The organism is Halanaerobium saccharolyticum (assembly GCF_004362045.1).
GTDB lineage: Bacteria > Bacillota > Halanaerobiia > Halanaerobiales > Halanaerobiaceae > Halanaerobium > Halanaerobium saccharolyticum_C.
Genome location: NZ_SNWX01000006.1, coordinates 1 through 113,176, shown reverse-complemented (window position 1 = coordinate 113,176; position 113,176 = coordinate 1). Strand labels below are relative to the sequence as shown.

Below are 113,176 nucleotides of genomic sequence, written 5' to 3'. Positions count from 1 at the left end.
ACATAATAAATTTCCGGCAAAGTAACACTATTAAACTTTTTATTGCACCAATTAGTCTTTCTTTTTGGTGGGTTATAAGAATAAAAGACTTTATAATCAAAGCCTGTTTCTTCTCTGACTATAGAGTCTTCTATGGTTGCTATTTCATCTTCTGTTTTAAATTCGGCTAACTCTTCAATCCAAAGCCAAGTGTATGGATATTCTTCAGTAGAAAGAGATTTAATTCTTGTTGGATCGTCAGCACCTGCAAATAATATTTTATTTCCTCTGGGCCTGTAAATGATTTGCATTGGACTTACTTGAAATTTAAAATAATGATCAACATTCAATAACCTTGCAGCCCATTTAAACTCAGTAAAAATTGACTCTCTCATATATTTAGCGTGTTTTCTAATAGCAAGACCATTTACCGGATTCTTAATTGTGGCCACGATTCTATTGAGAGCAATATGAGACGATTTAGCAGATGATCTCCCACCCTTTAAAACATAATATAAATATTTATCTTTTTTGGTAGCTTTCCAAAAATCATGAAACTTCGGTATAACATGATCACTAAGTTTAGTTTGCTTTTGCATATTATCACTACTCAATATCATCTATTATTTGAATTCCACCTTGCAGATCTATGTCTATGTTATCTTTGAAAAGTGAGTATCTTTTACCTAAAAGCTCAGCTGCTTTATTTCTATCTTTAGGGCCAACCTTCTTTGAGACAACTCTAGCTTCACTCATGTAGTCACCAATATTCTCAGTTACCACTGTCTCTTCTTCAACTTCCCCTCTCATTACTTTGGTCAGGTACTCAAGAACTTCATCCTGGGTGGCTACCCTGGCCTCTTCTTTTTCTTCGAGCCTTTTTTCTATATAATTTTTAATCTCAGGTTTTTTCAGGTTTTCGTTTCCAATTGAATAAGCACTATTTTCACTATAACCGGCTTTTATTGCTGCATCAGTTGCATTTATTGAGATAATATATTCATCAGCAAAAGCTTTCTGTTTTTCTGTTAAACTAGAATCTTTATTTTTTTCTATTGGATGCTGCCAGCATCTCCATTCTTTTGGAGCTTGATCATCATCAAATTCTTTTTCTCTGGTACATCTGCTTCCATCATTTTTCAAACCAATACATCTCAAAGTTTTCACTGACAACACCTCCTATTACTTTATAAATTTAAATAATAATTATTCTCTATTACTTTTAAATAAATATATAACTAACCTGCTCTCCCCACTCCCCCTATAGTCCCCCTCTCCCCTCTCACTAAATTACAGTTCCAAATAATTCCCATTCGCTGTATTTATCTTCTCTAGTGTAGAGGTGAAAGCATTCACTGACAAAGAAATTTTGACCATCTTTTTCTAGATCAACTCTTTCCACTTTCAACCAACCTTGCTTATATCCGTTCACATGTTCAGGAAAATTAATTCTAAGATATTGTTCTATACGATCTGGTGGATCAAACACATTTAACAACCCCTTTGTTTTAGAGGGCAGCATTAATTAGCCACCCTCTAGGTTAATAATGGAGGTAACAAAAACCTCGACTAGATATCAATTATCATAGCCGAGGAAAAATAAGGAGGATTTTAGGGGCTATGGCTACCCCTATTTCTAATCCAGTATATTAAATCAGTATATGTCGATTAATGAATTATAAAAGCCCCAGAAATATATTCCGGGGCCTCAATAGAAAGGAAAATTATAGTGAATGTTTACCTAAATTCACATAATTGCTTATTATGTTCATAATAGCACACTTTTTGTGCCTTCGTGTTCGCCATTAGTTCACAAACAGTTCGCAAGCTGTTCTTTTTTAATTATTTGCAACTTTTTCTCTCTTTTTCTTTATAAATCCAACAATTCTTGCTGCCTTTTCCATTGCTTCATCCTTAATCTCATAATATTTTGTTCTACCGTAAGGGAAATTAGGGTGAGTATAAACTTCGCTGTCTTCAACAATACGGCCTGTTTTATACTTAATATCCATAAGCAGCTGCTCTATTGGATCTAAACCCTTATAAGCTTTTTCCACTCTTTTTACAAGTTTAATTTTTCTTTTGTACTCTTCTTTGAGCTCTTGCTCTTTTTCAACAGACTCCATAACTGGCTGAGCTGTCGGATCATAATGATTTGAAGATTGCACTCTAGGTCTTGAATAATCTATCCCCTGCCCCTTCCCGGCTAAATCTTCTAAAAAATTACCATCTATTTCAGCTTCAAATTGAATGTATTCACACCTGCTTTTATATTCCCGGTAATTAACAAAATCAAAAATCACTCTTGAACAATAGTTCTCCACTACATCTTCACCCCACTTTTAGCTTCCATCATGTATTTATAGCTTGCAAACACTGGGTCATCCTCTGCAAATTCAACCGGCTCTACTCTCTCTGTCTTTCTCAGACTCAAATCAAAGCAATCAATCAGAAAATTATATATTTGAGGCTGTTTTTTCTCTATCTGCTCTCCCATTGTCATCCTGATCAGCTCCAATTATCTTTTTATGATGTCGTACCAATTACCTTCAGGCTTTAATTCTTTCCCCATCCATTCTTCATTAATTTCGCTTATTTCATGGCTTCTCTTATCAATTGATAACCTCACATTTAGATCTTTGTGCTTCTCTCTATCTTCAAGCAACAAATTATTTCTAGTACCTGGACTACAAGCTATAACTCTGCCGGTAAGCAAATAACTAAAATACCAATCTTTTGTGCAATAAACTTTTAAATCAGACATCTTTATCAGCTCCCTTAATCATTTCAAGTAATCTCGGCCAACTACTTTTATTTTTATAATTCATGCAGCACAAATCCCCACCGCCGTAATCCTTCAAATAAATTTCTTTAACATTCCCCTCTCCATCATGTTTAATCCTGATATGAGCTTTATTAGGATTGTTAATTATTCTGTTTTTCAATTCTTTATGATCATTGTGATTTTCAATCCAGTTCTTAATTTCGGACTCATTAACTGCATCTAAAATATTAATTTTATAATCAGCGAATTTTTCTCTTTTGAAAATAGGTTCAGCTTTAATTTGATTAATGTTAAATTCTTTGCTTTTGAATAAATTTAATTGGCCCATAATTTTATCCCATTCCAAATCAAAATATTGAATACCAAAGCAGTGTAAATTATTCCTATAAATTTAGCTTTAGTTTCAAAATCATCTTTATCATTTTTGAGCCAATAAATACAAAGACCGGCTAAGAAATTAAGAGCTATTCCAGGTATTACTATAATTGTGATAAAAGTTATTATTTCTAACACTATACATTCACAACCTCTCTAAAATTAATATCCGGATACTTAGCAAGCAGTAGCTTCTTTTTCAGCTTATACACCTGAGTCTTATGTCCCTTGACATCCACTACCTCAACTGATCCGTCTGAATAAGTTATCTTAAAATCAGCTATATATTTAATTCCCCGGCCAGTCACCCGGTCCTTATTTTTCTCCAGGAGAACAAATTTAGGCTGCAGCTCAAACTCTTTCACTTCCCCAGCTGCTTTTAAAAGCTTTAGATTTTCATAAAACCTAGCCTCTTTCTTACTATCAAACTTTATTCCATCTACAAGTGGCTTTTTATTATTATATTTATTCTTCCTGGTTGATTTATTTTGCTCCTTTCTTTCCATTTTGATTAGTTCCCATTCTCCCTTAGGTATCCCCATCTTTTTGGCATCTTCCTCTGAATTTATAAACACTCTAGTCATTGCTCAAAAGGACACCTCTCTTCCATTTCTCCCGACTGCACTACTGGTATATCATATTTCATCAACAACTCTTTTAAATCGCAGTTGTGCTTATCCTCTGGCTCTAAGTCGCACCCTCTGCAGTTACTATAGAGAGTAAAATTAATGATATCGTAAAGATCATCTGTTTCTATTGCGGTAATATCATCAGTCTTTCTCATTTTCTTCTTTTTCTTTCGGGCCTGATCAGTATAATCAAGCGATAATTTAGTCTGACTGACCATTTCATCAATATTATTTTGCTGGTCTTTAGTAATTCTATCCTGCAGCATGTCGACTACTTTGCCAGTGTAGGTCCTTGCCATTTTGATAGTTCTCATAAATTTAGTTGACTTATCAATCTTTTCATTTTCTTCATAATCATCAATTTTGCTTTCATAAAAAGCTTTAAAATGAGTCAATATCTCTGCAATTTTCTGATCCTGTCTGCTTAAAAATTTAGGCATTGGCTGCATCCCCTCCGTTATTATCTCTAGCAAAGTCCAGGAATCTCACATTATCCGCATTGACTTCTTGATTGATGTAGGTCCTTCCATCATTCTCTGACTTCTTAATCTGCAAGGACCCGTCCACTCCAACAAGTCTACCTTTTCCCAGGTGCCTGGCACAATTTTCAGCCAAACCTCTCCAGGTGACGATGTTTATAAAATCAACATCTCTGTCTCCATCTCGGTTTGTATAATTTCTTTCTACTGCCAGTGTAAAATTACAGACCGGGGTTCCATTGCTGGTATAGCGAAGTTCTGGATCTCGAGTTAACCGGCCAATTAAAACTATTCTATTGAGCATCTTCTACATTCCTCCATTTCCCATAATTAGTATCTGCTATATCTTTAATGTCATCTAGCAGTTCGTTTAAAACTTCCTTCGGTGCTTCTTCTGGTCTATATTCAATCATTTCAGCTATACCCTCAAATTCTTTGTCCATTTCTAAATGCTCATCTAAAACTTTATCGACAAAATTTTCAATTCTTGATAGCTCGCTTAATGCTCGTTCTATAGGTTCGTTTTCTTTTCCAGGTGGTAAAGTTAAATCGCTACTTGAAGTTTGCAATACCTCTCTAATGTCATCAATTATTAATTTAAAATTTTCTTCCACTTAAAACACCTTCTTTCAAAATTATTAAATCATCTTCTAAATATTCACATTCTCCCTCTTCTTGAGTGCCTTCGATTTTAATTCTATCCCAAACTTTAGGTATTAAAGTAAAACTTTCTTTTATATCTTTATGAATAAACACTCTAAAAGATTTATTTTCATTATCAGAGTGCATATACTCTACATGTCTTTGAAATGTATTAAAACCAAAAGCATCTGACATGCTAGCATTTTTATGCAAACTGTATGTTAAACCGTCAACATGATGCAATATAGTTTGAAGCAGCGGGTGCCACTTTGCTGTATAAAGATAAATCTTAATATCAGGATTTATTTTTTCTATTTCTTTGATCAAGTCTAATGTTTCCTGCGGATAAAGCATTGGTTCTCCACCGGTGATTATTATTTCTCCATAATTTTTGACAAAATCTAAATCATCTTTTTCGACAGCCTGATCAATCACACTCTTATAATTATTAACACAATACGAGCAATTTTTATCGCAATCAAATGTAATTATTACTCTAGCACTTTTCATTTCATCATCCTCCCATTCCCAACAACTGGGGCTTCTGTCTTTACTTAAACCTGAATAAAGCAGTTTTAAATTTTTTTCGAGCTCTTTACCCTTATAAAATTTATTACAAATTTTACAGGTTAGCTCTTCGATTTCGCCCTGAGTATATTCTCCAACCAGGGTAAAATTAATTTTAGTATTGCAATTCGGGCAATGAAATAAATAATCTTCCTCCTTTCGATCAAGGCCGATATCTTTTTCTGTAAATGGCTCCACCTTAAATCCCTTTAGTTTAATTCCTTTAAAATATACACTTATATTTTTTTCATCCATAACTTACCCCTTTCTGGTCATCCCCTCAACTTCTATGCCACTTTTTGAATTATTAACTTTGATAATTGGTATATTAGTAATATCAAATTCTTTATTACAATCAGAACATTTGATAATACATTTATCATTATTATCTTTGAAATCAGAAAGTGCTGTGCATAAAAATAATTTGGTGCCACAATCACAAACTCCCTCAATTTTTAAACTAGGTTCCATCTTATTTAATATCATTTTTTATCATCTCCTATAATAAATCCTCAACATATTTTTTATTTTTAGCTCTGAATTTAGATCTGAACAAATCAAATCTGACTCTATTTTCTTCAACTTTATAAGCAAATATATATCCATGTCTTATTAGTTCGTTTATAGCAGCTTTAACTTCATGCTCCGAATTACTAAAATGGTGAGCTATAAACTTGATATTAGTTTTATCAGTCCATTCTAGCTGGTCCCATAAATGATTCATAACACATCATAATTTCTATATACTTTCTGTCATAAACAAAAGTAGTTCTTTTCCCCTTTTCTTTAACTATTGAATCGAGCCATTTTTTCAAGGCTTCCATCTCTTCTTTTTTTAAATACCACGGGCTTTTTACCATCTTGTTTGACAAAGGGATTAAATCAGCAACACCTTCTTCGACACTGGTATAAATGGCCATAATTACATCACTCCAAAAAGATTTTTTATTTCATTTTCTATCATTCTTTTGTAATTTCGGCCGTACTTCATAGCAAGACCGTATCTAAAATCGTTTCTAATTTTTTCCCTAGTCTCATAAGTATTCGGCTCTCTTGAGTATAAATGTGCAATATCATGAGCACCAATAGCAGTGATTTTAAATTCAAATTCATTTTGAAGATAATGAATAAATAGATCTTTAAGAATAGAATCATTTAAAAATTCCTTAAATTTATTCATCAATTATCACCCTCCCCAGTTATCCGCTTGACTTCCTCGAACATTTCATCAGCACTCATATTGCTAATATCTATTGTCTCTTTAACTTTCCTACCTTTTTCCTGATAAGTGACACCCATCGTTTCTTTAGCCATTATTTCCTCCCTTCAAACCATTCAACAAATTCTCCTAATTTTTCTAAAACTTCAATCTTAATTTCATTACCTTCATAATATATTTCCAACTTTTCGCCTTTTTGATTACCACCATTATAGTTGAATTCCGGTTTTAAGTTATCCACTTCACCCTCCAATCTGAATACTTATATTATCAACCAACCAAATAATAACTTCTATCCATTTCCATAGCCCCATTGGTACAAATAATACACCGACTACTATTAGTGCTTTGATATAAAATTCAAAAGCCTCTCCAATACCTTCTAGCATTTTACCCTCCTATCTAACCGGGCATAACCCGGAATCGCAGTCACTTCCGACATCTCTGTCAAATCCCCCATCATTTGCTGCACTTTGATTATCATGCATTGTAATGATTGTCTTTTTAAATTTCTTCTTCTCTTTCCGGGCCCCAACTACATCCATAGAGTCCTGGTATTTACCTCTATAAACCTGATCTGGTTTCTTTTTCATTTCTAAAAATACTAACTGCCCGATCAACATGCCTGGATGCAGCTGGATAATGTTGCTTGAATCATTAACTATCTCAAGAGTAACTTTACCTCTGTAGCCCGGATCAATCCACCCGGCCGTTATATGTACCCTTATCCCCCATCTGGCAATAGTAGATTTTCCGGCAAGCATTGCGGTCAAATTATCGGGCACATGAATAAACTCTTGAGTAGCACCTAAAACAAATTCACCCGGTTTAAGCAGCTTTTCTTCAACGGCTACGGGTCTATATTCCATTTTATCCACAGTCGGGTCCATTACTCTACCTTTGAATTTCTCAACTAAAAACTTATCTCCTAAAGTTATATCCAAAGATGCCGGCTGTAAATTATCCTCCACAAATGGTTCTATATTATCTCTTAACGGTCTGATCATGTTATCTGGTAAAATCATTATTTGCCTCCTAAAGATTTAATTATCTTGCCGAAATTTAGCATCGTCAGTCTTGCAATTTCTTCAACAACTTTTTTCCTAACTTCTTCTTTGCTATAATCATCCTCCAGTAATTCTTTTTCTTTTTTCTTTGCAACCATTTGTATTTCTTCTGTTATCTCCTTAAAATCAGGATTGCTTTCAATAAAATCATCAACCAATTCATTTACCATGCTAATTTCATCATCAATTTTTTCAAAGTGCTCAGGTGAACGCTCCGGAACAATCACTTCACCATTATCTATGTCAATAAAAGGTGGATATTCCTGAGCATAAATTATCTTTACTTCATCCCCTTTACTAACACTCGCCGATATATTTTTCTTAGCTCTGACTGTCATTCCAGCTTTGCATTCTTTAATATTCATTTTATCCCCCTTAATTACCTTGTCATAGCCATCAAAATAAATGCCCCTAATACTAAAATCCAACCAAAAATGTTATCCATCACTAACCTCCTTAATTTGTTTAGCTAAACTTTCAGAATATATTTGTCTCTCTAATCTCAAAGAAGTGCGATAATGCTTTGTTTTTTGCTTTTCCCGAACTGAATCTTTAATTAATTTTTCTATCAATTTTCTTTGCTCGCTAATTTGCTGATCAAGAATAATATAAGTTAAAGCAATCCCAATAAGAAAACCAATTATTAAGTTCCCCATGTATCCTCCTTTTTAAAATCTATCCTTATCTAATCCATCTTTCATGCCATCCTCATAACCTTTCTGATAACTGTCTACTGCAAAAACACCTAATATCATCATTCCTGCAAATCCACCAATAAAAAATGCGACTAACTCACTCAAAGTCTGGCACCTTCCTTTCAAAATACTTTTCAACCTCTTCCCTGACTATTTGTCTAATATATTTAGTCAGTTTTTCTTCATCTATTCTAGTTTCTGGAACATCAAGGGCAAATTTCTTTTCCTTTGCCATCTTCAACCTCCCGTCTAATTTTTTCCCAGTATTCTCGATTTCCGTTTCTTACCTCACCCTCTGGAATAAATTCATCTTCAATTAGTGTTTCATCTAAAATATGCTGACAGACAGGGCACCAATAAGCATGAAATATATCACCATCCGTATAAGTAACAACATTCATCTTTGTGCCCGCTGGAATATTCCTTTCGCAACCTACACAATTGTGTACTTTTCTAGTTTTGACTGTTTTCGCCCCGATTATTCTCATCAGCATCCACCTTCCTTTCGGCATCCTCAATGATCTGATCTATTTGATATTCACTTAACTGCGGATGATCTTCCATTAGCTTTTCTTTTAAGTCCATTATTCTAGCTCCTTAAGTTTATTTTCTAAATAACTTTTAACACATGATTTAGCTACTTCTTCCGTTAATAATTCTTTTGGTAATTTGCTTTCTATTCCATTAGTGTAACCATCAATAGTTTTATATTCTTTAATATATATAATTTCAGTTCTTCTAACTTTAACATAATCATAATCAAATTTTTTTAAATTACCTTTCTCGACCTCTTCTTTTAAATAAAGATTACCTAATGTAACTTTAATTTCTTGCATTTTGACCTCCTAAAAAATGCTTTCCTTGATTAAATTTAATGGTGGCATTACTGGCTCCCCGCATTTTGGACAGCTATCTAAATATTTAATATTTACTCTTGAATTTTTGAAATCATACTTGCAATTAATACAATACCTCTCATACAATTCAGAATGACCTAAACTTAAATTAACTTTTATTTTGTTATCTTCCATTCAATCACCCTTTCTTATACAAATCTGCTCCACTATACTTTAATAGCTTCTCCATGCCACCATAATCTTTGATTATTCTGTCTGCATCTTTTATTGCCGGGCCTTCAAATTTATTGATTTTATCGCCTATATCAATAAGGTTATTTACAGTTTCGAGATTTTTAGTGCTTAAATCTTTATGAACTTCATCTAATATATCTTTAGCCTCCAAAACTAATTTTTCCCTTTCTTCCCGGTTACAGTATTCTTCATACTCCTTAACCACCTTATCTATACGATCACCTGTCACCATTCCAATTTCACCCTGGGCCCTTGCCTGATAAGTTATGTTAACCATCTTCTCAAATAATTCTTTCATTTTATCCATTTTTTAACCTCCTATAACTTTCTCCCTCAAAGTTTAATAAGTATTTACCATTGCCAGCTGCTTCAATCATTCTCTCGACAACTCTTTCAGAAACATGACTAAATAAATCACCTGCATCTAAATTAGTTGTGATTATAGTTGGCAGCAGCTCATTATATCTGTGGTTTAAAACTATATACATTTTCTCTCGCTGCCATTCAGAAGATTTTTCAGTGCCAAGATCATCTATTATCAAAAATGGAGTATTTTTATATTTATTCATTAACTCTTGCTCATTTTTTACTTTAGAATCATAACTGTCTCTGATTGCCTGTATCATTTCTGAGCTAGAAATGAACATCACCTTCCCCATTCCGCTATAAATTGTACTCCTGGACCTTTCAGCTTCCTTGGCAGCGAAATAATTTAAGCAGTCTTTGGCTGTTGCTATTGCTAAATGAGTCTTTCCTAAACCATAACCTCCAGTTAAAATTAACCAATGACCTTTTTGGAAATGCTCTTCAAAATTATCTGCATAATTTTTTACTGCCTTAAAAGCTTTTTCATCTCCCTGATCGGTGTCATAATTATCGAAACCTTTATTTCTAAAACGCTTAGGGACTTTAAATTTCTTAAGCATTGACTCACAAATTAACTCAGTCTGCCTTTCTTTGCTTATTAAATTAGACTTATCAGTTGAACATTGCTGCGAATTCTTCTTTTGATTTACTTCCTTTTTCTTCTTCTCCACCAGATTCTTTATGTTCCCCTCCATAGTCTTGACCTCCTAAATATTCTTTCCAGTGTTCATCTCTACCCAAAAATGTCTTAATGTGCATCACCCATTTTTCTTCGGTGCCATCTTTTTTGCAATTTGCTGCATAATTTTTAGCCGCTTCAATCAAATCATCTTGTTCAACACCTTTTCGCCTGGTAGCTGCCCACTTTCTCCAGCCAGCTTTTTTATTACCCCGGCTATAAGGATAAAGCGAATATAATCTCTCATAATCTTTTGGGTAATCATAACGGCCATTATCTTTTTTGTTTAGAGAAAATTCGTCAGACTCTGTGTCGGATTTTTCCGACGAACTATCTTTACTTTCCTTTAGTTTAGTTTCCTTTAGTTTACTTTGTGGGTTTTCGTCACCGGAAACCTCTTTGCTTTCGGGTTTCTGATTCGAAAACTCTTTATCATTCGGGTTATCGGTATCGAAAACAGGTTTTTGGGGTACTCCACAACTTCTTTTACTGTACACATCTGCCACATTTTCAATAAAGTTATCGGACCAAATGATATTATTTTCCCAGCATTTTTTATCAATTGCATCTAAGTCAGCTAACAAATTTAGTATTTCTTCTGCCTTTTCCCGACTGACATTGGTTTTTGCACATAAAAACTCTATATCAGTGGGGTTTTCGTAACGATAACTATGTCCTTCAGTAGATCCTAATATTTCTAACAATTTAAACCAGAAAGCATAACCATCATTCCCGAACTTACTTTCTAATATGGTCATTGTTTTTCCTTGCTTAATTATGTGAGGGAAGTAATCTACAGTTTGCTTTTTTGGCCTTGCCATCTAATCACCTACCTTACCCGGGCAAAATTCTTTTTGGCATATCCCGTTTATAATTCTCCAACTTGTTTCATTTTTCTTATTGCCGCACCTGTAATTGAATGGTTTATCCTCCTCATAAAAAGGGCATTCTGAGCTTCTAACACTAAGGGTAACTTCCCATGGCATTTAATCACCTACTAAAAATCTTTCCAGTATATTGATTCAGTAATCTTTTTTGTCGATCTACAGTAATCACATTTTCCACATCTGTGTGGTTCTTTCTTTCCTGCCCAGACGTCTACAACTCTTTCAGCGACTATTTCAAGTTCTTCCAGCTTATCCTGTATCCAATCAGTCCCAAAATAGATTACAGCCTTATCTGGCGGGTCCTGCTTATCCACTACTGCAATATGAGGCATGTAATAACTATCAAGCTCCCTCTGCTGCTTAATCAGTTCTGCATAGACTGCCATTTGAATATCATAACCCCAGTAATTAATGAAATTTTGATATTCCTGAGCGTGTTCATTATAATAATCTCTGCCAATTTCTCGGGTAGTTTTCAAATCTGTGAAGGTCTGAAATTCATCATTCAAGACATCAACTTTTGCTTTCCAGGGAACTCCGAAGAGCTCCCCAGTAATTATTTCTTCCTTGCCGCCCTGCAGCACCTTCATCATGTAATCATCATCTTTGATAGTCTCGATCATCTTGTCAGCATGTTTATATTTGGCATACAACCCACCGTTCTGCTTGAATAATTCGGGAGTGTTAGCCATAAAACTGTCAAGCTTACCTTCGGCCCAAGCGTGAATATATGAGCCCATGAGCATTGCTGAACTAGGTTCTTCTTCCCATTCTCCATTTATTTTTGCTACAGCCTTAGCCTCGCAACCATATGAGTACCAGGGCAGAAATGATTTGAAAGTTGAGACTGACATATATTCAGAATTTGCTTTTTTTGAATGATAATTTTCATCAGTTAATTTAAGCATTATTTTTTTCACTCTCCTTAATAGTATCCTCAACATCTTTTGCAAAGTCATCCTCTGGTTCTTTTTCATCCTGATCATAAGGCGACTTCTCTTCCGGACCGAAATCAAAGAAATCTTCAACTCCTGCCATTTCATCTTCAATACTTCTGTATATTCTACCGAGCTTTAAAACATCATTTTGAGTAAATGCGGCTGCCTTGCAACCAATTTTTTCTTCTAACATTTCTTGATTAACTCCAAGCTCCGCAAAAGCGTTAACCATTTTTTCAATTCTTTGCTCCAATGACTGACCGTTCTTATTAGCAAGAGTTTTCTCAGCTTGGTCAACAGCTTCCTCTGCAACGTGCTTTGGTATAACTCCTAGAATGCAGGCTCTCATTCTTCTAGCGCCCATGTTTGCTGTCATTTCGTAAATATCTCGAGCTGATTCAAGTTCTTTTTTCCCGTATTTTGTGTCACGGACATGCTTAACAGTAAATATTCTAGTTTCTCTGGTATTGGTCTCTAAATCCCAACAATAAGCCATCATTTCTGAAGAGCCGTTTTTTTGCTCTAACTCAATAATTCCATAGTCCAAATTACCCCAACTGCGAGCCATGGTTTCTGCAAGCCTAATAGATGGCCCTTTAACTTTTGTTCCGCCACGAGGATATTCATAAGTTGCCTGTTCTGCCAGACTCTGCCGAGTGCAAGCATTTATGATTTTGTTCATAGCTTGCTCCTCGTCGCGAGGGAATCTTTTTGCAACAACCATAGCTGCCTGTACTTCCTGCGCCTGTCTTGATGATGCCATTCCTTGAACTGCTGACTGCTTTCCTTGATTTTGTAAACTCATTTCGTTTTTACTCATTATTCCCACTCCTTATTTTTCGTTTTCCATCTTCAGTATCTTTGGTAATTGTTACAAAAGCCTGAATATCATTTTCTTCACACATACTTAATATTTTTTGCTGCTCTGATTGATTTAAATTATTAAAACCATCTAAACACATAACTTTCAATCTTCCCATACGCTGCAAAGCAATCTTGAATGCTACTTCTATCTTTTCTCCATCCGATAGACCATCAAGTAAAATTCCATCAATTCTGATTAATCCTTCTTCATCTACGCTAATACCTTCCAGTGGCAGTTCATGTTGTTTTAACAGTTCTCCAGGCTTTTCTCTTGCTATCTCAATCAAATTAGTAAGATGATCGCTGTAGTCTTTTTTCTTAGCAAGTTTCCCATCTCTAATGTCAACCATTCTGTTCCACTCGTTCAAGTATTCTCTCATTTCAGCGACTTCGTCAGCTTTATCCTGTAGTGGTTTAATATCAATCTTTTCTTTTTTATCTAGAAAATCTTTAGCTGAGCCTAAGCTGTTTTTTTGATTTTCAATTTTCTGTGCAGTTTCCTGATCCACTGACTTAAGCTCTAATTCTAACTGATTATCTAAACCGTTAAGCTCTGATTTTTTAGCTGATATTTTTTCTCTTTGATATTGAATTGTTTCGTTTATTTCATGTTTTCTATTAGAAGCATTCTCCTCATTTTCTTCTTTTTCTTGCTTTGCTTTAGCTTTCAATATCTCAATTTCCTTCTGCAGCCAATCGTCAACCAATTCATTATCTGTCTTTAGCTGATTATCAACCTCGACAATTTCTTTCTTTTTCTGCTCAATCTTATTTTTCTTAAGTTCGATTAACTCCTTAATTTCCTCTTTCTTATTTCTATACTCTTCCCGAATATCGTTCCGCTCTGACTGGCCTTCTGCCTTAATTTTAGCAATCCTATCTTCAAAGTTTTCTCGAATTGATTCAGCTTTATCTATTTTCTGATTAATATCTCTGGCTTTTGAAACTTTATCATAGTATTCCTGAACCTTTTCATTCTGCCACTTTTCACCGTCATAATTTGGCGGCAATTCTCTTTCAATCCCTTTCACCTGAGCTTCGAGCGATTTGATTTGCCTATTGACTTCCTGGCGCTCTTTATAATATTTATTCTCAATATCTTTAAGAATTTGTAACAGATGTTTAGAGGTGTTAATGTTGCTCAAAACATCTTCACCAAACCAGCCATTGATTTCATCTGCAGAATAATCCATTTTTATCATACTGAGTATAATTTCTGTCTGCTCTGAAATTTTTAAATCTATAAAATCAAGTGGCCTAAATATATCTCCCGACAAAAACTTCCTCAGCTGGCCTTCTGTAGATTTTGAAATCATGTCGCCTTGTAATTTAAGATAATCACTTTTATCATTTCTAAGTCTGCGATCAATTTCTAAACCTTCATCAGTGGCAACAAATAATAAAGCTTCATCTTCTCCGTGTCTGATAACTTCTGTTCTTCTTTGATTATTAGAAAAAACTCTCTCAATTGATTCAGTAATACTAGATTTGCCAGTTCCTTTCGGGCCTTCGATAATATTAATGCCTGGTGATGGGTCCCAATCAAACTCTTCTATTCCAATGTAATTGCTTATTTTAATTTTTTTGATTTTCATTTTTATCCTCCTTTTTTCTTTTCCAGTTAATCCAGTCAACATAATCTCTTAATTCCTGATTATCCTCCACATTTTCTTTGAGCCAGACAAGTGAATTTAGCATTATGACCACTTTTCCAAGTTCTGAGAGTGGAAATCTGTGCAAGAATTTGTTATACTATATTTAGTAATATTTTTCTTATTTCGCTCAGCTGTGCCATCAGCTGGGTTTTTTTCATTTGTTCTGATTTCTAACCACATTTTTCTTAAATCTTTAAAAAAACTCGGTGCAAATCTAAACAGTATCAATCCCCACAACAAACCCATAATGAATAACTGCCATTCTCTAACTGTTCCCATGTTATCCCTCCATTTTCATAATTCGCTTAGCTTCTTTTTCATCTTCTCTGTCTAGTTTCTGCAATAACAATTCAATTTTCTTAATTTCTTTTTTTACATAATCATCTTTATGTTTTCTTGATTTCAGTTTAGCCAGTCTCATCTGTAATGAACTCTTAATAGTCATTTCCTCAGATACACTAATATCTATTTTCAATTGTTTTTCCTCCTCAGTCAGTCATCTCCTTAAATGAAATCCTATCTGCATATTTCCCTTCTATATACCCGACATCAGTCTCGCTGATCACTTCCTCATTATCATTAATTTGAACTGCTACAATTCTCATTAAACTACCAACTTCATGTGGTTTCAGCTTAAATGTAAATTTAATTGCTCCCCCTCCTAATTTTAGTAAAAGTTTCTTCATAAAGTTCAAAATACAGTTGAGCATTTTCATCTTTTCTACATTCAAGTGGATCATTACTGCAAGAATCTGGGTTTTCTGTACAATCTCTACAAAGTGTATAGTTTTTTTCTTCTTTTGTTTTATTGTAACTACCCATTATATTCACACTCTTCTAAGTATCCTCTGGTTCTATACTTCTTATAACACCTTCGATTTCTAGCATCTAAATCAGCTCCAAGTTCAGCTGCAGTTATATCAACCATGTCACAAGCGTGATTAGCATCCTCGATTTCATCCAGCATTTTCTCAAACTTTTCCATCTGATCATCAGTTAATTCTTCTTCAGAATTGATGTTATAAGCAAAATTTAAAACTTCTTCTATACTCTCGATTGCCTCTTTAAATTCCTCAATAGCTTTAAGACCTGACTTATAAAATTCTAAATGTGCTTTATCAAAAACAATATTTGAAGAAGTAGTTCCGTAAAACTTTATTCTTAATACTGGGTCACTTAGATAACTAACAAGGCTTCTTTTAATATCATTTGGTACATCAACATGATTATTCATGTACTTAGAAAGTGTTGTCCTATCAATACCTACCTGTCTAGAAACCTGCTCTTGAGTTAAACCTTTCGCAGCCACCGCGTCTTTAATAGCATCTCCTAAAGTCCTCATAATTTTCCTCCTTTGTAGTTTTTTATTCACAAAATTTAATTAATTAAAATTAATGCCAGCGATATAATTAAGTTAAGATAACTTCTTAAGTATATAATCTTCCTTTTCAATAATATCCTTTTCAACATTCTCCATTGATTTCTCTTTTAGCCACTCCTTCAAAGCTGATTTAGGAAATATTAATCTTCTGCCGAGATAAGCATGAGGCAGTTGTTCTTTATGTCTCAAAATTGAAGATTTGCTAATTCCTAAATACTCCGCTGCTTCAAAGTCTTTCAATCCCTCCTTATCTTTAAATTTGCTCTCCATTTCCGGTGAAGGCCCCACACCTGAAGCCGGAATACTTTCTAACTTTTCCTTTAATGTTTCTAAGTCATTTGCAATCTGTTCTAGCATTCCCAAACCTTTTACCTCCTTAAGCTGAATATTTAATAGACATTTCTTTTATTATAGTTTTATAAATTTCTCTAAGCCTTGGATCGTCTCCGATTACATCCAATTTATTGGCATCATTGATTCTGGTTTCTGTAGCACCGGCTTCTCTTAGCCTTTCTTTTAAGTTATTAAGCCTCACCTCCAATCTGCAATGACCTCTATTTTCCAACATTGCATAACTCATTCTTCTTACTTTTTGGTACTCTCCACCTCTCTCATATCCAATTTTATTAACTTGTTTATTTACCCATCTTCTCCAGTCTTCATCAGTCTGGATAATAGTATCTTTAATATTTTCGGCAAGTTCTTTAGCTTCACTAGCTTCTTTTTTAGCTGATTCAATCTGATCAATCATTCTTCTCATTAAATCAAATTCATTTTTAGGCTGCTGCACAATCTCTTTAGCTCTGAAATAATTTTTAATTAATTTCCGCTGTACTTCCCAGGCTAGATCATCCTGGAGAGTTTTCACTATTAACAAATATCCAGATTCAGTTATTAAAATTAGGTTTCTAACCTTCGAAGGATTTGTGCCGATGTTATACGTCGTCGCAAAATTATATGCATCAGTTCCTTTTAATTCAAAGTAATCTTCACCTTCAATAAAATATTCTTTATTATCTCTAAAGTTTCTACCGGCAGTTCCGCTAACTCTTTCGTGCACTGTATCAATTTCCCTAAAAGTGATAATTCTTTCATCATTAAATCTTTTGACTTTTAAATCATGATTGTTTATATTAATAACTTTTCCCATTATTGGCCTCCTTTTTTTATGCAGAATGATTATTTTTTCTGCCAGCTGGCAAATCATTAGTAAAAAAAATATCCTCAAACTCAAACCCGGTATTAGTTAATACTTTAGCAACAAATTTTGGTCCAACATTCCTTTGGCCCCTTAAAACTCGGTAAACAGTTGTGTAATCTAAGTCTAGCTCAGTTGCTAAATCTTGCTCCGAAAAATTGTTTTCTTCCATGTATTTTTCTAAAACTTCTTTTTTAAGATGTATTCTAGCCATTAAAATTACCTCCTTTCTGACTGCTGGCAATTATTATTATAGATTACTTTCTGCCAGTTGTCAAGAGATTTTAAGAAAAAATCTGCCAATAGGTAATATTTATTTGTTGACAGTAGGCAATAAGTTTTATAAAATTATGCTAGGAGGCAGATAAATGACAAGTAATATCGGTGATTTCATTAAAAAATTAAGGAATAAAAATAATATGACTTTAACATATTTAGAAAATAAATCAGGAGTTAGCAACTCTCATATTTCTAGAATTGAAAGAGGTTTAAGAGAACCTTCTCCTGATACATTAAAAAAATTGTCAGGGCCTCTTGGTGTTTCATATAAAAAATTACTCAAAGTTGCTGGTTATTTAGATAATGAAGAACAAGATAAAAAAATTGAGAATGCTTTATCAAATGATCCAGAGTTAAAAGAAATATGGGAGCAAATATCTAAAAGAGATTCTCTTAAACTTTTATTTAAGCAAAGCAAAGATATGACTGATGAAGATATCAAGCAAATGATTAGGATTATGAATGCTATAAATGAGAATGAAAGAAAAAATAATTAAATGAGGTGCTAGAATGACAGATAAAAAAGTTCGCACCGCCCTGCAGCGTACATACATTGATTATCAGGAATGGGCTAGAGAAAATAATATATATCAAGAATTTTTATCTTTAAGCCCTCGAATATATGGCTTTGTCTATTTTTCGCCTTTTAATAATTATTATGTTATAATCAACAAGAACATAACTTTAGAACTTCAAAAGGAGGTATATTTGCATGAAATAGAGCATATACTTTATGATCTGCCTGAAGTTAGTTACATAGTTGGTGTTGATATGCAACATACTGAAATGGAAAACAAAGCTGATCAGTTTGCAAAAAAGAAGGTTAATAATTTTTTTGGTTAAAAAACGAACATACATTCGACAAATGTCGATAAAATACAACAAATAAGAGGTGATTGTTATTTATTGTTCACAATGCGGAAGTGAAGTTAATGAAAATGATAAGTTTTGTAGCGGCTGTGGTGCGGAATTAAATAAAGATAGTGCTGAAGAAGTTACTGAACCAGATAAAAAAATTGATAAGCCAGATGCAAATACTGAAGATGATGAGGATTTAGATTTTGAGGATATGGGGAAGGATTCCGATCCTAATTTATTAAACTCTTCTAACAAATCAGGTGGATGTTTAAAGTCTTTTATGAGTTTTGCAGCAGTGATTGTAATATTAGCAGGTTTAGGTCTTGTTTTTGGGGAAGATGTAGAGAATAGTCCTACTGATCAACCAAAACAATCTAATACAAAAATAGAGCAAACTCAAAAAAGTGAGGGTTCTAACAAAGAATCTACATTGCATAAAATTTTTGGAGATAATGAAGAGAAAAAAGAAATTGAAGTTTTTATAGATCCAAATATTTATGCTCAAAATAATAAATTGATAATCGAAGGAAATACAAATTTAATTGACGGTGCTTTAATTACTTATAATGTTACAGTAGAAAATTTAGATGATATAACTTGGGAAATGACTGAAGATGAAGAAATGAAGAAAAGACTTGATTTAAAAATAGCTTCTATGACTAGCGGAGATTTTAAAGTTAAAGATGGAAAGCTCAAAAAAGAAATAGATATATCTGAATTTGTCGATGGTAATTTACTTGTAGATATTGGCTTTTATCCCTTTGAGCAACCAGATAATGTAATTGATAAATATGGAAAAAACAATAGGTTAATTACTGGAGAAAATGTTATTGAGAGAAAATCTTTGCAAAATAAAAATCAAAAAAATAAAATTATTGAGAAATCATATAGAGTTACTTTTAATTAAAATAACTTAGCCCTTCGGGGCTTCTCTTTTTACACATTAAGCGAACAAATGTATATAAATAATCACATAATTAAAGCAGTGGTGAAAATATAACAACAGATAAGGAGGATTTGTTATGTCTCATTTAAGGAAAAGAGGTAAGAAAAAATATCAAATTGTCATAGAGTTGGAATCTGATCCAGATGGTGAAAGAAATTTTATTTATAAAACTGTTAATGCTAAGAAAGATAAAGCTAAAGAAATTATGAATAAAATGGAAAGAGAAATAAAAAGCGGTGTTTTTGAAGGAAGAAAAATAAAGCTTGAAGATTTTCTTTTAGATTGGTTAGAAAATCATAGAAAAAGATTAAAACCTTCTACTCATGAAAATTATAAACATGTAATTGAAAGACATATACTCCCTATTCTTGGTGAATATACTCTGGGAGAGTTAATAGATAAACCAATATTATTAGAAAATTACTATGATCATAAACTTAAAAAGGGGAATTTGACAACGGGAGAAAGTCTTTCTAATAGATTTGTTAGATACCATCATTCAATCATGCACAAAGCTTTTAGTAACGCTTTAAAATGGAAAATGATTAAGATAAATCCAGCCGAACTTGTAGATCCGCCTAAAAAAGTAACTAAAGAAGCTAAATATATGAATTCAAAAAAATTAGAAGGATTTTTAAAGACAGTGGATAATAAGTATTATAGAAGATTATTTGAATTTGCAGCTAGAACTGGTTTAAGAAGAGGAGAAATATTAGGTTTACAATGGGATTTGATTGAGTTTGATAGCAGAACAATACTTGTAAAGCAATCTTTACTTAGGACCAGCGGCCAGACTTTTATTCAAGAAACTACTAAAAACAACCTGGTTAGAAGTGTTCCCTTCTCAAAAAAAGTATATAATCTTTTAAGAAACATAAAAAAAGAGCAGGTTCAAATCAAAACTGAGCTAATGTTAAAGAATTATAATAAAAATAACTTAGTATTTGCCAGAAAAGATGGCACTCCTCCAGATCCAGACTCTATTAGTCATGCTTTTAAAAGATATGCAAGGGCTGCAGATATGGATCAATATACATTCCACAGCCTAAGGCACTCATTTGCTTCAATATTAAAAGAAAATGGACAGGATATACAAACCATTCAAAAACTTTTAGGTCACACTTTAAGGTCCACTACAGCTGATATTTACACCCATGTTTCTGATAAAAGTAAAAATTCAGCAGTGAATAAATTAGACGATATTTTTTAATTTTTGGTTTGAGTCCCCACCTGGCCACCACTTTTGCATTTAGATAAAATCTCTGCCTGCGAGCTGCCTGCATAAAATAAATGTTTGCTGACAATTTAAGAATATATAAAAAATAAAACCCCTGCTATAATGGAACTAACAGAGGTTTGAAATATCTATAGTTTTGTATGAAACCCCGCTAATTTAGATTCAGGGTCTAGTGGTCTTACGACCGTGAGGGTTCGAATCCCTCCTTTCGCACCATTTTAATATAGCAGTGATAGGAGCCTTTTTAAGGGCTCTTTTTTATTTACTATAATTTAGACTCTAACTCTAATTGCCTGCGAGCTGCCTGCAGAGCAAATTTTTAAATAACAAATTAAAACTAAGCTTTAATTATACTAACAAAATCTGCTATTCTTTTAATACCTTCTCTGATTCGATCTTCTCCTAAAGCATAAGAAATCCGGATAAAGTTATCCATACCAAAAGCTATACCGGGGACCACGGCCACCTTGTTTTCTTTTAAAAGTAAATCACAAAATGAAAGTGAACCCTCAATCTTCTTTCCCTTATATTTTTTTTCTATAAGTTTTGAAATATCAATAAAAAAATAAAAAGCTCCTGCAGGTCTAATAGCTTCTAAATCCTCAATTTCTGCCAGCAGCTCCGCAGTTAAATTCCTTCTTTGCTGGTAAATATCTCTGCGCTCATCTATAATTATTTCTAAATCATCATTGGCCAGAGCTTTTGCACTTGCATATTGAGCAATTGTATTAACATTAGAGGTTGTATGACTCTGAATTTTGGCCATTGAACTGATCCACTTTTCATTGGCAAAACCAAATCCAACCCGCCAGCCGGTCATCGAATATGATTTAGACATCCCATTAACAATTAATAATCTATCCTTGTATTCCGGGAACAGTTCAATCATAGATTTAAATTCTCTGCCATCATAAAGTAATTTATCATATATCTCATCACTGATAATAAATAAATCTTTTTTAACTGCTAAATCAAGTAATTCTATTAATTCTGATGAAGTATAAAAATGTCCATCTGGATTAGAAGGAGAATTAATAATAATTGCTTTAGTTTTTTCGTTTAAATTTTTTTCCATTTCGGATACCTGAAGTTTAAATTTATTTTCCGCCTTTGTCTCTATAAATACAGGAGTACCTCCTGCAAGTTTAACTAACTCAGGATATGAGACCCAGTAAGGTTTTGGAATTAAGACTTCATCTCCCGCTTCCAAAATAGCTGATAATCCATTAAAAAGTATTTGTTTCCCACCATTACCTACAATAACTTCCTCAGTAGAATATTTATATGAATAATCCGAAGCAAATTTGTTAACAGCTGCTTCCTTTAATTCTGGTAAACCGGAAGCAGATGTATATCCGGTATACCCCTTATCCATAGCCTCTACAGCAGCTTTTTTAATAAAATTTGGTGTAGGAAAATCTGGTTCTCCAGCTCCAAAGCTAACCACATCTTCCCCTGCTGCAGTTAGCTTATTTGCTTTAGTACTAACCGCAATTGTTTTTGACTCCTCAATTTTGGCAATTCTTGCTGAATATTTCATCTTCACACCCCATTAATATATTTATTGGTACCAGATACCGAAATCGTTTTAATGGACCTGGTACCTGAGTTTGGTCCTAAGTTTTTAAAAAAAAAGAAGGCTATAAGCCCCCTTTTAAGCAAATTTAGATAGTATTCCATTGATAAATGATGGTGAACTGTCATCTGCATACTTTTTGGCAATTTTTACTGCTTCATTGATCGCAACTTTGACAGGAATATCATGTTGAATCTCATAAGCAGCAATTCTTAAAATATTTCTGTCAATTGCAGGCATTCTTTCAATATTCCAGTTAATTGCATATTGATCAATTTGTGCATCAAGCAGTTCCAACTCCATAATTATACCTTCTAAAAGTTCTTCTGCATATAAATTTTCTTCCAGTACACCTTTTTCGGCAATAAAATTGCTGTAGCTTTTTTTTGAATTTTCAAGATCAAGCTTTTTTCGGATGTCCAGACCATAAAGTATCTGCAGCACCCAGACTCTCTGTTTGTGTCTCGAAACTTTTTGCATAAAGAAAATACCTCATTTCTAACTCTATTTAAATCTATCTGGAATGATTCTTATTATAAAATCTTTTAAATCTTCTTCAAAACGCCAGCGAGCCCCAAAATAATACCCGACCAAAGTAGTTAAGCAGAGCAGTAAAGTTTTAAAAAACCCAACAGTCAGGATTAAAACCCCTATAATTAGACCAATTAATGCTCCGCAAATTTTTCTGCGATTCAGGTATATAAATTGAGATAACTCTTCCTTAAATTGATTTTTATCCATTTTATAGACCACCTCATTCTACATTTTCGGGCAGTTTATTTTCTTTTTTAACATCATCAATCCTGATCTGAACCTTTGCCACCTGAATCCCAGTAGTTTGTTTTATATAGCTTTTAAGATCATGCTGTATATTCTCACTAATAGCAGGTAAATCACCCGGTACTGTTAGCTTACCACTTAAAACAATTTTTAGTCCTTCTTCCTGCTCTTCTAATTTAACTTTTATATCATCAAATTTTTCTTTTTCTCTAATTCTATCTTTAATTAAATTTGAAAGAGCAGAAATTGTAATTGTAATATCACCGGATTCTGAACTCAGCAGTCTTGTTGATTTAAATTTTCTATCTGTAAAATACGGATAGATTACAAAAAGAGCCATCAACAAAAATACTAAATACACAACTGCTGCCTGCCAGCTGTTATAGCTACTGGAAATTAGATCAGGAATAAAGTTCGCTGATAAAAGTCCAAAACTATATAGAGAAAGAGTTATTGTTAAAACGATAAGAATTAAAGCAATTAAAAAGGAACATATATTTTGTATAATCTTCATAGCTTAACCTCCAATCATTTTTCAAAGAATAATTTATTCTTTGTCTTCTACTTCCTCTACTTCATTTTTTTCGGGTTCTTCTTTTTCCTCTTCCGGAAAATTAACTCCCTGGACATGAACATTAACAGCCTTAACATTTAAACCAGTCATTCCTTCAATTGCCTGTTTAACATTATCCTGAATTTTCCAGGCTACATCTGGTATTGAATTACCATAATTAATAATCACATAAACATCAACTGTTGCAGTTTCATCGCTAACTTCAACTTTAACACCTTTACTTAAGCTTTTTCTACCAAGCATATCAGCAATTCCGCCGGCAATTCCGCCGCTCATTCCGGCGACCCCATCAATTTCGGTTGCAGCCAGTCCGGTAATAATACCTACGACTTCATCCGCAATTTTAATGCTTCCCTCATCATTTTCTTCTTCTTTTTCTACTTCCACTTTCTCCTCTTCAATATCTTTAATTTTTTCTTCACTCATAATTCACCCTCCTTTTTGTTTAGTTAAAAAATCATCTTTTAACATCAGCCAAAATTTGATTTTGCTCTGAATACTGACCAACAATTAAAGCTCCAATTTTTTCTCCATTATCTTTAATAACTTTAACATAAGTATCATTCTCCACCAGTATTTCTTCTTCGTATTCTCCATCCTTATTTAACTCTCCCAGAGAAACAACATTAATACCGGCAACTTTTAGTTTATGAGAAGGTACATAACCTTTAAATTCAGCTTCTTCCCCACTCATAACTTTTCCCGCAATTCTACCCTGAGCTAAAGCAGGTGGCCAGATCCCATAAACATTATTATCAAATTCTGCTACATCACCTGCAGCATAAATATCAGGATTTGAGGTCTGCATTTTACTGTCTACTATAATGCCTCTATTCTGATCAATTTGAAGATTTTCAGCCAGGCCATTATTACAGCGTACTCCAGTTGATATTAAAACAAGATCTGCTTCAATAGTCTGATCCTCTAAAACAACTCTTTCTACATTTTTCTGTCCTTCAAAGCCATTAGTGCTGGCATCTGTAATTACTTTAACATTATTCTGCTTAAGTTTTTGCTCCAGTAAGTCTCCACCCTTTTTATCAAGCTGCATTGGCAGCAGATAAGGTGCCACCTCTAAAACAGTTGTGTCCAGACCAGCTTTGGCAAAGTTATAGGCAATCTCCAGTCCCAATAGTCCACCACCTACAACTACAGCTTTTTTTGCTTTTTCAGCAGCTCGATTAATTGTCTTTAAATCAGCTGCTGTCCTCAAAGTAAAGATATTTTCCAGTTCTACACCAGAAAACGGAGGTACAAAGCAGTGAGAACCATTTGCCAGCAATAATTTATCATAATTATATTGATCATTTTCACTCATAATTTTTTTGTTTTCAGCATCAATTTTAATAATTTTTTCATCAAGATGTAAATCAATATTATTATCTTCAAACCACTGTTGATCATTTATAATAATATCTTCTACCTCAACTTCCCCTGATAAACATTCTATCAGGCGGGGACGATAATAAAATGGATAATTTTCATCAGTAAAAATAGAAATCTGATCATCGGGTTTTCTGTTTTTTAAGATTTCTTTTGCTGCAGAAACACCTGCTGCACAAGCTCCAATGATTAAATAGTTCATCTAGTCAACTCCCTCCTAATGTATGATCTCAATTAAAAGTCAGTATTTAACTGCTTACTCTTTCTACATATTCGTTACTTCTGCTGTCTATTTTAAGTATATCGCCTTCTTCAATAAATAAAGGAACCTGAACTACAAGCCCCGTTTCCATAGTCGCCGGTTTACTACCACCAGAGACAGTATTTCCGCGAATATTTGGTTGAGTATCCTCAACTTTCAATTCAACAAAAGTTGGGAGTTCTATATCAATCGGACGTCCCTGATAAACTGCAATGTCAAGTTCCATATTTTCTTTTAAATATTTAACCTTATCACCAAGCTGTTCTTCACTTAGATGGAATTGTTCATATGTATCATTGTCCATAAATATATAATCACTGCCATCCCAGTATAAAAACTGCATTTTCTTTTTTTCAACATGGGCAGTTTCTACCTTTTCTCCTGCCTTAAAAGTTTTGTTGATTGTGTAGCCTTCTTCAACATTGCGTAATTTTGTTCTAACAAATGCACTTCCTCTGCCGGATTTTGAATGCTGAAACTCAATTACCTGATATACATCTCCATCCAGCTCTATTGTTAAACCTGTATTAAAATCATTTGTTGAAATCATTTTAAGCACCTCCACTATTTTATTACTGCAGTTCAATTATAGCAGAAATCAACATTTTAAACAAATTATCAGCCTATCAGCCTATAAGAGACACAAGCAGAGAGAATGAAAGTTTAAAAATCTTTTTTAGAAATCTAATTATAAGATTATTAGTTCTTTAGGAGCAGTATTTAAAACTTGACATCCCTCTTCGGTAATTAAAAGGTCATCTTCAATTCGAACTCCCCCGAGTCCAGAAACATAAATGCCCGGTTCATCGGTAACAACCATCCCTGATTTTAAACTATCTTCGGAGGTATAGGAAACTCTGGGTCCCTCATGAATCTCAAGCCCAATACCATGACCCAGACCATGACCAAAGTTATCTCCATAACCCGCTTCTGCAATTAAGTCTCTGGCAATTTTATCTGCTTCAACACAGCTCATACCGGCTTTAATTTCTGCAATAACTTTTTTTTGTGCATTTAAAACAATTTCATAAATTTCTTTTAATTTTTGCGAAGGTTCACCTACTGCAATTGTTCTGGTGATATCAGAATGATATCCCTGAAAAACCGTGCCAAAATCAATTGTTACCAGATCACCCTTTTCAATTTTTTTAGTTGAGGCAACACCGTGAGGAAGAGCACCTCTTCTTCCAGAAGCTGTAATAAAATCAAAGGCATTTGCCTCTCCACCTTTTCTTTTCATAAAAAATTCAAGTTCCAGCGAAATTTCTCTTTCAGTTTTACCTGGCTCGATAAAATCAAGCAGAAATTGAAACCCTAGATCAGCAATTTCTACCGCTTTTTTAATTTTATTAATCTCATTTTGATCTTTGATCATTCTTAACTTTTCAACCATAGATTCAACTGGATTCAGAGAATCTAAATCTAATTTTTCTTTAAATTTGTGGTAGGTTTTAACATTCAGATCCTGACTTTCAAAACTTAAATTTCTTATGTTTTTCCTTTTTAATAGTTCAGCAAAACCATCAATAAAATTACTGCTAATTTCCTCAATCACACAACCATCTGTCTGTTTTGCTGCCTGTTCAAGATAGCGAAAATCAGTAATGAAAACGCTGTCACTCTGGGTTATTAAAAGTTTACCAGCTGTCCCGGTAAACTGACTTAAATAGCGTACATTTTCCTTTTTGGTGACTAAAAAAGATTCAATATTCTTTTCTTTTAATATTTCTCTAAGTCTATTAATTCTTTTTTCCATTAATATTTCTCCTTTCTAAACAGATCTTTTAAGCCCTCTAAGGCTAAAAGATAACCATAAACTCCAAGACCTGTAATCTGTCCAACTGCTGCTTCAGCTGTAATTGATTTTTTTCTAAATTCTTCCCGACGATGAATGTTGCTGATATGTACTTCAATAACCGGCAGCCGTACAGAAGCTAATGCATCTCTTAAAACCACACTTGTATGAGTCAACCCACCAGGATTAATCACTATTCCTGCTAGATTTTCGTAGTTCTGATGTAAAAAATCAACAATTTCTCCTTCATGATTACTCTGCATTATTTCTATATTTATATTTAATTCATCTGCCTTTTTTCTTAAATCATTATTCAACATTTCTAAGTTAGTTGTTCCATAAATTTCTGGTTCTCTTAATCCAAGCATATTCAAATTAGGTCCATGAATTACAGCCACTTTTTGCATAAGTATTCCTCCATATATTTTTGAATATTTTTATGATCAAATCTATCACTTAAATACGTATTACCAGGAGCATTAATTAAAACCCACCACATCTTATTATCACTTATTTTTTTATCATGAGCTATATAAGAAGCAAGTTCTGCTGCTTCAATGTCTTCTGAAGGAAAAAGCTGATATTCAAAATCTTCAATCAGATCAATAATCTGCTCAAAATCTTTCTGGTTTAGATCTCCAATTGTATGAGATAAAAAAGCTGTAAAAGCAATTCCCATTACAACTGCCTCACCATGTTTATATTTGAATTTTTCTGCCCCCTCTACTGCATGTCCAAAACTGTGGCCTAAATTTAATTTTTTTCTTAATCCTTTATCTTTAACATCTTCACTTACATAATAATCTTTCATCTGCAGAGAAATTTTGGATATCTGCAGCAGAATATCTTTATCTAAGTTAAGTATCTTTTCTTTATTTTCTTTTAAAATTTCAAAGAGAGGGCTGCCACCTAAAATTGCATATTTAATAACTTCTCCCAGTCCGGATTTGATTTCTCTCATTTCTAAAGTATCCAGCCACTGGAGCTGATAATATACAATTTCTGCCTGATAAAAAGTACCAATCAAATTTTTAGTATCTCTAAAATTAACTGCTGTTTTTCCACCCACACTGCTGTCCAATTGTGAAATTAAAGTTGTCGGCATCTGGATAAGTTTCAGTCCTCTTAAATAAGTTGAAGCAATTAAGCCTCCCAGATCACCAATTGTACCACCGCCAAAGGCAATTACATAGTCAGATCGGGTAAAATTATTCTCATAAAGAATGTTATAGGCTTTTTCAAGATATTTAAGATCCTTAATCTGCTCACCAGCTTCCAGCTCTAAACTAACCAATTCAGAATTATCTTTAATTAAAGAAATTATAGGTTCTGCATGGTTTTTCATGACAACTCGATCTGCCAGCAAAAAAACTTTACGGCCCTTTATTTTCTCTAAAATTTTATTAAAACTACTTTTTTTGAAAGATTTATCAATTAGCACCGGATAATTAGAATCCTGAGCTTTAATTTCAATTTTCAATTTTTGATCCGGAAGTTCAGCTAAAATCAAATCAGCAATTTCAGCAGCTGAATACTGATCACTATCAAAATGAACTGGAATATTTTGATAATATTTTTTTCTTTCTTCGATAAGAGAATTTATTTTAGCCAGAGGATTATCCACCTCCAGCAGAGGTCTGATTATATCTTCTTTTTCATTTCTTCTTAAAACCTCTTCCGGACTGACATCAAGACAAAAATTTTCGGCTTTTTCCAGCATTAGTTTTCTCAGCTCATCATTTAAAACTGCACCACCACCTGGAGCCAAAACTAGATCCTCATCTGAATCTAAAAGTTCCGCAATGACTTCCTTTTCAATTTCCCGAAAATACTCTTCTCCTTTAACCGCAAAAATATCTTGAATGCTCATTTTTTCTCTTGCTTCAATTAAATTATCACTATCATAAAAACTTAAATTTTTTTTATCAGCAATAATTTTACCAACTGTGGTCTTTCCTGCAGTCATAAATCCTGTTAATACAATTTTCACTAATTTGCCTCCTCAAATACTCACTGCTAAAAGAAAATTCAGGGTTTCCCCTGAATTAAAATTCTCTATAAACTTTAAATATCCTGCTATTTCTCTAAAATTTCTTTTAATTCCTGCTCAGTTAATGATTTAAACTCTCTATTATTTTTATTCTTCTTTTCCCCTCCAATCTCCTCTTTTTTGAGTTCGATTTTTTTATTTTTATCACTCTGAGAATCTGTTAACTTCTTTTGCTGTTTTATTTGTTTATTACTCTTTATAATTTCGGGGGTGATAAAAATAATCAGCTCAGTTTCTATCTCAGTATTCTCTGCTGCTGAAAATAATTTACCCAGCAGCGGCAGATCAGCCAGAATTGGAACTTCTTTAATAGTTTTTAGTTCATCTTTTTTAATTAAACCGCCAATTGCCAGGGTTTCTCCGTTTTCCAGAATGACTGTAGTTTCAGCACTGCGAGAATTTACTGCCGGCAAACCATCTGCCAGCACCTGTCCAAGACTGTTAACAGAAGGTTTAATTTCCAGAAGTATCTGATTTTCATTTAAAATCCTGGGTAAAAATTCTAACACAATACCCGCTTCAATATAACTGATTGTAGAAACCGTCTGCTCTGCTTCAATTCTTTCTAATTTAACCGGAATTTGATCACCAATTACAAGTTTTGCTTTTTTCCTGTCCAGGGTCATTAAACTTGGATTTGCCAGAATATTAGATAACCCTTTTTCATTTAAGGCTTTAAGTGTATCCGGCCAGCCGGGGCTTAATTTTTCTATTTTACCAGAATCATTTTTTATTATTTTTAACTCTGAGAGCTGGTTGGGGTTTATTCCCAATTCTTTAATTTTGCTTCTGCTAATTTCTTCAACTCTTGCTTTAATCATCACCTGTTTCTGGGGCTGGTCAATTTGAACTATTATTTTATCAATTTTTCTTAAATCTTTTTTGCTGCCACTTATAATTAAGCCTTCACTATTTAAATCAATGATTTTTATTTCTTTAAAGTTATTATATAGAATTTTTGCAGCTGCTTCAGAACTTAAATATTTCAGTTTATAGTTTTTACTGATAATTTTTTTATTTTTAGCTGCCAGTTTTTCCTCTGTGGAAACATAGATTATTTCATTCTCAAAGGTGTAATCTAAATTAAAACTATCAGTTATTAAATCTAGTGCGTTTCGAAAAACTATATCATTAAAAATAACAGTAATTTTTCCTGTAACTGCACTATCACAAATGAGATTTTTATCAGCTGTATTAGCCAGCATAATCAGGGCTGTTTCCAATTCTACATCTCTTAAGTTGATTGAAATTAATTCGTTTTTAGCTGCAGTTTCAGCTCTAACAAAAGCAGATAGCAAAAGAAAAATTATAACTAAAATTGATATCTGCAAAAACTGCTTAATAATTTTCATTATTTTTCTCCTTCCAGAGGTAGATTATCCTTTCCTCTTTTTGATAGCTTATAGTCAAGTTATTATTCTTAATCTTTTCTATCTTAAAAACATCAATGCTTTCGTTTTCTCTTTTTAAGAGCGTCTGTCCCTCATATAGAAAAAGAGCAGAAGAATTAGTACTATTTTTAATAATACCAATCAGTCTAAAGGGAAGTTGAATATTACTAAGTCTCCGTCTGTCTGCTCTCATAATTTTTTCTTTGTTTGCAGCAGCTGGCAGAGATGATTTTTCTGGAATTTCCTTTTTTGACTCAGTCATTTTTTCTTTAATTTGAGTTGAAGAACTCAAATTATCTGCAATCATATTTTTTTCTAAAAATACTAATTCTTCTGTCTTATTTATTGTGTTTCCGCTCCTGTTTTCATTTTTTTCTTCAGCTAAATCATTAACACTTTGATCATTTTTAAAAGGATCTTTGATTTCTTTAGTTAAAGCAATAGTTTCTATTTTATTTTTTTTCTCCGGCTTAACAGTTAAATCATTTTTATTCTTACTGATATCCCTTTTTGGTTCTATCACTTCTTTTTTTATTTCATTATCAGTTTCAAAAAGCAGTTCTTTTTGCTTTGATTCATTGTTTTGACCAAAAATTGAGCTCAATTCTATTTCTGTAGTTTTAATATAGCTGGAAAATAAAATTAAGCACATAACTACCAGCAGAAAAACTAATAGCAGTTTTTTCTTTTTTTCTTTTTCAATCATTGTCCACCAGCTCACTTTTTAGCCTGACATAGAAGAAAAGTGTATCCTGATTTTTTTTGATTTTAAACTCTATAATTTTTAAATCTTCAACACTGTTTTCTAAATAAAAGATAAAGTTTAAAATTGAGTGAAAGTTACCTTTAAGATTTAAATTTAATTCAGTTTCTGTACTACTGAAGTCGATAAGTACTAAATTATATGCTGTTGCCTCAGCTAAAATCACAGCAGTTTGTTCTTTGATATTTAATAACTTATTTTTACCTCTGGAATTATTAGTACTAATCCTGGTAGAATATTTATTTTTTAAATTATAATTCTGTCTCTGCTGTTCTAAAATTTCAAGCTGCAGCAGCTCTTTTTCTTTTAGTATTTCTTTACTTTTTAGCCCCTGAACTATTAATAGAAAGAGCAGTAAAAAGATTAAAGAAATTTTAAATAATTTTGTTTGTTTAATAGTCATTTTTTCCACCTCATTACTGCTCCATCAGTATTTCAAGCTCAAAATAGTAACTATCTCTTTGATTAATATTAATTAAGTCTACCTCAATAAATTTATGATCTTTTTCTAATGCTTCAATCAAAGCAAAAATTTTTTTCTGCTGGTTTGTAACTGCCTTTAAATAAAGCACATCATTTTTTAACTGCAGCGAATTATAGCTTAAGTTATCTGCATAATTGGCAAGAGAAATTAAAAAATTATACTTATTTGTTTTTCCTTCAGTTTCCTTCTGCAGTAATGCTGAATTATCTATTAAAGATCTATATTTTGTTGCTTCTTCTTTTAACAGTACCCAATCAGATTTTAAAAACTCAACTTTATTTTCGATCAGAAAATTAAAGGCAGTTAGCAAAATAACCAACAATAAGATTATAATTAAAAGATTATTAACTAAAATCAATAAATGATCATAGTGTTTTTCTTTAAAAATCACTGACATCTACTGATACTCCAGAGCATCGAAGTTAAGAAAACAAAATCATCAGCTTTTAATTCTATCATTTCACCCAGCTTAAGCAAGTCACTTTTTCCTTCCAGCACTTCCAGCTCAATTCCTTTATTGTTCAGATAGTATTTTTGGCTTTTTTCCAATTCCTGTGCTAGCTGTTCCTCTCCAATTGAGGACTGCAGTAAATCAAGTTTTTTATCTACAGCTGTCAGCAGTGTATAGCAATTATTGATCTTATAATAGAGAAGATAGTTTTTAGCAGCTACAAGTTTATTAATTACAGAAAAAACAGCTACAGGTAAAGCAGAAACCAGGTAATTATTTTTGTATTTTTCCATATCTTCTGTCAGCGGATCCAGAATTTCTTTATCAGCTGCAAAAAATTTAATTTCTCTCTCCTGAGTCTGCTCAGATACAATTTCTAAATAATCATAGTAAAACTCTTCTTCAAAATTCTCTTTAACTTCAGCAAATTTACTTAAAATATTATCCTCACTAATCCGATAAGGATTCTTTTCTTCCAGGGCCACCGAGTGATAGAATAAAGAAGCAGCCGGCAGCAGCACAACATACTGGCAGTTAAAATTAAACTTCTTTATTTTTCCGATAGAAGAGAGTTCATTAATTCCATCTACAAAATTAATTTGATTATCCTTTTCTCTAACTACAAGGTTTCTCAGTTTGTTTTCATAAGGGATTGTTATAGAATAATAATTATTAAACATTTTACTCACTCCTGTATATTATTTTATTAACTATTTTTAAACTATCTTTTTTCAGTTTCATTTCAGCCTTATACGAAATTTCAGAATCTAACTCAGCAGTTAAATAAATAAAATTATCATCCTCCTTCCCTTCAATCTTTACTTTTCTTTTTTGACTAAAATTTAGCTCTTCATTCAACAACAAATTATCTTTTCTTAAAAAATATAGTTGATACTGCAGTGCTGACTCAACCGCCTCTTTATTTTGAGCAGCAGTAATTCTATTATTTAATATTCTATAATTAAGTTTCTGCTGCTGAATCAAAAGCGGAATAAATAAGCCAATTAGAGTAATTAAGATTAAATTTATAAATAAAACATAGCCACTATTTTTTTCTATATTCATTATTTTTACCTGCTTTTTTATTATTTGAATAGCCTAAATTTTAACCAATCTACTTACAGTTAACTTTTTTTGGTCCTCGACTAGATAAATAGTTATTTTCAGCAGCCCTGGTTCCACAATTTTAAAACTTAGATTTTCAATTTTATCGAGCAGAGATAGATTTCTTCCGAAATCTTTGTTTGCCAGATCTGAACTACCAATCGAACGACCCAGAGCATTACTTCCTCCACTCTGATACAGAGAAAATTTTAACCACTGATAATCCTGATCATAATAAGTAAAAATATTTATTTCCTCTCTGCTGATAACTTCAACTTTTTTTGAATTTTTAATTTGTGCTGTTATAAAATCAACTGCAAGGTAGGCATCAAGCTGCCAGGCATTCTGTAGGTTAAAAAAGTTGTTATTTTGATAGAGAGTTAAAATTAACTGCAGAAAAATTACAGCCAGCAGAGAAGAAATAGTTATCACCAAAAGCATTTCCAGCAGGGTAAATCCCTTTTCCGAGTTTAATTTACCTCTGCAGTAAAGCAAGCATTTCATTATGATGCTCCTTATCCCTGCATTTAAAATCTACTTCCACCTTTAGTTGGTATAAGCCGTCATAGCGAATCCCTTCTTTCTCATATGGAATCACTTCAACCCTTGTCATCTCATAGTCTCTGGGCAAAGATTCTCTTTCCAGTAATTCCAGATTTCTTATAAAATCATCCCCACTATCTTCGACACCTTCGTCAAGCATATTTCTATTTTTATAGGCCTCCAGAACAGACTCGGTCCAATTAACTGCTGCATTTTTATCTGCCAAAAAAGTATGAACTTCCAGTCCAGTTTTTATGGTCCTACTCATTACTGCCAGAACAGCTCCTGCTAATGAGATTGTAATAATAACTTCCAGTAGAGAAAATCCTGCATTATTTTTCAATTCTAACCCTCCCTAATTGATTGACTGTAATTGAATATTTTTTTGCTCCCACCTGTGCCTCTGCTAGAGCTACTGTTCCTCCCCTTGCCGTTGCCGTATTATTAAATCTAATCCACTCATAGTATTCATCATCTACAATCTTAAAGCTTAATGTTTTATAGAGAATTAAACTGGAAGAATAGTAACCTTTTCTCTTAATAATTTTTTGTCCAGCTTCTTTAATATAAAAATAATAGGGGATTTTATTGTCGCCGCTGTTTTCTTTAACTGTATAGATGCGAAAGATATAGGTTTGACTATCCAGAATTGCTTTATTTCTGGCCCACCGCAGGTCTGCTGCCAGGCATTCAATTTCCTGCTCAATTTGAAAATTATTTTTTAACTGTGGGCGATAGCTGACTGTAAATAAAATTCCCATAATTGTAATAACAAGTAAAACCTCAATTAAAGTAAAACCCCTGTTATTTTTCATTAATCTATAATGTGGGTTCTGTGGTTTCCGGACCAGTTAAGGCTGATTGATCAGTAGAAATATAATAGAATTCATCAGAGTCAGCCTCATAAATTATTATATATTTTTCTGCCCCTGTATCAGTATCAGTCTGATAACTGTAATCTGCTGGCTCATTTTTAATACTCAGCTCCTCTAATTCTCCACTAATTGAGCTCAAATCACCTTTAGTACTCTGACCTGGATATTCTCCGTGGTCCAGATAGTACATTTCCAGGCTCTGCATAATATTGTGTAAATCAGCTTTAGCAACAGCTGTATCAGCCTTATTTTTAACTCCGCTTAACGCTGGAACTGCCATTGACATTAAAATACCCAGAACTACAATTACAATTAAAAGTTCTATCAGGGTAAAACCAAGCTCATGGTTGACAAAGTTTTCACTACATTTTTTAGCATCTTTTCTCATTAATAAATTCCTTTCTGTTTTGTTTTCCATTTACTTTAAATTGAATTAATTATATAAAACTCAAGCTGATTCTATTATTTTAATCCAATTAAAAGTTTTAAATAATTAAATAAATCTGAAACATGGGCATCATTACTGCTGCAGCAAGTAAAGCAACAAAAATTGCAGTTAATGTTATTAAAAAAGGCTCTAAATACTGCAGCATTTTAGCAATTTCATTTTTTAATTTTTTCGAATAATAATCACCTGCTCTCTCCAACATGGTCTCCATCCGGGCTGTCTCTTCTCCAGTCATTATAAGATAGTAAAAAAGGTTTGGGATATATCTACTATCATCAAAACATTCTGTTAAAGAAGCCCCTTTTGAAATATTTAAAGCTGTTTTTTTAATAAAATTTTGATATTGATGATCACTTATAATATTTTTTAAAAGTTCCAGAGCAGAAATTAATTTTAACCCGCTTTTTAGCAGCAGAGATAGGTAAGTTGCCATCTGAGCCAAGATTAAATCCCGATAGATAACTGAAATTAGTGGAACTTTTAATAAAAATCTACTTTTTAAGTCATTTCGTTTATTACTCTTAAAAACTGAAAATAGTAATATAATTAATAATATTATGAAAACTATAATTAAAATGAAGTAATTATTAAAGATTAAACTCAGCTTCAAAAATATCCTGGTAATCAGCGGCAGTTCTCCATTAAATTCGGCAAATAGATCTATAAATACCGGCAAAGTGAATTTAAAAATAAAGGCTGCTGCCAGAAATATGGTACTAATAACTGTTAAAGGATAAAATGATGCTTTTTTTATTTCTTTTTTTATATCCTCTTTACTGCCATAATATATTTCCAGACTTGCTAAAACTTCGACCAGAGTGCCGCTTTCTTCACCAGCTTTAACTACTGCAGTAAAGAGATCAGTAAAAACATCTTCTTCTTTTAAGGCTTCAGCCAGGCTTAAACCAGATTCTATATTTTTTAGTAATCCACTGTATATTTCTTTCTCTTCCCTGTTTCTAGTTTGTCTGGAAATAATAATTAGGGAACGGTTTAAATTCAAACCCGATTTAAGCATTATCCCCAGCTGGGATGCAAAAAATTTCAAATCGAAACTTTTTCTAAATAAAATTGTTATCTCCTCCAGTTAGTAAATCAAAACTCAATTACTCTCATAACTTCTTCTCTGGTTGTAATTCCTTTTTTCATTTTCTGAAGAGCAGAATTTGTAAGGGTCAGCATTCCTGAGGCCAGTGCCTCTTTTTTAAGTAGAGAATAATCTGCCCGCTGACTAATTAGTTTTCTCAACTGATCATTGATCAATAAAATTTCTGCTGCCGGTGTTCGACCCTTATAACCATCATCACAGTTACTGCAGCCAGCAGCCTGATAGATATAGTCAATTTTTTCCTGATGAAAAATTTTTTTATCCTGCTGACTGAGTTTAGTTTTTTGACTGCACTCAGAACAGAGCTTTCTGAGCAGCCTTTGAGCTACGACAGCATTAAGTGTGCTGCTGATTAAATAAGATGGTATTCCCATCTCAATCAGCCTGCTAACTGCAGAAATGCTGTCAATAGTATGAATAGTACTTAAAACCAGATGTCCTGTAACTGCAGCTCTGACTGCAATTTCTGCAGTTTCTTGATCTCTAATTTCTCCAATCATAATAATGTCAGGGTCCTGTCTTAAAATTGACCTTAAAATCATTGGAAAATTTAACCCCTGGGCTTCATTAATTTCTATCTGATTTAAAAGTTCCAGTTTATATTCAACCGGATTTTCGACTGTAATAATATTATTGCTTTCTGTGGCCAGCTGATTTAAAATTGAAAATAAGGTAGTTGTTTTCCCACTTCCAGTAGGACCTGAAAGTAGAATAATACCAGAATTGAAACTAAATATTTTTTTGAATCTCTCATAATTGCAGCTGTTAAAATTTAATTCTTTAACTGTCAATAATTTTTCATTTCTTAAGAGCAGTCTCAATACAGCTTTTTCTCCATAGACTGTCGGGACCACAGAAGTTCTTATATCATAATCTGTTTCCTGAAACTTAAACTCCATTTTCCCATCCTGTGGTAAGTGGCGGACAGTAATATCCATTGCCGAAATAATTTTAATCCGGGAAATAACAGCTGCAGCTATTTCGGCAGGTAAATTATAATAACTTTTTAAGATACCATCTATTCTATATCTCACCTTAAACTGATTTTCCTTCTGTTCAAGATGGATATCACTGGCATTTAAAGAAATTGCCTCAGTTAAAATTTTATTTAGAAGTTTTACAACCGGAGCATCTTCAACTATATTTTTTAAACTATCTATATCGCGACTGTCTATTTTTTTGAAATCTCCTAAATCTTCTAAAAGCTCCTGCTGGTTAACCTGAAAATAACTGCTGTAAATAAAATTTTCTGCTTCTTTAAATTCATTTTCTGACATCAAATAAAATTTTATTCTGCTTTTAAATTTAAATTTTAGTTTTTCCTCTAAAAATAAATCAGGTGGATAAATGCTGCCAAAAGAAATAAGTTTTGAACTCTGATTGATTATCAAAATCTGATCTTTTTTTACCTGAGATAACTTCAGCGCCAGAGCATTATTTTTAGCAAGTTTAATTTTTGAATTACAAAACAGTTCAAGTTCAAAATAAGAGGACATGGCCTGTAGTAATTTTGTTTCAGTAATAATTTTCTCTTTTTTAAGATAATCAATTACTAATTTTGTTTTTTTATTTTTAGCAAAAAACTTCAGTTTTGTCCAGACAGCTGGAGAAAAATGATATTTATTATTTAAATATTCACAAAAATTCTGCATAAAAACACTCTCTTTCTCTAAATTTAATTATTTTCAATCTTAGTTTAGTTTTTAAAATATTTATAATTATTAAAATTTATTGATTAGTTTCTATATTCGCGGCCCTCAGAGATATTCCTGCATAATTTTGTAATTTTTTTCTTTTTTTATAAAATAATAACTATATTATTGTAAATAAATGTATAATAATATCTATTTTATTAGTGAATCAAAACACAAAACTATTAATAATGATAATTTATCGCATAAAAAAACAGCTGCAGAAATCATCCCACAGCTGTTAATCTTTAAATAATTATTTTTTTATTAAAATAATATTTGCCATTAATTAATACTTATCCCATCTTCAATTAAGAGCCAGTATTCAATACTATCCAGTAGAGCATCCCAGGATGCCTGAATAATGTTTGTCGAAACCCCTACGGTGGTCCATGATTTCTCCAGATCAGCAGTTTCAATTAAAACCCTTACCTTGGCTGCTGTCCCGTCATTTCCATTTAAAACACGAACCTTATAATCAATTAACTTAGTTTCGGTTATTTCGGGATAAAATGAAACTAGAGCCTTCCGAAAACAGTTATCTAAAGCATTAACAGGACCATCACCATCTGCCGCAATGTGGACCTTTTCTCCGCTGACTGTCATTTTAACAACAGCCTCGGAATAGGTCTGATTACCTCGATTAACACTGTTAGTCCTAAAATCTTCAATTTCAAAGAAAGATCTGTAATCTTTAAACTCTCTAAAAGCTAAAAGTATCAGTGAAGCTTCTGCTCCCTCAAATTGATAACCTTCATTTTCCAGAACCTTAACTTTTTTAATTAATTTTTTGATCATCTGATTAGAAAAATCATCTAAATTAAAACCAATTTCTTTTAATTTATAGCGCAGGTTGGACTTTCCTGCCAGCTCTGATACCAGCACCCGCCGCTCATTACCAACCAGTTCGGGTTCAATATGCTCATAAGTATGCGGATTTTTACGGACAGCACTGACGTGAATTCCACCCTTATGAGTAAAGGCACTTTTCCCGACATATGGCTTATTATTAATCGGAATCAGATTTGCAGTTTCGGTAACAAAGAAATATAGAGGTTTAAGCTGCTTAAGCTGTTGATCTGAAACTACATTTTCTCCGTACTTTAACTGTAAGGCTGGAATCACACTGCATAAATCAGCATTACCACAGCGTTCACCTAGACCCCCGACTGTCCCCTGAACCTGGACAGCACCTTCTTCGTAGGCAGCAAGTGAATTAGCAACAGCCAGATTACTATCATTATGAGCATGAATACCAAGAGGAGTCTCAATCTCTGCTTTTACTTCCTGCATAATTTTAGTCATCTGTGAGGGAAGCATTCCCCCATTAGTATCACATAAAATCAGAAGCTCAGCTCCAGCTTCAGCTGCTGCTTTTATAGTTTTTAGAGCATATTCAGGATTATTTACATAACCATCAAAGAAATGTTCAGCATCAAAAAAGACATTTAGCCCTTTTGATTTTAAGAATGAAACTGTATCTTTGATCATCTCAATATTTTCTGCCAGAGGAATCTGCAGAGCATCTGTAACATGAAGATCCCAGCTTTTAGCAAAAATTGTTACATAATCAACCCCTGCCTCAACCAGCTTTAAAATATTTGGATCTTCTACAGCCTTAATGTTGGCTCTCCTGGTTGAACTGAAAGCTGTAATTTCGGCATGCTCAAGGTTCATATTCTGAACTTCTCTAAAATAGGCCTCATCTTTAGGATTGGAACCCGGCCAGCCTCCTTCGATAAAATCAATGCCGAAACGATCTAACTGTCTGGTAATTCTCAATTTATCATCAAGTGATAAAGAAATTCCTTCTCCCTGAGAACCATCTCTTAAAGTCGTATCATAAAGTGTTAATCCCACTAGTCATCACTACTCACCTTCCTCTTTGCTTTTGAGATTTTGAACCAGATAATCCCCAACTTCATCTGTACTTAAATCTCCACCCTGATCAGCAGTTACCATATCCTTCTCTAAAGCATCCTTAACAGCAGCTTCCACCTTTGGTGTCAGATTACCATAGCCGAGTTCTCTGAGCATCATTCCAGCTGCTAAAACAGCTGCCAGCGGATTAGCTATGTTCTGACCGGCAATATCAGGGGCACTTCCGTGAACAGGTTCAAACATTGAGATACTGTCCGGATTAATATTACCGGAAACAGCCATTCCCATTCCACCCTGAATTTCTGCCCCAAGATCAGTAATAATATCACCAAAAATATTGCAGGTAACAATTACATCAAAGATCTCAGGATTGCGGACCATCTTCATTGTAATTGCATCAACTAAAAAGTGATTCTGCTCTACCTCAGGATAATTTTTACCCATTTCTTTAAATGAGCGCTGCCAGAGATTATGAGCGTAGGTTAAAACATTGCTTTTATCACAAACGGTTAATTTAGGTTCTCTTCCAAACTCCTGAGCATATTCAAAAGCATATTTTATAATTCTATCTACACCTTTACGGGTAGAAATCATCTCCTGAGTTGCAACTTCATCCGGGGTATCTTTCTTAAGAAAACCACCAATACCGGCATAAATTCCTTCGGTATTTTCTCTAACTACTGTAAAATCAATATCTTTAATTCCCTTACCCTTTAGCGGAGAAAATTCTTCTTTATACAATTTAATCGGGCGCAAATTTACATACTGATCAAAGTAAAAACGGAGCTTGAGCAAAATTCCTTTTTCCAGAACTCCAGGCTCCACTCTCGGGTCACCAACAGCTCCCAGATAGATTGAATCAAATGTTTCCAGTTTATTTAAAACATCATCAGGTAGAATATCACCGGTCTTTAAATATCTTTCCGCACCCAGATCAAATTTTTCAAATTTAAGACCCAGATTATAAGTACCATCTAAGTATTCTAAAACCTTGATTCCCTGACGGGTAACTTCTTCTCCAATTCCATCTCCCGGTATATATGCTATATTACTCATCTATACCAGCTCCTTTTTGACATGTTCAATCAGACCGCCGTCTTTAATAATCTCCTGCATAAAAGGCGGAAATGCTACTGCCTGATAAGTTTTACCTGTCCGCAGATTTTTAACCTGACCCTGATCAATATTTACCTCTAACTGATCACCGGTTTCTGTCGCCTGAACAGCTGCCGGACATTCCAGGATTGGCAGACCAATATTAATTGAGTTGCGGTAGAAAATTCGGGCAAAGCTCTCTGCTACCACACAGGAAACTCCGGCATATTTAATTGCTAAAGGAGCATGTTCCCGGGATGAACCGGAGCCAAAGTTCTTACCTCCAACAATAATATCGCCTTCACTTACCTCATCTGCAAAATCTTCGTCAATATCTTCCATACAGTGGGCCGCTAAATTTTCTGGATCTGCCGAGTTTAGATAGCGGGCCGGAATAATTACATCTGTATCAACATTATCTCCATATTTAAATACTTTACCTTTAAACACCATTATTTAACCTCCTCTGGACCAGCAATATAACCTTTGATTGCTGATGCTGCTGCTACAGCTGGACTTGCAAGATATACTTCACTTCCGGTAGATCCCATCCGACCAACAAAATTACGATTGGTGGTAGAAATGGCTTTTTCGCCTTCAGCTAAAACACCCATATGTCCACCTAAACAGGGTCCACAGGTAGGTGTAGAAACAGCTACTCCTGCATCAATAAAGATATCAAATAAGCCTTCGTTCATTGCCTGTTTATAAACCGCCTGTGATCCAGGGAAGACAAGACAGCGTACATTTTCGTTAACTTTCTGACCTTTTAAAATCTCAGCAGCTACTCTTAAATCTTCAATCCGGCCATTAGTACAGGAACCGATTACTGACTGCTGAATTTCAATCTTCTCCTCGATTTCATCAAGACCTTTAGTATTTTCAGGTAAACTTGGAAAAGCAACCTGAGGTTCAATCTGACTGACATCAATTTCTATAACCTGCTCATATTCTGCATCAGAATCTGCATTACGAACAGTATAATCTCTCTGAGTTCTTCCTTTGAGATATTCTTCAGTCTTTTCGTCTGCTGCAATCAGACCGGCTTTCCCGCCAGCTTCAATTGCCATATTGGACATTGTCATTCGACCTTCCATAGACAGGTTGTCAATCGCTTCTCCTGTAAATTCCATGGCTTTATATAGGGCTCCATCAACACCAATCTGACCAATTGTGTAGAGGATTAAATCCTTACCGCTGACATGAGGTTTAAGTTTCCCTTTATAAACAAATTTAATTGTCGGAGGTACTTTAAACCAGGCTTTACCTGTTGCCATCGCTGCTGCCATATCAGTACTTCCAACTCCAGTTCCCAGTGCACCTAAGGCACCATAAGTACAGGTGTGAGAATCAGCACCAATAATAATTTCACCCGGCAGGGTTAAACCTTTTTCCGGTAAAATAACATGTTCAATACCCATTTGTCCTACTTCAAAAAAGTTTGTAATCTCATGTTTCCTGGCAAATTTTCTAATCATATTTACCTGTTCTGCTGCCTTAATATCTTTATTTGGGGCAAAATGATCAGGTACAATTGCAATTTTTTCCTTATCAAAAACCTTATCAACACCAATTTTATTAAATTCTTCAACTGCTACCGGAGTTGTAATATCATTACCTAAAACCATATCGACTCTGGCATTTACTATATCTCCAGGTTTTAACGCATCCTGATCCGAATGAGCAGCAAGAATTTTTTCTATCATTGTCATTCCCATTTAATTAAATCACTCCTCTTAAAATCCTTATAATATTATAGATGTTTGAAAATATTTTTAGAACAGCCCGAGCAAGCTCAGGCTGTAATTAATTTATTTATTATTGATATATACAAGATATTTATTAATTGCTTCAATATATGCTGCTGCACTGGCCTCAGTAATATCAGTCTGAGAAGAATGACCGGTGAATATTTTGCCCTCAATTTCAGCGGCAATAAAGGCCTCTCCCAGGGCATCTTTACCTTCTGTAACTGCATCAATTTTATAGGAAATTAACTTAATATCCTCCATATCGGTCAGTTCATTGATGGTCTGGAAAATAGCATCAACAGGGCCATCACCGTTACAGGCTGCAGACTGAATAATTTCTCCTTCTTTTTTCAATCTCACAGTAGCTGTTGGCAGTAATCCTTTACCGGTTAAAACTGAAATGTATTCCAGCTCATAGATCTTTTCATAATCATATAATTCATTGTCCAGCAGAGCAATAATATCAGCATTACTAATATTTTTCTTTTTATCTGCCAGGTCTTTGAACCGTTTAAAGAAACTTTCAAAACTCTCTTCGTCAAGCTCATAATCATATTTCTCCAGAAAGTCTTTAAGTGCATGACGGCCAGAATGTTTTCCTAAAACCAATTTGTTGTGATCAAGACCGATCGTTTTAGCATCCATGATCTCATAGGTAGTTCTTTCTTTAATCACACCATCCTGGTGAATCCCTGCCTCATGAGCAAAAGCATTAGCTCCCACAATTGCCTTATTAGCCTGCAGAGAAATACCGGTAGAATTAGCAACTAATTTGGATAAACGGGCAATCTGAGTTGTATCCTGAGTCACATCCAGATCATAATAGTCCTGTCTGGTGTAAAGAGCCATTACAATTTCTTCTAAAGCTGCATTACCAGCTCTTTCGCCAATACCATTAACGGACACCTCAACCTGAGTAGCACCATTTTCGATTGCTGCCAGAGAATTGGCAACTGCCAGACCTAAATCATTATGGCAGTGGACACTAATTTCTGCCTGTTTAATATTAGGAGTCTTCTCTCTCACATCTTTGATCATCTGACCAAATTCGGAAGGTACAGAATAACCAACTGTATCTGGAATATTAATTACTGCAGCACCGGCTTCAATTACTGCTTCAAAAAGTCGGGCCAGAAAATCAATATCACTTCGGGAAGCGTCTTCTGCAGAAAACTCTATATTATCAGTATACTGAGCTGCATATTTAACTGCTTCAACGGCATTATTTAAAACCTCATCTTCTGTCATCTGAAGTTTATATTCTAAATGAATTGGAGAAGACGCAATAAAAACATGGATACGTGGGTTTTCTGCATCTCTAACTGCTTCCCAGGCTCGATCAATATCGCCCTTGCGGCATCTTGCCAGAGCAGCAACTTCAACTCCCTTTACATTTTCAGCGACCATCTTGACTGCATTAAAATCACCATCTGAAGAAATTGGAAATCCGGCCTCAATAACATTAACCTTCATTTTGGCCAGCTGTTTGGCAATCGCCAGTTTTTCCTCGGGAATTAACGTTACACCCGGTGACTGTTCACCATCTCTCAGGGTTGTATCAAATATTTTAACACTTGCCATTTATTTCACCACCTTTAGTCTGTCCGGATAATTACTCAATCCAGGACATCATCTTTCTTAATTTACGTCCAACTTCTTCTATCTGAGAATTCTCGTCTTTTTCGGTTAAAGAATTAAATACAGGTCGATTTGCCTGATTTTCTAAAATCCACTCTCTTGTAAATTTACCTGTCTGAATATCTTCCAGAACTGCCTGCATATTTTCTTTTACATGCTCATCAATTATTCTGGGACCGGAAACTAAATCTCCGTACTGAGCTGTATCAGAAATAGAATCACGCATTGTAGAAATTCCGCCTTCAAACATCAGATCAACAATTAATTTTAACTCATTTAAAACTTCAAAATAAGCAATTTCAGGCTGATAACCTGCTTCAACTAGAGTTTCAAATCCTGCCTTAACTAATGCGGTTGTTCCTCCACATAAAACAGCCTGCTCACCAAAAAGATCAGTTTCAGTTTCTTCTTTAAAGGTAGTCTCGATAACTCCGGCATGAGTACAGCCAATTCCTTTAGCATAGGCTAAACCTAAGTCATATGCTTTACCTGTATAATCCTGATATACGGCCAGTAAGCCGGGAACACCCTTACCATCTTCATAGAGTCTGCGCACTAAATGTCCGGGTGACTTGGGTGCTACCATAAAGACATCAACATTTTTTTGAGGTACAATCTGATCATAGTGAATATTTAAACCATGTGAAAATACTAAGGCATTTCCATCTTCTAAATTTGGTTCAATATCATTTTTAAAGACTGAAGCCTGCTTGATATCTGGAATTAAAATCTGAATCAAATCTGCTTTAGCTGCTGCATCTGCAGTTGTCAGTACTTCAAAACCATCTTCTTCTGCTATCGGCCAGCTGGAGCTTTCTTTTCTTAACCCAACTACAACATTAAGACCGCTGTCCTTTAAGTTCTGAGCCTGAGCATGTCCCTGACTGCCATATCCAATTACCGCAACTACCTTATCTTCTAAGTACTTTAAATCTGCATCTTTATCATAATATATTTCCATTCTTATCTTCTCCTTTTATGTTCTTATATTTTTATTTCGCTGCCTGACCTCTACTTAAGGCCACTGTTCCTGTCCTTACAAATTCTGCAATACCGAAATCCCTCAATAGTTCTGTTAGAGCTTCCAGCTTATCTTCGGTCCCTGTAGCTTCAATCATTAAACTATCAGGAGCCACATCAACAATCTGAGCTCTAAATGTATCAGCAATCTGAATAATCTCTGAACGCTGTTTGCGGGTACACTTAACTCTAATTAAAATTAAGTCTCTTTCCACAATTGAATTTTTATCCAGCTCAGTTATTTTTAAAACATTAATCAGTTTGTGCAGCTGTTTGGTAACCTGCTCTAATACTTTTTCATCACCATTAACTACAATTGTCATCCGGGAAATTTCTGGATTTTCAGTTTTACCAACATTTAAACTCTCAATATTAAAATTCCGCCGACTAAAGAGTCCGGCAATTCTGGTTAAAACACCGGGCTTGTTAAGTACGGAAACTGATAAAATATGTGTCATAAATTATCCTCCTATCATATCTTTTAAGCCGGCACCTGCTGGTACCATTGGATAAACATTTTCTTCTTCTGGAATGTGTAAATCAAGAATAGCTGGTCCGTCATGTTCCATTGCTTCTTTAAGTGCCGCATCAAGTTCAGATTTCTTATCCACACTTTTAGACCAGATCCCATAAGCATCTCCCATTTTAACAAAATCTGGTGCTGGAATCTTAGTTGAAGAATATCTTTTATCAAAGAAGAATTCCTGCCACTGCCTGACCATTCCTAAATATTTATTATTAAAGATAATAATTTTAATAGGGATGTTATAGGCCTGAGCTGTTCCCAGTTCTTGAATATTCATCTGTATACTGCCATCTCCAGCTATCAGCACAACCTTTTCCTCAGGCTGCCCAATCTGAGCTCCAATTGCTGCCGGCAGTCCATACCCCATTGTTCCTAAACCACCTGAAGTAATAAACTGGCGCGGTTTTTTATATTTATGGAACTGTGCAGCCCACATCTGATGCTGACCAACTTCAGTTACTATTGTGGCATCACCTTTTGTGTATTTATCAATTTCTTCCATAATATACTGAGGTTTAATTGTTTCTGAATCATCATCTTCATATTTAAGAGGATATTTTTCTTTCAGCTCTTTTATTCTCTGCTGCCAGGCTCCATTTTCTTTCTCTTCTATATAAGGAAGAAGCTCTTTAAGAACTCTTTTAACATCTCCCACAATAGGAACCTCAACATCAAGATTTTTACCTATTTCTGCAGGATCAATATCAATCTGAATAATATCTGCCTGAGAGGCAAATTCCTCCAGTTTTCCGGTAACCCGATCATCAAAACGAGCTCCAACTGCAATTAAAAGATCAGTCTCAAGTGTAGCCTTATTGGCATATTGAGTTCCATGCATTCCTAACATTTCTAAAGCCAGATCCTGATCTTCAGGATAAATTCCTAAAGCCATTAAAGTTGTGGTTATTGGTATTTTTGCTTTTTCTACCATTTGTCTAATTTCGGCCTGAGCACCTGAGATTACGGCTCCACCACCGACATATAAAAGTGGTTTTTTGGCGTCATTAATTGCTTTTGCCGCTTTGTTAATCTGCAGTTTATGGCCTTCAAATGTAGGCTTATAGCCAGGCAGATTAACCCGCTCCGGATAATCAAATTCTGCAACTGCCTGAGTTACATCCTTTGCCAGATCAATAAGCACCGGTCCCGGTCTACCTGTGCGAGCAATATAGAATGCTTCTTTAATAGTTCTTGCCAGATCTTTAATATCTGTAACCAGAAAATTATGCTTGGTAACTGGCAAAGAAATACCCGTAATATCAGCTTCCTGAAAAGCATCTTTACCAATCAAAGAACTCGAAACCTGTCCTGTAAAAGCAACTAAAGGAATAGAATCCATCTGAGCATTGGCAAGTCCGGTAACCAGGTTGGTTCCACCAGGACCAGAAGTAGCAATACAAACTCCAACTTTGCCGCTGCTGCGGGCATAACCATCTGCTGCATGAATAACCCCCTGCTCGTGTCTTCCTAAATAATGCTTCATATTTGAATTATACAGAGCATCATACAGATTGATTACAGCTCCTCCTGGATAGCCAAAAACAACATCAACATTTTCTTTTTTTAATGATTCAATAATTATTTCTCCACCATTTAATTTTGGCATAGATTCACCTCCGCTGTGATTTTGGAAAATAAAACGTTAGAAATATAAATAGATACAAAAATAGCCCTGAATACAATTATCCAGGGCAGAAAGTTATCTAAGAACCTAAATTGAGAATTATCGTCTGAAAATTCAACAAACTTCCTATTTAATAGGCTAGTTAAATGAATTCCCAACTGTTCTGCAGTGTATTAGCCAGAAGCTAACGAAAAAAACTACTTTTTACTCTTCTCAATTTATAAAATTCTTAAATGAAGCCGACCCTTCTCTACTACTTACTATACTCATAACTTCATTTAATATTCTATTTATATTTTTACTATACTAAATTTTAGTGCTTTTATCAATCATTTTTGCAAAATAACTTTAATTAACTTGTTAATTATTAAATTTTAAAGCAATTTTACTTTTAATCAAGTACTGCTCCCTTAGAAGCTGAGCCAACTAATTTAGCATAACGCTTTAAATAACCGCTGGCATCAGGTACAAAAGGCTCTACATTTTCCATTCTGGCTGCTAATTCTTCTTCTGTTAATTCTACTTCCAGAATAAATTTATCCATGTCAATGTGAATAATATCTCCCTCTTTTAAGGCTGCAATTGGTCCTCCTGCTGCTGCCTCTGGAGAAACATGCCCGATTGCTGCTCCTCTGGTTGCACCTGAAAAACGACCATCAGTGATTAAAGCTACACTGTCATCAAGTCCCATTCCTGCTAAAGCAGAAGTTGGAGAAAGCATTTCTCTCATTCCAGGTCCACCTTTTGGTCCTTCGTTTTTTATAACTACAACATCACCGGGATTAATGTCTCCCTTATTAATGGCTGCAATCGATTCTTCTTCACTGCTGAAAATTCTTGCCGGTCCGCGGTGCTCCATCATTTTAGCATCTACTGCTGCTCTTTTTACAACTGAGCCCTCAGGAGCTAAATTACCTTTTAAAATAGCCAGGCCACCACGATCGTGGTATGGGTTATCTAATGGTCTAATAATCTCATGATCTACAAAATTAATTGATTTTAAATTTTCCTTCAAGGACTTACCTGTAACTGTGACAGTGTCTAAATTAATTAAATCACCTTTAACCAGTTCATTAATTACCGCATGAATCCCACCGGCTGCGTTTAAGTTTTCCATATGGTTTTTTCCGGCTGGAGTTAAAGAACAGATATGTGGTACCTGATCACTAATCTCGTTAAATTTATCCAGAGGAAGGTCTATTCCTGCCTCATGAGCAATTGCGGGCAAATGCAGAGCTGTATTGGTAGAACAGCCTAAAGCCATATCAACTGTTATCGCATTCTCGAAAGATTTTTCGGTTAAGATATCAGAGGGCCGAATATCATTTTCGACCAGTCTCATCACTGCTTTTCCCGCTGCTTTGGCAAGTCTGATTCGATCAGCCTTAACTGCTGGAATAGTTCCATTCCCCGGTAAAGCCAGTCCTAAAACCTCTGCTAACGAATTCATAGAATTAGCTGTAAACATACCAGCACAGGAGCCTACACCAGGACAGGCAGAACGTGCAATCTGATCCAGTTCATCTGCTTCCATTTCTCCGGAAGTTACTGAACCAACTGCTTCAAATACATTGTGCAGGTCAATTGCCTCACCACAGTGACTGCCGGCATCCATCGGTCCTCCACTGATTACAATTGCTGGAATATCGAGTCTAGCTGCTGCCATCATCATTCCCGGCACAATCTTATCACAGTTTGGTATTAAAACCAGTCCATCCAGCTGATGTCCATTGACTACTGCCTCAACCGAATCAGCAATGATTTCTCTACTGGCCAGGGAATAACGCATCCCGCTGTGACCCATAGCAATTCCATCACAGACACCGATTGTACCAAAACTCATTGCTGTTCCCCCGGCTGCTGTAATTCCATGTTCAACCCCATCTCTAATTCGATCAAGATGTTTATGGCCGGGAATAATATCATTTGCCGAATTGGCAATTCCTATCAAAGGTTTATTTATATCATCATCATCAAGGCCCAGTGCATAGAGTAAAGATCTATGAGGGGCTCTTTCGATACCTTTTTTAATCTTATCACTTCTCATTTTATTCCTCCTTATACTGCTAGCTGCTTCTTTATTGAAAAGCTCGATTATATTTCTTTTGAAATTTATTTATCTAAAATATAGCTATTAATTTAATGTGGAGCCACAGTTTACTAATTAATCGGCATATATTTCTTTTCCGGTTGAATTTGCAATTTCTCTAAATTTAGCAATTAATGCTGTTGTCCTGTCTCCAACCTCACCATCTCCAACCTTACGGCTGTCTACTTCAACTACTGGAATAACTTCAGCTGCAGTTCCACTGAGGAAACATTCGTCAGCATTAAAGATATCGTGTCTTGTAAATAGCTCTTCTCTAACTTCTAATCCCATATCTGCCGCTATTTCAAGTACGACTTCTCTTTTTGTTCCCTTTAGAATCCCTGCATACTTTGGTGGTGTATAGAGAGTATCTTCATCAATTATAAAAATATTATCTCCTGTACACTCTGCAACATAACCATCACTATTTAAAATGATAGCTTCCGGTGCATCCTGCATATTGGCCTCAATTCTGGCCATAATGTTATTTAAATAGTTTAAAGATTTAATTCTTGGATTAACCATCTCCGGTCCATTGCGCCGAGTTGGTACAGTTACCAGTTTTAAACCTGTTTCATATAGTTCTTCTGGATAAAGCTGAATGGCACTGGCAATAATTACAATTGTTGGATCTGGACACTTCCGGGGGTCCAACCCTAGATCTCCTTCTCCTCTAGAAACTACCACTCTTATGTAAGCATCTCTCAACTCATTGGCTCTGATAGTCTCTAAAATTGCAGTTTCCATTTCTTCTTTACTTAGAGGAATATCGAGCATAATAGTCTTTGCTGACTCATATAATCTTTTAATATGTTCATCCAGCATAAAGACACGACCATTGTAGGCTCTGATGCCTTCAAAAATACCATCACCATATAGATAACCATGGTCAAAAACTGAAACCTTTGCCTGATCTTCCGGGACAATTTCTCCGTTTAAATAAATATTTCTACTCACTACTTTGTCCTCCTTGAATTTATTTGAATTTTAATTAAAGTATAAACTTTTTTATTATAGAGATAGCATTTTATTTAATATTTATTGCTTATAAATTATATAGTTTAATGATTAAAATGTCAAGCTTTAGACAAGAAAAAAGCTCCCGTTTAAAGGGAGCAGTTTTAATTACTAAATTTTATTAATTAAGAAACGAACCGCGAATTTCAAAACCTAAGTAATAAATATTATTTGTTGTTTCAGTTTGGTACTCTAAATTATCCAGGTCATCATATTCTTTGTCTTTATTTAATGTCCTGTTATAACCAAAAAACATAGTTTTATCTTCTTTAAATTCATAATTAATAAATAGATCAATTAAGCTGCTTCGGGACTCATCACTATCCATATAGTCATTATATGTATATTTTTCCCAGGGTTGATAGACATATTTACTATGAAAGGTTAAATTATCACTTAAAGCTGTATCAAAAACTAAAAAATAAGCATTTGTCCCATTCTCATAATCATATTCATCAGAAGATGAATCAAAAATATCTCTTTCTCTGCCTGAATTAACTCTCCCAATTACAGGACTTAATCTGAATTCTCCCTTTTTTAATTCACCAGGTTCTAGAGGTCTTATGTAATCTAACTGCCAGTCGGACATCAGCATATTATCTAAACCATAAAAGTTTAATAATTGTGCAGAAGCCCCACTACTTAAAATAAATACAAATAATAAAACTAATCCCACCACAAAACTTTTTCTACTCATAAATACTTCCTCCTTTATTTTTTGCAGGAATTTTTACAAAAATCCTGAATTATATACCCAGAATAACATTTTTTAAAAATAATTTATATTACCCAAAAGTATAATATTAAGGAGAGGTTATTTTGCAAAATAATAGTAATTATAAGATTGACTGGAAAAATATTTTTAGTTTTATTTATGAAACAGGAAAAATAACTGATTTAAATAACTATTCCTATTATTTTTTGCAAAAATTAAATAAATTAATACCCTTTTATGCAGCAAATTTTTTTCTTTTTGATGAAAATGAAGAGATAATTGAGAGTCCGGTCTGCCTCAATGTAAATAACCAGGCTCTTAATGCTTACAATAGTTACTATTATCAGATTGATGCAATCAGGGAAATAGCCTTTAATCAAATAGAGCCGAGTAGAAGCACTGATCTTATGGATTATAAAAAATGGGTTAAAACAGAGTATTTCACCGATTTTTTGAAAAAAAATAATCTTTATTATTCCTGTGGAATTGATATTCATCATCAAGAACGACTGCTGGGTACGATTAGCCTTTTTCGCGACAAGAATGATAATGACTTTTCGCTTAAAGATCTGCTTTATCTCAAATTAATCAGCCAGCAGTGTTCTAATCAGCTTAATAAATTATTTATAATAAATAATTTAGAAAGAAAAATTCAGAAAAACAGACATGGACTTTTAGAAAAAGCGGGGCAAAAATTTCAGTTAACTGAAAGGGAAAAAGAGTTGTTAAAATTATTAATTGAAGGTAAAAACAATCAGGAAATTGCCCAGGACTTATTTATCTCTATTAATACAGTAAAAAAACACCTCAGCCATATTTTTAATAAGACTGAGGTTAAGAATAGAACTGAGTTAGTCAGTTTGATTTATAAAGTCAGATAAAAAAAGAGAATTTTGCCAGAAAAATTAACAAAACTCTCTTTTATATCACCTATAAAACCAATCTATATTGGTTTGTTTAATTTCTAACTAAAACCTGCTCAGTTAATACAGTGTTTTCTTCACATTCTTCCTGGGCGCACTTTTCAATAGTAACAATATATAGATTTTCCTGCTCTGTATCATCATCTTTTTCTATAGAAAAAGTTTCAATATCATTTATCAAAACTTCACCATTCTTTTTTATACTCTTATCTGAATGTCGAATTATTTTTAAAATTCCATCCTCATTTATAGTTATCGTATCATTATCAGGATTAACTTCTTCAGCATTCCGGATATAAGTTGCGATCGTAGAAAGATTTATTTCAGCTAACTGTCTGGTTGACATTCTTTCATTACTCTCTGGTACAATATTAAAAACTTGAATTAATGTTGTGGCTCCTATAGTCATCACAACAGCCAGAATTAAGATGACCAATAATATTTCAACTAGAGTAAAACCGTTATTATTTTTTAAATTCATTCTTTTATACATAATTTTAATCTCCAGAAATTAAAATTTCACTGCTGTAATTAATATTTTTCCAGGTGATTTTTACAAAATATAAATTATCAGAGAAATCCTTTTTTTCAATATTTATGAGAATATCAGTATTATTAACATCATTATCTTTAAAATTAATATTGTACTCACTTAAATTATATTCATCTTCATCCCAGACAATATCTGGATCATTTAATCTTGTTCTATATTTTTCTGTCTTTAAGTTTTCAATTATAGAATTAGTTACTCTTCTAATTTTATGCTGTTCATCTAATTGGACTTCGCTTTTTAGAGAACCAACCAAAGCTGTATAAATTCCCGTAATTAAGATCACAATTATAGTTAATGAGATAATGATTTCAATAAGTGTAAGTCCATCTTTTTGGAATATATTCATATCTTTCTCCCTCTACTAATCCTGCTGCCAATTATTAAGCCTAAAAATTAAAATCTCATCTTTTACCTGATTAAATTCAGCAGGCAAATTATTGAAATCAATTCCCTGTTCAATATCATCTGGAAAATTACCAGCTAAATGAATAGTATCAGTATTATAAATAAAAAAAACTGAATTACTAATTCCATGAGTCGGAAATCCATTAGATTTCAAATTTCCATTTATAATTATAAGAGAATTTTCCCATTCAGTCTGTGATCCGATAGTCAGATCTCCATCTACAAAAATAATAGAATTCACAAAAGTTTCTTTGTTATTTAATTTTAAATCTCCATCTACCTTAGTAATAACACTCTCATATGTGTTCCAATTACCGTTTTTCTTTATCTCAGACCAATTGTCTGCTTTATCTCTCAAAATCTGCCAAATATCCCAATCTGGATATATTTCTTCAGACAGGTTAAGAAGTAGATCATCTAAATCATCAGCTTTTCCTTTTAGCACGATATCATCAATGTTTGCCTGAACATTAAATAGTTTATTGAAATTCTCTCTATTAGATTCCAGCTCAAAATTAATATTTTTTGTAACTTCTTCTCCATTAATTTGATAGTTTCCAGTTGATGTAAATTTAATAACCCCAGTATTTCGCTCTGCTTTTAATGAAAACTTGAGTTTTGAATTATTTAAATCTAAATTGTTTCCATCAAAAAAATATTCGGGCTCTTCAAAAATCAAATTCTTTTCCTCGTCAAATTTTAAATATTTATCCTGATTCGAATTTAAAGTAGTAAAATCAATATTCTTCGCATTAGCTCTCACAAACTCTACTCCAGAATCAGCATTATAAAATGCTTTTGTATTAAGTTCTTCCCTGGAGACTGTATTGATATGACTTCTAACCACAGTAAATAATGAGCCAATTAAAACAAAAGTAACCACCAGTAATACTAAAATCATTACTAAAGTTACACCATCTTGATTATTGTGTTTCATAATATCTCCTTTTTAAATCATAGTTAATAGGTCAACTTTAATTATATCATGTTTCTATTACAATAATCAAAATTATTTTATACAATCTATCACTATATTATTAATTATACTTAACATTAAAGCAATAAATGATTAGTAATTATCAAAAGCCTCAATTATTTCCTCGGTTTTCTCCAGAGAATTAATATATTTACGAGAAATAGTATCATAGTTTAGAGAATATTTATCTAAATATTGCTGGCACTGCTTAAAGTTTAACTTTTCAAATGATTCAATCAAACTCAACAGATCCCCTAACTTCCCTTCTCTACTGATTAATGCCTGTTTAAATTCCCCAAAAAGAGAAATCTCTTCTAAAATATCTCCAATATCTCTATCTAAATAACCATCTATAACTGATAATAACCCTAAAACGAAAAGATTACTGGACTTATCATCACTAAAATATTTAGATAATGTTTCTGCAAAATTTGCTCTTAATACTGCTGTTTTAAACAAGATATCCGGTTTATTGTTATTTAAACCCTTAAGAAAATAAAGCAGACTCCATTTTCTTAATTTATCAACACCCAGTAATACTATAGCCTGCCTGATTGATTTAACATCATAACCAAAATGAGCTGAGTTAATAATTCTCAACAGACTGTAGGACATTGAAAAATCAGATTTAACTATTTCTTCTAAAGTTTTAAATTCTGGCTCAGCTTTATTTAGCTCTTCCATCATTTTGAAAAAACTAAACTCATAAGAATTACTTTCTCTTGTTTGAATAGTTTCGGGTTTAATGAAAAAATAACCCTGAAAATAATCATAGCCCATCTTAGCAGCTATAATATAGTCCTCATGAGTTTCAATCTTTTCTCCAATAAATTTAAGCTCAGGATTATGACTTAGACAAATTTCAATTATATTTTTTCTTGCAGAACCTCTAATAGCTAAGAAATCTATTTTGATAAAATCTGCTAATTCAACTAAAGAAATTAGATTTTCCGAAAAAACAAAATCATCAAGTACTATTTTAAATCCCATTTCTTTATAAGTTTTAAGAGCATAAAGTAGATGGCTGTCAACTTTAACATTTTCTAGAACTTCAAGATACACATTTTCAGGAGCTAGTAAATCAGGTATTCCCTGCTTTAATAACTTATCGGTAAAATTAATAAATGCTGGTTTCCCCTCAGTTAAATTTTTAAATCCGATTGATTCTAAAGTGTTTGAAATAACTTGAGCAGTTGCTTTGTCTCCATCAAAATTATCTGAACCAGTATCTCCTCCTCTAAATAATAATTCATAGGCAAATACCTCTTTATTTTTATCCAATATTGGTTGTTTTGCTACTACTGCATCCATAAAATCACCCTAGTGATAGTATTATTGAAATGAGGCTGAAAAATTCAGCCTCATTAATTTAGTTATTTAAAATTTCTTCTAATTCTTCAGGGGTTAATTTTTGATATTCTTTTTCTTTGTTATCGTCTTTTAAAGATTCTAAAATTTCCTCCCTGGTTTTACTTCTTTTTTCTAAATATTCATTTATTATTTCTTCCCTAGATTTTTCTAATTCTTTTTCCTTTTTACTCTGCTTTTCTCTATCTAACTTAATTTCTTTCTGAACATCCGAAGCCAATTTTTCACTTCGAGGATTAATTACATTTTTTGTTGTTACTTCATCACCATATTTAATAATATGGGGGGTTACAAAAATTATTAATTCATTGGTTGAATCACTCGGCTCTCTAAATTTAAATAATTCACCAAAAAGAGGTAAATCACCGAGAAGAGGAATTTTTGTTATCATTCCTTCGCTGTCAGTCTGAATTAGCCCTCCTACAGCAAAAGTTTCATCATTTTTTAATCTAAGAGTTGTTTCTACACTTCTACTTTTCTTGGCAGGGGGAGCACTTTCTCCTTCTCCACTTTGAGACTCACCTACTTCACTAAAACTGCTTACTGTTGGTGCAATTTTTAATTCAATTTCATTATTTTCTGTTATCCAGGGAGTAAAAGTCAATTCCACTCCTGCTTCTGCATATTGCCAGCTGCTGGTTTTATCACCATTTTCATCTGTAGTAACCACCTCATAGGGTTCTTCTTCCAGGATAGATAAACTTGCTTCTTCTCCATTTAAAGTCATTAATTTAGGACTTGCAAGTGTCCTGGTATTAGAAGAAGTATCCAGAGCTTTAAAAACATCCGGCCAGGTAAAATCTATCCCCTCTATTATATAATTTTCCCCACCTGGGCTTACCTCTGATTCTCTGATGATATTAAAAATTCCAGTATGTTCAATTCCCAATTCTCGTGAAAATTCAGAAGAGATTTCTTCCACCCGAGTTTCTATCACTACCTGATACTGAGGTTTGTTAATTTCATTGATCAATTCCACTACATTGTCTAATTTATTTTTAGCTCCGTTAATTATAATTTCTTTTCTTTTCGCATTAACATGTAATTTAATATCAGGATAAAATTTACTCATAATTTCAGTTATCTGTTCAGTATCAACATAATCAACTCTAATATTTCTTGTTTCCGGCTCTAAACTCTGATCGTAGGTCTGGGCCATTGAGATAGCTTCTTTAACCAAAGATTTTTCTCCACTAATCGTTATTGTCTCTGTTAAAGGGTTAATTTTATAAGTCAAGTTTGAATTAACTGTTCTTAACTTAGACTGCAAATCTTCCAATTCTGCATTTAAAACCTGATAACTTTCAGTGTGAATTTCAACTTCTTTTTCTTCGACTGCCTGTGTTTGCTCACTACTTTCAATCTCTGCCACAGTTCTAGAAGTATCTAATCGGTTTATCATTTGCTTGATTTTCTCTATATTTTCTTTTTCTCCCTTTAAAATAAACTGTCTGCGGGTAGGATCTAAGGTGATTTGTGTTTCTGGAAACAGTTCTCTAACAATAGTACCTATGTTATCAAAATCACTAGAATTAACTTCTACAAATTCTGTTACTATATTTGCATAAATATTATCCAGTCTCTCAGGTGAAGCTACCACAACAGTATTTCCATCCCATTTATAACTGATCGCACTTGTTTGAGTAATTAAATCCAGGGCTTTTTGAAAAGTAATATCTTTTAAACTAACTGTTATGTTTCCAGAAATCTCGCTGTCTGTAATTAAATTAACATCTGCAACTTCTGCAATTGCCCGCAATACATCAACAATATGGGTGTTTTTAAAATCTAAATTCTCTATTTTATCCTGTGGGCCGGCGGCTGCTGCTGCTGAGAAGAAAATCATAATCAATAAAAATATTATTAAAACTTTTTTTGTTTTTATCATTATCTTGCCTCCAATCAATATTATCTAAGATTTAATATAAAACTTCAATCTCTCTTCCTGCTTTTTTAAAAGTAGCCTCTCCATTTTGATAGGCGGTAAACTTATAGCCATCCAGACTCTCTCCAATTTCAAGTAGATGTTTTTCCTGCTGGTAGCTAATAAGTAAAGCCATTCTCGAATTAGAAGCGGAAACAACTCCATTTATTATAATTCCAGGCTCAGTATCTATTTTCTCAATTTCTGCTCCAGTTTCAATAGTATCTACAGCAATATTTGGTGGAGTCTGTACTTCGACTTCCTCTTCTGGAGCCTCCTCTATCTTCTCATTTGAAAAAAAAGGATTATTTAAATTTTGAACTAGATTTTTATTTAATAAATTTCCTTTAGCAAAATCATTTAATTCACTTTCCACATTAAGGTTTAAAGCAAAGGCCGTACTATTAAATATAATAATTAATACTATAAAAAATAACAATTTTAAGTGCTTCATTTGATCACCTCGCTGCTCTTTCTATAAAATCTCTTAACTCATCTGATTGATGATAAAATAAATTAAGAGTTAATCCTATTAATTTATCTCCCTGCTGAATATTATTAGCAGATAAATTTTCTATAACTAAACGATAATCCCAGTTATCAAGCATTTTTAGAAAAGAAAGCAGCTCAAAATATTCTCCCTCTATATTAAAAGTAAAAGGATATCCGTTATCAGCATTTCCCTTTTGATAACTTCTAATCTCAACATCACTTTCTCTGGCAAAAAAACCAATAGCTGCCAGGATTTCTTCCGCTTCTCTAATAACTATTTCCAGACGTTCTTCTCTTTCCCTCTGTAAATCTGCTAGTTCTTTTTTCAAATCTTCAATTTGATTAACATGAGAGAGAACTGTATTGTACTCATTCTGAATGCTGGCTATTTGATTTTTTAAATTCTGCTGTTCAGCCTGGATAGGTTGATAGAGCAAATAATAATAAGCAACAAATATTACTGTGACAAATAAAATAAAAAGCAGTACTTTTTCTCTAGTCGATAAATTACTCATTATAAATCACCCCACTCTTCCTATTATCCAGTTCTACTACTAGATTAAATTCTAACTGTCCATTATTCTGAAATCTTTCCAGAGAAATAATAGAAAAAACTTCCGAATTAAAAATACGGGAACTAAAATCTAATAGAGATCTAAGATCTTCTGCCTTACCAGTAATATTTATCTGGCCACTGCTGTAATCCAAATTATTAAAACTAATATCATCACCAATTATTTCTGCAAACTCCAGGAAAAAAGGAGAAACAAGATATTTTTCAAGTTCTACTCGTTCCGGAAGTTTAAAATTAGCTATCTCCTCTTTCAATTGAAAATAGCGTTCTTCTTCCGGACGCAGGGCCTGCAGTCTGGTTTCCCAATTGCTTTGACGCTGTTCTAAATTTTTTACTTCAATATAATTAAGATAATAATTAAAAGCAGGTGCTGCAAAAGTGAAAATAATAATTAAAACCACTACAATTTCCATCCACTGAATTTTTAGACCTTCATCTTTTTCCAGGAGGTTAACTCTCATTATGCATCACCTCACTAATGATCGTTCCGGCAGCAGTAGCTAAAAAGTAACTGTTAATTTTATTTGAGTCTTTTTTTATTTGAAACTCTTTTAGAGGGTCAATAATGAAAATTTCATTTTCTATTTCATCTTTAAAATAATCAACAAGTCCATTTAATAGTAACCCTCCACCTGTTAAATAGATTTTTTCTACCGGGTTTTCTAAATTTCTTTCATTATGATATTCCAGAGATCGATTTACTTCAAAAATAATTTCATCTGCCAGATCCTTAACCTTATTTTGTAGATTGCCAGCAGTATCAATATCAGAGAGCATTAAATTAAGATCCTCTTCTCCTGCCTGCTCGGGAAAAAATTCAAACTTTTTCTTTTCAATTTCAGCTTCTTCATGACTATTTTCTTCATTTAAAAATAAGTTGCTGAAATTATTACCTGAGGTATCCACTTCTCTACTTAGAAACAATTTGTTTTTAGCCGCAACTAATATTTTAGAGCTGCTGGCCCCAATATCCAAAATTAAGGCTGGGTTTTCTAATTTATTTTCCTTTGTTAATAAAGATATTACAGCCATATTTTCTAAATTAAAAACCTTAACATTTAACATATTATTTTCGAAAATTTCTAAATATCCATTTAAAACATCCTTAGATATACCTGTTACTAATAACTCATATTGATCTTCTTTTTCATTTAAAATAATATAATCTAAAGCTATTTTTTCTGCTTCCAGATCTAAAAAATCCTGAACTTCCCAGATTAAAGCTTCTTTTAACTCCTCTCTCGGCATTTTAGGCATTTTAATATTTCTAACGAATTCCTGTCCAGAAGCAGGTGTAATCATTAAAATTCCTGGTTCCATATTTTTTTCATTAAATATATCGCCTATAATTTTTGTTAAAAGATGAGTATCAACTACTTTGCCGTCATCTATTGTTCCTGCAGGAATTTCTCTGCGTCCAGAAGCAAGTAATTTGAATTTATTGTTTTTAACTCTGCTGTTTAAATATTTGATGCTGTTATGACCAAAATCAATACTTGTGTATTTTATTCCTCTGATTAGCGATAATGGGCTTACTGCCATCTAATCATCCCCTTTCATTTAAATATCCTACTATCTAATTTGTCTCCACTTTATCCGGAAAGTTTCTCCAGGAAATTTATTAACTAACTCTTTATCATCTTCATCACCAAAATATCCTGCTATATCAGGATGAATATTTCCATATAAACCTGATTCTTCTGGATCATATTCAAAAGTCGGAAAAGTGACATCATCTTCCATAATAATTTTGTTGACATTATAGGACTGCCCCCAGCCAGTTCCAGGCATCCTCCCGGAAATTCTCATAGTTGCATTTGGAGCATAATAGGCTATACTTTTTATCTGTCCCTCATAACCAGAAGAATAATATAATATCCGATTATTATCAAGATTAATTTCTGACCCTCCTGACTGAACAAGTATACTTTTTTCTGTTCTAGATTTAAAATAAATATTACTATTTGTATTTGAAAAATCTATATCATCATTTATATACATCTGAACAACCCCTGCACCATCTGTTCCAGTATTAACAGTATTAATGTTAGTAAAGTCGATTTGATAATCATCCCACCCACTACTAGGTGTGAAATTAAACTCATCTATATAAATATATGGTCCTGTATTAGAATTTGAATAATTTTTAAAATCATCCATATCTTCATAGTATCCATTCAGATCTTCTGGGAAATCTCCTGTGAAATTTGAAAGGTCAAGTTTATCTGGATCAATATCAGGTGAAATTTCACTAATGTCATATTGAGTTTCTAATTCACCATCTGCATAATCAAATTGGCTTAAAGAAACCGTAACTGGATCATCATTTTCATCATACCCAATAATATAATTTGTAATTCCATTTTGTTTCAAAACTTCTCTAAAATTAATCCCTCTGACATAAGCAGTAAATTCTTCTGATTGATTAGATTCAGGTAAATACAACTCTTTATCAGTTTCATTACCATAAAATTCAAATGTTTTTTCGTAAGCTTCATCATAATCAGAACCTGTCATTGATTCATACCTTCTAAAAAACCACCAACCAACCAGTTCCTGTAGATCAACATTATCCTTAGTTAAATCAGACTCACTGCTTGTTTCGCCAGTCGCTATAGTAGGAAAAGAATCTGCACCAGGATACCCTCCTTCCAGAGTTAGGGTCCCATTTAGTTCTATAGAGCGTGCAGCTAACGCATGAGCAAAAAAGGATAAACCTTCTGAAGCAATGCGATAAGTTGCCATTATTTTCTCCTGGCTGGACCCATCTCGGGCAGTTATCTCTACTTCAAATGTATCTTCTGATAGTTCATTAAGATTGTAGTCAACTTCATAACTGCCAATTTCAACTGCATCAAAACCTCGTATTTCTTCGATAATTTTATCATAACGATTGTCAAATTCATAAGGAAGATAAAAACCCAAGCTGCCCTCTTCTTCATTAAAATTATTTATATATGCTTTTAAATAATTTGCTCCACCTTCAGCAGCATAAAAGGCTCGTGTTTTTTTTGTATAATTACTACTTTGCCTTATATTACTATTATAGGCTACTAATAAAGAACCACTCAAAATTCCCACAACCAAAAGCATTAATAGAACCATTATTAAGGCAATACCTTTATTATTATCTAAATAAACCATTACAAATCCCCCTTTCTTGAGGATTAATTATATTCATCTTCAACAGCTATATTCCTGGCATCCAAATTAAGTTGTTTTATTATTATTTCCTCAGATTGATTAATAACTCTTAATTTAAAAATATATAAAGGGGAATTATCTTTATTAATATCGAAATCATCAACACTATCAATTTTCCTTATTAATTTACCATTCTCTCGAAATTCTAATTTAGAGTCAGAGGTTTCAATAATTTTATAATTTTTTTTGTTTCCATCTTGAGGAGAAAAAGCTTCAAATTTATAAATTTCTAAACCATTTATTGTATTTTCTTCAAAACTAACTGCAGACTTAAAATATTTACTGATATCTTCCAACATAATGTCTGCCATTCTATTTTGAGTTATTCTAACAGAACTATCCTCAACTATATTAAAAGTTTTAATAATCATTGGAGTTGCAATAGCCATAACTAATCCAAGAATAATCACAGACATTAAAATTTCAATTAAAGTTATTCCATTGTTATCTAATAAGTGTTCGTTTTTATTCATCTGAATCACCAAAAATACTTTCTAATTTATATGAACTATTTCCATTACCACTATTCCAAGCAATAATAAGTTTAACTTTATATAGTTTTAAATCTTCATTAATTTTTTCAATTAATATTTTAGAATTATCTGAATCATAATCTAAATTTTCAGTATGACTATCATAAATATTATTAAACTGACCATTATCAATTTCATTTTTGAAATTTTCCAAACTATTATCATAACTATTAGAGTTTAATTCTATATTTGATAAAACAAGTTCAAATTTTTGATTAAAATATTCATAAATTGAAGCAGAAAAATTTATTGCCCTATCTAAATCATTTGTGTTTTTTTCACTTCTCAATCCTGTTGCCATAGCCCCAGCAAAAGCAGTCACTAATACCACAACAAGGGTTAAGGCAATTACTGTTTCAATCAAAGTCAGTCCATTACTATTATTTACTCTCATTATATTGCCCCCTCTTTTGTGTTTAAATAAATAAGTTAATATATAAATCAAACAATTCCTCAGACCAGAACCATAAAATTAGTGAAGCCAGTGCCAAAAATGGTCCAAAAGGAAGTTTAGTTTTCATTCCTGTTTTGCCAGACACAATCCCAGGTAAATGAGCTATTAAAGCAATCACTGCTCCTAAAAAGATAGAACTAAGAGCAATTATCGGCCCGGTAAAACTGCCGACCATTGCCATCATTTTAATATCTCCTCCACCCATACCACCTTTACTTAGATAAGCGATTAAAAATAATAAGCCTCCAGCTGCCAGTATACCTGCTAACGAATAAATTACAGTTATATCAGATCTAAAAAAGCTAAATATTAATCCTAATATAAGTCCACCTAATGTCAATTTATCTGGTAATATCTGATGATCAAAATCAATTATTGTTAAAACAATCAATAAAGAAGAAAATATCAAACCTGCGGCCAAGATAATCAAATCAGATAAATAGATATAATTAATAATAAATATAATTCCAGTTGTTAATTCAATTAAAGGATATCTGACTGAAATATCTGCTCCACAGGATTTGCATTCCCCTCTTAAAAATAAATAACTTAAAACTGGTATTAATTCCAGTGGACTTAATTTATGACCACAATTTGGACAGTGAGATGCTGGATAAACAATTGATTTACCTTCAGGTAGTCTATAAATCACAACATTTAAAAAACTGCCAATTATTAATCCTAAAATAAAAATTAAGAAAAGCATATTATCCTTCCAATCTATAAGACTATAATTTTACTCATTTAAAGTTAAATAATCTTCTAAGTCTTCATTTGATAAATTTCCTGAGATTTCTTCCAGTCCTTCTTTAGCTGAAATAACTACATACTTATTATTTGGTAGCTGGACTGAAAAAACATAATCACTATTATTTCCATTTGTCATATAATTATATTTGCTATAATCATCGGTTCCTACTTCCTGTACAATACTATCTAAAGCATTTAATTGATCTCTATAATTACTAATAAACTCCTGGACATTAGCAGCCGCGGGATATTGATCATTTTCAAATTCATACACTTTCATTTCTGTTAATAAAGTTCTAGAATTAAAAGTTATAGCCTCAACTCTTGCTTCTTCTATTAAGCCAGTTAGATTTGGAAGAGCTATTGAAGCTAAGGTACCTAAAATAACTATCACAATTAATAATTCAATTAAAGTAAAACCGGCTTGTTTTCTTAGTCTTTTAAAACTCATAAATTTGTCCTCCATTTAAAACTTATCTTCTTTTGCCAGATAATTTATAGAAATACCCAGCCCCAGTAAAATCCAGAAAACTGGTGCTACAGATATAACACTATCATTAAAAAAACCAGCTGTTAAATATGCAGCAACTGCTCCCATCAATGCAATTCCCAGTCTATTCTTCCAGCTGCTTAAATCACTATTATTAAACAAAATAAATGACGAAATAATATAATCACCCCATATATATAATAAAGCTAATAATGAAGTAATTCCTGTATTAACAGCTATCTGCAAATATAAATTGTGGGGTTTATCCACTATAATTTCAGGATTATTAAAAAATTTAAGTTTTCCGATTACATCATCCTGAGGAAAATACATCGCATAAGTATCAGGACCGTGGCCAATAAAACTTGTATCTTTTAATAATGGTAATGTTCTTGACCAGATATAAGCTCTGGATGAACCCAATCTTTCATAACCTTCAAAACCAATACTTTCTGCTTCAACTAAAGGATATAAATTATTATGCATTCCTGCCATTAAAATCTGTCCATCCTGATAGTAAAACTGAGCCTTCTTAGCACCATAGTTCCAGATTATAGAGTTTTCCTGTTCATTTATCTGAAAGCTGTGATTAAGATGTTGTTTTCCCTTAAAAATAACTTCTTTAACTTCATTGCTTGAGTTATAAACATTGATTGGCTTTTTATTCAAAACTTTAATCTGTTTTGAATTCATCATAATCTCAAATTCTGCTTCAGCTGTTTCCAGTTTCAATTCACCAGCTTCAGAACTAACTTCCGTTATTGGTGGTAAAATCTTCTCTTCTAGATATTTTTCTTTTTCCGTTTTTGGAAATAAAACATCACTAAAAATTTCATCTAAACCTCTGGCATTCATAGTTGTAAATACAAGAGTAAAAATTGTAAAGATGATTATAATTCTAGGCCAGTGCACTTTTAAAAACTGCCGCTGCATAAATAATATAATTAAAGTTCCCGCAATAAAACCCATAAAACCAGCCCGGGAACGGGACCCAATTAAAAAAGCAAATAACAAAGTGCTCAAAATACCTGATATAAATAATCTGTTTTTCTTTTGAGAACTCGTATATAAACCAAGTGCTAAAATACCAACCATTGAGCCATAGCTTCCCACATAATTTGGGTTATACATTGTAGAATAAATTACTCTTTTACCGATAAAACTCAAACGGTCTACAAAAAATTCCAGTCCAGCTGGAGTAATTAACTTTCTTCCAAACTCAGTCGCCAGTAAATCATAGTTGTAAAATTGCAAAACACCATGAATAGCTAAAATAAAAGCTGAAATAAAGAGAGCTTTTAAAATTAATTTAAATGACTTTTTATCCCTGATAATATTGATCACAACTACAACTAATAACATATATCCCAGCAGAACAAAAATGTTTTCATAACGATCAGGAAAACCTTTAATTACTATTTCTTTGTATTCAGCAGCAAAAGCTGAAATAACCGTTAAAATACTGTAAATAATAATAGGTATATGATATCTACTTGGCTGAAGCTGATTCTGATCAATATATTTAAGAAATAAAATTAGAAGAAAAAATGAGGCAGTTAGAAAAAATATCATCTTATAATATGAATAAAAGTCAATGTTTATGAAACTGCCCCAGATTTCAGTTGCTTCTTCTCCCTGCATAACTAAATGCAAATACATAACTGCAGGAATAGTTACAATTATAAAAAGAAGGTTAAATTTTATAAGTTTTTCTAATTTTTTTTGGGAAATCAAAATTTAACCCCCAACTTTTATTTTTGATTTTAATTAATTTTATGCACCAGATGTAGTAACTGAACCATCTTCTATAATCAAACTATCACCAAAATCTCCAGATAAAGTTATTTTATAGTTATCTAATTCACCATTAGAAATTGACCAAGTATCAACAGTAACAGTAACCCCTTCTTGACCAAATAAAGCAATCATTCCATTAAAATCATCCCAGTTCCAACCTGCTGAATCTGAAGTAATTGTTCCAGTTGAACCATCAGTAGCATTAGGAATTGTCTTACTATCAGGACTTGCTTTAAAAGCCTCTAATTCAACAGCCAGTGTTCTTGCATTTGCTCTAACAGCTTCTTCATTTGCCGAATCAGATAACCCAGCTAAATTCGGCACTGCAATCGCTGCCAGCACACCTAAAATCACAATTACAATCAATAATTCAATTAAAGTAAAACCTTCATTTCCACTAAAAATATCTCTTATTTTTTTCATATCTTCTTCCTCCTATTTTTGTTTTAAAAATTTAATAAAAATCTTTCAACTACAAGTCTTCTTGTTTTGAGCCCCACCTCCTCAAAATTCATCAAACATTATTTGTATTATTCAATTATTGCATTATAAAAAATAGATAACAATTAAGTGAGCTACATAAATTAGTTTTCGCTAAGTAATACTCTGGTTTAAAAACTGCTGTAAATACTAAACAGTGGTAAAATAACCGAAGCTACAATCCCACCGACAATTACAGCCAAGATAACGATCATTACTGGTTCAATTAAGGAAATACTTCCTTCAATTGCATTTTCAACTTCCATGTCGTAATAATTAGAAATCTTATTTAACATATCTTCTATATTACCACTCTCTTCCCCAACTTTAAGCATCTGGACCACCATTGGTGGAAACTCTCCACTCTGCTTAATCGGCTCCGACAGTGTTGAACCCTCTCTAACTCTCAACCTAGTTTCTAATATGATATCAGAAAAAACTTCATTATCTACAACCTCTTCAATAACCGGCAGCGCATTGATAATATTAACCCCACTTTTAATTAAAAGTGCCAGAGTACTGGCAAATCTGGCAATAACAATCTTTCTAATTAAATCACCAACTACAGGAATTTTTAACATAAATTTATCTTTTCTCAATTTACCCCTGGGAGTTTTAAAATAAGAATTTAGTAAAAATCCTGCTCCAGCTGCTGCAATTAAGATTGCCCACCAGTAAGCAGAAATAATATTACTGACAAAAATTAAGATTTGAGTTGGCAGCGGAATTTCTCCTCCAAATCCGACCAGCATATCTAAAATATTGGGAAGTACAAAACCCATCAGGATAAAGACAGCTACAATTGCTACAATAACTATCGTAATCGGATAATATAAAGCAGACTTAACTTCTTTATTTATTTTATCTCGTTTGCGGTAATATTCTACTAATTCTGATAATACATCATCCAGGACTCCACCTGTTTCTCCTGCTTTGATCAAATGGACAAATAATTTAGGAAAATATTTAGGATGCTCCTGTAAAGCGTAAGATAATGTTTCTCCTGCCTCCACATTGGATAATAGTTGACTCAGCATTTCCTTTTCATGTTTTACATTAGACTGATTTTTAATAATGCTCAGCGATCTGACCAGAGGGATTCCTGCAGCAATCAAAACAGATAATCTCTGGGCAAAATTGGCCAGCTCCGAAATCTTATAGCCACCACCAAAAATATTTATCTCTGAAATATCCATTGCCAGAGAAAATTTAGAATTTTTCGCTGCTTTTTCCTTGCTTTCTATTTCCTGAATGGAAACAGCATATAAATTTTTTCCTCGCAGTTCTTTTGCTGCATCTTTTCTGCTGGCTGCTTCGATACTACCATTTAGAAGCTGACCTGCCTGGCCCCGGGCTTTATAACTATAAAGTTGTGCCATTTTGCACCTCCCTTAACTCTTTATTTTAAATTTAACGCAATTTTTCATTTACATATTTTATATCATTACAGTGATGTAAAACTGATTCCTTAGAAATTTTACCACTCTGATATAATTTTAAAAGAGAATTATCCATTGTAATCATATTGTAACGTCCACCGGTCTGAATAGCAGAATAAATTTGATTTGTCTTACCTTCCCTGATAATATTTCTAATAGCTGAGGTGGCCATCATGATTTCAAATGCTGCCACCCTGCCGCTCTGATCTTTAGTAGGAATTAACTGCTGAGCAATAACCGCACTGAGCACAGAAGACAGCTGAATTTTAATCTGATCCTGCTGTGATGCCGGAAAAACATCAATGATCCGATCTATAGTAGCAGGAGCACTGTTTGTATGCAGAGTTGCCAGAACTAAATGTCCGGTTTCTGCAGCCTCTAAAGCAATTTGAATAGTCTCTAGATCTCTCATTTCACCAACTAAAATCACATCCGGATCCTGGCGCAGACAGGCTCTCAGGCCTCTTTTGAAATTATCAGTATCACTACCAATTTCACGCTGATGAACCAGACTTTTATTGTGTTTGTGAAGATACTCTATTGGATCTTCTAAAGTCATTATATGTGACTGCCGGGTCTGGTTGATCTCATTAATAATTGCTGCCTGTGTTGTAGATTTACCGCTCCCGGTAGGTCCGGTACTTAAAATTAAACCCATTCTTTGACCTGCAAGTTTTTTAAAAACTTCAGGTAAACCCATCTCATCAATTGAGGGAACTTCACTGGGAATAATCCGCAGTGCTATCCCCACACTACCTCTTTGATGATAAGCATTAACTCTAAATCTGGAAGTGCCGGGTATTCTATAAGAAAAATCCAGCTCTCCCTTTTCCTTGAATTCTTTATACTGTTTTTCATTCATCATTTCTTTAGCTAATCTTTCAGTATCCTCAACACTTAATTCTCCCTTATATTTTTCATAGGGTCTTAATTTCCCATTTTTACGGATATAAGGAGGAGAAAACACAGTTAAATGAAGGTCAGAAATCTGATCATCCTGGGAAACTATTTTTAATAAATCTTCAAATTCCAATCACACCACTCCCCAATCTAGCTTTAATAAATTATTCTTTCCAATTCTGAAACATCAGTTTCTCCGGCTTTAATTTTTTCTATACCATCCTGTTTTAATGTGATCATACCATTATTTTTTGCATATTCACTAATTTTTTCTTTAGAAAGATTATCACTAATCATCTCTTTTATCTGATTGTCTATTTCAAAAATTTCCTGAATCGCCAGTCGGCCATCATAACCACTATCATTACATTTTTTACAGCCAACAGCAAAATATGCTTCTTCAATACTGGGTTCGTCAAGATATTTTAATTCTGTTTTATTAAGTTCCCTTTTCTCTTTACAGTGTGGACAGAGTCTGCGTACAAGTCTCTGAGCAACAACACCATTTAAAGAAGCTGCTACCAGATAAGGGGCTAAGCCCATATCAATTAATCGGGTAATCGAACTTACAGCATCATTTGTATGGAGTGTACTAAAGACTAAATGGCCTGTCAAAGCTGATCTGACAGCAATCTCTGCAGTTTCCTGGTCCCGCATCTCACCGATCATAATTATATCCGGATCCTGTCTTAAAATAGAACGCAGTGTTTTAGCAAAGGTTAAACCCGCTTTTTCTTTTGCCTGGACCTGATTAATACCAGCAATCTGATATTCAACCGGGTCCTCAATTGTAACCATATTTATTTGAGGGCTGTTTAGTTCATTTAAAGCTGCAAAAAGTGTAGTCGATTTACCACTACCTGTAGGACCTGTTAATAATATAACTCCATTTGGTTTTTTAATTAATTCCCCAAACTTCTTTCTATTATAATCGGATAAACCTAAATTATCTAAATCTAAAAGATTTGTATTCTGAGCTAACAGACGAATCACTACCTTTTCGCCCTTAATCGTAGGCAGGGTAGAAACACGCATATCAAGTTTTTCACCTTTAAAAAACATTTTAATTCTTCCATCCTGAGGAACTCGATGCTCGGTAATATCAAGATTAGCTATAATCTTAATTCTGGAAATTAAAGCACGATGGGAAGATTTAGGAGCTGTCATTTCCTTCTCCAAAACTCCATCTATTCTAAAACGAACTCTAATTTTATCTTCCTCAGGTTCAATATGAATATCACTTGCTCCTTTTTGATAGGCCTTACTGATTATATAATTAGCAAGTTTAATAATCGGAGCCTCATCTACCATTTCTCTAAGCTCTTCTTCTTCGTAAATTTCATCATTTTCGCTATCAGAAACTTCTTCTATATCATCAAGATTAAAATCTTCGAAAATACTTGAAATATCAAGATCATCATTACTATAGAGTCGATCAATTGCCGAACGAATTTGATGAGGTGCACCATAAAGTGGGTCCACACTCATACCGCTCAACATTTCTATATCATCTATAGCAACTAAATCAGTCGGATCTGCCATCACTACTTTTAATTTATCCCGACTGCTCTTTTCAATCGGAACCGCTAAATAGCGTCTGGCAATATTTTCGGGTATTAATCCTGCTAAGGAAGGGTCAAAAAAGTATTTATCAAGATCAGCATGTGGTATACCACGTTGAAATTCTAAAACTTCTATCAAATCCTCTTCCTGAACATAACCCAATTCAACTAAAATTTCTCCTATTTTTTTATCGGTTACTTTTAATCTATCTAAAGCTTCTTCTAATTGATCTCTACTTATATAATCATGGTCTACTAAAAGCTTACCTAATTTTTTTCTATTTTGTGCTGTCACTTCCTCACCCCCTTATTAATATCTAAGTTTGTCATAATTTTGTATTTGTTTAATAAAATTCGTCAAAAGAATAATAATTCCTGCCTTATCTAACTTAACTTTTAATTTTTATAATATAATAAAGCAAAAAATTGCCATTAAGTAAATCTCACTGGCAATTTTAAAGCTGAGGCAAACATAACGATCATAGAAAATTTTTCCCTTAGATTTATGTCTTTGCGTCACAGCCTTTCGACTGTTTTGCTTTTTTATGCTATTTTAATAAATTATTGCCTATATCTATTATACATCAAATTTTGGATAATAGATATAAACTAATAACTATTCGTCAGAATCATTTTTTTCGGCCTCAATTTTTTCTACAGCATCCTCTGCTATTTGATACCATTTTTGCTTTTTCGGCATCTCCTGAGTCCAGAGTTTAAAAGAAGCCTCTGCCTGATAAATTAAAGTTGGCAGCCCATTTCCAATTTGAGCTCCTCTTTTTTCTGCTTCTTTTAGTATTTTAGTTTTAAGTGGATTATATACTAAATCTATTACCAGCTGCTCCTGATGCAGATAATCAGGATTGATTACTATGTTCTCAATATTATTACTATACATTCCAACCGGGGTTGTATCAACCACCAGATCTGCTGCTTTTAAGGGTTCTGCATATTCCTGCTCATCCAGACTGCAGAAATCAAAGTTTTGCTTAGCATTTTCTTCTCTAAAAAGTTTTGCCAGTTCTTCCGCATTTTCTACTGTCCGGTTAATAATAGTAATATCTGCCAGGTCAAGCTGAACCATAGCTGCAATAACTGCTCTCGCAGCTCCACCTGCACCAATTACAACAGCTCTCTTGTCCTTAACTTTAACCCCTGATTCCTCAATCTGACGCTGAAATCCAATAACATCAGTATTATAGCCGGTTAATCTTCCTTTTCTATTTAAAACGGTATTTACTGCTCCTGCTGCCCGGGCCAGAGAAGAAAAACCATTTAAATATGGTATAATACTCTCTTTATGAGGGATTGTGACATTCCAGCCGTCAAAACCTAAATTTTTTAAGGAGTTAATATATTCTTCCAGGTCCTGATCTTTAGTCTCCAGCATCAAATAAATAGCATTAATCCCTAAATCTCTAAAACCATTATTATGTAGAGATGGAGAAATAGAATGACTCAGTGTTTTTCCCAGCAAACCATACAATTTCGTTTCACTATTAGGTATAAAAATACTCATCTTCTACCTCCTAAAATCTTAAATTAAAAATATAAAAAAATCAAAACACGCCAGAATGATTCTGCCAGCGTGTCTGTTATGTATTATCTCAGACTACAGGATTATCCCGAGCTGAAACTTAAAAAACTGTCTGCAGTCTTTCTCCCAGGGATTCGAAGTCTTTAATAATAATTTTCCTTTTTTTAATTGTAATCATTCCATCATCAATAAACTTATTGATCAATTTAGTAACTGTAACCCGGGAAGAACCAATTAAATTGGCAATCTCCTGGTGGGTTAAAACTAAATCAATAACTGTACCTTCTTCAATTTCCCGGCCAAAGTCTTCTGCCAGACGCGAAAGCAAGCTGGCCAATCTTCCAGCAGCATCCTGAAACACCAATTCTCTAACCTGACTGGTTAAAAGTCTTGTTTTTTTAGATAGTGCTTCAATAATTTTAATTGCCAGTGAAGGACGGTCAATAATCATCTTTTCCATCTCATTCCAGGGAATGATCAACAAACGAGCATCATCCATTACCTCAGCAGTCAGCGGATGAGGATCTTCGTCAAATAAAGAAAGTTCACCAAAAATATCCCCTTCCTGCAGGATTGTCAGCACTTTTTCTTTACCTTCTGCAGATAGCATAGAAAGCTTTACCTTACCGTTTACTAACAAATATAATTTTTTTACACTGTCATTTTCAAAAAAGATAACCTCACCTTTTTCGTAAAATTTGGCATAAGAATTTTGACATAAAAGTTCCAATTCCTCTGGATCCAGATTCTGAAATACAATTAAATCTTTTAAACACTGTTTTGTTTCCTCCATAGCTCAACCTACCTCTCTTTGTTGCTATATATATAGTATTCTCTATTAATTAAAAAATTCCTTTTTTCTTAATTATTTTCTTTACACTCATTACAATATCCGTAAAATCTTAATTTGTGTTCTGTAATTTCAAAATCATATTTATCTTCCAGTTCTGATTCAAAGTAATCAATATCCTGATCACTAAACTCAATTAATTTACCACAGCCCTTACAAATTAAATGATGATGGTGGGCTTCTTCCAAATATATTTCATATTTACGGGAATCATCATTAAAATCGAGTACATGCACAATATCTAGATTCTGCATTAACTCCAGAGTTCTATATATGGTCGCCATACCAATATCCCTGTCTTTTTTTCGTGCAGCTGCAAAAAGTTCCTCAGCGGTAAAATGCCAGTTTTCCTTTTCGAGAATTGTATCTAAGATAATTTCTCTCTGCTTTGTCAATTTATAATTGTTTTCTGCTAATTTTCTTTTAAACTTTTCTTTTAATTTCTCCATTATAAACACCCCATTTTAGATGACTATTTATATTTTATCACATATTTAAACAAATATTAATAATTATTTTGAATTTTTTCGCTTAATTATCCATTTTTTACTTTAAAAAATAACATTTGGGTATTGACTATAGCTCTAATAGATTATATAATGTAATAAACAAGAATAATTTGTCGAAATTTGTTATGAAAGGAGAATTAATATGAAATCTACTGGTATCGTCCGTAAAATTGATGATTTGGGTAGAATGGTAATTCCAATCGAACTCAGAAAAACTATGAATATCAATAAAAAAGACCCAATGGAAATCTTCGTTGATGAAGAAAAAATAATTCTCAAAAAATATGAGCCAGCATGTATTTTCTGCGGCAGCGCAGATGACACTATCGAATATAAAGGTAGAACAATCTGCGGCGAATGTATGGATAACATGAAGGAATTGCAGGAAGAAAAATAATTTTTTACCCAAATAACAAAAATTGGATATCGATTTCTAAAAAAATAGCACCTGCACAGGTGCTATTTTTTATATTTTATTTAATTTAATTATATTTTTAAAATTTGAACTACCTTAAAAATACATGATCTCCAATTCTGGTCACAAAATTACGGCGTGATATCCAGGCTGTATTAGTTGCAACCTCCGGATTATAAAAATAAACAGATCCCAGAGTTGGATCATAGCCCAGAACAGCAGCTCTTGCTGCCTGCAGTTCCTCTTCCCCGGGATAGTAATAAGCCTGACCATCCATCAAACTGCTAAACTGTCCCTTCTGTAAGATAACATCTCTAATTGAATTGGGAAACTGCTTACTATTAATTCTATTTAAAATTACAGAACCCACAGCAACCTTACCTTTAAAGTCTTCTCCTCTGGCCTCTCCGTGAATAATTCTGGCCAGTAAAATTATATCATCTCTTGATATGTTATAATTTAGCTCTGCCTTTAAATCAGGAATTGCTTTAAAAGAACTTTCACCAAAAACTCCATCTGCCTTAAGTCCATTATCTTTCTGAAATCTTTTTACTGCTTCTGCTGTTCCACTCCCATATAGTCCATCTAATTTTCCCCTATAATAATTTAATTGCTTTAACTTCTGCTGTAATATAGCTACATCTATTCCTTCGTCACCTCTGCTCATCACTCTGCTTCCAAATTCAGCCAGATCCAGAGCTTTAGCTTCTTCGAGATTAACAAAAGACACCATTATTAGGAGTAACATTACCGAGATTAGAACTCTACTTTTGCTCAGCATTTTAAATTACCTCCCTCTTGTTCCATGCTAGTTAAATGTATAATTTAATTTTCCTCCCTCAACTTCTCCAACAAAAAATCTTCTTATAAACTTATATAAAATTGTATCTAATCTTAATTCAATAATAAACAATAACTGACCGATTGTCAAATGTTCCTATTTTACATTTACAAATATTTATCAGCTGAATTTTTGAGCACACTGTTAAATCAGAGCTAGCATCGTCAAACATTAATTACAGTAATTTATTTTTCTTTTCAGAAATTAATCTGACTTTAAATTTTTTCCCCAGATCAGCCATAACTTCCTTAACTTCCGCTCTGGTGCCTTCAGTAACATCAATCCAGATCTCTCCTGGATTATCGTGATCCACATTAACAGTACCTATTCCTTCATAAGCTTTAATAATCATATCAATAAAATTAATTTCCTCTGGATCGACCTCATATCTAAGTTTTAGAGTATCCTTCATTTTAATTCTCCTTTTGACGCCTCAGTAAAGTACCAGCTGGGACTTCTGAAGCAAGAGGTATTTTAATTAACTGTTTTGGATGGGGAGCAGCCTCAATTTCTTCTCCCTCTTCATCTAAAAGATAATCAGCAGTGATTGTAAATGATTTTTGACCGGGGGCTACTAATTCCAACTGATCACCTTTAAAAATCTTGTTTCTAACTTCCACCACTGCTTCTGCTTGAGTGGAATCATAATCTTTAATAACTCCCATAAAATCGTAAGTTCTTAAATAAGAAGAACTTTCATATCTCTGTCCTTCAGATCCCGGTTTACCATAATAAAAACCTTTGGTATAATCTCGATGGCTTATTTTTCTGAGCTCTGCTAATAGCTCCGGATCAGCTTCAAAGTTTTCAGGATTTTCATAATACTGATCTATCAGCTGCCGATAGGTATTCACAACTGTTGCAGCATAATGAACACTTTTCATTCTGCCTTCAATTTTTAAACTACTTAAACCCAATTCTATTAGTTCTGGAATTTCTTCAGCCAGATTTAAGTCTCTGGAGTTCATAATAAAAGTGCCCTGATCATTTTCTTCAATTGGATAATATTCACCTGGTCTCTTTTCTTCTACCAGATGATATTTCCAGCGGCAGGACTGAGCACAGTCTCCCTTATTAGCATCACGTCCCACAAAATAATTACTGAGCAGACAGCGTCCAGAATAAGAAATACACATTGCTCCATGAACAAAATATTCTAATTCTATTTTCCCCTCTGTTTTATCTGCAATTTCTTCAATTTCATTTCTACTCAATTCTCGGGCCAGAATTATCCGTTCAGCTCCCTGTTCTGCCCAAAAAAGAGCAGAAGCCCAGTTAACATTATTGGCCTGAGTACTAATATGAATCTCCATCTCCGGCATTTCTTTTTTGACAAAAGCAAAAACACCAGGATCAGAAATTATAAGTGCATCTAACTTAAGTTTTTTAATTTGTTCTATATATTCTGGAAGTTGAGCCAGTTCTCTATTATGAGGAATCATGTTCAGTGTCATATATACTTTTTTATCCCGCTGATGAGCAAATTCTATTCCTGCCTCAAGCTCCTCAACAGTAAAATTGTCAGCTCCGGCTCTTAAACCAAAGTTTAAACCTCCACAATATACAGCATCTGCACCAAATAAAATGGCAGTTTTAAGTTTTTCTAAACTTCCTGCTGGTGCCAGTAGTTCTACTTTATTCATTTATATCTTTCCTCCTGCTAATCGCCATTCCGTCACCTGCGGTAACTATTGTTGACTCAAGTTCCGGATGGTTCATAATTAATTTTAAATATTTTTTTAAATTCTTGACCAATGTTCTAATTTTTGCATCTGCTTCACCATCTGCAAGAACCTTACCTTTATAAAGCACATTATCCGAAATTAAAAGTCCTCCGGGGGCTAAAAGCTCCATTAAATATTCAAAAAGATAAAAATACTGCCCTTTGGCAGCATCAAGAAAAATAAAATCATAATCCTTTTTTAAATACATCAAAATGTCAAAGGCATCTCCAACTTTTAAATCTATTTTCTCCTGATAATTAAATTTCAAAAAATTTTCTTTTGCCTGCTGGGCCCGGCCGGAATCCAATTCTACTGCCGTAATCTCAGACATTTCCGGGCTATATTTTGCAAGTAGAAGTGTAGAAAATCCATGAGCAGTACCAATTTCTAAAATTCTCTGCGGCTTTTTGAGTTTTAACTGTAACTTTAATAAATCAGCCGCATCTCGATCAATAATTGGAATATGAATTTCTTGACAGTGCTTTTCAATTTCAGCGAATTGACGCTCTATATATTTACTTTTAGAAAATTTGCTGTTAATATCAGTAATTTTCATAATCTACTTCCTCTGTGCTTAATAAACAATTATTTTTAATTGATTCAATCTTGTAGTATATAATTAATTCAGCTCTCGCTGTTTTTGCAGATGTTCCTCATAACTTTCTGTAAAGACATGGCTGTCATCCTCACGGGCAAAATAAAATAAATAATCACTTTCGGCAGGATTAATTGCAGCCTTCACTGCCAGTTTACCCGGATTTGCTATTGGAGTAGGAGGCAGCTTACTTATTAGATAAGTATTATAGGGAGAATCAACTTCTAAATCTTCATAAAGTACTCTTTCGGTTCTTGCAGGTAGAGCGTACTGAACTGTAGCATCCAACTGCAGGGGCATACCCCTCTCTAAACGGTTATAGATAACTGAAGCAATCAATTTATTTTCTGCTGCCAGTTTTCCCTCTTCTTCAATTAAAGAAGCAATTATTAAAAGTTGATAAGCAGAATAATTACTATCTGCTGCGGCCTTTTTTAAAACAGGCTGTCTTTGAGCTATAAAGTAATTTATTAACGATTTTGCTATATCCTGTTCATCATAACTCACAGGAAAATTATAGGTGTTGGGAATAATAAAACCTTCTGCCGGATAAAACTCCTCAGATTCAGAAATCTTTTTTTCAAAACTTCTTTCAATCTCTATTTTAGAAATTTCCTTATTAATTTCATTTTCCAGAACTTTTCTTTCATACTCCGGCAGTTTCAGAGCGACAAATCTATTTAAAATTTCTTCCAGAGTAAATCCCTCTGGAATAGTAATTTTAAATTGCATTTCATCTCCACGCTGTAATTTATCCATGATCTCTAAAGGAGTCTTAGAAGTTGAAAAGCGGTAGTAACCTGCCTGCAGATTATCAACCTGTTTAAATCGGAGCAGCAAATAAAACATAGTAGATGACTTGATAACTTCTTTTTCTTCCAGCAATTCAGCAATTTCTCTACCAGTCATCCCCTGTTCTATTTTTACCATAATATCTCTCGGATCAACAGGATCTATGGGCTCCATTAAAGAATAGGCCTTCAGCGAAAAGCTGAGTATTATAATAAAAATCAAAAATATAAAAGCTGTTCTTTTCAACTTCAAAATCTTCCTTTCATATTCTAAATTGATTGATTAATAAAAGTTATACAGGCAGTATTTATATAGCAAAATTGTTTTATTCCATATCTTCTAGATATGCAGCCTGAACTTTTTCGAATTCCTCTTTTTCTTCAACAGGAATAATAATTTCTTCTTCCCCTTCATTGATAATTTTAACTACTGTTGCATCAGCATTTTCGCCAGCTCTGGCATCAACAATAATTAAGTATTTTACACCGTCAATAACCAGGTCATCTTCTATGATAAAGCGGCTCTCCCCTGTGCTATCTGATAAAACCAGTTCTTTTTCTTCTTCATCAATCCAAAACTTGCCATTACTCATCATTTTACCCCTTTCATTTTGTTGGTTTGTGAATTAATTCTTCTGTACCAGGTCCAAATCAGCTGATTTGGACCTGGTACCTATCGTTTTACTTTGAATTAAGATAAGACTGCAGAATTAAAGACGCAGCCATTTTGTCAATAACTTTTTTTCTGCCCTTTCTGCTGACATCAGCCTCCAGCAGTATGTTTTTGGCCTGACTTGTTGTCAGCCGCTCATCCTGAATCTGAATCGGAAGCTCAAGGTTGTTTCTTAAAAAATTAATAAAAGCCTGAGTTATTTCCGCCCTTTTACCTCTTGTTCCATCCATATTATAGGGCATTCCAACTACAATTTCTTCTACATCATACTTATCTATGTATTCTTTTATTTCTGTCAGTAATTCCTGGTGCCCGTGCATCGCAAGAGTTGCCAGGGGCTGTGCTGTCCAACCAAGAGCGTCACTAACTGCGACTCCCACTCTTTTATTGCCATAATCTAAAGCTAAAATTCTCAACTCTCTGGCCTCCAATTTTCTTTCTTCAATAAAATATTATATAATCATTTTAGTAAATAAGCAAATTTATGGCTTAATTATAAGTATTTCAGTCAATTATAATTTAATTCTGGAGGTGGATTATGAATCAAGCAATTATTACCCATGTAAAAAGAGAGGCTGAACCCTTCAATATGGAACAGCGTCATTATCACAATCAATTTGAAATTTACTATCTTTTAAAAGGTGAGCGCAATTATTTTATCAATCAGCGAAGCTATCATGTTAAAAAAGGAGATCTGGTTTTAATCAATAAAAATATATTACATAAAACAAGTACTATTGATCAGGAGAATCCAGAACATGAAAGAATTTTAATTCAGTTTGATCAGAATTTTTTTGCTTCCCTGACTGAAGAAATGGAAGCAGCTGAATTATTTAGAATTTTCCAAAAAAAAGAAAATGTTTTAAGCCTCAATCCCGAACAGCAGCTCTGGCTGGAAGAAGAGCTGTTTAAACTAATTACTGAAAACAAAAAAAGTAAAAAAGCTGAAAACAAATTATATGTCAAAATGATAATTGTTGAGCTGTTAATTTTCATTAAAAGAATTTCTTTAAAATCAGCCTCCCAAAACCTTGACTATCCTGATCAAAAACATAAAAATATATCTAAAATAGCAGCCTATATCAGTCAAAATTATCAAAAGTCCTTAACTTTAAGTGAGCTTGCTTCCAAATTTAACTACAGTTCTGCCTATTTAAGCCGGGCTTTTAAAGAAGTTACAGGTTTTAATTTTGTGGAATATAAAAATAATATCAGAATTAAGGAAGCAAGTAAACTTCTACAGCAGAGTGACATGTCTGTAACAAAAATTGCAACTGAAGTTGGTTTTAATAATATAACTCACTTCGGCAGGATATTTAAAGAATTTACAAATTTATCACCACTGGAATACCGAAAAGTTAAAGAAATATAATAAGCTAAATCTATTACCACTCCTAATTTTTATCCAGATAATTTTTAAGGCTCCTGAAATTAATCAGAAGCCTTAATTATATTTAATAAGGAGTTAACTTTAAACTATTGATTGGAAATTATTTGTTTAATCCTGATGGAAATTCAACCAGATTTTTAATTTTAATAGGCTGATCTTTTTCAATTGAGCGTCTGGCTGCAATCCCGGTTAAGATTGACATTGCTCCATCATAACCTCCAGCCTGACGTCCTAAAGGATCTGCTTCCGGATTTTCGAGGAAAATATCTTCTAATAAACGCTTATCGCCTCCACCATGGCCTCCTTCTTCTACTTCCACATCCAGGGTATAAGATTCTTCAAAGAGTGGGAAGACTTCCAGTCGGATATTATTGTCTGGAGTCTGTCTTTCCAGCTCTCCATCATGACCGCTGATATAGGAAGCCTCTACAACATCCTGTTCAATTCTCCCTTTAGTTCCAATAAAAGCAACCTTATAGCCTTCATAAGGGGCATAGTTGTTGAGTGAATAACTTAATAAAGTCCGATTTTGATATCTAACTGTAAGAGCTCTTGTATCCCAGATATTAATTTCCGGTGAGAATACACAGCGATCTCTAAAATAACCGTCTTCATGCTCTGCATCTAAATAGAGAGCTGTAAGTTTATCGGATGAACTCATGTCAAGCTCAAATTTACATTCATCCTTAGCATCACAGTCCTTACATCTCATTCTATAGGGAAAAGTCTCCGGCTGGTAAAATCTTTTATCACCAAAAGCAAAAACTTCTTCGGGAGCAGAATCCAGCCACCAGTTAACTAAATCAAAGTGGTGTGTTGCCTTATGTACCCAGAGAGACCCGGAGTTTCTTTTTTCTCCATGCCAGCGGCGGTAATAATCTGCCCCGTGGGTTGTATCCAGATACCAGTGGAATTCGACCATTGTAACCTCTCCAATTATTCCATCCTGCAGCATTTCTTTAACTTTGGAACGATAGGGAGAATAACGGTAATTAAAGGTCACAGTCAAATCATTACCTGTTTCTTCCATTGTATCCAGTATAGCCTGATTTTTCTCTTCATTTGTAGTCATTGGTTTTTCTGTGATGACTTTAAGATCACTTTTTAAACCTTTGATAATATATTCATGATGGTGTGAATCTTTGGTAGTTACTACAATTCCTTCAATATTTTCTTTTTCAATCATTTCTTCAAACTGATGCGGCTGATAGGTTGGCAGATCCAGCCCCAGTCTTTCGTTAACATAATCCATTCTTGTCTGGTTTAAATCAAGTAAAGCAGCCAGTTCATTTTCTGCTGCTATTTTTTCATTTTCGACTAATGCCTCATAATACATCGCTGAACGGGAACCAGTTCCAATCACTGCATATCTCATTAAAATTCCTCCTAAATTTATTTAATTGATTCTAAGCAAATCTTATATAAAAAAAAGATTAATAACAAGACATTTATTGTTTTCCTTAGCTTAAAATCTACATTTTTTGATGTTTTAGGCAAAAAAAATAGCAGCCAATAAAAATCGGCTGCTTTAAAACATAGCCTGCTAGTTATTAAGATAACTGCGCAGTAATTCTTCAATTATTTCATCTCGTTCAATAGTTCTAATCATTGTCCGGGCATCTTTATAACTTGTTATATAAGCAGGGTCTCCAGAAAGTAAATAGCCAACAATTTGATTAATTGGATTATATCCCTTTTCTTCCAGGGCCTTAGACACCTTACCCAGAACAAATGCTGCTTCACTTAACTCTTCTTTATTAATCTTAAATCGCATCGTTTTATCACTAAAATCTTCTGCGGCCATATATATCACATCCCGTATTTTAATTTGCCTTATTTTATTATTTCTGCAGACAGCTTCAAATTCCTTGTTTTTATCAGTAATTTTTCTCCATTACGCTAAGTTTTGCTCTCTTATCCACTTATCCTGCAATTTCCCTGACAATTTTTTCTACTTCTGCCAGTGCTTCAGTAGTTTTTTCTGGTTTTGAACCTCCTGCCTGGGCCATATCAGGACGTCCACCTCCACCACCACCAGCAGTTCTGGCAACTTTTGAAATAATATCTCCAGCTTTAAATCCTTTTGCAATTAAATCTTCAGTTACAGAAGCAACAAAAATTACTTTGTTATCACCTTTGCTGGCCAGAACAATTACAGCTGAGTCAACTTTATCTTTAAGCTGATCATTTAAATTTCTTAAAGCTGAATTATCAAGATCTTCAAGTTCTGCTGTCAGCAGATTAACACCTTCAATTTGCTGGAGTTGATCGAGAAGTTCATCCTTTTTAGAACCGGCCAGCTTCTGTTTTAAAGCTTCTAATTCTTTTTCTAAATCCTTCTGCTCTTTCTGCAGCTGTTTAACACGCTGTAAAAGATTATCAGGTTCAGTCTTTAATTCAGCTGCTGTCTGTTCTAAAAGTTCAAGCCTGGAATTAAAATAATCCAGAGCATATTCTCCGGTTACAGCTTCTATTCTCCTGACACCAGCTGCAATTCCGCTTTCAGAAATGATTTTAAAAGCGCCAATATCTCCAGTTGCCTCAACATGAGTTCCACCACATAATTCCATACTAAAATCACCCATTTTGACAACTCTAACCTCTTCGCCATATTTTTCACCAAAAAGAGCAGTTGCGCCCATTTTTTTCGCTTCATCAATGGCTTTAACTTCTGTTTCCACTTGATAATTTTCCATTACTGCCTGATTTACTTTTCTTTCAATTGTTTCTAATTCTTCTTCAGTCAGGGCAGAAAAATGAGTAAAGTCAAAACGAAGTCGATCCGGGGCTACCAGAGAACCGGACTGATTTACATGTTCACCCAGAACCTCTTTTAAAGCTTTATGCAGCAGGTGAGTCGCTGAATGATGTCTGGCAGTTGCCTGACGTCTGTTGTGATAAACAACTGCTTCTACCTCAGTTCCAACTTCTATTGAACCTTCCTTTACCTCAACCTGATGTACAAAAACTTCTGCTTTTTTGACGGTGTTTGTTACTTCCACTTTAAAATTATCATTTTTTATTATACCTTCATCACCAATCTGACCCCCACTTTCTGCATAAAATGGAGTTTTAGCCAGTATCAAATCTCCTTTTTCACCTTTGGTAAGCTTTTTAACTTTCTGATTATCCTGAAGCAGACCGATAACTTCAGTTTTTTCTTTTAAGGAATGATAGCCGGTAAAATTATCTTCTTCAATCTGATCTTTAAATTCTGCATAAATTTTTTCTACTTCCCCTCTGCTGAAAGAAGTTTCTTCTCTGGCCTCTCTGGCTCGTTTGCGCTGAGCTGCCATTTCTTTTTCAAATCCCTTTTCGTCAACCTTAATTCCAGCTTCAGCTGCAATATCTTCGGTTAAATCAAGGGGGAAACCATAGGTATCATATAAGCGAAAAGCTTCTTTACCTGCCAGTACTTCTCTATTTTCTGATTTTAGATTGCTTAACATATCTTCTAGAATATTTAACCCCTGTTCTAAGGTTTTTAAAAAACTTTCTTCCTCAGATTTAAGAACGTTTTTAACATGAGCCAGCTGTTTTTTAAGATCAGGTGCTACACCCTTTACTATCTCAGCTGTTTTTTCCACTAATTTATATAAAAATGGTTTTTCAAAACCAAGTTTTCGACCATAACGAGCAGCTCTTCTAATCAGACGGCGAATTACATAACCGCGTCCTTCATTAGAAGGTAAAGCTCCATCAGAAATAGCAACAGAAGCGGAACGAATATGATCAGCAATTACTCTATATGCTGTTACACTTTCCTCATCTTGCCGATAGGGAATCCCTGTCATTTCTACTACCTGATCGATAATCGGCTTAATCAAATCTGTTTCAAAATTGGTTTCAGTCTCCTGTAAAATAGAAGCAACTCTTTCCAGCCCCATCCCGGTATCTATATTTTTATTGGGCAGTTCTCTGTATTCTCCGGCTTCTGTATAATTATACTGAGTAAAGACAAGGTTCCAGATTTCTAAATATCTATCACCTTCACCACCAAGCACATCTTCTTCACTGTCACCTGCTTCTACTCCCCGGTCATAATGAATTTCAGAACAGGGACCACAGGGGCCAGTTCCAATCTGCCAGAAATTTTCCTTTTTACCCATTCTGACTATCTTTTCTTCCGGTAAACCAACCTTGTCATGCCAGATCTTAAAAGCTTCTTCATCTTCCTCATAAATTGTAATCCATAATTTATCAGGATCAAGCTCCAGAACTTCAGTTACAAATTCCCAGCCCCAGGTTATTGCTTCTTCTTTAAAATAATCACCAAAAGAAAAGTTCCCGAGCATTTCAAAATAAGTATGATGACGTGCCGTTTTACCCACATTTTCTATATCATTTGTACGGATACACTTCTGGCTGGTAGCAATACGCTTTTTAGGTGGCTCAAGACTGCCGTCAAAATATGGCTTAAAGGGAGCCATTCCTGCATTTATCCACAACAGACTTGGATCATTTTTAGGAACCAGAGGTGCACTATCTAAAATCAGATGCCCCTTTGATTTAAAAAAATCAAGATAAGCCTGTCTTATTTCATCTCCACTTTTAATCATTTAAACCTTCCTTTCAAATTTATTTCTTTCTCTCAGATATTAATCTCCACAACGCTTTTCCTTGAAAATTAATTATGGATTGTTCTTCTAATAACTGCTGCAGCTAAAATTTAATTAGTTATTAAAATGTATATTTATTTTTCTGTTCTAATCTTCTATTTAACTGAAACTAGGACTCAAAATCTTAAATCGACTGACTCATCAGCTTTTCTAGAAAAACTTTAAGAATATGAGCAATTAATAAGACCTGAAAACAGGATGTTCTCAGCTGACCGCAGAACACGAGGTTCTGATCGGGAAGGTAGTCTTATTAATTGCAAAATATGATTATTAGCTTTTTCTTAAAGCTGATCTGGATAGAGATTTAAGATTTTGAGGCCCTAGTTATTTTAAATAATTTTAGAAAGAACAGAAAAATAAATTTCAGCTGCTGTCTAAACTAATTTAATTTTAGCAAAGCGGCGTTTACCAATCTGAATAATCATCTCATCCTCAACTTTAATATCCAGATTAATCTTTTCATACTTCTCATCATTAATACTTACCGCACCCTGTTTAATCATTCGGCGGGCCTGACTGTTAGAATCAACAAGTCCAGTTGCAGCTATCAGCTTCACTATCCAGAGCTCACCATCTTCTAGATCAGATTCTGAAATCTCAATTACCGGAATATCCTCAGGTAAATTTCCCTTAGAGAAAACACTTTCAAATTCTTTCCGGGCCTTAACTGCATCCTCTTCACTGTGATATTCCTTTACAATCTCATGAGCCAGTTCTTTTTTTAATTTCATTGGATTAAAATCATCACGGTCCAATTTTTCCTTCATTTCATTTAAACGTTCAATTGAAACATCAGTTAAAAGTTCAAAATAACGTAAGATCATATCATCAGGAATCGACATTACCTTACCAAACATATCAGCCGGTTCATCATAAACTCCGATATAATTATCTAAACTCTTACTCATTTTGTTGACACCATCTAAACCTTCCAGTAAGGGCATCATCAAAATAACCTGGGGCTCCTGGCCGTATTCCTGCTGCAATTTACGCCCAACCAGCAAGTTAAAACGCTGATCTGTTCCCCCTAATTCTACATCGGCTTCAATTGCTACCGAATCATAACCCTGCATTAAGGGATAGAAAAATTCGTGAATTCCAATTGGCTTACCGGCATTATAACGTTTTGAAAAATCATCACGCTCCAGCATTCTGGCAACTGTATAATGGGCTGATAATTCTAAAACATCAGCAAAATCCATTTCACTTAACCAGTCTCCATTAAAAACTACCCTGGTCTTTTCGGGATCCAGCACTTTAGAAAACTGTTCTTCATATGTACGTGCATTTTCTAAAACCTCTTCTCTGGTCAGCTGATTTCTGGTTTCAGATTTACCGGTTGGATCTCCGATCATTCCAGTGAAATCACCAATAATTAAATAGACTTCATGGCCTAAATCCTGAAACTGCTTTAACTTACGAAGTACCACTGTATGTCCCAGATGAATATCCGGGGCTGATGGATCAAGCCCGAGCTTAACTTTTAAAGGTCTTCCTTCTTTTTCTGCTTCAATCAATTTGTCTTTTAGATCTTCCTCAGAGATAAGATCACTTACCCCTCTTTTTAATATCTCAATCTGTTCCTTAATTTTCATAAAAAACACCTGTTCCTTGCTGTTGGCAACAGGTACTTCACCTCCTGTATCCTTTGTCATTTAATTATAACAGATAGATTAATTACTAACAAGGGGTACCATAAACAGCTGTTTTATGTTATAATATTTTATTAACGGGAGGTAAAGTAATGAAGAAAAGAACAAAGGCAATATTTTTAATATCTTTTTTATTAATTTTTGCCCTGGGAACAGGCGCTATCTTAGGTGCTGTCACCTGGATAATTCAGGATACTCCTGATATTACAGGTTATAAAGGTTCAAGTGAAGCAACATTAATTTATGATGCTAATGGTGAACTTTTAACTAAATTATTCAAAGAAAATAGAGTTTATGTTCCTCTGGAAAGAATACCAGAAAATTTAAAAAATGCAATTGTAGCTATTGAAGATACTAAATTTTATGTCCACCACGGTATTGATTTCTGGGGTATTGGTCGAGCAATGTTAAATAATATATTAAAGGGTGATCTTACTGATCAGGGTGCAAGTACAATTACCCAACAGCTGGCCAGAAATGCTTTTTTAACCTTAGACAAAACTTATATTCGTAAAATTCAGGAGGCCTATCTGGCAATCCAATTTGAACGATTATACACCAAAGCTGAGATTTTAGAAATGTATCTAAATGAAATATTTTTAGGACACAGTGCTTATGGTGTTGAAACAGCCTCACTACAGTATTTCGGTAAACATGTCTGGGAGCTTGATTTAGCAGAATCAGCTCTAATCGCTGGTTTACCACAGTCACCAAATAATTACTCACCTTTAAGAAATCCAGAACTTGCTATTAGAAGAAGAAACATTGTTCTGGACAGAATGTATGAACTAGGATATATTACCAAAAGTGAAATGGAGAAAGCAAAAAATGCTAAGTTAAATCTGGATACTGTTGAAAATACAAAAGAAGACATAGCCCATTATTTTACTCTTTATGTTAGAGATCAATTGATTGATCGTTTTGGGTCTTCTATGGTCTATAGTGGAGGTTTAAAAGTACATACAACTTTAGACCGTAATATGCAGAAATTAGCAGAACAGACAATAAGAAATAAGATTGAAAATGGATTTATTCCTTCTTTTCAGAGTAATCAGAGCAATAAATTACAGCCCCAGCTCTCTTTAGTTAGTTTAGATGTTAATAGTGGCGCGATTAGAGCAATGGTTGGAGGCCGGGGAACTGATCAATTTAACCGGGCCTATCAGGCTGTTAGACAGCCGGGATCTGCCTTTAAACCCTTTGTCTACTCTACTGCTTTATTTGATGGTGGATATACAACCGGTACTATTATTAATGATTTACCAATGCTTGCTTCAGAAACTGGTAAGGGAGATAATTTAAGCATCTGGCCTCAAAACTACGGGGACCGCTACCGAGGATTAATTAATTTGAATACTGCCCTGACCAATTCGGTAAATGTTGCTGCAGTAAAATTGATTAAGGATGTGGGAGTAAAAAATGTAATTAATTTTGCAGAAAAAATGGGAATTTCAACCTTTACTGAAAAGGATGCTCTTGCTGACCATTATTCCCTTGCTCTTGGCGGTTTAAATAGAGGTGTTACTCCTTTAGAAATGGCGGCTGCTTACAGTGTTTTTGCCAATAAGGGAATTTATACTGAACCACATGCTATAACTAAAGTTTATGATAAACATGATAATTTGATTTATGAAGCACAGCCGGAGAGCAAGATGGTTATGTCAGAAGCTGATAGTTATTTAATAACTTCTATGTTAAAAAGTGTTGTTGATAATGGAACAGGACATAGAGCTCAGATGAACCGTGATGTTGGTGGTAAAACAGGTACAACAAATGATTATACTGATGCCTGGTTTGTTGGTTTCACTTCTCAGATTGCAACAAGTGTCTGGATTGGGGAGGACACCAACCAGTCGATGGAATATGATGTTAAAACTGTGGGTAGTGGAGAAGCAGCTCAAATCTGGGGAGATTATATGAGAGCCGCAGTTAAAGAAATGCCTGTTATCAACTTCCAGAAGCCAAATAATGTTATTGAGATTGGTGTCGGACCATATACTGGTCTGCTTCCAAATCAATATTCTCCCAGAATTGATGTTTTGCCCTATAAAAAAGGTACACAACCAACTAAAAAAGAAAGTCTGCATGGACCGGTAGAAACTGTTCTGGTTGACCGAAAAAGCGGACTGCTTGCAACAGCCAATTGTCCTGCCGACCAGGTTGAAAAACGGCATTATATTTCTGATTCAGGAATTAGAATCGGGCCAACTAAAAAGTCGTTTAAAGAGGTTAATTCTAATAAAAATTCAGAAGATCTAGTAAGAGGAACTTATACTATAGAAGTTGGGGAACCAGTCCAGCTGATAGATCATGAATATGGAATTCCAAAAGTTCAGCGAAATGGCAGTCCTCGCTATGAAACTAAACCAAATAGAACATGTAATTTACATCCTGAGGGTCAGCCGCTGACTGAAAATCAAGATCATACCAGCACAGAATCCAATTCAGAAGAAAGTTCTGAGGAGTCGGAGGATTCTATCAGGAATCTATTCGATATATTTGGTAGTGATTAAACTAAAATGATAGTTCTTTAAATAATAATGATACATTTAAATAAATAATAAATTAAAGGGATTTCTCCACTTACAAATTACAAATGGGGAAATCCCTTTCCTATATCCAATATTTTGATAAAAAATCTAATGATTATTTTAAATCATAGTCACTATTTACTGAACCTTTACTATGGTGACTCCCATTCCACCTTCTTTTTGTCTTCCCAGACGATAATCTTTAACATGAGAATTTTTTTCCAATACTTCTTCTACAGCCTGGCGCAGAGCTCCTGTTCCTTTACCGTGAACAATTTCTACTTCATTTAAACCGGCCAGAAAAGCATCATCTAAGTATTTATCAACTTTATGTTGAGCTGCATCATATCTTTCCCCTCTGAGATCAAGCTTTGGAGAAACATGCTGTGCTTTCTGGACTCTGTAGTTTTTAAGCTGCCTTTCTTCATTTTCCTCCGGAATATCAACCTTGACCAGATCAGCGAGAGAGGCAGTAACCTGCATAATTCCAGCCTGGATCTGAGCTTCCTTTTTATCCCGATCAAGAGAAGTTATCTCACCCTTACGACCAATACTGCGCACTCTTACCTGGTCTCCAACCTCAAAATCATCAGCAGACACTTTTTCTTTTTCTTTATCATTTGCTGATTCTAAAATCTGACTTAGTTCTTTTAAATTTTGATTAGCAGAAGTCTGAGCTCGATCGACTTCCGAACGCTTAGTAAAATCTTTTTCTTTTAGATTAGAAATGATTCTTCGAGCCTCTTTTTTCGTTTCCTCCACAATTGCTTCTGCCTCTTCTCGAGCGGCTTTCATCTCCTCTTTGTGTTTCTGCTGCTGTTCTTCAATCATTTTCTCATATTTTTCTTTTAATTCTTTTTCGTGATTGCGTAATTCTTCCATTTCCTGTCTTAGTTTCTGGTAACGGTTTCTTTCCTGATTTAACTCATTGATAATATCTTCAACTTTAATTTCCTCATCACTCAAGAGAGTTCTGGCTCGATCAATTATTTCTACTGGTATTCCCAGTCTGAGGGCAATCTCAAAAGCATTGGAACCACCCGGAACTCCCATAATTAATTTATAGGTCGGTCTTAAAGTTTCAATATCAAACTCAACTGAGGCATTTTCTACCTCATCAGTAGTATAAGCATAACTTTTTAACTGACTATAATGAGTGGTAGCAATGGTAACTGCATTTTTTTGCTGCAGTTTTTCCAGAATTGCAATTCCTAAAGCAGCACCTTCTTCTGGGTCTGTCCCAACACCGAGCTCATCCATCAGAACCAGAGTAGAATCATCTGATTCTGCCAGAAATTCTCTAATCCGGGTCATATGAGAAGAAAAAGTACTTAAGCTCTGTTCAATACTCTGTTCATCTCCAATATCTGCAAATATCTTTTTAAAGACTGCTACTGTAGAATTAGCTGCAGCCGGAATGTGGAGACCACTCTGAGTCATCAGAGTTAATAATCCAACTGTTTTTAAGGAAACTGTTTTACCACCAGTATTGGGACCTGTAATTACCAGAGTCGATATATCATCTCCCAGTTTAAGATCAATTGGTACCGGCTCTTCTTTTAATAGTGGGTGACGGGCCTGATTTAATTCTATCAGCCCCTGATCATTAATCTCAGGTGCATTACATTCAAAATCTAAACTAAATTTAGCAGCAGCTGCAATACTATCCAGCCTGCTGACAATCATTAGATCGGTTTTAATTATTTCTTCATCCTGAGCTATTTTTGAACTGAGCATCTGTAAGATGCGTTGAATTTCTGCACTCTCTTTAGCCCTAACCTCTCTCAGTTCATTGTTTAGTCTAACCACTGACATGGGTTCCATAAATAGAGTCAAACCACTGGCAGACTGCCCGTGCACAATCCCATCAAAATTATTGCGCTGTTCCTGTTTTACAGGTACAACATAGCGGTTTTCTCTTCTTGTCACAATATTTTCCTGCAGCATATCCTCATAGTGTTTACTTTTTATAATTGAGTCCAGTTTATCTCGAATTGAATTTTCTATAGAATCCATTTTTGAGCGCAGAGATTTTAATTTAGCACTAGCATCATCTGCAACCTCTCCATATTCATTTATGCAGCGGTCAATTTCCCGGGCCAGAGCAGGTCTGCACTGTAAATCAGCACATAAATCATAAATTATTTGATATTCCCTTTCGACAATTCGGGGATCCAGATTAGTTTCTATCTCATTCAGATAACGTTTTAATTCAGAAACCCCTCTGAGGGTGCTCCTGACCCTGCTGATAGCATCTGTAGAGAGTACTGACCCTTTGGCTGCCTTTTTTAAATCATCTCTGATATCCCTTACTCCGCCAAAAGGGGGAGTAGAAAACTCAGCCATCATTGATTTTAAGGCAGTAACTTCTGCCAGCCTTTCCTCAATATAATCACTATTAATTACAGGCTCCAAATTATTTACAATTTCTTTTCCTATTTTAGTTGCTGCTCTCTCGGCAGTCATTTTTATTATTTTTTTATATTCCAATACTTCCAGACTGTGTTCTCTCAACTTAAAAACCTCCGGAATTTAATTTTATTACATTTTTTTATTACAGGTTAAATAAAGTTCTTTTCTTAAAATTAATCAATTGTCTAAATCAGTTTCGGCTGTTAATTACTCCTTTAATTTAAAAAAATCATTCAGTTCTTTAAAAGAAAAAGTATTTATAACATCTTCTTTTTCCAGCCAGCCGCGGCGGGCAGTTGCAACTCCAAGTTCCATATCACTGTACTCCTTATAATGATGAGCATCAGTATTAATCGAAATTTTAGCTCCAGCCTTTTTTACCTTACGCGCCCATTCTGCATCCAGATCAAGCCTCTGCGGTGAAGCATTGATTTCTAAAGCAGTATTATTCTCCGCAGCAGCTTTAATAACTTTTTCTAAATCAACTGCATATGCTTCCCTTCCTCCGAGCATCCTGCCTCTGGGATGTCCGATCAGTTTAACATAAGGATTTTTAACTGCCCTGATAATTCGCTCTGTCATTTCTGCTTCCTCCAGATTAAAATAACTGTGGACAGATGCAATAACAAAATCTAATTCTTGTAATAACTCATCTTCAAAATCTAACTCACCGTTTTTAAGTATATCAACCTCTACACCTTTAAGAATCTGGAAATTTTTAAAATCCTGATTTAGATCATCAATTTCCTGGAGCTGCTTTTTTAATTCTTCTATTGACATCCCACTGGCTACTGTTAAAGACTGGGAGTGATCTGTTACTGCAATATATTGATAACCTCGTTCCTTAGCCGCTTCTGCCATCTCACGAATTGAAAAAGCACCATCACTGTAACGGGAATGGAGATGAAGATCACCTTTAATATCTTCTGATTTAATACTATCCGGCAGTTCTCCTTTCTGGGCAGCTTCTATCTCTCCCTGATCCTCTCTCAGTTCAGGAATAATGTAATCCAGACCCAGAATCTTAAAAATATCTGCCTCAGATTCTACTTTTTCTTTGCTGTCATCATCTCGAAAAAGTCCATATTCACTTAATTTTAAATTATGATCTTTTGCCAGCTGTCTCATCCTTACATTATGAGCCTTAGAGCCGGTAAAATAATGGAGAGCAGAGGGGAATTCTTCCTTACTCACAAGTCGAAAATCTGTCTGAACTCCCTGTTCAGTTCTAATACTGACTTTAGTCTTGCCAGCTCCAATAACCTCAGCGGTAAAATTTAAATTTTTAAGATTCTGGGAAAGTTCTTCTGGTTTTGCTGTCGCTATCAAAATATCCAGGTCTCCAGTCAATTCTTTTGCTCTTCTGCTGCTGCCGCAGATTTCAATTTTTTCAAATAGATCAGGTTTAAGTTCAGTGTTAATTGTCTCTATTATCTCTCCAGCTGTTTTTAAAGCTTTAGCCAGATTAATTTTATCTACATATTTTTCGTGATTTTTTAAAGCTTTTAATAATTTTTCTTCTGATTTTTTACCAAAACCCTTAAGCTTCTGAACTTTACCCTCTTTAAGAGCTTTCTCCAGTGATATTAAATCTTCAATTTCTAACTCATAATAAAAGCGGTGAGCAGTTTTTGGTCCCAGTCCCTGAATATCGGTCATTTCTATAACACCAGGCGGAAGTTCGGCTTTAATTGCTTCCAATTCTTCTATAATTCCATCCTGCAGCAGTTCTGTAATTGACTCCGCAATACCACTGCCGATTCCGTTAATTTCTTTAAGGTTATCCGCTTCTGCCAGCTCAAAAATATCATCAGGATAGGATTCTATTTTACGGGCAGCATTTGTATAGGCTCTAATTTTAAAATCATTTTCACCTTTAATTGCCATTAACTCAGCAAATTCTGTCAGAATTTTAGCAATTTCTTTATTGGTCATTTCCTGCATTATAACACCTCTTTCTATTAAGATCTTTAATTTCACTTAAGACGCCAAAAGGCCATGAATATCTCATGGCCGAAAAATTTCTTCAATCTTTGATTGTATTAATGGTGATGCTTCGATAATTCTGCTTGCCAGAAAAGAATTATTTAAAACATCATTTAATTTTTGATAGGGAATCTGGGTCAAAATTAATACTAACAAATAAATGATAATTCCACCTTTTACTAAACCTAACAAAAATCCCAATCCACGATCCACTGGCTGCAGAAAAATAGAATCCACTATTTTTTTGAGTGTAATTCCTAAAACATGGATCACAATATTTACTACAATAAAGATTACTGCAAAAGAAATAAACTGCAGTAGAGAAATAGATAAATCTAGATAGGGCTCTAAAAACTGGGTAAAATACTGATACTGCTTGACTGCTACAAATAACGCAGCCAGCAGTCCCAGGATTGTACTTGTCTGATCTATAAATCCTCTTCTAAAGCCATTAAAGGCAAAAAAGAGTATAATTACTAAGATTATAACATCGAGGAAATTTATGATATCCAATTAGTCTACCTCCTCGAGTAGGGTATTTAATTCCTCATTCTCCTGACGCAGTTTTTTTAACTCCTGGTGCAGGCTCTGATTGGCCTCTTTAAGTCTTTCTTTTTCTTTACTTAAATCAACACACTGACTGCGCAGTTTGAAATATTCATCAGCCAGATTAATCATTGTCAGATGGGATAAACGTCTAAAGGGCAATTTAGGATAAGCATTTTTAATCTCTCGACCTGTTTTCTCCACATGATCAGCAAGTTTATTTATATATTCCTCACTAAAATCACCAGTGACAGTAAATTGATCACCCAAAATATTCAATTTGAATTTTTTTGTATCTCGATTTTTTTCCTCTATCATTAGCAACATCTCCAGCTATAGTAGTCTACTTTATTATATTCATTACAAAAGTCGAAATTCCTGCCTAAAAACTTAATTTCCCCTGATTTCTGCAGAATATTCTTCTTTGAGATGATTTACTATCTGATTAAAACGCTCATTTACCTCCTGGTCAGTTAAAGTTCTATCCTCTGCCTGAAATTTCAATTCAAAAGCAGCACTCTGATAGCCATCCTGAATCTGATCTCCCTGATAAATATCAAAAAGTTCCAGCCCTTTAAGCATTGAACCACCTTTTTCTCTGATTGCCTGATGAATATCACCAACTGCAATATCCTCAGCCATTACAATTGCCAGATCTCTTGCCAGTACAGGATATTTAACCAATCTTTGATATTGATAAGATTTTTCTGCAGTGATTTCAAACAAGAAATCCAGATCTAGTTCAAACACAGTTGTTCCAGCAGGTAAATTATTCTGATCTGCAAGCTCTGGATGAATTTCTCCAATAAACCCAAAAGTCTGAGTTTGGTCATACTTAATCTCAGCTCTGCGCCCTGGATGTAGAAAATCTCGATTGTCATTATCAGCAATAAAACTGTACTGATCCAGCTGAACTCTGTTAAATAACATTTCCAGCACACCTTTTAGGGCAAAGAAGTTAGGAGCTCCCTGCTGCCAGAGGTTATTATTCTGTCCGAAAATTCCACCACCGAGTTTATTTAACTCTTCAGGTCGATTATTACCACCTTTGTTTCTAAATACTGTACCGGTCTCAAAAACAGCCATTTCTGAGCCCTGACGGCGGGCATTAGAAGACAGAACATCCACTATTCCCGGCAGCAGAGTAGTTCTTAGAATTCCAAAAGCCTCACTCAAAGGATTTTTGATACTTACAAATTTAGCATAGTCTTCAAACTGAGTTAAATTCAAATCCTGATAAATCTTCTTATCCTGCAGACTATAGGTAATTACTTCATCAAGTCCCCCTGCCTGCAGTAATTTTTTAACCCTTGCTTCAAATTTCTGCCTGGGAGATCTTTTACCTCGCTGTTTAGAAATTGGTCTGGTAGAAGGAATTTTATTATAGCCATAAACTCTGGCTATTTCTTCTACTAGATCAGCTCCCTGTTCCACATCAGTTCTATAGGAAGGAACAGTAACCTCAAACTGATCAGCATTGGCAGCTGCCTCAACCTCAAAACCTAAACGTTCAAGACTTTCTTTAACTTCAGCAGCTTCTAATTCAATTCCCAAAAGCTCATTTACTCTTTCTACAGCCAGAGTAATCACAGCTGGTTCATATTTTATGGGATAATTATCAATTACACCAGGAACTACTCTGGCTCCATCACATTTAGCCAGCATCTGACAGGCCCGGTTATTGGCCTCAATTGCTTTTTCTACATCCACACCTCTTTCAAAACGGTGGGAAGAATCGGAGTGCATTCCTAATTTTTTAGCTGTTTTACGAATGCTGACCGGATTAAAGTAGGCAGATTCGATTAAAACATCAGTAGTTTCTTCAGTTACTTCAGTATTTGCTCCACCCATAACCCCACCAACTGCTACTGCTTTTTCCGGATCAGAAATGACGAGCATTTCATCATCTAATATTCTTTCTTCCTCATCCAGGGTTAACATTTTTTCTTCTGCATTGGCCCGGCGCACAATAATTTTGCCATCTTTAATTTTATTAAAATCAAAAGTATGCAGTGGTTGATTATATTCCATTAAAACAAAGTTCGAAATATCAACTACATTATTTATCGGTCTAATACCTGCTGCTTTAAGTCGGCGCTGGATCCACTCTGGCGATTCTTTGATTTTAACATTTTTAACCAGACGCGCAGTATAGCGGGGACATAAATCCGGGTCCTCAATTTCTACTTTCACATAATCATTAATATTACCTAATTCTTCAGCTTCCTCAAATGAGATTGGAGGTGTGTTTAATGTTTTTTCCTGGGCATATAAAGATTTGATCTCTCGGGCCACACCAATCATTCCCAGACAGCGGGCATAGTTTGGGGTTAAATCCAGTTTAAACACATAGTCATCCAGACGCTTGTATTTGATAAAACTGCCGCCAAGTGGAGCATCGTCTGCTAAGACCATTATTCCTTCTGCTCTTTCTTCCTGCAGACCAAGCTCATCTTTAGAACAGATCATTCCCTGAGAAAGTTCTCCCCTTAATTTAACTTCTTCAATCTGCATTCCACCAGGAAGAGTTGCTCCCACTTCTGCAAATGGAACCATCTGACCTACTTCAACATTGAGTGCTCCTGTAACCACGGGAATCAGCTCAGTATCTGATCCAGCTTTTACCATACAGATCACAAGTTTATCCGCATCAGGATGTTCTTTTATTTTTTCAATTCGGGCAATAATTATATCTTCTAAACCTTCTCCCAGGTACTCAACTCCTTCAACTTCCAGACCTGCCATTGTCAGCTTTTCCGAAAGATCGTCAGGAGTAAAATTTATATCAATATATTTTTTCAACCAGTTATATGATATCTGCAAAATTATCATCCTTTCTTATTTTAAATTAACAGTGAAACAAAGCTGCACATTTTCCTTAAAAAAACTGTTCCTAGTTTAGAAAGTAAATTAAAATTTATAATAAATTTTATAATTTAAAACTGATGTAAAAAGCGTTTATCATTTTCGTAAAGTACTCTAATATCATCAATTCCATATTTTAATAAAGCCAGCCGATCTAGCCCAACTCCAAAAGCAAAACCACTGTAAATATCCTTATCATAACCTGACATTTCCAGTACATTTGGATGAACCATCCCTGCTCCCATAATCTCCAGCCAACCTGTTCTGGAACATAAAGGACATCCCTCTCCACCACAGACAATACAGGAAACATCTACCTCAGCACTGGGTTCTGTAAAAGGGAAATAGCTGGGGCGAAATCTAACATCTCTATCTTTTCCAAATAAGGCTTCTACAATTAACTCAATTGTTCCTTTTAAATCACTAAAAGAAATATCTTTATCAATAACTAGCCCTTCAGTCTGATGGAAAATAGGAGAATGAGATGCATCAAGCTCATCAGAACGATAAACTCTGCCCGGTGCAATTATTCTAACCGGCGGTTCCTGTGCTTCCATAGTTCTTACCTGGACCGGTGAGGTATGAGTTCGCAGTAAATAATGGTCATCAATATATAAAGTATCCTGAAGGTCCCGGGCCGGGTGGTGAGCTGGAATATTTAGCGCTTCAAAATTGTAATATTCGCTTTCTACTTCAGGTCCTTCGGCAATCTCAAAACCCAGACCAATAAAAATGTCTTCTAATTCTTTAGTCACTAAAGATAATGGATGAGAACGACCGGCTTCTACTTTACCTCCAGGAAGAGTAACATCAATTTTTTCTGCTTCAAAACGTTTTTGAGCGGCTTTCTCTTCCAGTCTTCCTTTATGTTCACCCAGCCAGTTCTGAATTTTATTTTTTAAGATATTTGCTTCTTTCCCTACAACAGGACGCTGATCTGCCTCAATTTTTCCCATCTTTGAAAAAACAGACTGAATAGCCCCTTTTTTGCCCAAATACTTTATTCTCATTTCTTCTAATTGATCAAGACTTTCTACTTCTTTTAATTCTGACTCTGCTTCTTTTTCAATCTTTTTTAGATCATCTAATAGATCCAAAACTAACACCTCCATATTATATGTATGATAAATTTTATCTCCTGAAAATACAAAAAATCCCGCCCTAAAGGGACGAGATACCGTGTTACCACCCTGATTATCCCACATAATTGTGGAATCACTTTCTTTTGTTAACGAAAGTCATTAACTTCCGGAAAAGCTTACTTGATTCAGCCCTCAGCTCCAGAGTGAACTTCACTAAATTTGATAATTTAACTGCTCCCAGCTGCTGCAGCTAATCTCTGTCAGAATCATTTTTAGTTACTCTCTCCTTCTCAGCCATTAAATATAATATTCTTTTTTAATTATACCATATAAAAAATATTCGCACAAGAAAAAAATAAAGCTCAAACTTTAAATTAAATAACTTATAACAATATTAGTTTAACTTATTTTTTAGCTGCTGGGAAAGTATTTCGAAAGAAATAACTGATGCTGCAACTGCCGCATTTAAAGATTCAATTTCTCCAGCCAGTGGGATTTTTATTTTTGAAGTAGCAGATTCTAATAATTGCTGATCAAGTCCATTTGCTTCATTACCAATCATTAAAATTAAATTATCCTGATACTGATGCTCAAAATGATATTCTTCAGCCTGAATATCTGCAGCCAGCAGTTCGTATTCTGCTGCCTCACTTTTGATTTCAGCCAGAAAATTTTCCTGACTCAGCTTCTGCCTGATAGCAATAGAAAAAATTCCACCCATGGTGGCTCTAATAACTTTTTGATTAAAAATATCTACTGAACCCTTAAGAGCAATAATACCATCAAAACCAGCCGCAACAGCTGTTCTGATCATAGTTCCCATGTTTCCCGGATCCTGAATTCTATCTAGAAGTAGTATTTTTTCGGCCTGCTGATAAAAATCATTCCCCTTAAATACGGATTCATTTACTACAGCGAGAATTCCCTGAGGATTAACTGTGGAAGCAGTTTCTTTTAAAAGATCTTCTTCAATATAAATAAATTCAGCCTTTAATTTTAAATCAGCCAGCAGATTATCATTTTCAGCTGATTTAAAAAAAGCAGGAGTAAGAAAGACCTGTCTAAAGTCTGCTCCCCCTGCTAGCGCAGCCTCAATAAGCCTTTTACCTTCCAGAATAAAGACACCTTCTTTGCGTCTGTTTCTACTCCGGTAAAGCTTATTTAGATATTTGACTTTATCATTTTGAGAACTGCTGATTATATTCATTTAACTAGTTTCCTAATTTCTCTTTTGCCAGATCTACTAAATCAGCAAATCCATCAGAATCATTAACTGCTAAGTCAGCTAACATTTTGCGGTCGATTTCTACATCAGCCTGTCTTAAACCATTAATGAAACGACTGTAAGAAAGACCTTCATTTCTAGCTGCTGCATTGATTCTGGTAATCCAGAGCTTTCTAAATTCTCTCTTTTTATTTCTTCTATCTCTATAAGCATAATGTAAAGATTTCATTACCGCCTGATTTGCAGGACGATATAACTTACTGCGGGAACCAAAATATCCCTTAGCCATCTTCAAAACTTTTTTTCTACGCTTGCGCGCCTTATTTCCTCTTTTTACACGTGGCATCTTAAATGACACTCCTTCCAAAATTTTAGCATATATTATTTTTTATCTTATTTTATTATTGCGGTTTATCCATGTAATAATTTCTTATATTTCTTCTGATAACTTTTGCTTAATAATTTAGCTTTACGTAACTGTCTTTTTCTATTTCCAGATTTCTTAGTTAAAATATGACTGTGAAATCCTTTGTGATGCTTAAGCTTACCATTAGCAGTAACTTTAACTCTCTTAGCTATACCCTTGTGTGTTTTTTGCTTTGGCATGATTTAACCTCCTAATACTGTAATAATCAAAAATGATTTCTAAAATAACCCTGTAATTAAGCCGGTAATTAAAGTGGATTCTAAGTTGTTTAATTGACTACTGTTTATCACTTTCGGGAGTTAGAAACATCATCATATTTCTACCTTCCATTTTCGGCTTGCTTTCTACCTTACCAATATCTTTAGTCTGTTCAATTAGGCGGTCCATCAGATCATATCCTAATTCTTTATGCATCATTTCTCTTCCCCTAAAGCGAATTCTTACCTTAACTTTATCCTTATCATTGAGGAATCTGCGAGCCTGCTTTAATTTAACATTAAAGTCGTGATCTTCAATTTTAACACCCATCTGAACCTCTTTAACATTCATTACGTTCTGGTTCTTTTTGGCTTCTTTTTCCTTTTTAGCCTGCTCATATTTGTACTTTCCATAATCCATAACTCTGCATACAGGTGGATTAGCCTGTGGAGCAACTTCTACTAAGTCCAAACCCTGTTCTGCTGCTCTATCCAATGCATCATCCAGCGACTTGATACCAACTTGCTCACCTTCTTGATCGATCAGACGAACCTCTCTTGCTCTAATGCGATCATTAACCCTTAAATCATTAACGATATTTATGCACCTCCTGAGTGATATAAAAAACCAATATAAACAAAAAAACGAGTGGTAGAAACCACCCGTTAAATACAGTAATCAGCTAAAGATAGACTATCCCTAAAGATAAGTCTACTTTTCCCGCAGAAATTAAAATTCTAAACGAGAAACTGATATTAACCAGTTCTGACTGGTGAGAAACAGGTGCTTCTACTTTGTTTTCCTTAATAATTATAGCACAGGGTGGTAATAGTGTCAAGAAATATTTCAAAAACTTTCCTCCAGAATAAGCTGAAGGAAAGTTAATTAACAAAACTCTATTCGATATCTTCTGTATTAATTTCTTTTGCTTCAATTTCTTCTAAAATATTAGCTTTAAATTCCTCTAAATTACTTGTTCCTAAGTCACCTTCACGTCTATCCCGTACAGACACAGTTCCATTTTCTTCTTCACGTCCACCTACAATTAACATATAGGGTACCTGTTTAACCTGAGCATCTCGTATTTTGTAACCTACCTGTTCTGAACGGCTGTCAACCTCAACTCTAATATTTTCTTCTTTTAGAGCTTCTTTAACTTTAAGTGCATAATCAATCTGATCATCAGAAACAGGAATAATTTCTACCTGTACCGGGGCCATCCAGGTTGGAAAAGCACCTGCAAAGTGTTCAATTAAGATTCCAATGAAACGCTCAATACTACCATAAATTGCACGGTGAATCATTACCGGCCGGTGCTCATCTCCATCCTGTCCTATATAGCTTAAATCGAAACGTTCCGGCATCTGGAAGTCAAGCTGGATTGTTCCACACTGCCAGGTTCTGCCGAGGCTGTCTTCTAAATGAAAGTCAATTTTAGGACCATAAAAAGCTCCATCACCTTCGTTGACTTCATAATCCAGTCCATTTTTCTCTATCGCATTACGCAGAGCGTCAGTTGCTTTATCCCAGAGTGCCTCATCTCCCATTGCTTTTTCGGGTTTAGTACTTAACTCAACATTATAGTTAAATCCAAAGGCACTGTAAATTTTATCAACTAGCTTAATAACCCCACTTAATTCATCTTCAATTTGAGTCGGGAGACAGTAAATATGAGCATCATCCTGAGTAAAGCTTCTAACTCTCATTAATCCGTGGAGGGCTCCGGACATTTCATGACGATGTACCAGTCCCAGTTCAGCCATTCTAATTGGAAGCTCACGATAACTGTGCATCGAATCTTTATAAACTAAAATCCCACCGGGGCAGTTCATTGGTTTAACAGCATGAGTTTCTCCATCAATTTCGGTAAAATACATATTATCCTGATAATGGTCCCAGTGTCCTGATTGATGCCAGAGAGACTCATCTAAAATAATAGGAGTTTTAATCTCTTCATATCCAGCCTTGCGGTGCTCTTCTTTCCAAAAATCAATCAATTCATTTCTGAGAGCCATCCCTTTCGGATGGAAAAAAGGAAAACCTCTTCCTTCATCCTGCATGCTGAAAAGATCAAGTTCCTTGCCAAGTTTTCTGTGATCACGTTTTTTAGCTTCTTCTACTCTATGCAGATATTTCTCTAAATCTTTTTCGCTGGCAAAAGCAGTACCATAAATCCGCTGCAGCATCTCATTGTTCTCATCTCCACGCCAGTAAGCTCCAGCAACATTAAGCAGCTTAAAAGCCTTTATATAGCCTGTAGAGGGAAGATGAGGTCCGCGGCAGAGATCAACATAATCTCCCTGAAAATAGAGACTAATCATCTGATCATCCAATTCCTCTATTAATTCCAGTTTATATTTTTCATTTCTTTCTTCCATTAATTCAATTGCTTCTTGACGGGGAAGTTCTTTTCTCTGGATTTCTATATCTTCCTCGATAATCTTTTCCATCTCAGCTTCAATTTCTGTCAAAGAATCTTCATTAAAATTTTCCTCTAAATTAAAATCATAATAAAAACCCTCTTCTATTGTAGGTCCAATTGCAACCTGTACATTATCATAAAGTCTTTTTACTGCCTGAGCCATCACATGTGAGGTTGTGTGACGAATAATATCCAGAGCATCATCACTGTCGATAGTAATAATAGAAAGCTCCACATCTTTTTCAATCGGATAATAGGCATCTACTTCTTTCCCGTCTACAACTCCAGCAATCGCATCTCTACCTAAACCACTGCCAATAGAATAAGCAACGTCTTCTACTGTTGTTCCGGGTTCATATTCCTTAACTGAACCATCAGGTAATGTTACCTTAACTTTTTCCACCATATCATTTCCTCCTTATAAATTTAATAAATCTTCTTTTTAAGCATGGTTGATTTAGTATTAGCACATCGAGTGGGTCATCCTAAATCTAATTTTCTTATATAAAATCAAAAAAATCCCTCATCTCATTATAGAGACGACGGACTGCGCGGTTCCACTCTAGTTAATAATAATTATCTCTATTCTAGATTAAAGATAGAATAGTTAAAATCATTATTCCCTTAATAAGATAACGGTTTAACCGGATAGAAATACTTTATTCCTCCTATCTGCTCCAGGGTGGTTTTCAACTTACTGTTAAGCTATGTGCTTTCAGCCGTCGGCACAATTCTCTTGTAACTTACAGATAAATTTACTCTTCCCTATCAGGGCATTTGAATATTTATTTCTTTCATTATAGTTTTTATTTGTTAAAAAGTCAAGTGATTATTATTTATTTTTTACAGCTTGAAGAGAAATTACTGCTGTTTCTACCAATATCCCAATTAAAGTATTAAAAGCCTGGAAGCCAATTGGTGTCACTGTATAATAAATAAAAAAAGACCACCAACAGTGGTCAAATCATCAAAGTGGTGCCGGGGGTCGGGCTCGAACCGACACGGGAATAAATTCCCACCGGATTTTAAGTCCGATGCGTCTGCCAATTCCGCCACCCCGGCAAATATTATTAAAATGGTGTTGGTAAGTGGATTCGAACCACTGGCCTCTACGATGTCAACGTAGCGCTCTGACCAACTGAGCTATACCAACTTAAAATATTAAGTTAGCACTTTCAACTTACTATGAAAAAGAAAAAATGTGCAAGCAAAAAGTGGTGCCGGGGGTCGGGCTCGAACCGACACGGGAATAAATTCCCACCGGATTTTAAGTCCGATGCGTCTGCCAATTCCGCCACCCCGGCAAATATGTAACATTTAACTTGCGACATTTTGTATTATATCAATGGTTCTCAAATTTGTCAAGATAAATATTTCAAATTATTTAAATTGTTAATAAACTTTTATTTAATGCTTCTAAAATAATAAAATGGCACCAATACGGGCACCTTTTGTCAAGCAAATAAAAAAATAATAATTTTAATAACAGCCGCAATGGCTGTTATATCAGTAATAATGAATTGGAGGCGGCAGACGGATTTGAACCGCCGAATAAAGGATTTGCAGTCCTCTGCCTTACCACTTGGCTATGCCGCCCAGGCTGCAAATAAAATGGAGCGGGAAACGAGATTTGAACTCGCGACCCTCACGTTGGCAACGTGATGCTCTACCACTGAGCTATTCCCGCAAAAATGGTGGTGGGAGACAGAATCGAACTGTCGACACGTGGATTTTCAATCCACTGCTCTACCGACTGAGCTATCCCACCAAAATGGCGGAGGAGACGGGATTTGAACCCGCGATCTCCGGCTTGACAGGCCGGCGCGTTAAACCGCTACGCTACACCTCCGCGTTTAAGAAGTAGTATCTAGAAAATCAGGAATAAAACATCTAACACAACTTCTTTTATTAAATTTGCAAATAAAAATGGTGGGCGAAACAGGGCTCGAACCTGTGACCCCCTGCTTGTAAGGCAGGTGCTCTCCCAACTGAGCTATTCGCCCCTCAGCAGTAATTAAAAGCATAATTACCGCATCAGCAATAACTAGTATATATAAAAAGCTACTTTAAGTCAAAATTCAATATAGACTGTTATCAGTAATTAAATAATTTTATGTTAAATATACTACTAAATACTTAAAAAAACTACTACAGATAATTTTTTTCTCAAAAGCTTATTTTTTATATTCTATTCAATAAACTCTAGCTTTAATTTGTCATTTTCTCTAATATAATTAAATATCTCTGCCGCCAGTACTGGGTTGATGTCTGTTTCTATGGAATTGTAACTTTTAACAATTGTATTATAAAGTTCTTTAACATTGAAAAGTATATTATTAGACTTTAGCTTTGAGAGTACAGCATTAATTAATAATTTCTGCCTTTCAAACCTAGCCATTGAATCAGAACTTCTCCAGCGAACAAAATTCAATGCTTCTTTTCCGGACAATAGATTATTTCCTTCTTTTAAATTAAGACCCAGACCAGGCACCCTTATTTCCTGTTTAAGAGTTATCTGTACTCCACCTAATTCATCAATTACCTTTTCAAATCCCTGATACCTAAGATAGACATAATAATCAATTTCGGTAGCAGTAATTTCTTCTACTGCCGACTGAATATCCCCATTATGATATTTTCTTAATAACTGCCCTTTATATTTTGTATCTTCATTAATATGTTTTACCAGCAGCTTGTTTGCTCCGGGTCTTAATTTAGCAAGCATTATAGAATCAGCTTCCACACTTCCAATTGCTACACTTTCTTCGCTATCAAGTCCAACAAATAATATGTTTAAATCCTGAGTAAAATCACTTTCCGATAAACCCAGAATAGATAAAATTCGATCCAATAGAGATGGATCTTCTAATTCCCGGGCAAAATCATTCTGAGTTTCATCTTTTACCTGTTCATCTCTCTCTACTCCGGCTTTTTCGTTTATTTGCCCTTCGCTTTTTAGCTGTTTTTCTCTTTCCTGAGTAATATCTTCTTCTTTCTCAGGTTTAGCAGACATTTCAACTTCTTCCTCTTCAACTTCAACGTTCTTATCACTCTCTTGCTCAAGATCTGTCTGGCCAGAATCCTCTGCTTCCGGAGTAGTTTCCTGACTCTGGTCACCAGTTACTGTTTGTTCTTCTGTCTCCACTGAACTATCTTCTGCTGTAGTATCGTCAGTTTCTCCTTTATTTAACTCAGTTTCTAACTTTTTCTCTTTGTCTTTTTGATCGACTTCCTCTTTTTGACCTGCCGTATCTGACTCATCTAAACTACCATTTTTAATACCGCTTTTGCTCTCTTTAACAGAGGTTTTTTCGGTATCAGCTGTATCACTTTTAGGTTCTACCCCACTGTCAGTTTTAACTGTATCTTTTTTATAAGACTCAGAAGTCATGCCATTATCCTCGTCTTCTACAGGAGGAGCATCGCTTTCAGTCTTTTCAGCTGGTTGTTTTGTAGCTACCTTATCTTTTTCTGTTTTCATATCTGAAGTAATAGCTGTGTCTTCACTTTTCTCAACTTGATTATCAGGTACTGGCTCTAAATCTCTTTCTAAGTAATAACCAGCCAGTCCAATAAATAATAAGAGTAGAGCTATCAGGAAAACTCCTATCCATTTATGTTTCTTTTTTGATTTTTGATTGTCTTGGGTATTTTTTTCTGCCAATGTTATTGCCTCCCTATTCCCTTATATTCATAATATTCGTGATTATAGGTTCAATTCCTGCATGAAAGTAATTTCTTTATCTATTTTAATCTATTTTAAAAAGTCTAAATTTTATTTTTTTTCTCCCTGTCAAACTTATTTGCTAAATTTTATTGACAAAGCAAATTTTTATGGTATAATTTATAATTGTGATGCCGAGGTGGCGGAACTGGCAGACGCGCTAGCTTGAGGGGCTAGTGGTCTAATAGACCGTGCGGGTTCGAATCCCGCCCTCGGCACCAATTTAAATTTAAAATGATAATTTACCCCCAAGTTTACCCTGATAATGCAGGTTTCTTGGGGGTTTTTTAATTCTCCCACTTTTTTAACATAACTCGAACAGAACGAGCCATCTCTTTACTAAAACTGGCTCCAGTTTTTCTGGCATACATAAACTGTCCATAGTTATCTGCATTAAAAGTATTATCAGGGTTGAATCTCTGGCTCCGATCAGCAAACATATTCTCTAATTCTTCCTTATTCAAAGTTCTATAATTATTTTCAAAAACTATATACTTTTTATCAAAACGAGATTTAATTACAGGTTTTTTTTCTGGATAATGCCCCATTACCAGCATCGAAATTGGAAAAACTAACTCTGGCAGTGATAAAATTTCCTGCTGTTTTTCATAATTCTCCATAATATCACCTATATAGCAGGAACCAATGCCCAGTGATTCTGCTGCAATTACTGCATTCTGAGCAGCAATTAAGGCATCACTACAGGCCAGCATTAAGTCCCCTTCTTTAGGACCAGTATAGTTAATATCTTCTTTTAAACAAAATTCCTTAACTCCCGATAAATTATAATAATCATACCACCGCTGATAATCCGCCAAAAACACCATAACCAGAGGCGCCTTAGCAATAAATGATTGCTGGTCACAACTTTTACTCAGTAGATTCTTTTTTTCTTGATCATCCACTACAATAATCGAGTAAAGCATCATATTACCAGCTGTAGGAGCCCTTAAAGCACTATTAATAATGGTATCTTTTTCATCCTGACTGATCTCTTTATCGGCAAATTTACGCAGCGATGCTCTTTCATTTATCAATTTAATTGTTTCATTCATTATCTATCCCACCTTCTAAATATTTCATCACTCAATAAATATACAGGTTCAATTCTATCTTAAATTACAAACAGTGCATTTCTGTTTCAGCTTGATTCCAGGGGACGGTATAACCCTTTCCCTTACTGCAAAAAATTGAGGAAGAAAAATACTCAGGATCTTGATGCTTATCATAATTGCTTTCCTTAATGACCTGCTTACTATTATGACAAAAATCATAACCACCAAATTTAAGATTAATTATCCCTTTGCCACCGCTAAAAGTTCTTAACTCAATCGGATAATTCATAAAAGCAGCAGCAGGAGCCTGACCCTTGATTACTGCCTGATCCCCCAAAATATCAGGTGGCTCAAAATGCCCATATTCAGAAACCTGATCATTTATAGTCTCTTTATAAATAATATCTGGCTGAGCAAAATCTATCTCAAATTTAAACCTTTCTTTAATTAAACTTTTCAAAATTTCCAGCTGAATTGTACCCATCACATTAACCTGATTAACATTATGATAATCCTGGCCATTATAAATCCTTAGTTTTGTAATTTTTTCTGAAATTATTTTATCTAATTTATGATATTCAAGCAAATCTCTAACTTTAAAGCTCCCATTTAAAACTTTAATATGCGAAATTCGATTATTATCCTGATCATGAGAAATTTTATATAAAAGCGCCTGCAGTTTCTGGTCCTGCTGATTTAAATAAACACTATCTGTTAGCAGAACCAGTTGATCAAAAAATTCTTTTATTCCCTGATCATTTAGAGCTAAACCAGCTCCAGCAATAAAAATTTCCCGTTTTCTTATCATCTTCTTTATCTCTTTTAAAAATATATCTTCTTTAATGTTTTCTTTCAAATATAAATCAAGTAATTCTTCTCACCACCTCTTAAAAGAAAAGCTGACAGAATTAACTGCCAGCTGTCTAATCCATTCTAATATTAATTAATTTAAAGCTTTTCCGCAGCCTGATATTCTTCTCCAGAGGTTTCAACTTCCATTGATTCCATTATCTGGTCTTCCCGCGGCATATCGCTTGCTCCAGTTTCTACCTCAGCTATCTGATCAACAAAATCCATACCTTCTATAACCTCACCAAACGCAGCATACTTACCATCCAGATGAGGAGCATCCCTGTGAACTATAAAAAACTGAGAACCTGCAGAGTCAGGATGAGAGCTTCTGGCCATCGAAATCACTCCTCTTTTGTGGCTTAAGTCATTATCATAACCGTTCTCGGTAAACTCCCCCCTGATTGAATAACCAGGGTTTCCGATACCAGTACCATCAGGACAGCCACCCTGAATCATAAAACCTTTAATTACTCGATGAAACTTAAGACCATCATAATATTCGTCTTCTACTAATTCAATAAAATTTCTAACAGTATTTGGGGCAATTTCTGGGTACAATTCTATCTTTATTTCTTCTCCATTCTCCATTTTTATAGTTATTTCTGGATTTTTCGCCATCTAAAACACCTCTTATATCTTTTTCTGTTCCATTTACTTATTCTATTATATACAAATTAAGTCCATAATTAAAGCAATTATTTAAATAAATACTGTTACCATTCATTAATATAGTTCTCTCATAACATTTTCCTTGAGCTGCATCTATCATAAAAAATTCAAAATTGACAAGCAAAAGCAAAAGATTATATAATTAATTCAAATAATTTGAATTTTCTAGTGAGAAGGGAGAAGAGATAATAATGAAAAAGTCTTTATTAACTGTACTATCTTTAAGTATTATTTTCCTATTTGTTTTGACAAATTTTGCTGGTGCCCAGAAATATGAAATTGGAATTTCACAGTTTGTCGAACATCCATCTCTAAATTTAGCCAGAAAGGGATTTGTTGATCAGCTGGCAGAAGAAGGTTTTGTAGAGGGAAAAAATCTTAAAATTGACTTACAAAACGCTCAGGCAAGTTTTTCAACTGCTCAGACTATTGCTCAGAAATTTAACCAGAACAAGCCGGATTTAGTGCTGGCTATAGCCACACCCTCAGCTCAGACTGCAGCTAATGTAATTTCCGAGATACCCGTATTAATTACAGCTGTTACAGATCCAGTTAAAGCAGGTGTAGTTAATACTATGGAAAGACCTGGCGGAAATATAACGGGAACCACAGATATGAACCCAGTTGCCAAACAATTAGAATTAATCAAGAAATTTTTACCAGATCTAAATACTTTGGGAATTTTATATAATCCAGGAGAAGTTAATTCTGTTGTTCAGGTTGATTTAGCTAAAAAGAAAGCTGAAGAAATGGGAGTAGCTATAGAAGAAGGAACAGTTAGCAACAGCAGTGAAGTTAGCCTGGCAGTATCCTCTCTGGTTGGTGATGTAGATGCAATCTATATTCCTACCGACAATATTATAGTTTCTGCAATGCCAACAGTACTCCAGACCGCTTATAATAATCAGATTCCGGTCTTTGCTTCTGAAAACAATTCAGTTAAATTAGGAGCTATTGCTACTCTGGGAATTGATTATTATCAACTGGGAAGACAGACAGGTTCGATGGCTGCCAAAATTCTAAATGGAGCTGATCCAGCGACAATGTCAGTTAAATCCTCTGAAGAATTAAAACTTTATATTAATCAAAAATCAGCTGCAAAAATTGGTTTAAAAATTCCTGCTGAATTATTAAAAACTGCAGATACTATTTTCAAAAAATAAAAATATATACTGGTTATCTAATAATTATTTCTAAGTAACCAGCAGCTAATAAAAAGTCAAAAAAATAAGCCAGGCTAATTAGCCTGGCTTTAATATTCGAAAAATGGTGGTGGGAGACAGAATCGAACTGTCGACACGTGGATTTTCAATCCACTGCTCTACCGACTGAGCTATCCCACCCAATATGTAATTATAAATAAAAATGGTTGCGGGGACCGGATTCGAACCGATGGCCTCCAGGTTATGAGCCTGACGAGCTACCAGACTGCTCTACCCCGCGCTATTAAATGGTGAGCCATGGAGGATTCGAACCTCCGACAACCTGATTAAAAGTCAGGTGCTCTGCCAACTGAGCTAATGGCCCATTTCTCTTGCGACGCTTTTTATAATATCAATAATAAATGGAGTTGTCAAGGAAAAAACAAAAAAATATATAATATCATCTTATGGAATAAGAATTCAGAAAATATTATAAAAGGCAGACAATTTAAATGTCTGCCTGTAAAGTTAATTTAAGTTTTTATGGTAAGTAATTTCTGGGATTAAGGGGTTCTTCATTCCTTAAGACTCCAAAATGTAAATGTGGACCTGTACTTAAACCAGTATTACCTGAAACAGCAACCTGCTGTCCCTTATTTACCATTGAACCCTTAGAAACTGTTACTCTAGAATTATGGGCATACAGAGTTTCTACACCTCGTCCATGATCAATAATAACTGTATAACCAAATCCATTCATCCAGCCACTATGTACAACCTCTCCAGAAGCTGCTGCTCGAACAGTAGTTCCAGCAGGTACAGCAATATCTAAACCATTATGGAATAATCTTGTTTTTCTAATTGGATGTGTTCTCCAGCCAAAATTGGAGGTAATCCTTCCACTGACCGGCCAGATTAGGGAATTCCTGGTTAAAGAAAATGGCTTCCGTTGGTAATCCCGAATAATTAATTTATCACCGGCAAAAATTCGATTTCCATTAAGATTGTTATTACGGCGTATTGTTTCTATATCAGTACCATACATTCGGGCAATAGTACTTAATGCATCTCCTCTCTGAATTTGATAAACTATCTGATCAGAGGAAGTATTATTTTTTTTAGCTTTTCTCTTACTATTACTATCACTCTCACTATTAGTTTTGTTTTGCTTATAGTCAACAATGGGCAGTATCAATTCCTGTCCTGCTTTAATAAAATCTGAATTAAGATTATTTGCGTTCATAATCTCTTCAACAGGCAAATTTCTACGTGCCGCTATCCCTGATAAAGTGTCACCCTGACGAACTTCATAATAAATTTTAGCTTTCTTAGCTGCAGTCTTATTTTGATTATTTTTTTCGTTCCGATTTTGTGATTCAGCTCTTATTACCTTATCTCGTGGAATTTTCAAGTCCTGACCGGGTTTTATCTTAACAGAACTCATATTATTAAATTCCATAATTTCTTTCACAGTCACATCTCTCGACCCAGCAATTCCTGACAGAGTATCTCCATTATCCACTACATAAAGCTCATAAGATACTTTCTCAGAAATCATTTTTTTTAATAACTCAAGGGTGCTGCCACCTACTATTCCATCAATTTGCAGATTGTTGTTTTTCTGAAAATCCTTTACAGCATCCTCAGTACTTTTTCCAAATATACCGTCTGTTGAAACATTATAGCCAAGAGTTTCTAAATATTTTTGGACTTCAATTACATCTCTGCCCCGATCACTTAATCTAACCTGGAAAGCAGAAACTGTGATAGTTATTGACAAAAGAAAAACTAATAAAATTATTAGCGTAGTTAAAAAGTAATTTTTTTCCATATCTCCCCTCCTTTCTACTTTGCTCTAATATATATAATTCAAGATAAAAGTTAAATTTCCTTTTTATATTTCCCTTTTTTGTTTAAATTTTTAAAATCATTCTGTCTCAGGGCTTCATAGATTATTATGGACACTGAGTTAGAAAGATTCAAAGATCTTAAATTTTCCTTCATTGGAATCCTAATACATTTATCCAGATTTGATTTTAATAATTCTTCCGGTAAACCTGCAGTTTCTTTGCCAAATAAAAAATAGTCATCTTCCTGATAATCAAATTCTGTATAAGATTTCGGAGCTTTGGTTGTTGCATAAAAAAAGCGCCCACCCTTATTTTCCTCAAAGAAATGATCCAGATTATCATAATAACTTATATCCATTTTATCCCAGTAATCTAACCCCGCTCTCTTTAAATATTTATCGGAGGTGGAAAAACCCAGGGGCCTTACTAAATGTAATTTTGAGTCTGTTACCGCAGTAGTGCGGGCTATATTTCCAGTATTTTGTGGTATTTCTGGTTCAACAAGTACAATATTCAATTTAATCACCTATTATATATTTAAATTTTATTTATTAATTTAATTCAATAAAAGATTAAGATAAAAAATAAAACTGATCAAATATTAATCTTCAGACCATCATAGGCAGTACTGATATGTTCAGGCAAGTAATCATTTAGTTTTTGATGATCTAATCTGTGTGAAATATGAGTTAAATATCCATGCTTTAAATTCAATTTATCAATCAAAGTTACTGCCTGGTCAACAGACATGTGAGTTGGATGCTCTTCAAAACGCAGTGCATCAACAGCTGCATATTCAATCCCCTCCAGAAGTTTGAAGGAACTTTCTGGAATCTTACTGCAGTCTGTTAAATAGGCAAAATTATTAATCCTGAAGGCTAAAATCTGATTATCCCCGTGATAAATTGGTACAGCTGTAATATTTAAATCTTTAAAGCGAAGATGTTTTTCTACTTCCTTTAATATGACCTGAGGTATCCCTCCACCTGGAGTTTCTTTTGAAAAAATATAAGGAAAAATTCTTTTTATATGTTTTAAAGTCTTACAATCAGCATAAACCGGCATTTCTTTACCCTGAAACCAATTTAAAGCTCTAATGTCATCAAAACCCATAATATGATCAGCATGAGCATGAGTCATTAAAACTGAATCAACATTTTTGATATTATTATTAATTAATTCCAGTCTCATCTCAGGTGGAGTATCTATTAATAAATTATAATTTTCACTTTTAATATGAATTGAAGTTCGCATTCTTTTGTTTTTTGGATTGTTAGACTGACAGACCTCACAATCACAGGCAATTACAGGCACCCCATGTGAAGTTCCTGTTCCTAAAAATGTTATCTGCAAAAAAACAACCCCTCTCATAAAAATTTTAACTTAAGAGAGGGGTATTTGTCAAACATTTAACTAATTTATTTGTTTAAGTAAACCCTTGTTTCGCAGAAATTCTGCCAGCTTTTTATAAATTAAGACTGTTATAATTGAATTAATTGCAGCTTTTGTTAAATTAAATGGTATAATCCCCGGCAGCATCATCTGTAAAACCCGTTCTCTAGGTATACCATAAAAAATTGGATTTAATACTAGATTTGCTCCAGCCATTACCACAGTCATCGCAATTGATCCAATAACAAGTCCCTTAATTGCACCAGTTCTATTATGATGCAGCTGATAAAAATAACCAGCTGTACCCGCAAAAACACCTGTGGCTAGAAAATGCATAAAAGCACCAAAAGGTCCTCCCAGGCCAGTAAATACTGCCATCAAAATTGACAGAATAAAGGTTGCACCCAGTGCTGCAGCAGGTCCAAACATAAATGATACTATTAAAATTGGAATATCTCCTGGTTCATATATTAAAAATGGTAAAAACATAGGAAAACGAACCAGAAGCATTAAAACTAAAGAAAAAGCTGATAAAACTGAAATAGTTGTAATTCTTTTTGTATCCATCCTTTGTCTCCTTTTTTTGGTTTTATTATCTTCTTTTTAAGTAAAAAAAATAGCCCTGTAAAATCAGGGCTAATTAATTATCTAATCTTCTTTATTCCGGACTATACCGTCGGTACTGGAATTGCACCAGTTCAGCTGAAGCTCGTGGACTATACCACCGGTTTGGAATTGCTCTAAAGCTCACCAGACCCTGAAGATAATATTTTTTTATCAATATAATTATAAGCAATATTTACTCTAAAAGCAAGTTATAACCTAATTAATTTGGTAACGTCAAGTATTTTGTGTAAATAAATTAATATCTTTCTTCAAATAGTTGAATTAAGTTTTCTCGAGTAGCTAAAAATCCTTTTAATCTTCT

The 113,176-nt window shown here is 34.1% G+C and carries 135 protein-coding genes, 12 tRNA genes, 2 riboswitches and 2 other annotated features (1 of these 151 cut by a window edge); of the genes, 10 read left to right on the top strand and 137 right to left on the bottom strand.

From position 1 onward, the window contains the following. The 40 genes from DFR79_RS05895 to DFR79_RS05740 all read right to left on the bottom strand — a co-directional run. Positions 1-578, bottom strand: partial view of a PBSX family phage terminase large subunit gene (locus DFR79_RS05895; RefSeq protein ID WP_133514614.1) — the start only. 688 nt of this gene lie to the left of the window's left edge; only the first 578 of its 1,266 coding nucleotides appear in the window; the start codon lies at positions 576-578; its stop codon lies beyond the left edge, outside the window. Positions 579-585: 7 nt separating this feature from the next. Continuing rightward, positions 586-1,035, bottom strand: coding sequence for a terminase small subunit (locus DFR79_RS05890; RefSeq protein ID WP_133514613.1), 450 nt, complete (start codon positions 1,033-1,035; stop codon positions 586-588). Between the two features lie 782 nt (positions 1,036-1,817). Further along, positions 1,818-2,303: a hypothetical protein gene (locus tag DFR79_RS05885; RefSeq protein WP_133514568.1), complete on the bottom strand. Its 486-nt coding sequence runs from the start codon at positions 2,301-2,303 to the stop codon at positions 1,818-1,820. Next, positions 2,303-2,482, bottom strand: a complete 180-nt coding sequence (locus DFR79_RS05880; protein ID WP_133514567.1) for a hypothetical protein — start codon at positions 2,480-2,482, stop codon at positions 2,303-2,305. Before DFR79_RS05880 ends, DFR79_RS05885 begins: the two co-directional genes overlap by 1 nt. Before the next feature lie 15 nt (positions 2,483-2,497). Then, the gene (locus DFR79_RS05875; protein ID WP_133514566.1) at positions 2,498-2,743 is read right to left on the bottom strand and encodes a hypothetical protein; all 246 of its coding nucleotides are present in this window, start codon (positions 2,741-2,743) and stop codon (positions 2,498-2,500) included. Next, entirely contained in the window at positions 2,736-3,092 is a 357-nt protein-coding gene (locus DFR79_RS05870; protein ID WP_166637987.1) for a hypothetical protein, read from the bottom strand. Before DFR79_RS05870 ends, DFR79_RS05875 begins: the two co-directional genes overlap by 8 nt. A 184-nt stretch (positions 3,093-3,276) precedes the next feature. Further along, positions 3,277-3,723, bottom strand: coding sequence for a DUF1064 domain-containing protein (locus DFR79_RS05865; protein WP_208107501.1), 447 nt, complete (start codon positions 3,721-3,723; stop codon positions 3,277-3,279). Further along, on the bottom strand, positions 3,720-4,208 hold the full coding sequence (locus DFR79_RS05860; RefSeq protein WP_133514564.1) for a DUF5651 domain-containing protein: 489 nt from the start codon (positions 4,206-4,208) through the stop codon (positions 3,720-3,722). Before DFR79_RS05860 ends, DFR79_RS05865 begins: the two co-directional genes overlap by 4 nt. After that, entirely contained in the window at positions 4,201-4,551 is a 351-nt protein-coding gene (locus tag DFR79_RS05855; RefSeq protein ID WP_133514563.1) for a single-stranded DNA-binding protein, read from the bottom strand. The genes DFR79_RS05860 and DFR79_RS05855 overlap by 8 nt, the downstream gene beginning before the upstream one ends. Beyond that, on the bottom strand, positions 4,541-4,861 hold the full coding sequence (locus DFR79_RS05850; RefSeq protein ID WP_133514562.1) for a hypothetical protein: 321 nt from the start codon (positions 4,859-4,861) through the stop codon (positions 4,541-4,543). Before DFR79_RS05850 ends, DFR79_RS05855 begins: the two co-directional genes overlap by 11 nt. Continuing rightward, positions 4,845-5,711 carry a 4Fe-4S cluster-binding domain-containing protein gene (locus tag DFR79_RS05845; protein ID WP_133514561.1) on the bottom strand — a complete coding sequence of 289 codons (867 nt, stop codon included), beginning with the start codon at positions 5,709-5,711 and terminating at the stop codon, positions 4,845-4,847. Before DFR79_RS05845 ends, DFR79_RS05850 begins: the two co-directional genes overlap by 17 nt. Before the next feature lie 3 nt (positions 5,712-5,714). Continuing rightward, entirely contained in the window at positions 5,715-5,942 is a 228-nt protein-coding gene (locus DFR79_RS05840; protein ID WP_133514560.1) for a hypothetical protein, read from the bottom strand. Positions 5,943-6,145: 203 nt separating this feature from the next. After that, positions 6,146-6,376, bottom strand: coding sequence for a hypothetical protein (locus DFR79_RS05835; RefSeq protein WP_133514559.1), 231 nt, complete (start codon positions 6,374-6,376; stop codon positions 6,146-6,148). 2 nt (positions 6,377-6,378) lie between these two features. Continuing rightward, positions 6,379-6,636 (bottom strand): hypothetical protein, encoded by a 258-nt coding sequence (locus DFR79_RS05830; RefSeq protein ID WP_133514558.1) that lies wholly within the window; start codon positions 6,634-6,636, stop codon positions 6,379-6,381. Beyond that, positions 6,636-6,770 (bottom strand): hypothetical protein, encoded by a 135-nt coding sequence (locus tag DFR79_RS16410; RefSeq protein WP_279512871.1) that lies wholly within the window; start codon positions 6,768-6,770, stop codon positions 6,636-6,638. The genes DFR79_RS05830 and DFR79_RS16410 overlap by 1 nt, the downstream gene beginning before the upstream one ends. Continuing rightward, the gene (locus tag DFR79_RS16090; RefSeq protein ID WP_166637986.1) at positions 6,770-6,916 is read right to left on the bottom strand and encodes a hypothetical protein; all 147 of its coding nucleotides are present in this window, start codon (positions 6,914-6,916) and stop codon (positions 6,770-6,772) included. The genes DFR79_RS16410 and DFR79_RS16090 overlap by 1 nt, the downstream gene beginning before the upstream one ends. 1 nt (position 6,917) lies before the next feature. Then, a complete protein-coding gene (locus DFR79_RS16085; RefSeq protein ID WP_166637985.1) occupies positions 6,918-7,064 on the bottom strand; it encodes a hypothetical protein in 147 nt (48 codons plus the stop codon). Between the two features lie 9 nt (positions 7,065-7,073). Then, positions 7,074-7,700, bottom strand: a complete 627-nt coding sequence (gene dcd, locus DFR79_RS05825; RefSeq protein WP_133514557.1) for a dCTP deaminase — start codon at positions 7,698-7,700, stop codon at positions 7,074-7,076. After that, a complete protein-coding gene (locus DFR79_RS05820; protein ID WP_133514556.1) occupies positions 7,700-8,107 on the bottom strand; it encodes a hypothetical protein in 408 nt (135 codons plus the stop codon). Before DFR79_RS05820 ends, dcd begins: the two co-directional genes overlap by 1 nt. A gap of 72 nt (positions 8,108-8,179) precedes the next feature. Next, complete coding sequence (locus DFR79_RS05815) at positions 8,180-8,398, bottom strand: hypothetical protein (protein WP_133514555.1); 219 nt, start codon at positions 8,396-8,398, stop codon at positions 8,180-8,182. A gap of 12 nt (positions 8,399-8,410) precedes the next feature. After that, a complete protein-coding gene (locus tag DFR79_RS16405) occupies positions 8,411-8,542 on the bottom strand; it encodes a hypothetical protein (protein WP_279512870.1) in 132 nt (43 codons plus the stop codon). Beyond that, complete coding sequence (locus tag DFR79_RS16080) at positions 8,535-8,672, bottom strand: hypothetical protein (protein ID WP_166637984.1); 138 nt, start codon at positions 8,670-8,672, stop codon at positions 8,535-8,537. The genes DFR79_RS16405 and DFR79_RS16080 overlap by 8 nt, the downstream gene beginning before the upstream one ends. After that, positions 8,644-8,838, bottom strand: a complete 195-nt coding sequence (locus DFR79_RS05810) for a hypothetical protein (RefSeq protein ID WP_133514554.1) — start codon at positions 8,836-8,838, stop codon at positions 8,644-8,646. Before DFR79_RS05810 ends, DFR79_RS16080 begins: the two co-directional genes overlap by 29 nt. Positions 8,839-8,890: 52 nt before the next feature. Continuing rightward, positions 8,891-9,022, bottom strand: coding sequence for a hypothetical protein (locus DFR79_RS16400; protein ID WP_279512869.1), 132 nt, complete (start codon positions 9,020-9,022; stop codon positions 8,891-8,893). Continuing rightward, positions 9,022-9,273 (bottom strand): hypothetical protein, encoded by a 252-nt coding sequence (locus tag DFR79_RS05805; protein ID WP_133514553.1) that lies wholly within the window; start codon positions 9,271-9,273, stop codon positions 9,022-9,024. Before DFR79_RS05805 ends, DFR79_RS16400 begins: the two co-directional genes overlap by 1 nt. 9 nt (positions 9,274-9,282) lie before the next feature. Next, entirely contained in the window at positions 9,283-9,468 is a 186-nt protein-coding gene (locus DFR79_RS05800) for a hypothetical protein (protein WP_133514552.1), read from the bottom strand. 4 nt (positions 9,469-9,472) lie between these two features. Then, the gene (locus tag DFR79_RS05795; RefSeq protein ID WP_133514551.1) at positions 9,473-9,835 is read right to left on the bottom strand and encodes a hypothetical protein; all 363 of its coding nucleotides are present in this window, start codon (positions 9,833-9,835) and stop codon (positions 9,473-9,475) included. After that, on the bottom strand, positions 9,828-10,589 hold the full coding sequence (locus DFR79_RS05790) for an ATP-binding protein (RefSeq protein ID WP_133514550.1): 762 nt from the start codon (positions 10,587-10,589) through the stop codon (positions 9,828-9,830). The genes DFR79_RS05795 and DFR79_RS05790 overlap by 8 nt, the downstream gene beginning before the upstream one ends. Next, on the bottom strand, positions 10,507-11,394 hold the full coding sequence (locus tag DFR79_RS05785; protein ID WP_133514549.1) for a Lin1244/Lin1753 domain-containing protein: 888 nt from the start codon (positions 11,392-11,394) through the stop codon (positions 10,507-10,509). Before DFR79_RS05785 ends, DFR79_RS05790 begins: the two co-directional genes overlap by 83 nt. Before the next feature lie 176 nt (positions 11,395-11,570). Beyond that, positions 11,571-12,368: a PD-(D/E)XK nuclease-like domain-containing protein gene (locus DFR79_RS05780; protein WP_166637983.1), complete on the bottom strand. Its 798-nt coding sequence runs from the start codon at positions 12,366-12,368 to the stop codon at positions 11,571-11,573. Next, positions 12,361-13,218 carry a hypothetical protein gene (locus DFR79_RS16075; protein WP_166637982.1) on the bottom strand — a complete coding sequence of 286 codons (858 nt, stop codon included), beginning with the start codon at positions 13,216-13,218 and terminating at the stop codon, positions 12,361-12,363. Before DFR79_RS16075 ends, DFR79_RS05780 begins: the two co-directional genes overlap by 8 nt. Continuing rightward, complete coding sequence (locus DFR79_RS05775) at positions 13,211-14,857, bottom strand: hypothetical protein (RefSeq protein ID WP_133514547.1); 1,647 nt, start codon at positions 14,855-14,857, stop codon at positions 13,211-13,213. Before DFR79_RS05775 ends, DFR79_RS16075 begins: the two co-directional genes overlap by 8 nt. After that, positions 14,838-14,960, bottom strand: a complete 123-nt coding sequence (locus DFR79_RS16395; RefSeq protein ID WP_279512868.1) for a hypothetical protein — start codon at positions 14,958-14,960, stop codon at positions 14,838-14,840. The genes DFR79_RS05775 and DFR79_RS16395 overlap by 20 nt, the downstream gene beginning before the upstream one ends. Next, entirely contained in the window at positions 14,960-15,196 is a 237-nt protein-coding gene (locus tag DFR79_RS05770) for a hypothetical protein (protein ID WP_133514546.1), read from the bottom strand. The genes DFR79_RS16395 and DFR79_RS05770 overlap by 1 nt, the downstream gene beginning before the upstream one ends. 1 nt (position 15,197) lies before the next feature. Further along, positions 15,198-15,392, bottom strand: coding sequence for a hypothetical protein (locus DFR79_RS05765; protein WP_133514545.1), 195 nt, complete (start codon positions 15,390-15,392; stop codon positions 15,198-15,200). A gap of 13 nt (positions 15,393-15,405) precedes the next feature. Beyond that, positions 15,406-15,633 (bottom strand): hypothetical protein, encoded by a 228-nt coding sequence (locus DFR79_RS05760; protein WP_166637981.1) that lies wholly within the window; start codon positions 15,631-15,633, stop codon positions 15,406-15,408. Between the two features lie 98 nt (positions 15,634-15,731). Further along, positions 15,732-16,259: a helix-turn-helix transcriptional regulator gene (locus DFR79_RS05755; protein ID WP_133514543.1), complete on the bottom strand. Its 528-nt coding sequence runs from the start codon at positions 16,257-16,259 to the stop codon at positions 15,732-15,734. A 72-nt stretch (positions 16,260-16,331) separates the two neighbouring features. Next, positions 16,332-16,655, bottom strand: coding sequence for a helix-turn-helix domain-containing protein (locus DFR79_RS05750; protein ID WP_243727723.1), 324 nt, complete (start codon positions 16,653-16,655; stop codon positions 16,332-16,334). Positions 16,656-16,674: 19 nt separating this feature from the next. Next, entirely contained in the window at positions 16,675-17,448 is a 774-nt protein-coding gene (locus DFR79_RS05745; protein WP_166637980.1) for an ORF6N domain-containing protein, read from the bottom strand. Positions 17,449-17,464: 16 nt separating this feature from the next. Beyond that, positions 17,465-17,710 (bottom strand): helix-turn-helix domain-containing protein, encoded by a 246-nt coding sequence (locus DFR79_RS05740; RefSeq protein WP_133514540.1) that lies wholly within the window; start codon positions 17,708-17,710, stop codon positions 17,465-17,467. A 154-nt stretch (positions 17,711-17,864) separates the two neighbouring features. Between DFR79_RS05740 and DFR79_RS05735 the strand changes: the two genes are divergently transcribed. The 4 genes from DFR79_RS05735 (at position 17,865) to DFR79_RS05720 (ending at position 20,789) form a co-directional block, all read left to right on the top strand. Beyond that, positions 17,865-18,272, top strand: coding sequence for a helix-turn-helix domain-containing protein (locus tag DFR79_RS05735; protein ID WP_133514539.1), 408 nt, complete (start codon positions 17,865-17,867; stop codon positions 18,270-18,272). A 13-nt stretch (positions 18,273-18,285) separates the two neighbouring features. Continuing rightward, complete coding sequence (locus DFR79_RS05730) at positions 18,286-18,618, top strand: hypothetical protein (protein WP_133514538.1); 333 nt, start codon at positions 18,286-18,288, stop codon at positions 18,616-18,618. 49 nt (positions 18,619-18,667) lie between these two features. Next, positions 18,668-19,540, top strand: coding sequence for a zinc ribbon domain-containing protein (locus DFR79_RS05725; RefSeq protein WP_133514537.1), 873 nt, complete (start codon positions 18,668-18,670; stop codon positions 19,538-19,540). Between the two features lie 115 nt (positions 19,541-19,655). Continuing rightward, a complete protein-coding gene (locus DFR79_RS05720; RefSeq protein WP_133514536.1) occupies positions 19,656-20,789 on the top strand; it encodes a tyrosine-type recombinase/integrase in 1,134 nt (377 codons plus the stop codon). A gap of 364 nt (positions 20,790-21,153) precedes the next feature. Here the strand turns inward: DFR79_RS05720 and DFR79_RS05715 are convergent, their stop codons facing one another. The 33 genes from DFR79_RS05715 to DFR79_RS05555 form a co-directional block, all read right to left on the bottom strand. Next, positions 21,154-22,356: a pyridoxal phosphate-dependent aminotransferase gene (locus DFR79_RS05715; protein WP_133514535.1), complete on the bottom strand. Its 1,203-nt coding sequence runs from the start codon at positions 22,354-22,356 to the stop codon at positions 21,154-21,156. Between the two features lie 114 nt (positions 22,357-22,470). After that, positions 22,471-22,872 carry a transcription antitermination factor NusB gene (gene nusB, locus DFR79_RS05710; RefSeq protein ID WP_133514534.1) on the bottom strand — a complete coding sequence of 134 codons (402 nt, stop codon included), beginning with the start codon at positions 22,870-22,872 and terminating at the stop codon, positions 22,471-22,473. Between the two features lie 24 nt (positions 22,873-22,896). Further along, positions 22,897-23,133, bottom strand: coding sequence for a DUF2273 domain-containing protein (locus tag DFR79_RS05705; protein ID WP_133514533.1), 237 nt, complete (start codon positions 23,131-23,133; stop codon positions 22,897-22,899). A 13-nt stretch (positions 23,134-23,146) separates the two neighbouring features. Further along, positions 23,147-23,686 carry an alkaline shock response membrane anchor protein AmaP gene (gene amaP, locus DFR79_RS05700; RefSeq protein WP_133514532.1) on the bottom strand — a complete coding sequence of 180 codons (540 nt, stop codon included), beginning with the start codon at positions 23,684-23,686 and terminating at the stop codon, positions 23,147-23,149. A gap of 33 nt (positions 23,687-23,719) precedes the next feature. Beyond that, complete coding sequence (locus DFR79_RS05695; protein WP_208107500.1) at positions 23,720-24,172, bottom strand: Asp23/Gls24 family envelope stress response protein; 453 nt, start codon at positions 24,170-24,172, stop codon at positions 23,720-23,722. A 31-nt stretch (positions 24,173-24,203) separates the two neighbouring features. Then, positions 24,204-25,331 carry an NAD(P)/FAD-dependent oxidoreductase gene (locus tag DFR79_RS05690; RefSeq protein ID WP_133514531.1) on the bottom strand — a complete coding sequence of 376 codons (1,128 nt, stop codon included), beginning with the start codon at positions 25,329-25,331 and terminating at the stop codon, positions 24,204-24,206. Positions 25,332-25,377: 46 nt separating this feature from the next. Further along, positions 25,378-25,941 (bottom strand): elongation factor P, encoded by a 564-nt coding sequence (gene efp, locus DFR79_RS05685; protein WP_133514530.1) that lies wholly within the window; start codon positions 25,939-25,941, stop codon positions 25,378-25,380. A gap of 138 nt (positions 25,942-26,079) precedes the next feature. Beyond that, a complete protein-coding gene (locus tag DFR79_RS05680) occupies positions 26,080-27,147 on the bottom strand; it encodes a M24 family metallopeptidase (protein WP_133514529.1) in 1,068 nt (355 codons plus the stop codon). Then, positions 27,147-27,593 carry a type II 3-dehydroquinate dehydratase gene (gene aroQ, locus DFR79_RS05675; RefSeq protein ID WP_133514528.1) on the bottom strand — a complete coding sequence of 149 codons (447 nt, stop codon included), beginning with the start codon at positions 27,591-27,593 and terminating at the stop codon, positions 27,147-27,149. The genes DFR79_RS05680 and aroQ overlap by 1 nt, the downstream gene beginning before the upstream one ends. Next, complete coding sequence (aroB, locus tag DFR79_RS05670) at positions 27,575-29,176, bottom strand: 3-dehydroquinate synthase (protein WP_133514527.1); 1,602 nt, start codon at positions 29,174-29,176, stop codon at positions 27,575-27,577. Before aroB ends, aroQ begins: the two co-directional genes overlap by 19 nt. Positions 29,177-29,262: 86 nt before the next feature. After that, the gene (locus DFR79_RS05665; protein ID WP_133514526.1) at positions 29,263-30,588 is read right to left on the bottom strand and encodes a type II and III secretion system protein; all 1,326 of its coding nucleotides are present in this window, start codon (positions 30,586-30,588) and stop codon (positions 29,263-29,265) included. After that, a complete protein-coding gene (locus tag DFR79_RS05660) occupies positions 30,575-31,333 on the bottom strand; it encodes a hypothetical protein (protein WP_133514525.1) in 759 nt (252 codons plus the stop codon). Before DFR79_RS05660 ends, DFR79_RS05665 begins: the two co-directional genes overlap by 14 nt. Next, positions 31,326-31,793 (bottom strand): hypothetical protein, encoded by a 468-nt coding sequence (locus DFR79_RS05655; RefSeq protein ID WP_133514524.1) that lies wholly within the window; start codon positions 31,791-31,793, stop codon positions 31,326-31,328. Before DFR79_RS05655 ends, DFR79_RS05660 begins: the two co-directional genes overlap by 8 nt. 13 nt (positions 31,794-31,806) lie before the next feature. Beyond that, on the bottom strand, positions 31,807-32,271 hold the full coding sequence (locus DFR79_RS05650) for a hypothetical protein (RefSeq protein ID WP_133514523.1): 465 nt from the start codon (positions 32,269-32,271) through the stop codon (positions 31,807-31,809). Beyond that, on the bottom strand, positions 32,262-33,005 hold the full coding sequence (locus DFR79_RS05645; protein ID WP_133514522.1) for a hypothetical protein: 744 nt from the start codon (positions 33,003-33,005) through the stop codon (positions 32,262-32,264). Before DFR79_RS05645 ends, DFR79_RS05650 begins: the two co-directional genes overlap by 10 nt. A gap of 1 nt (position 33,006) precedes the next feature. Next, positions 33,007-33,390: a hypothetical protein gene (locus tag DFR79_RS05640; protein ID WP_133514521.1), complete on the bottom strand. Its 384-nt coding sequence runs from the start codon at positions 33,388-33,390 to the stop codon at positions 33,007-33,009. Between the two features lie 33 nt (positions 33,391-33,423). Continuing rightward, complete coding sequence (locus tag DFR79_RS05635) at positions 33,424-33,933, bottom strand: type II secretion system protein (RefSeq protein WP_133514520.1); 510 nt, start codon at positions 33,931-33,933, stop codon at positions 33,424-33,426. Next, the gene (locus tag DFR79_RS05630) at positions 33,905-34,315 is read right to left on the bottom strand and encodes a prepilin-type N-terminal cleavage/methylation domain-containing protein (RefSeq protein ID WP_133514519.1); all 411 of its coding nucleotides are present in this window, start codon (positions 34,313-34,315) and stop codon (positions 33,905-33,907) included. Before DFR79_RS05630 ends, DFR79_RS05635 begins: the two co-directional genes overlap by 29 nt. Continuing rightward, positions 34,305-34,787 carry a pilus assembly FimT family protein gene (locus tag DFR79_RS05625; protein WP_133514518.1) on the bottom strand — a complete coding sequence of 161 codons (483 nt, stop codon included), beginning with the start codon at positions 34,785-34,787 and terminating at the stop codon, positions 34,305-34,307. Before DFR79_RS05625 ends, DFR79_RS05630 begins: the two co-directional genes overlap by 11 nt. 4 nt (positions 34,788-34,791) lie before the next feature. Then, entirely contained in the window at positions 34,792-35,235 is a 444-nt protein-coding gene (locus DFR79_RS05620) for a type II secretion system protein (RefSeq protein WP_133514517.1), read from the bottom strand. Positions 35,236-35,332: 97 nt separating this feature from the next. Next, on the bottom strand, positions 35,333-36,343 hold the full coding sequence (locus DFR79_RS05615; protein ID WP_279512867.1) for a type II secretion system F family protein: 1,011 nt from the start codon (positions 36,341-36,343) through the stop codon (positions 35,333-35,335). Positions 36,344-36,390: 47 nt separating this feature from the next. Beyond that, complete coding sequence (locus tag DFR79_RS05610; RefSeq protein WP_133514515.1) at positions 36,391-38,055, bottom strand: GspE/PulE family protein; 1,665 nt, start codon at positions 38,053-38,055, stop codon at positions 36,391-36,393. Positions 38,056-38,379: 324 nt separating this feature from the next. Then, positions 38,380-39,954: a citramalate synthase gene (cimA, locus tag DFR79_RS05605; protein ID WP_133514514.1), complete on the bottom strand. Its 1,575-nt coding sequence runs from the start codon at positions 39,952-39,954 to the stop codon at positions 38,380-38,382. A 9-nt stretch (positions 39,955-39,963) separates the two neighbouring features. Further along, the gene (locus DFR79_RS05600) at positions 39,964-41,031 is read right to left on the bottom strand and encodes a 3-isopropylmalate dehydrogenase (RefSeq protein ID WP_133514513.1); all 1,068 of its coding nucleotides are present in this window, start codon (positions 41,029-41,031) and stop codon (positions 39,964-39,966) included. Next, on the bottom strand, positions 41,032-41,523 hold the full coding sequence (leuD, locus tag DFR79_RS05595) for a 3-isopropylmalate dehydratase small subunit (RefSeq protein ID WP_133514512.1): 492 nt from the start codon (positions 41,521-41,523) through the stop codon (positions 41,032-41,034). Beyond that, positions 41,523-42,788, bottom strand: a complete 1,266-nt coding sequence (gene leuC / locus DFR79_RS05590) for a 3-isopropylmalate dehydratase large subunit (RefSeq protein ID WP_133514511.1) — start codon at positions 42,786-42,788, stop codon at positions 41,523-41,525. The genes leuD and leuC overlap by 1 nt, the downstream gene beginning before the upstream one ends. 93 nt (positions 42,789-42,881) lie before the next feature. Next, on the bottom strand, positions 42,882-44,402 hold the full coding sequence (locus tag DFR79_RS05585) for a 2-isopropylmalate synthase (RefSeq protein ID WP_133514510.1): 1,521 nt from the start codon (positions 44,400-44,402) through the stop codon (positions 42,882-42,884). A gap of 31 nt (positions 44,403-44,433) precedes the next feature. Next, the gene (gene ilvC, locus DFR79_RS05580) at positions 44,434-45,420 is read right to left on the bottom strand and encodes a ketol-acid reductoisomerase (RefSeq protein WP_133514509.1); all 987 of its coding nucleotides are present in this window, start codon (positions 45,418-45,420) and stop codon (positions 44,434-44,436) included. 31 nt (positions 45,421-45,451) lie between these two features. Continuing rightward, a complete protein-coding gene (ilvN, locus tag DFR79_RS05575; RefSeq protein ID WP_133514508.1) occupies positions 45,452-45,937 on the bottom strand; it encodes an acetolactate synthase small subunit in 486 nt (161 codons plus the stop codon). A 3-nt stretch (positions 45,938-45,940) separates the two neighbouring features. Then, a complete protein-coding gene (ilvB, locus tag DFR79_RS05570; protein ID WP_133514507.1) occupies positions 45,941-47,611 on the bottom strand; it encodes a biosynthetic-type acetolactate synthase large subunit in 1,671 nt (556 codons plus the stop codon). Between the two features lie 409 nt (positions 47,612-48,020). Beyond that, positions 48,021-49,676, bottom strand: coding sequence for a dihydroxy-acid dehydratase (ilvD, locus tag DFR79_RS05565; protein ID WP_133514506.1), 1,656 nt, complete (start codon positions 49,674-49,676; stop codon positions 48,021-48,023). A gap of 117 nt (positions 49,677-49,793) precedes the next feature. Then, the gene (gene ilvE, locus DFR79_RS05560; RefSeq protein WP_133514505.1) at positions 49,794-50,675 is read right to left on the bottom strand and encodes a branched-chain-amino-acid transaminase; all 882 of its coding nucleotides are present in this window, start codon (positions 50,673-50,675) and stop codon (positions 49,794-49,796) included. 181 nt (positions 50,676-50,856) lie between these two features. Beyond that, a complete protein-coding gene (locus DFR79_RS05555) occupies positions 50,857-51,432 on the bottom strand; it encodes a hypothetical protein (RefSeq protein WP_133514504.1) in 576 nt (191 codons plus the stop codon). Positions 51,433-51,554: 122 nt separating this feature from the next. On the opposite strand from DFR79_RS05555, the gene DFR79_RS05550 reads away from it, so the two are divergent. Continuing rightward, a complete protein-coding gene (locus tag DFR79_RS05550) occupies positions 51,555-52,331 on the top strand; it encodes a helix-turn-helix transcriptional regulator (protein WP_133514503.1) in 777 nt (258 codons plus the stop codon). A gap of 76 nt (positions 52,332-52,407) precedes the next feature. On the opposite strand, the gene DFR79_RS05545 is transcribed toward DFR79_RS05550, so the two are convergent. The 22 genes from DFR79_RS05545 to DFR79_RS05440 form a co-directional block, all read right to left on the bottom strand. Then, positions 52,408-52,866, bottom strand: coding sequence for a type II secretion system protein (locus tag DFR79_RS05545; RefSeq protein ID WP_133514502.1), 459 nt, complete (start codon positions 52,864-52,866; stop codon positions 52,408-52,410). Between the two features lie 4 nt (positions 52,867-52,870). Then, positions 52,871-53,272 (bottom strand): prepilin-type N-terminal cleavage/methylation domain-containing protein, encoded by a 402-nt coding sequence (locus tag DFR79_RS05540; RefSeq protein ID WP_133514501.1) that lies wholly within the window; start codon positions 53,270-53,272, stop codon positions 52,871-52,873. Positions 53,273-53,287: 15 nt separating this feature from the next. Continuing rightward, a complete protein-coding gene (locus DFR79_RS05535) occupies positions 53,288-54,268 on the bottom strand; it encodes a hypothetical protein (RefSeq protein ID WP_133514500.1) in 981 nt (326 codons plus the stop codon). A 132-nt stretch (positions 54,269-54,400) separates the two neighbouring features. Further along, the gene (locus DFR79_RS05530; RefSeq protein ID WP_133514499.1) at positions 54,401-55,618 is read right to left on the bottom strand and encodes an EAL and HDOD domain-containing protein; all 1,218 of its coding nucleotides are present in this window, start codon (positions 55,616-55,618) and stop codon (positions 54,401-54,403) included. 58 nt (positions 55,619-55,676) lie between these two features. Then, entirely contained in the window at positions 55,677-57,563 is a 1,887-nt protein-coding gene (locus DFR79_RS05525) for a secretin N-terminal domain-containing protein (RefSeq protein WP_133514498.1), read from the bottom strand. 31 nt (positions 57,564-57,594) lie between these two features. Further along, positions 57,595-58,053, bottom strand: coding sequence for a hypothetical protein (locus DFR79_RS05520; protein ID WP_133514497.1), 459 nt, complete (start codon positions 58,051-58,053; stop codon positions 57,595-57,597). Positions 58,054-58,057: 4 nt separating this feature from the next. Then, positions 58,058-58,606: a type 4a pilus biogenesis protein PilO gene (locus DFR79_RS05515; protein WP_133514496.1), complete on the bottom strand. Its 549-nt coding sequence runs from the start codon at positions 58,604-58,606 to the stop codon at positions 58,058-58,060. Further along, positions 58,599-59,126: a PilN domain-containing protein gene (locus DFR79_RS05510; RefSeq protein ID WP_133514495.1), complete on the bottom strand. Its 528-nt coding sequence runs from the start codon at positions 59,124-59,126 to the stop codon at positions 58,599-58,601. The genes DFR79_RS05515 and DFR79_RS05510 overlap by 8 nt, the downstream gene beginning before the upstream one ends. Next, positions 59,116-60,207 carry a pilus assembly protein PilM gene (gene pilM, locus DFR79_RS05505; protein ID WP_133514494.1) on the bottom strand — a complete coding sequence of 364 codons (1,092 nt, stop codon included), beginning with the start codon at positions 60,205-60,207 and terminating at the stop codon, positions 59,116-59,118. The genes DFR79_RS05510 and pilM overlap by 11 nt, the downstream gene beginning before the upstream one ends. 30 nt (positions 60,208-60,237) lie before the next feature. Then, on the bottom strand, positions 60,238-61,809 hold the full coding sequence (locus DFR79_RS05500; RefSeq protein ID WP_133514493.1) for a hypothetical protein: 1,572 nt from the start codon (positions 61,807-61,809) through the stop codon (positions 60,238-60,240). A 23-nt stretch (positions 61,810-61,832) separates the two neighbouring features. After that, the gene (locus tag DFR79_RS05495) at positions 61,833-62,342 is read right to left on the bottom strand and encodes a type II secretion system protein (protein ID WP_133514492.1); all 510 of its coding nucleotides are present in this window, start codon (positions 62,340-62,342) and stop codon (positions 61,833-61,835) included. Beyond that, on the bottom strand, positions 62,335-62,796 hold the full coding sequence (locus DFR79_RS05490) for a type IV pilus modification PilV family protein (RefSeq protein ID WP_133514491.1): 462 nt from the start codon (positions 62,794-62,796) through the stop codon (positions 62,335-62,337). Before DFR79_RS05490 ends, DFR79_RS05495 begins: the two co-directional genes overlap by 8 nt. 22 nt (positions 62,797-62,818) lie before the next feature. Continuing rightward, positions 62,819-63,562 (bottom strand): prepilin peptidase, encoded by a 744-nt coding sequence (locus DFR79_RS05485; protein WP_133514490.1) that lies wholly within the window; start codon positions 63,560-63,562, stop codon positions 62,819-62,821. A 30-nt stretch (positions 63,563-63,592) separates the two neighbouring features. Next, the gene (locus tag DFR79_RS05480; protein WP_133514489.1) at positions 63,593-64,057 is read right to left on the bottom strand and encodes a type II secretion system protein; all 465 of its coding nucleotides are present in this window, start codon (positions 64,055-64,057) and stop codon (positions 63,593-63,595) included. A gap of 15 nt (positions 64,058-64,072) precedes the next feature. Beyond that, a complete protein-coding gene (locus DFR79_RS05475; RefSeq protein ID WP_133514488.1) occupies positions 64,073-65,830 on the bottom strand; it encodes an O-antigen ligase family protein in 1,758 nt (585 codons plus the stop codon). A gap of 39 nt (positions 65,831-65,869) precedes the next feature. Further along, positions 65,870-66,316: a type II secretion system protein gene (locus DFR79_RS16390; protein ID WP_133514487.1), complete on the bottom strand. Its 447-nt coding sequence runs from the start codon at positions 66,314-66,316 to the stop codon at positions 65,870-65,872. A 188-nt stretch (positions 66,317-66,504) separates the two neighbouring features. After that, positions 66,505-67,752, bottom strand: a complete 1,248-nt coding sequence (locus DFR79_RS05465) for a type II secretion system F family protein (RefSeq protein WP_133514486.1) — start codon at positions 67,750-67,752, stop codon at positions 66,505-66,507. Between the two features lie 31 nt (positions 67,753-67,783). Further along, positions 67,784-68,845, bottom strand: coding sequence for a type IV pilus twitching motility protein PilT (locus tag DFR79_RS05460; protein ID WP_133514485.1), 1,062 nt, complete (start codon positions 68,843-68,845; stop codon positions 67,784-67,786). A 23-nt stretch (positions 68,846-68,868) separates the two neighbouring features. Further along, complete coding sequence (locus DFR79_RS05455; RefSeq protein ID WP_133514484.1) at positions 68,869-70,569, bottom strand: GspE/PulE family protein; 1,701 nt, start codon at positions 70,567-70,569, stop codon at positions 68,869-68,871. 167 nt (positions 70,570-70,736) lie between these two features. Continuing rightward, positions 70,737-70,824: riboswitch (cyclic di-GMP riboswitch) on the bottom strand. Positions 70,825-70,890: 66 nt separating this feature from the next. Next, a complete protein-coding gene (locus DFR79_RS05450; protein WP_133514483.1) occupies positions 70,891-71,793 on the bottom strand; it encodes a shikimate dehydrogenase in 903 nt (300 codons plus the stop codon). Positions 71,794-71,911: 118 nt separating this feature from the next. Continuing rightward, a complete protein-coding gene (locus tag DFR79_RS05445; protein WP_133514482.1) occupies positions 71,912-72,604 on the bottom strand; it encodes a Crp/Fnr family transcriptional regulator in 693 nt (230 codons plus the stop codon). Between the two features lie 68 nt (positions 72,605-72,672). After that, complete coding sequence (locus tag DFR79_RS05440; RefSeq protein WP_133514481.1) at positions 72,673-73,110, bottom strand: Fur family transcriptional regulator; 438 nt, start codon at positions 73,108-73,110, stop codon at positions 72,673-72,675. A 202-nt stretch (positions 73,111-73,312) separates the two neighbouring features. Here DFR79_RS05440 and DFR79_RS05435 point away from each other — a divergent pair, with 202 nt between their 5' ends. Continuing rightward, complete coding sequence (locus DFR79_RS05435; RefSeq protein WP_108139784.1) at positions 73,313-73,567, top strand: AbrB/MazE/SpoVT family DNA-binding domain-containing protein; 255 nt, start codon at positions 73,313-73,315, stop codon at positions 73,565-73,567. Between the two features lie 109 nt (positions 73,568-73,676). Here DFR79_RS05435 and DFR79_RS05430 read toward each other — a convergent pair whose 3' ends face one another. From DFR79_RS05430 to ruvX, 7 genes are all read right to left on the bottom strand, one after another. Beyond that, positions 73,677-74,366, bottom strand: a complete 690-nt coding sequence (locus tag DFR79_RS05430; RefSeq protein ID WP_133514480.1) for a cell wall hydrolase — start codon at positions 74,364-74,366, stop codon at positions 73,677-73,679. Positions 74,367-74,601: 235 nt separating this feature from the next. Beyond that, entirely contained in the window at positions 74,602-74,838 is a 237-nt protein-coding gene (locus DFR79_RS05425) for a DUF4911 domain-containing protein (RefSeq protein WP_133514479.1), read from the bottom strand. Position 74,839: 1 nt separating this feature from the next. Then, the gene (locus tag DFR79_RS05420; protein WP_133514478.1) at positions 74,840-76,069 is read right to left on the bottom strand and encodes a peptidase U32 family protein; all 1,230 of its coding nucleotides are present in this window, start codon (positions 76,067-76,069) and stop codon (positions 74,840-74,842) included. Next, positions 76,062-76,706, bottom strand: coding sequence for an O-methyltransferase (locus DFR79_RS05415; protein WP_133514477.1), 645 nt, complete (start codon positions 76,704-76,706; stop codon positions 76,062-76,064). The genes DFR79_RS05420 and DFR79_RS05415 overlap by 8 nt, the downstream gene beginning before the upstream one ends. 63 nt (positions 76,707-76,769) lie before the next feature. Beyond that, positions 76,770-77,783: an endolytic transglycosylase MltG gene (gene mltG, locus DFR79_RS05410; RefSeq protein ID WP_133514476.1), complete on the bottom strand. Its 1,014-nt coding sequence runs from the start codon at positions 77,781-77,783 to the stop codon at positions 76,770-76,772. A gap of 79 nt (positions 77,784-77,862) precedes the next feature. Then, positions 77,863-78,129 carry a DUF1292 domain-containing protein gene (locus DFR79_RS05405; RefSeq protein ID WP_133514475.1) on the bottom strand — a complete coding sequence of 89 codons (267 nt, stop codon included), beginning with the start codon at positions 78,127-78,129 and terminating at the stop codon, positions 77,863-77,865. A gap of 88 nt (positions 78,130-78,217) precedes the next feature. After that, positions 78,218-78,625 (bottom strand): Holliday junction resolvase RuvX, encoded by a 408-nt coding sequence (ruvX, locus tag DFR79_RS05400; RefSeq protein ID WP_133514474.1) that lies wholly within the window; start codon positions 78,623-78,625, stop codon positions 78,218-78,220. Between the two features lie 122 nt (positions 78,626-78,747). Here ruvX and DFR79_RS05395 point away from each other — a divergent pair, with 122 nt between their 5' ends. After that, positions 78,748-79,581, top strand: coding sequence for an AraC family transcriptional regulator (locus tag DFR79_RS05395; protein ID WP_133514473.1), 834 nt, complete (start codon positions 78,748-78,750; stop codon positions 79,579-79,581). 118 nt (positions 79,582-79,699) lie between these two features. On the opposite strand, the gene DFR79_RS05390 is transcribed toward DFR79_RS05395, so the two are convergent. The 4 genes from DFR79_RS05390 to tyrS form a co-directional block, all read right to left on the bottom strand. Continuing rightward, entirely contained in the window at positions 79,700-80,974 is a 1,275-nt protein-coding gene (locus tag DFR79_RS05390) for a Gfo/Idh/MocA family protein (protein WP_133514472.1), read from the bottom strand. 168 nt (positions 80,975-81,142) lie between these two features. Then, the gene (locus DFR79_RS05385) at positions 81,143-81,403 is read right to left on the bottom strand and encodes an IreB family regulatory phosphoprotein (RefSeq protein WP_108142125.1); all 261 of its coding nucleotides are present in this window, start codon (positions 81,401-81,403) and stop codon (positions 81,143-81,145) included. Positions 81,404-81,521: 118 nt separating this feature from the next. Then, positions 81,522-84,158 (bottom strand): alanine--tRNA ligase, encoded by a 2,637-nt coding sequence (gene alaS / locus DFR79_RS05380; protein ID WP_133514471.1) that lies wholly within the window; start codon positions 84,156-84,158, stop codon positions 81,522-81,524. Positions 84,159-84,592: 434 nt separating this feature from the next. Beyond that, positions 84,593-85,813: a tyrosine--tRNA ligase gene (gene tyrS, locus DFR79_RS05375; protein WP_133514610.1), complete on the bottom strand. Its 1,221-nt coding sequence runs from the start codon at positions 85,811-85,813 to the stop codon at positions 84,593-84,595. A gap of 149 nt (positions 85,814-85,962) precedes the next feature. Here tyrS and DFR79_RS05370 point away from each other — a divergent pair, with 149 nt between their 5' ends. Next, positions 85,963-88,383, top strand: coding sequence for a penicillin-binding protein 1A (locus DFR79_RS05370; RefSeq protein WP_133514470.1), 2,421 nt, complete (start codon positions 85,963-85,965; stop codon positions 88,381-88,383). Positions 88,384-88,539: 156 nt separating this feature from the next. Here DFR79_RS05370 and DFR79_RS05365 read toward each other — a convergent pair whose 3' ends face one another. The 21 genes from DFR79_RS05365 to DFR79_RS16310 all read right to left on the bottom strand — a co-directional run bounded on the left by DFR79_RS05365 (position 88,540) and on the right by DFR79_RS16310 (position 105,228). After that, positions 88,540-90,915, bottom strand: a complete 2,376-nt coding sequence (locus DFR79_RS05365) for an endonuclease MutS2 (RefSeq protein ID WP_133514469.1) — start codon at positions 90,913-90,915, stop codon at positions 88,540-88,542. 105 nt (positions 90,916-91,020) lie between these two features. Further along, positions 91,021-92,757 carry a DNA polymerase/3'-5' exonuclease PolX gene (polX, locus tag DFR79_RS05360; protein ID WP_133514609.1) on the bottom strand — a complete coding sequence of 579 codons (1,737 nt, stop codon included), beginning with the start codon at positions 92,755-92,757 and terminating at the stop codon, positions 91,021-91,023. Positions 92,758-92,820: 63 nt separating this feature from the next. Then, positions 92,821-93,312, bottom strand: coding sequence for a CvpA family protein (locus tag DFR79_RS05355; RefSeq protein ID WP_133514468.1), 492 nt, complete (start codon positions 93,310-93,312; stop codon positions 92,821-92,823). Then, entirely contained in the window at positions 93,313-93,663 is a 351-nt protein-coding gene (locus DFR79_RS05350) for a cell division protein ZapA (RefSeq protein WP_133514467.1), read from the bottom strand. A 72-nt stretch (positions 93,664-93,735) separates the two neighbouring features. After that, on the bottom strand, positions 93,736-96,177 hold the full coding sequence (gene pheT / locus DFR79_RS05345) for a phenylalanine--tRNA ligase subunit beta (RefSeq protein ID WP_243727720.1): 2,442 nt from the start codon (positions 96,175-96,177) through the stop codon (positions 93,736-93,738). A 104-nt stretch (positions 96,178-96,281) separates the two neighbouring features. Further along, positions 96,282-97,307, bottom strand: a complete 1,026-nt coding sequence (pheS, locus tag DFR79_RS05340; RefSeq protein ID WP_133514465.1) for a phenylalanine--tRNA ligase subunit alpha — start codon at positions 97,305-97,307, stop codon at positions 96,282-96,284. Between the two features lie 65 nt (positions 97,308-97,372). Beyond that, positions 97,373-97,593, bottom strand: a binding site (T-box leader). A gap of 93 nt (positions 97,594-97,686) precedes the next feature. Beyond that, entirely contained in the window at positions 97,687-98,499 is an 813-nt protein-coding gene (locus DFR79_RS05335; RefSeq protein WP_133514464.1) for a TrmH family RNA methyltransferase, read from the bottom strand. 4 nt (positions 98,500-98,503) lie between these two features. Beyond that, positions 98,504-98,863, bottom strand: coding sequence for a 50S ribosomal protein L20 (rplT, locus tag DFR79_RS05330; RefSeq protein WP_111572825.1), 360 nt, complete (start codon positions 98,861-98,863; stop codon positions 98,504-98,506). Positions 98,864-98,928: 65 nt separating this feature from the next. After that, positions 98,929-99,123 carry a 50S ribosomal protein L35 gene (gene rpmI / locus DFR79_RS05325; protein ID WP_133514463.1) on the bottom strand — a complete coding sequence of 65 codons (195 nt, stop codon included), beginning with the start codon at positions 99,121-99,123 and terminating at the stop codon, positions 98,929-98,931. 97 nt (positions 99,124-99,220) lie between these two features. Beyond that, a complete protein-coding gene (gene infC / locus DFR79_RS05320; RefSeq protein ID WP_347814026.1) occupies positions 99,221-99,745 on the bottom strand; it encodes a translation initiation factor IF-3 in 525 nt (174 codons plus the stop codon). A 79-nt stretch (positions 99,746-99,824) separates the two neighbouring features. Further along, complete coding sequence (locus DFR79_RS16070; RefSeq protein WP_166637978.1) at positions 99,825-99,992, bottom strand: hypothetical protein; 168 nt, start codon at positions 99,990-99,992, stop codon at positions 99,825-99,827. A 46-nt stretch (positions 99,993-100,038) separates the two neighbouring features. Beyond that, positions 100,039-101,970 carry a threonine--tRNA ligase gene (thrS, locus tag DFR79_RS05315; protein WP_166637977.1) on the bottom strand — a complete coding sequence of 644 codons (1,932 nt, stop codon included), beginning with the start codon at positions 101,968-101,970 and terminating at the stop codon, positions 100,039-100,041. 126 nt (positions 101,971-102,096) lie between these two features. After that, positions 102,097-102,345 (bottom strand) — a binding site (T-box leader). Between the two features lie 192 nt (positions 102,346-102,537). Then, positions 102,538-102,626, bottom strand: a tRNA-Leu gene (locus DFR79_RS05310). A 14-nt stretch (positions 102,627-102,640) separates the two neighbouring features. Further along, positions 102,641-102,717: transfer RNA gene (locus tag DFR79_RS05305), tRNA-Val, on the bottom strand. 62 nt (positions 102,718-102,779) lie between these two features. Next, positions 102,780-102,868, bottom strand: a tRNA-Leu gene (locus tag DFR79_RS05300). 217 nt (positions 102,869-103,085) lie between these two features. After that, a tRNA-Cys gene (locus DFR79_RS05295) sits at positions 103,086-103,160 on the bottom strand. A 16-nt stretch (positions 103,161-103,176) separates the two neighbouring features. Then, positions 103,177-103,251 (bottom strand) — tRNA-Gly (locus DFR79_RS05290). 5 nt (positions 103,252-103,256) lie between these two features. Then, positions 103,257-103,332: transfer RNA gene (locus DFR79_RS05285), tRNA-Phe, on the bottom strand. A 4-nt stretch (positions 103,333-103,336) separates the two neighbouring features. Then, a tRNA-Asp gene (locus DFR79_RS05280) sits at positions 103,337-103,413 on the bottom strand. 78 nt (positions 103,414-103,491) lie between these two features. Beyond that, positions 103,492-103,567: transfer RNA gene (locus tag DFR79_RS05275), tRNA-Val, on the bottom strand. Between the two features lie 185 nt (positions 103,568-103,752). Continuing rightward, on the bottom strand, positions 103,753-105,228 hold the full coding sequence (locus DFR79_RS16310) for an LCP family protein (RefSeq protein ID WP_243727719.1): 1,476 nt from the start codon (positions 105,226-105,228) through the stop codon (positions 103,753-103,755). Positions 105,229-105,421: 193 nt separating this feature from the next. On the opposite strand from DFR79_RS16310, the gene DFR79_RS05265 reads away from it, so the two are divergent. After that, positions 105,422-105,509: transfer RNA gene (locus DFR79_RS05265), tRNA-Leu, on the top strand. 66 nt (positions 105,510-105,575) lie between these two features. Here the strand turns inward: DFR79_RS05265 and DFR79_RS05260 are convergent. From DFR79_RS05260 to DFR79_RS05250, 3 genes are all read right to left on the bottom strand, one after another. Continuing rightward, entirely contained in the window at positions 105,576-106,343 is a 768-nt protein-coding gene (locus DFR79_RS05260; RefSeq protein WP_243727718.1) for a nitroreductase family protein, read from the bottom strand. 64 nt (positions 106,344-106,407) lie between these two features. After that, complete coding sequence (locus DFR79_RS05255; RefSeq protein ID WP_166637976.1) at positions 106,408-107,151, bottom strand: hypothetical protein; 744 nt, start codon at positions 107,149-107,151, stop codon at positions 106,408-106,410. A gap of 140 nt (positions 107,152-107,291) precedes the next feature. Further along, positions 107,292-107,813 (bottom strand): peptidylprolyl isomerase, encoded by a 522-nt coding sequence (locus tag DFR79_RS05250; protein ID WP_133514459.1) that lies wholly within the window; start codon positions 107,811-107,813, stop codon positions 107,292-107,294. A 242-nt stretch (positions 107,814-108,055) separates the two neighbouring features. On the opposite strand from DFR79_RS05250, the gene DFR79_RS05245 reads away from it, so the two are divergent. Continuing rightward, complete coding sequence (locus tag DFR79_RS05245; protein ID WP_133514458.1) at positions 108,056-109,027, top strand: ABC transporter substrate-binding protein; 972 nt, start codon at positions 108,056-108,058, stop codon at positions 109,025-109,027. Between the two features lie 104 nt (positions 109,028-109,131). Here the strand turns inward: DFR79_RS05245 and DFR79_RS05240 are convergent. The 7 genes from DFR79_RS05240 to DFR79_RS05210 all read right to left on the bottom strand — a co-directional run bounded on the left by DFR79_RS05240 (position 109,132) and on the right by DFR79_RS05210 (position 112,815). Next, positions 109,132-109,207 (bottom strand) — tRNA-Phe (locus DFR79_RS05240). A 23-nt stretch (positions 109,208-109,230) separates the two neighbouring features. Then, positions 109,231-109,307 (bottom strand) — tRNA-Met (locus DFR79_RS05235). An 8-nt stretch (positions 109,308-109,315) separates the two neighbouring features. Further along, a tRNA-Lys gene (locus tag DFR79_RS05230) sits at positions 109,316-109,391 on the bottom strand. Between the two features lie 156 nt (positions 109,392-109,547). Beyond that, positions 109,548-110,837: a LysM peptidoglycan-binding domain-containing protein gene (locus DFR79_RS05225; RefSeq protein WP_133514457.1), complete on the bottom strand. Its 1,290-nt coding sequence runs from the start codon at positions 110,835-110,837 to the stop codon at positions 109,548-109,550. Between the two features lie 50 nt (positions 110,838-110,887). Beyond that, complete coding sequence (trmL, locus tag DFR79_RS05220; protein WP_243727717.1) at positions 110,888-111,373, bottom strand: tRNA (uridine(34)/cytosine(34)/5-carboxymethylaminomethyluridine(34)-2'-O)-methyltransferase TrmL; 486 nt, start codon at positions 111,371-111,373, stop codon at positions 110,888-110,890. A gap of 77 nt (positions 111,374-111,450) precedes the next feature. Further along, the gene (locus tag DFR79_RS05215; RefSeq protein WP_133514456.1) at positions 111,451-112,209 is read right to left on the bottom strand and encodes an MBL fold metallo-hydrolase; all 759 of its coding nucleotides are present in this window, start codon (positions 112,207-112,209) and stop codon (positions 111,451-111,453) included. A gap of 60 nt (positions 112,210-112,269) precedes the next feature. Next, positions 112,270-112,815 carry an ECF transporter S component gene (locus tag DFR79_RS05210; RefSeq protein ID WP_133514455.1) on the bottom strand — a complete coding sequence of 182 codons (546 nt, stop codon included), beginning with the start codon at positions 112,813-112,815 and terminating at the stop codon, positions 112,270-112,272. Between the two features lie 80 nt (positions 112,816-112,895). Beyond that, positions 112,896-113,017, bottom strand: a riboswitch (FMN riboswitch). Positions 113,018-113,176: the final 159 nt, after the last annotated feature.

Bases quoted from the DNA above. Each gene is read 5' to 3' on its own strand.
- DFR79_RS05880 (WP_133514567.1), bottom strand. From the start codon at position 2,482: ATGACAATGGGAGAGCAGATAGAGAAAAAACAGCCTCAAATATATAAT.
- DFR79_RS05875 (WP_133514566.1), bottom strand. From the start codon at position 2,743: ATGTCTGATTTAAAAGTTTATTGCACAAAAGATTGGTATTTTAGTTAT.
- DFR79_RS05870 (WP_166637987.1), bottom strand. From the start codon at position 3,092: ATGGGCCAATTAAATTTATTCAAAAGCAAAGAATTTAACATTAATCAA.
- DFR79_RS05865 (WP_208107501.1), bottom strand. From the start codon at position 3,723: ATGACTAGAGTGTTTATAAATTCAGAGGAAGATGCCAAAAAGATGGGG.
- DFR79_RS05860 (WP_133514564.1), bottom strand. From the start codon at position 4,208: ATGCCTAAATTTTTAAGCAGACAGGATCAGAAAATTGCAGAGATATTG.
- DFR79_RS05855 (WP_133514563.1), bottom strand. From the start codon at position 4,551: ATGCTCAATAGAATAGTTTTAATTGGCCGGTTAACTCGAGATCCAGAA.
- DFR79_RS05845 (WP_133514561.1), bottom strand. From the start codon at position 5,711: ATGGATGAAAAAAATATAAGTGTATATTTTAAAGGAATTAAACTAAAG.
- DFR79_RS05840 (WP_133514560.1), bottom strand. From the start codon at position 5,942: ATGATATTAAATAAGATGGAACCTAGTTTAAAAATTGAGGGAGTTTGT.
- DFR79_RS05835 (WP_133514559.1), bottom strand. From the start codon at position 6,376: ATGGCCATTTATACCAGTGTCGAAGAAGGTGTTGCTGATTTAATCCCT.
- DFR79_RS05830 (WP_133514558.1), bottom strand. From the start codon at position 6,636: ATGAATAAATTTAAGGAATTTTTAAATGATTCTATTCTTAAAGATCTA.
- DFR79_RS16410 (WP_279512871.1), bottom strand. From the start codon at position 6,770: ATGGCTAAAGAAACGATGGGTGTCACTTATCAGGAAAAAGGTAGGAAA.
- DFR79_RS16085 (WP_166637985.1), bottom strand. From the start codon at position 7,064: ATGCTAGAAGGTATTGGAGAGGCTTTTGAATTTTATATCAAAGCACTA.
- dcd (WP_133514557.1), bottom strand. From the start codon at position 7,700: ATGATTTTACCAGATAACATGATCAGACCGTTAAGAGATAATATAGAA.
- DFR79_RS05820 (WP_133514556.1), bottom strand. From the start codon at position 8,107: ATGAATATTAAAGAATGCAAAGCTGGAATGACAGTCAGAGCTAAGAAA.
- DFR79_RS05815 (WP_133514555.1), bottom strand. From the start codon at position 8,398: ATGGGGAACTTAATAATTGGTTTTCTTATTGGGATTGCTTTAACTTAT.
- DFR79_RS16080 (WP_166637984.1), bottom strand. From the start codon at position 8,672: ATGGCAAAGGAAAAGAAATTTGCCCTTGATGTTCCAGAAACTAGAATA.
- DFR79_RS05810 (WP_133514554.1), bottom strand. From the start codon at position 8,838: ATGAATGTTGTTACTTATACGGATGGTGATATATTTCATGCTTATTGG.
- DFR79_RS16400 (WP_279512869.1), bottom strand. From the start codon at position 9,022: ATGGACTTAAAAGAAAAGCTAATGGAAGATCATCCGCAGTTAAGTGAA.
- DFR79_RS05805 (WP_133514553.1), bottom strand. From the start codon at position 9,273: ATGCAAGAAATTAAAGTTACATTAGGTAATCTTTATTTAAAAGAAGAG.
- DFR79_RS05800 (WP_133514552.1), bottom strand. From the start codon at position 9,468: ATGGAAGATAACAAAATAAAAGTTAATTTAAGTTTAGGTCATTCTGAA.
- DFR79_RS05795 (WP_133514551.1), bottom strand. From the start codon at position 9,835: ATGGATAAAATGAAAGAATTATTTGAGAAGATGGTTAACATAACTTAT.
- DFR79_RS05790 (WP_133514550.1), bottom strand. From the start codon at position 10,589: ATGGAGGGGAACATAAAGAATCTGGTGGAGAAGAAGAAAAAGGAAGTA.
- DFR79_RS05785 (WP_133514549.1), bottom strand. From the start codon at position 11,394: ATGGCAAGGCCAAAAAAGCAAACTGTAGATTACTTCCCTCACATAATT.
- DFR79_RS05780 (WP_166637983.1), bottom strand. From the start codon at position 12,368: ATGCTTAAATTAACTGATGAAAATTATCATTCAAAAAAAGCAAATTCT.
- DFR79_RS16075 (WP_166637982.1), bottom strand. From the start codon at position 13,218: ATGAGTAAAAACGAAATGAGTTTACAAAATCAAGGAAAGCAGTCAGCA.
- DFR79_RS05775 (WP_133514547.1), bottom strand. From the start codon at position 14,857: ATGAAAATCAAAAAAATTAAAATAAGCAATTACATTGGAATAGAAGAG.
- DFR79_RS16395 (WP_279512868.1), bottom strand. From the start codon at position 14,960: ATGCTAAATTCACTTGTCTGGCTCAAAGAAAATGTGGAGGATAATCAG.
- DFR79_RS05770 (WP_133514546.1), bottom strand. From the start codon at position 15,196: ATGGGAACAGTTAGAGAATGGCAGTTATTCATTATGGGTTTGTTGTGG.
- DFR79_RS05760 (WP_166637981.1), bottom strand. From the start codon at position 15,633: ATGAAAATGCTCAACTGTATTTTGAACTTTATGAAGAAACTTTTACTA.
- DFR79_RS05755 (WP_133514543.1), bottom strand. From the start codon at position 16,259: ATGAGGACTTTAGGAGATGCTATTAAAGACGCGGTGGCTGCGAAAGGT.
- DFR79_RS05750 (WP_243727723.1), bottom strand. From the start codon at position 16,655: ATGCTAGAACAGATTGCAAATGACTTAGAAACATTAAAGGAAAAGTTA.
- DFR79_RS05745 (WP_166637980.1), bottom strand. From the start codon at position 17,448: ATGGGAAAAGTTATTAATATAAACAATCATGATTTAAAAGTCAAAAGA.
- DFR79_RS05740 (WP_133514540.1), bottom strand. From the start codon at position 17,710: ATGGCTAGAATACATCTTAAAAAAGAAGTTTTAGAAAAATACATGGAA.
- DFR79_RS05735 (WP_133514539.1), top strand. From the start codon at position 17,865: ATGACAAGTAATATCGGTGATTTCATTAAAAAATTAAGGAATAAAAAT.
- DFR79_RS05730 (WP_133514538.1), top strand. From the start codon at position 18,286: ATGACAGATAAAAAAGTTCGCACCGCCCTGCAGCGTACATACATTGAT.
- DFR79_RS05720 (WP_133514536.1), top strand. From the start codon at position 19,656: ATGTCTCATTTAAGGAAAAGAGGTAAGAAAAAATATCAAATTGTCATA.
- DFR79_RS05715 (WP_133514535.1), bottom strand. From the start codon at position 22,356: ATGAAATATTCAGCAAGAATTGCCAAAATTGAGGAGTCAAAAACAATT.
- nusB (WP_133514534.1), bottom strand. From the start codon at position 22,872: ATGCAAAAAGTTTCGAGACACAAACAGAGAGTCTGGGTGCTGCAGATA.
- DFR79_RS05705 (WP_133514533.1), bottom strand. From the start codon at position 23,133: ATGGATAAAAATCAATTTAAGGAAGAGTTATCTCAATTTATATACCTG.
- amaP (WP_133514532.1), bottom strand. From the start codon at position 23,686: ATGAAGATTATACAAAATATATGTTCCTTTTTAATTGCTTTAATTCTT.
- DFR79_RS05695 (WP_208107500.1), bottom strand. From the start codon at position 24,172: ATGAGTGAAGAAAAAATTAAAGATATTGAAGAGGAGAAAGTGGAAGTA.
- DFR79_RS05690 (WP_133514531.1), bottom strand. From the start codon at position 25,331: ATGAACTATTTAATCATTGGAGCTTGTGCAGCAGGTGTTTCTGCAGCA.
- efp (WP_133514530.1), bottom strand. From the start codon at position 25,941: ATGATTTCAACAAATGATTTTAATACAGGTTTAACAATAGAGCTGGAT.
- DFR79_RS05680 (WP_133514529.1), bottom strand. From the start codon at position 27,147: ATGGAAAAAAGAATTAATAGACTTAGAGAAATATTAAAAGAAAAGAAT.
- aroQ (WP_133514528.1), bottom strand. From the start codon at position 27,593: ATGCAAAAAGTGGCTGTAATTCATGGACCTAATTTGAATATGCTTGGA.
- DFR79_RS05665 (WP_133514526.1), bottom strand. From the start codon at position 30,588: ATGAAAATTATTAAGCAGTTTTTGCAGATATCAATTTTAGTTATAATT.
- DFR79_RS05660 (WP_133514525.1), bottom strand. From the start codon at position 31,333: ATGATTGAAAAAGAAAAAAAGAAAAAACTGCTATTAGTTTTTCTGCTG.
- DFR79_RS05655 (WP_133514524.1), bottom strand. From the start codon at position 31,793: ATGACTATTAAACAAACAAAATTATTTAAAATTTCTTTAATCTTTTTA.
- DFR79_RS05650 (WP_133514523.1), bottom strand. From the start codon at position 32,271: ATGTCAGTGATTTTTAAAGAAAAACACTATGATCATTTATTGATTTTA.
- DFR79_RS05645 (WP_133514522.1), bottom strand. From the start codon at position 33,005: ATGTTTAATAATTATTATTCTATAACAATCCCTTATGAAAACAAACTG.
- DFR79_RS05640 (WP_133514521.1), bottom strand. From the start codon at position 33,390: ATGAATATAGAAAAAAATAGTGGCTATGTTTTATTTATAAATTTAATC.
- DFR79_RS05635 (WP_133514520.1), bottom strand. From the start codon at position 33,933: ATGAAATGCTTGCTTTACTGCAGAGGTAAATTAAACTCGGAAAAGGGA.
- DFR79_RS05625 (WP_133514518.1), bottom strand. From the start codon at position 34,787: ATGAAAAATAACAGGGGTTTTACTTTAATTGAGGTTTTACTTGTTATT.
- DFR79_RS05620 (WP_133514517.1), bottom strand. From the start codon at position 35,235: ATGAGAAAAGATGCTAAAAAATGTAGTGAAAACTTTGTCAACCATGAG.
- DFR79_RS05610 (WP_133514515.1), bottom strand. From the start codon at position 38,055: ATGCAGAATTTTTGTGAATATTTAAATAATAAATATCATTTTTCTCCA.
- DFR79_RS05600 (WP_133514513.1), bottom strand. From the start codon at position 41,031: ATGAGTAATATAGCATATATACCGGGAGATGGAATTGGAGAAGAAGTT.
- leuD (WP_133514512.1), bottom strand. From the start codon at position 41,523: ATGGTGTTTAAAGGTAAAGTATTTAAATATGGAGATAATGTTGATACA.
- leuC (WP_133514511.1), bottom strand. From the start codon at position 42,788: ATGGGAATGACAATGATAGAAAAAATTCTTGCTGCTCATTCGGATCAG.
- DFR79_RS05585 (WP_133514510.1), bottom strand. From the start codon at position 44,402: ATGGCAAGTGTTAAAATATTTGATACAACCCTGAGAGATGGTGAACAG.
- ilvC (WP_133514509.1), bottom strand. From the start codon at position 45,420: ATGGAAATATATTATGATAAAGATGCAGATTTAAAGTACTTAGAAGAT.
- ilvN (WP_133514508.1), bottom strand. From the start codon at position 45,937: ATGACACATATTTTATCAGTTTCCGTACTTAACAAGCCCGGTGTTTTA.
- ilvB (WP_133514507.1), bottom strand. From the start codon at position 47,611: ATGCCAAAATTAAATGGTGGAGAAATAATTATTGAATCATTAAAAAAA.
- ilvD (WP_133514506.1), bottom strand. From the start codon at position 49,676: ATGAGAAGTGATAAGATTAAAAAAGGTATCGAAAGAGCCCCTCATAGA.
- DFR79_RS05555 (WP_133514504.1), bottom strand. From the start codon at position 51,432: ATGAGTAGAAAAAGTTTTGTGGTGGGATTAGTTTTATTATTTGTATTT.
- DFR79_RS05545 (WP_133514502.1), bottom strand. From the start codon at position 52,866: ATGTATAAAAGAATGAATTTAAAAAATAATAACGGTTTTACTCTAGTT.
- DFR79_RS05540 (WP_133514501.1), bottom strand. From the start codon at position 53,272: ATGAATATATTCCAAAAAGATGGACTTACACTTATTGAAATCATTATC.
- DFR79_RS05535 (WP_133514500.1), bottom strand. From the start codon at position 54,268: ATGAAACACAATAATCAAGATGGTGTAACTTTAGTAATGATTTTAGTA.
- DFR79_RS05530 (WP_133514499.1), bottom strand. From the start codon at position 55,618: ATGGATGCAGTAGTAGCAAAACAACCAATATTGGATAAAAATAAAGAG.
- DFR79_RS05525 (WP_133514498.1), bottom strand. From the start codon at position 57,563: ATGATAAAAACAAAAAAAGTTTTAATAATATTTTTATTGATTATGATT.
- DFR79_RS05520 (WP_133514497.1), bottom strand. From the start codon at position 58,053: ATGAAGCACTTAAAATTGTTATTTTTTATAGTATTAATTATTATATTT.
- DFR79_RS05515 (WP_133514496.1), bottom strand. From the start codon at position 58,606: ATGAGTAATTTATCGACTAGAGAAAAAGTACTGCTTTTTATTTTATTT.
- DFR79_RS05510 (WP_133514495.1), bottom strand. From the start codon at position 59,126: ATGAGAGTTAACCTCCTGGAAAAAGATGAAGGTCTAAAAATTCAGTGG.
- pilM (WP_133514494.1), bottom strand. From the start codon at position 60,207: ATGGCAGTAAGCCCATTATCGCTAATCAGAGGAATAAAATACACAAGT.
- DFR79_RS05500 (WP_133514493.1), bottom strand. From the start codon at position 61,809: ATGGTTTATTTAGATAATAATAAAGGTATTGCCTTAATAATGGTTCTA.
- DFR79_RS05495 (WP_133514492.1), bottom strand. From the start codon at position 62,342: ATGAATAAAAACGAACACTTATTAGATAACAATGGAATAACTTTAATT.
- DFR79_RS05490 (WP_133514491.1), bottom strand. From the start codon at position 62,796: ATGAGAGTAAATAATAGTAATGGACTGACTTTGATTGAAACAGTAATT.
- DFR79_RS05485 (WP_133514490.1), bottom strand. From the start codon at position 63,562: ATGCTTTTCTTAATTTTTATTTTAGGATTAATAATTGGCAGTTTTTTA.
- DFR79_RS05480 (WP_133514489.1), bottom strand. From the start codon at position 64,057: ATGAGTTTTAAAAGACTAAGAAAACAAGCCGGTTTTACTTTAATTGAA.
- DFR79_RS16390 (WP_133514487.1), bottom strand. From the start codon at position 66,316: ATGAAAAAAATAAGAGATATTTTTAGTGGAAATGAAGGTTTTACTTTA.
- DFR79_RS05465 (WP_133514486.1), bottom strand. From the start codon at position 67,752: ATGGCACAACTTTATAGTTATAAAGCCCGGGGCCAGGCAGGTCAGCTT.
- DFR79_RS05450 (WP_133514483.1), bottom strand. From the start codon at position 71,793: ATGAGTATTTTTATACCTAATAGTGAAACGAAATTGTATGGTTTGCTG.
- DFR79_RS05445 (WP_133514482.1), bottom strand. From the start codon at position 72,604: ATGGAGGAAACAAAACAGTGTTTAAAAGATTTAATTGTATTTCAGAAT.
- DFR79_RS05440 (WP_133514481.1), bottom strand. From the start codon at position 73,110: ATGGAGAAATTAAAAGAAAAGTTTAAAAGAAAATTAGCAGAAAACAAT.
- DFR79_RS05435 (WP_108139784.1), top strand. From the start codon at position 73,313: ATGAAATCTACTGGTATCGTCCGTAAAATTGATGATTTGGGTAGAATG.
- DFR79_RS05430 (WP_133514480.1), bottom strand. From the start codon at position 74,366: ATGCTGAGCAAAAGTAGAGTTCTAATCTCGGTAATGTTACTCCTAATA.
- DFR79_RS05425 (WP_133514479.1), bottom strand. From the start codon at position 74,838: ATGAAGGATACTCTAAAACTTAGATATGAGGTCGATCCAGAGGAAATT.
- DFR79_RS05420 (WP_133514478.1), bottom strand. From the start codon at position 76,069: ATGAATAAAGTAGAACTACTGGCACCAGCAGGAAGTTTAGAAAAACTT.
- DFR79_RS05415 (WP_133514477.1), bottom strand. From the start codon at position 76,706: ATGAAAATTACTGATATTAACAGCAAATTTTCTAAAAGTAAATATATA.
- DFR79_RS05405 (WP_133514475.1), bottom strand. From the start codon at position 78,129: ATGAGTAATGGCAAGTTTTGGATTGATGAAGAAGAAAAAGAACTGGTT.
- DFR79_RS05395 (WP_133514473.1), top strand. From the start codon at position 78,748: ATGAATCAAGCAATTATTACCCATGTAAAAAGAGAGGCTGAACCCTTC.
- DFR79_RS05390 (WP_133514472.1), bottom strand. From the start codon at position 80,974: ATGAGATATGCAGTGATTGGAACTGGTTCCCGTTCAGCGATGTATTAT.
- DFR79_RS05385 (WP_108142125.1), bottom strand. From the start codon at position 81,403: ATGGCCGCAGAAGATTTTAGTGATAAAACGATGCGATTTAAGATTAAT.
- alaS (WP_133514471.1), bottom strand. From the start codon at position 84,158: ATGATTAAAAGTGGAGATGAAATAAGACAGGCTTATCTTGATTTTTTT.
- tyrS (WP_133514610.1), bottom strand. From the start codon at position 85,813: ATGAAAATTAAGGAACAGATTGAGATATTAAAAAGAGGGGTAAGTGAT.
- DFR79_RS05370 (WP_133514470.1), top strand. From the start codon at position 85,963: ATGAAGAAAAGAACAAAGGCAATATTTTTAATATCTTTTTTATTAATT.
- polX (WP_133514609.1), bottom strand. From the start codon at position 92,757: ATGCAGGAAATGACCAATAAAGAAATTGCTAAAATTCTGACAGAATTT.
- DFR79_RS05350 (WP_133514467.1), bottom strand. From the start codon at position 93,663: ATGATAGAGGAAAAAAATCGAGATACAAAAAAATTCAAATTGAATATT.
- pheT (WP_243727720.1), bottom strand. From the start codon at position 96,177: ATGATAATTTTGCAGATATCATATAACTGGTTGAAAAAATATATTGAT.
- DFR79_RS05335 (WP_133514464.1), bottom strand. From the start codon at position 98,499: ATGAATATAATCAGCAGTTCTCAAAATGATAAAGTCAAATATCTAAAT.
- rplT (WP_111572825.1), bottom strand. From the start codon at position 98,863: ATGCCACGTGTAAAAAGAGGAAATAAGGCGCGCAAGCGTAGAAAAAAA.
- rpmI (WP_133514463.1), bottom strand. From the start codon at position 99,123: ATGCCAAAGCAAAAAACACACAAGGGTATAGCTAAGAGAGTTAAAGTT.
- thrS (WP_166637977.1), bottom strand. From the start codon at position 101,970: ATGGTGGAAAAAGTTAAGGTAACATTACCTGATGGTTCAGTTAAGGAA.
- DFR79_RS05260 (WP_243727718.1), bottom strand. From the start codon at position 106,343: ATGAATGAAACAATTAAATTGATAAATGAAAGAGCATCGCTGCGTAAA.
- DFR79_RS05255 (WP_166637976.1), bottom strand. From the start codon at position 107,151: ATGATAAGAAAACGGGAAATTTTTATTGCTGGAGCTGGTTTAGCTCTA.
- DFR79_RS05250 (WP_133514459.1), bottom strand. From the start codon at position 107,813: ATGGCGAAAAATCCAGAAATAACTATAAAAATGGAGAATGGAGAAGAA.
- DFR79_RS05245 (WP_133514458.1), top strand. From the start codon at position 108,056: ATGAAAAAGTCTTTATTAACTGTACTATCTTTAAGTATTATTTTCCTA.
- DFR79_RS05225 (WP_133514457.1), bottom strand. From the start codon at position 110,837: ATGGAAAAAAATTACTTTTTAACTACGCTAATAATTTTATTAGTTTTT.
- DFR79_RS05210 (WP_133514455.1), bottom strand. From the start codon at position 112,815: ATGGATACAAAAAGAATTACAACTATTTCAGTTTTATCAGCTTTTTCT.